Origin of the sequence: Rosistilla carotiformis (assembly GCF_007753095.1) — a bacterium.
Classification (GTDB): domain Bacteria; phylum Planctomycetota; class Planctomycetia; order Pirellulales; family Pirellulaceae; genus Rosistilla; species Rosistilla carotiformis.
In genome coordinates this window covers 3460292-3575634 of the sequence record NZ_CP036348.1, presented here as the reverse complement: position 1 = coordinate 3575634, position 115343 = coordinate 3460292, and the positions used below count along the sequence as shown (strand labels likewise).

The following is a 115343-nucleotide window of genomic DNA, read 5'->3' as shown; positions in this document are numbered from 1 at the left end:
TGCGTCATCGTCGTCGCTGTTCGCAGCGTCGTCATCGGATACCGCATCGCTCGGCTGGCGTGTCTCTTCGGTGGCGGCGATCATCGGATGGATGTTCACTTTGACACCAGCCTGCGGGACGCGGATCCGCCACTGGTTCACCGGTGCTTGCGGGGCGAGGAATTCGACCGAATTACGCCCCGGCGATTTCGTAAACGCTTTGGCGTAGGTAATCTCTGCCGTGACGCGGTCGGCCGATTTCCCCGACTTTTCGATCAGCAGCTTGTAGCCGCCTTCGCTGGGCATGATTCGTGCCGGATCGTCGCCGACTTTCGCCGCTAGGATTGCTGCGTCGCCCAGTCGCAGCGGGATCTCGTGCCAGCCTTTGCCAAGCAGTTCGATCTGCAGCGTCGCCGTCACTCGCACGACATCCTTTTCGACTTCCGCTTCGCTGTTGATCTCACTGATCAACGCGTCGACGGGAGGCTTGGGATCGTCGGGCGGTCGATGTGTTGCCGCGCGGGCCCGCTGCCACAGCGATTGGAATTGCTCATACGGAATAAAGACGCCACGGCCCTCTTTTTCAAAGATCCCGCGGATCTTCGAATACGGAATGTAGATCGTCTGCTCGCGGAGCGGCTTTTCTGCTTCCGAATCGGCGCCGTCACCAACATCCGCCGAATCGTCCGTGTCATCCGATTCGGCAGCTTCCGTTTCGGGTGACGCTTCGTCCTGTTCGGCTTGCGGCTGCGGGGTTTCGCTCGGCTCCTGAGGAGCTGCGACAACGGGAACTAAATCAAGACCGACAAGTGCCACTGAACACAGCAGCAGAAGAAATGGAGCTCGCAACATCGCTGGATCGCCTTGCGCCGAGAAGAGTGTTTTGCCTGAACGTCCCCAAATACAGGGGCAATGCTCGTGCATAGACGCCAAGTTCGTGGCATCAGTTCTCAGAAAATCGAAAAACGATCGTTACGCCCTCGCGGATTCGCTTTTTGGAGCGTTTCGAGGCACCGCGACGGGCACGCTTTCTCTGCCTCCCAACACCAGGAGCATCAAGGCGCGCGACAGCCAACGGGTCAAAGAAGAGGGATTCCAACGGGGAACGGTCATCCTCGCCGCCCTATTGCACCGATTCGCGACTACTCGTTTGGACGTGGACGCAGGGTACCAAATAGAAGTTCGGCCCGGCGAACGGCGACCGGATCGATCTCGCGGCAGGTCGCTAGGGATTGAGCGGCGTCGGGGCGTGGGGAGGTGCGGAAATAGTTGACGATGTGGATCCGAATCGGAGCGGCATCGGGCAACGCATACAGTTCCAACAGTCGCGGGCCGACGGTCCAGTCTTCCATGCGCGCCAGGTCGGGGATCACGTAAGCTGCCAAGCGAACGTTCCGCAGCAAAGGATGCAGCGCCGTGGCGAGTTCCGTTTGGTCAAACCGCTTCGTCTCGACGGCGTGAAAACGGATGGCGTTCAGCGCCATGAAAAGCGTTTGCTCGTCGTCGCTGCTGCTCAATAACTGCTTCACCTGCTCCAAACCCGCAGGCCCCGCCAACGACATGTAGCAGCCCATCGCTGCGTCCCAACCGATCGCGTTGCGGTCGATCGTCTTATCCTTGGTCACCCGTTCGAACAATGCAACATCTTCCGGCTCGCCACACACGCTCAACAGCGTCCACATCAATCGGATGCGATGCGGTGGTGTCGTGTCGTCTTTCAGATAGGACTGCAGGTTATCGAGCACCCACTGACGGTCGAGCCGATCGCCTAGCCCCTGGATGTCGGCGAAAGGAGATCGTGCGAATTCGTTGTACGTGTCGTCGGCGACATGCCGATCTTCGGCGACAAGAAAGGGCAAGAAGTAGCCGAGGCGATCGCTGCCAGCGGCCGGAGCGGTCTGCAGGCCGTTGAGATATTTTACGGAAACGGGAGCCAGCGGCAGCGGAGCCGACCACTGCGGTGCATCGGGGTCGCCAAAAGCAAACAGCAGCACGGGGCCGGTCGGTGGCTCTTCGGGCAGGATGTAGGCATCGACTTGCGAACCGATCCGCCCGTCACCTTTGAGCACTTTGGTGACTCGGAATTTGGCCAACTGCATCCCGACGTCGGATGCCGGCGCGGCCGCGTCGCGATCCCATTGAGCGATCACGCACGCGGCTGATTCACGGATATCGTCCGACAACGTGCTTGCCAAGGCTTCGCAGAACAAACATCCCAGGGCGAGCCGTGGGATGGCGAGCAGAATCAGGCAAGCGAGCAGCGGACGCATGAGCGAAACCCGTTTAGATCGAGGCTTTGATATCGTCGAAGGATCGTGTTTCGTAATCGATCCCGACGTAATCAAGTACTCGACACAGGCCACGCATCGCAACGCCAAAGCCGTCGGGTCCGCTAAATCCACCGAACTGGCCGCCACCCTTGACGTGTGGTTCCAGGTCGCAAACAACGCCCGGAGCACCACGCTTGGCCATCCGCGCTTCGACTTCTGGCATGTAGGCTGCCAGGTCGCGCAGGATCGCTTCGTGGCCACAATCGCCACGGTCGGCGGGAACGAAGTTCTTCAGCGAAGCTTCGTCGACGTGATGGATGCGTCCCGTCGGGCTTGGGTCGTGGTAGTCCTTGATGTGCAACCAGCCCAGGCCTGGCTTCATCGCCAGGTACTGTTCGTAAACTTGGTCGGCCGAAAAACCTTGAGTGCTGATGTTGGCACCGTCGAAAATCGTGACCAACGCCGGATGGTTGACGCCTTCGTGCAGTTGAGCCATCAGTTGACCGGTCTGCCCGATCAGATTCGCTTCGACTTCCAAACCGTAAGTCAGCCCGTAGGAGTCGCAGACTTCCGCGATCTTGCCCAGTTGATCGCAAGCTTGGCTCAGGTGTTCCTCGGGCTTGGTCCCCTTGGGGTGGTAATAGGAGAACCCGCGGATCAGTTTGCAATCGAAAGCGGTTGCGAGTTCGCAGGCGCGGACGACTTCGGTCTTCAAATATTCTTCGAAGGGGACGTAGCGGTTACTGGTTCCGTCGTCGACGTCTTTCAGTTTCACTTTGCCGATCGGCGAACCGAGAGTTGCGACGCGGAGGCCGTAGGCGTCCATCAGTTCGCGGATGGTCTTGATCTCGGGGTCGGTCAATTGCATCGCGTTTTTGATGCCGTCGCCCGCGTCGATGAATCGCAGCGAAAACCATTTCATGCCCAAAGCGGCAAAGGCGGCGAACTGTTGAACGGCGGTCTTGTCGATCGCGGCTTCGTCGGAAAATCCAGAAAGCAGAACGGAAGGAGCAGAGGCAGGCATGACGTGATTACTCAGTTTCAGTTTGAAAAAGGAAAGGTGGGAAGCGGGCGATTTATTCGTCTTCGGAATCAGGATATTCGACCACGATCACGCTGGACAAACCACCGCGTGGCGTCCAACGACTCTCTAAATTCGCCCAACGTGGCTTTACGGCATTCACAAAGTCGTCCATGATCCGATTGGTAATGTGTTCGTAGAAGATACCCTCATTGCGGTATCGTTGCAGATACATCTTCAAGCTTTTCAGTTCGATACACAGTTCGTTGGGAACGTAAGTAAAAACCAACGTGCCGAAATCGGGCTGTCCCGTCTTCGGACAGACCGAAGTAAACTCGGGGCACGTGTGTTCGATCGTGTAGTTTCGACCAGCGTACGGGTTATCAAACGTTTCTAGCAGATCACCGAAATCAGTGGACACTTCGCATTCTCCTGAATTAAACCGGCCATTGTCGCATTCGCTCTCGGAGGCGAAAGGGGGTACGTTGCGCATTGCCGAACTTTATGCCAGTCGACAAGGCGAGGGCCTTCTAACGGGAACATCCAGCGCATTCATCCGAGTCAGCGGTTGTAACCTGCGATGCTGGTTCTGCGACACGCCCCACGCCTCCTGGAATCCCGAAGGAGCTCAGCAATCGATCGATAGCATCGTCGCCGATGTTCTGCGATTGGAGGTCTCCCACGTCGTATTGACCGGCGGCGAACCGATGCTCTTCCCCGAAATCGTTACGCTTTGCCGGGAACTGGCCGACCGCGGACTGCATACGACCATCGAAACCGCCGGCACGATCTACCAAGATACAGCCTGCGACTTGATGTCGATCAGCCCCAAACTGGCGGGCAGCCGCCCCCGCGATGGCAGCCTCAGTGAAAAGTGGCAGCAGCAGCATGATCGTCGCCGCTGGGCGGTCGATGTCGTTCGTCGGTTGATGGTTGAATCGCCCGATTATCAGCTGAAGTTTGTTGTCGACCAGCCGAGCGAGCAGGAAGAGGTCCAACAGATGGTCGATCAATTGCAGCCCGAGGTCGATCCCGCGAAGGTCTGGATCATGCCTCAGTCGCGTTCGACGGCGGAGTTGGACGCGCACGAATCGTGGCTGCGTCCCTGGTGCGACCAGCAAGGGTTTCAGTACTGCGACCGAATGCACCTGCGTTGGTACGGGAACGTCCGAGGGACGTAGGGGATGTGAGCCTTCGGCTCCGACGCAGCACGACTACGCCAGGATCGGCTTGATTACATGCCCGTGGACATCGGTCAATCGGAACCGGCGGCCTTGGTAACGGAACGTTAACCGCTCGTGATCGATCCCCAATTGATGCAGGATCGTCGCTTGCAGATCATGGATATGAACCGGGTTTTCGGTGACGTTATAGGAAAAGTCATCGGTATGACCGTGAGTGATCCCCGGCTTGATTCCGCCACCTGCCATCCAGATCGTGAAGCATCGCGGATGGTGATCGCGGCCAAAGTTTGTCGCTGAGAGCTTGCCTTGGCAATAATTGGTCCGACCAAATTCGCCAGCCCAGACGACGAGCGTATCCTCCAAGAGACCGCACCGCTTGAGGTCCTGGACCAACGCCGCGGCCGGTTGATCAGTTTCGCTACACTGCCGCTTGATCCCGCCGGGCAGACCACCGTGCTGGTCCCAGCCTTGATGGTACAGTTGAATAAAGCGAACGCCACGCTCAGCCAATCGCCGAGCTAACAGGCAATTGGCGGCAAACGTTCCTGGGTTCTTGGCATCGGGGCCGTACGAATCGATCACCTGCTGACTCTCGTCGGCAAAGTTGGTCGCTTCGGGAACGGACGCCTGCATCCGGAAGGCGAGTTCGTGTTGTGCGATCCGCGCTTCGATCGCCGGATCGGAAGTCTCTGCGATTTGCATCTCATGCAGTCCTCGCAACGTATCGAGCATTGCCCGCCGCGACGCCCGATCGACCCCCGCCGGGTTGTTCAAGTACAGCACCGGATCCCCGCCCGATCGAAATTGGACGCCTTGGTGCTGAGCGGGCAGGAAACCGCTGCCCCATAACCGCGCGGCCAGCGGTTGGCCCCCTTTGTCTTTGGTCACCAAGACCACAAACGACGGCAGATTCTCGTTGTCGGTCCCCAAGCCATAGCTGAGCCACGCGCCCATGCTCGGCCGCCCGGGAATCTGTGCCCCCGTCTGGATGAACGTGACTCCCGGCCCATGGTTGATCGCTTCGGTATGGACCGATTTGATGAAGCACAGATCGTCGGCGATCGCCGCGGTATGGGGCAACAGTTCGCTGACCGTGGCGCCCGATTCGCCATACTGCTGAAATTTGAAGGGCGATCCGACCAGCGGCAGCGACGCCTGATTGCCACTCATCCCGGTCAACCGCTGGGTTCCGCGAATCTCGTCCGGCAGTTCGCTGCCATGCCGCGCGTTCAGTTCCGGCTTATGATCGAACATGTCGATCTGAGACGGCCCGCCGGCTTGGAACAGGAAGATCACGCGTTTGGCGCGCGGCGCATGATCGATGCCCGACGGCGTCGCGGCGGCAGAGACGCTTGGATTGACCAAGTCGGCCAAGGCGATCGAGCCTAGCCCCATCCCAAACTGCTGCAACAGCTGGCGTCGTGACGTTCCCAACGGCGATTCAAATCCAGTGCATTTCATCGCTTGTTACCTTCGCATCACGGCGGGATCAAAATTCATCAGTGTCGATACGACAACGGTCAACGCCGCCCATCGCGGACGCGACAGATCGGCCACCTCGCGGCTGCTGCCAACATTTAGAAGTGCTTCGGTTGCCGCGGCGTCTTGTTCGAACTTGTCGGTCTGCTGTTGCAGTAGCGACAGCACCAGTTCGGCTTCCCGCGGCGTCGGCTTGCGCTGCGTCAGTCGCTGAAAAACGGCGTCGATCCGCGCGGCATCGTCGCTCTCCTGCAACGCCACATTCATGGCGAGGAATCGCGCGGCTTCGACAAACTGAGGCCCATTCATCAGCACAAACGACTGCAGCGGCGAACTGGTTCGTTCGCGTCGCAGTTGGCAAACGTCGCGTTTCGAGGCGTCAAAGGTCATCATCGCCGGCGGCGGGCCGGTTCGCTTCCAGTAGGTGTACACGCTGCGTCGATACAGTCCCGATCCCGCATCAATCGGCTTCGGCTTAAACGATTCGGAGACCTCGTAGGGATTAACCGATGGACCGCCAAGCGTTTGGTCCAGCAGACCGCTTGCCTGTAGGAAGCCATCGCGCAACATTTCGGCTGACAGCCGGAAACGAGGTGCCCGGGCCAGCAGCTTGTTTTCTGGATCGATCCGCCGCGTCTGTTCGCTACACTCGGACGACTGCCGATAGGTCGCCGACATCACGATCTGCTTTAACAGCCGCTTCACATCCCATCCGTTTGCGATGAAGTCGCTGGCCAGCCAGTCGAGCAATTCCGGATGCGTCGGACGCGCCCCTTGCGTTCCAAAATCTTCGGGAGTGCGGACAAGGCCTTCCCCAAACAACATCTGCCAATGACGATTGACAGCCACGCGAGCGGTCAGCGGATTGCTTGGATCGGTCACCCATTGAGCGAGCCCCAGTCGATTGCGAGGCCACTGTGGATCGAAGTCCGACAAAGCTTCAGGCGTTGCGGCCGAAACGAGCTCGGCGGGGGCATCGTAAAGACCGCGGGAGAGGAGATGCGTTGGCCGCTGCTGCGGCAGTTCACGCATCACCATGATCTCTTCCGCAGCGTCTTGGATCGCCGCCAGCTTCTCTCTCGCCTGCATCAATCGTCGCCGATGTTCCGCCATCGCCGGATCGACGCTCAAAAGGTAGCGGCTGCGAAGTTGCGAATCGTCGACCTCGAGCGTTTTTTCGCCGGCGTCGACCGTCGCTAATTGGAGTGCTTCGGCGTGCGAGAGTTCGCGGTCGAAGACGCGGAACTCGTCGACAAGCCCTTGCTTAAAACCGCGGTCTCGGAAACGAGCCCCGATGATCACGTTGTCGTTTCCGCCGCCGGTGATCTGCCGCGTCAATTGATCGCGAACGACGGAGGTTGCCATCGGTTTGCCGTCGATGAAAATTTGAATCCCGTCAGCGCGGCTCGAGCCGTCGTACGTGATGCTGACTGCCTGCCATTTATCGATTGCGATCGGTTCGAGAGTCTGGACGCTGATCGCATTTCCGGGCCAGAAATGGATCAACGAGAACTGCAATCGGCCATCGAGAATTAGCAGTTCATAACCGCGACTCGCCGCATCGGTCCAGGCACGCGAGCGATGGAAGACGACCGCCCGCTCGAAGGCTTTAGGACTGTTCATCCACAAGGAGAACGAAAAGGGTTGGAAGCGGCGGAAGTTGCCGACGTCCAGCTTGACTTCGTCGTCCCCCGTCAATTTGACCGCATTCCCAACAACGCCGGGCACGCTTTCATCGGCCTCCTTCTTTTCGAAATCAAGGTGTTTGATCTGGCCGGGAATGTCCGTTGGCGATTGCGTGCCGATCCACTTCCGAAACTGTGGCTCCTGCGTTTTGGACAACTCCGCGGTTTCCGATTCCAGTTCCGCGATCTCTTTGCGCAGCGATTCGATCTGTTGTTTCTGGGCGTCGCTGAACAACGACAGCGTCGGTGTAGGAACTGAAGGCGTGAAAAAGGAATAGAGCCCCGCTTCGTCGATGTTGTCGAAGAACGCACTCAGTTCGTAGTAGTTCCGCTGCGACAGCGGATCATATTTGTGGTCGTGGCAACGAGCGCATTCCATCGTCAAGCCAAGGACCGCCGTGGAAAACGTCTGCGTCCGGTCGGCTACATATTCAATCCGGAACTCTTCGGGAACGCTTCCCCCTTCGACTTTCTGAGGATGCAGTCGGTTAAACGTGGTCGCTAGGATCTGATCGTCGCTGGCGTCGGGCAATAGATCAGCCGCGATCTGTTCGGTCAAGAATTGATCGTAGGGCATGTTTTGGTTGATGGCATCCAACACCCAGTTCCGCCAGGGCCAAACGCGGCGATCGCGATCGACTTGATATCCGTAGGTGTCGGAGTAACGAGCGGCGTCGAGCCATTCGGTCGCCAAGCGTTCGCCGAGATCTGGCGAGGCGAGCAGATGGTCGACAAGTCGTTCGTAGGCGTCGGCTTGTTCTTGCTCGCTCGCGCCCCAGCGATTCAGCCAATGCTCCAGCTGCGCCGCGGTCGGTGGCAGTCCGGTCAGGTCGTAAAACAGCCGCCGAATCAGGCGTTGCGGCGACGCAGCCGCGGTCCGCTGAAGACCTTCGGCTTCCAATCGCCGATCGATGAATCGGTCGATCGGCGATTCGACGGCAGCGGTTTGGTCGGCTAGCGGAGGCGGGATGGTCGGAGATTGGATCGGTTCGAACGACCAGTGCCCTTTCCAAGGAGCGCCTTGTTGGATCCAAGTGCGGATCAGCGCGACCTCTTCGGCGGTCAGGTTCAAGTTGGAATCTGGCGGCGGCATGACGAGGTCTTCGTCATCCGAAGTGATCCGCCCGAACAGTTCGCTCGCCGCCGGATCGCCTGGCGTGATCGTCTGCTCTGCAAACACGCCATCGATCGATGCGAAGAGCCCTTCGCGGGTATCGAGCCGCAGATCGGTCGACCGCTGCGCCGCATCGGGACCATGGCAGACATAACATCGGTCGGACAGCAGCGGCTTGATATCCAAATCGAAATCAACGGCCGGCGCGGGAGCCGTGACAACACTGGTTGCGGAGAGCAGAACCAGCTTAGAGAAGCCGAACATGAGCCTTGAGGGGACGTATTTCATAGCGACTCATTGTAGCGAACCGTTGGGCAGGTCTAAACAGAAAAAGGGAAACGATCTGCCAGCTTCGGAGGCGGGGCCTGCCAGTGAACGCGGTTTTCGGTAAACTGCCGGGATGAATAGACGACAAACCAAAATCTGCAAATATCTGGGCTTCGTATTAAGACATCATCCCGAAGCGATTGGCATTCAACCGGAAGCGTATGGCTGGGTGGAAATCGACGCTTTGGTCGCCAACGCAAACGCGGCGGGAAAGTCGATTACGCGTGAACTGGTGCTTCAGGTGGTGGAATTGGATGAACGCAAGGCGTTCGTGATCAGCGACGATGGTCAGCGGATTCGCGCCGTTGTCGGGAATGCAAATTAGACTGATTTCAGATCGATCCTCTCGCACGGAATGCCTGCCACGTGTTCAGCTTTCAAAACTTTCGGCGTTCGATCCTCCTCACTAGCTTTTCGATGCTCTCGATCGGTATGGTTGCTGTGGCGGAGGAAGCTGTATTCACAGGAAAACCCACATTGCTCCAGGAGCATGGCGCCGGAGAAGGGCCGGTCTGGCATCCTGAATTAGGGCTGCTGACCAGCGGTGAAGGGAACATCAACCGCCGAGATCTCGCGGGAAACATGTCGGTGTACCGAAAAGGTGCGGGGACCAATGGGTTATTGTTCGATCGCCAAGGAGGTTTGGTCGTCTGCGATAACGTCCGGCGACAGATCACACGGATCCTTCCCGATGGCACGGCCAAGGTGTTGACCGATTCCTATGAAGGAAAAAAGTACAACCAGCCGAATGACCTGACGATCGATTCGAAGAACCGAATCTACTTCACCGATCCTCAGTATGGCGATCGCAGCGGCATGGAGATGCGTGACTCCGACGGACGAGCAATTGAAGGCGTTTACCGGATCGATCCCGATGGAAACGTGGCCCGGATTCTCACCCACGAAGTCGATCGCCCCAACGGCTTGATCGTCACTCCCGACGACGAATTTTTGTACGTCGCCGACAACAACAATGCCCTCGGCGGGGCGCGGAAGCTGTGGCGATTTGAGCTGAATGGCGACGGAACTCCGAATCTCCCCAGCCAAACGCTACTGTACGACTGGAAAACCACCCGCGGTCCCGATGGGATGAAATTGGATCAGCGAGGACGGCTGTATGTTGCCGCTGGCTTGAACCAACCGCATCTACCCCAGGAGACCGCCGATCCTCCCACCGCCGGGATTTACGTCTTTTCCACGGCGGGGAAGCTTATCGACTTCGTGGCGATCCCTCGCGATGAAACCACGAACTGTGCCTTTGGCGGCGACGCGGGAAAGACGTTATTCGTAACCGCAGGGGGGAGCCTGTGGAGCATCCCGACCGCCGTCGCGGGATACCAAATCCGTTAGCCGTCGACGAACGGGGGTTTGCGCGGATCGCAGAACGGGCAACACTAGGGAACGGCCTCGCCGCAAGCGGCTGCGCTCACAGCTTGTCGAATCGCTCGCTGGCTTCTCACCCCCTACGTTCCTTCAAGCCTCCGATACGATCATGCCGATTCAGTGGTTCCCAGGGCACATGCACCAAGCTCGGCTTGAGATGCAGGCGATCCTCCCAAAAGTCGATTTGGTGATCGAGGTGCTCGATGCGCGGATCCCTTATTCCAGCGAAAACCCGCTACTGGCGGAGTTGCGGGGGGACAAACCGTGCCTGAAAGTGTTGGCGAAAAGCGATCTCGCCGACGAAGCGATGACCGCGACTTGGCAGACCTATTTCGAGCAGAACATGGGAGTTCGCGCCCACCCGGTCACCAGTGACGATGTCCCTTCGATCCGTAAGTTGAAACAGATCGCAACCCGCATGTTGCCTCATCGCCGCGGCAACAAGATCAACGCGATGATCGTAGGCATTCCCAATGTGGGCAAATCGACAATCATCAACTATCTGGCGGGACGCAAGATTGCCAAAACAGGGAACACACCGGCGGTAACCAAACACCAACAACGGGTGACGATCGGCGATGGCTTTGCCTTGCTGGACACTCCCGGCATGCTGTGGCCGAATGTCCATAACGAGAACAGCGGCTATCGTTTGGCGCTGCTCGGATCGGTCAAAGAGACGGCGATGGATTATGGTGAAGTCGGCTTCTTCGCGGCTGGTTTCATGCGGAAACAGTATCCCGATCGCTTGGCGGCTCGTTACGAAATGGAAACGATACCGGAAACGGCGCTCGAGATCATCGAAGCGATCGGCCGCAAGCGAGGCTGTCTCGGAAAGATGAATCTTGTCGACTTGGACCGCGCGTCGCGCATCCTCGTGACGGAACTGCGTTCCGGCGGGCTGGGGTTACTGACGCTGGAAACCCCCGAGATGATGGAGCAGGAAAAGGCGGCGACGGAAGCGGCGATTGTCGCAAAAGCCGAAGCGACCAAGGCGAAGGATGCCTTACGGAAGAAGCGATTCCGCGACAAACAGCGTGCGCAACGCAAGTCGCGAGAAATGGAATAGCCCCCGCCGCCCCAGTTCACGCGATTGAACGGCGAACGCAAGTCTCCAGACACGCACCGCGGCGCGAACACAACGGGCACTGGATTCCCTAGGTTCGCTTTGGCGATGGCAACGCATTGGTCGCTAAGCGATCAAACGATCTCGACGCGACGACTCAAAATTGACCAACGTCGAGCGAATTCCATCGTTTAGTCCACCCGCCGGGGCACGTTATGCGATTGGTACGGGATGTGCGTTGAAGGGAGGGGAATCGAAATCACCCCCTTCGCAAATGGAGCGCAAGATCATGTCCACACTTACGGCTGCCCCCGCCAAGCGACGTCAAATTTCGAGTCTTGTCGACTCGTGTCGACGTCAGATCGCCGCGAATTGGAATGCCCAGGAACGCGCGAAAAGGAAAGCGGAAGCCGATCGCAAGATTGGTCAACTGTGTGCCCTCCTTCTCACAACTCAAAAGGTGGCTTAGCGCGATGCGAACCGATATTCCAGGGACTTTGGAAGTGCCGATGCGGCGGGATTTGGCCGCGTCCCCAACGATCGACAACGCTTACGCCCTGTTGGCCAGCAGTCCACACTTTCGTTACGGTCACCATGGGCTAACGATCCGCGAAGACGCCGACGGTAGCTTGGAGATCGACGGCCGGGTGATGTCCTATTTCCTCAAACAAGCCGTCCAAGAAGCGATTCGTCCGCTGGGCGTGACGATCGTGAATCGCGTCAACGTCGCGTAGCCCTGAATTCTCGCTAGGTGGCGTCGGCAGTCCATACGTCCATCCCGATTCGCACGGCGTTGCAGCACGCCGCATCGGGAGACGATCCGCCTCGCTTCCGTTGCATTCGCCGCGATCGACGGAACATCCGAGGTTAGCTGCTGCCGACGTTCTCGCATCGGCAGCGTGTCCTCTTCTCTTTAGCAAGTCGCTGCGCGATTAACTCTTCTTCCCGCTGCGGTAACGTTCGATGAGTGCGTTGGTGGAGCTGTCATGCTGCAGCGGTTCCGACCCACTGGGGGCCAATTCAGGAACGATCTTCTTCGCCAAAACTTTGCCCAATTCCACGCCCCACTGGTCGAACGAATTGATATTCCAAATCGCTCCTTGAACAAAGACCTTGTGTTCGTACATCGCGATCAATTGACCAAACGACTCCGAAGTCAAACGTCCCATCAGGATCGTGTTGGTCGGATGGTTGCCCGCGAAGATCCGGTGCGGCACTTGGAATTCGTCGACACCATCGGCACGGACCTCGGCTTCGGTTTTGCCCATCGCCAACGCTTCCGTCTGCGCGAAGAAGTTCGCCATCAGAAGGTCGTGGTGATTGCCCAACGGGTTCAAGGTTTCGCAGAACCCGATGAAGTCGCATGGGATCATCTTGGTCCCTTGATGGATCAACTGGTAGAAAGCGTGCTGGCCGTTGGTCCCCGGAGCACCCCAGATGATCGGACCGGTCTGGTAATCGACGGCGTTGCCTTCCAGATCGACCTGCTTGCCGTTGCTCTCCATGTCCAGCTGCTGCAAATAGGCGGTCAGCTTTCCGAGGTAGTGATCGTAGGGGAGGATCGCGACCGATTGGGCATCGAAGAAGTTGTTGTACCAAATGCCCAGCAGAGCCAGCAGGACAGGCAAGTTCTGATCAAACGGGGCGGTCTGGAAGTGGGTATCCATGGCGTGCATTCCGGCCAACATCTCACGGAATTGCACTGGCCCAATCGACAGCATCAACGACAGCCCAATCGCTGAATCGAACGAGTAACGTCCGCCGACCCAATCCCAGAAACCAAACATGTTGGCGGTATCGATACCAAAGGCGGCAACTTGTTCGGCATTGGTGGAAACGGCGACAAAATGCTTGGCGATCGCCGCTTCATCCCCCAGTCCATCCAAACACCACCGACGCGCTGAGTGCGCATTCGTTAAGGTTTCCTGCGTCGTAAAGGTCTTCGATGCGACGATAAACAGCGTCTCGGCGGGGTCGAGATCCTGGAGTGCTTCGGCCAGGTCCGTGCCGTCGATGTTGGAGACAAAACGGAATTGCAGATCCCGCTGGCTGTAGTGCCGCAACGCTTCATAAGCCATCACGGGGCCGAGATCCGAACCGCCGATCCCGATGTTCACGATCGTGCGGATCGACTTTCCGGTATGGCCTTTCCACTGACCACTACGAACGCGGTCGCAAAACGCCGCCATCTTGTCGAGCACCGCATGCACTTCGGGGACGACATCCTCCCCATCGACAACAATCGATTGATCTTTAGCCGCCCGCAACGCAACATGCAGCACCGCCCGTTCTTCGGTGGCGTTGATCTTGTCGCCACGGAACATCGCGTCGATCCGCGAGCGCAATCCCGACCGTTCCGCGAGCTCCACCAACAGCTTTACCGTCTCGTCGGTGATTCGATTTTTCGAATAGTCCAGATAAATCCCCAACGCTTCAGCAGTCAGACGTTGCCCGCGATCGGGATCCGCAGAGAAGAGTTCCCTCATATGCACATTGCTGATTTGTGCATGATGCGATTGCAGCGTTTGCCATGCCGAGTTGGCGGTCAATGACGATTCAGTTTGAGTCATATTCGGGTTCTTGTCGTTGAAGAGAGTCGTTGGTCAACGCGTCACATGTGGTTTACCGCATGTGATCGCGGCCCCACCAATATAGCGTTGCGGCAGATCGCAGCGTTCACGATCGCCGTGCAACCTCGAGGGTCGCGTGGTGGCGCTGCGCAGTGCCGCAAAGGGCAACAACCACCACCTAAACGCATCGGGGCCTGCATTCTATCGCGCCGATGAGTTCCGCCAAACCGCCCCGGAGAGCCACGAATACCGGCAGATCTTCAACACGAAACGGGCTATCCGGTGGACATCCGTCACCCAAGAAGAGTTATTTGGCCCTTTCTGTCCACCGTTGACGCTTAGTACTAGTGCGAGGCCATGGTTCCGGCAATCGACGCTTCCCAACCGGGCAGTTCGATGGCCGAATCCAAGGCCCGATGTGTGACGACGGGGCAACTATACGACGATCCGTGCTGACTCCCTCGGCTGCGATCCCACCACATTCTCTTTTCTTAAGACCCGTATCGATGATTAAACTTCGCAAATCCGAAGAACGCGGTCACGCCGACTTCGGCAGGCTGAATTCCTACCACACCTTTTCTTTTGCGTCGTACCATGATCAAAATCACATGGGATTTCGCGCGTTGCGTGTGATGAACGAAGATCGTGTCGCCGCCGGACAAGGCTTCGGACACCACAGCCATGCCAACATGGAAATCGTCTCCTACGTGCTCGACGGGACGCTGGAGTTGAAGGACTGGATGGAAACCGGCGAGGTCGTGCAAACGGGCGAACTGCAACGTATCAGCGCCGGGACCGGGATCTCTCACAGCGAGTTCAATCCTTCGGGTCATCAGTCGGCACACTTTTATCAATTCTGGTTGCTACCCAAGCATCGCGATGTTCGCCCCAGTAGCGAACGTCGCCGATTTGCCGACAACGAATTGAAGAATTCGCTGCGGTTGGTCGCCTCGCCGGACGGACGCGACGGGTCGATGTCGATTCAACAGGACGCGATGCTCTATCTTTCGAAGCTCGACCACGGCGCATCGCTCGACTTCGCCATCGCCGATAGCCGGTACGTCTGGCTGCAAGTTTTGCGGGGTGCGGTTTCGCTTAACGCCGCCCAGTTGGAAGCGGGCGCCGGGGCCGCGATTGAGGACGAATCGATGTTGAAAATCAATGCGACCAGCGACGCCGAGATCATGCTGTTTGACCTCGCCTAGGACTTAAGCGTCCTCGCCCGTCGTCACTGGGATCACGAATTACCGCACTGTTCCAGTAGGGCTTCCCAGCGGGCGCGCATAGGATCTTTGGCCGGCAACCATTGAAGGCATTGTTTCAATGCGTGTTCTGCGTCGTCCCGGCGCTCGATTGCTAAAAAGGACTCTCCCATCGCGCCAAATGCAGCGGCATACATCGGATCGATCCGGGTTGCTTTTCGGAACGACTCGATCGCCTGCAAGTGATCGCCTTCAGTGGCGGTCACGCGGCCCAATTGATAGTGTGCAAAAGCGACGTTGGGATCGATCATCAGCGCGTTTCGAAACTGTTCGATCGATTCGCGGGTCTTTCCTTCCGCTGCGAAAATAAGCCCCAGATTGTAGTACGCCAACACAAATTTGGGGTCGATCCGCAGCGCTGCTTTGAAAAACGCAACCGCCTCCGGCTTACGGCCCAGTTTCGCCAAGGCCATCCCCAGGTTATTGTGCGCCAAGGACGCTTGAGGGCGGATCGCCAACGCGGCTTGATAGTATCGGACCGCCTCGGCGGGCTCGCGTTCACGAAGATCATCGGCAAGCGTAAAGTTGGCCAAGAAGTCATCCGCGTGCGCCAGTTGCACTTGTTTGCGAAACGCAATCGTGTCCATTCCCGCATCCCCGATGCGATCTCCAATCGCTCGCAACAACTGAACCGAAAGCTTGGCATCCAACGCGGCTTGGGAGAGTTCTGTCAGCGTCGGAGGATCGAGCCACGTCGATGGATCGCGTATCCGATCGCGGAGTCCGGTGGGGTCTCGATCGGCAAGACAGGCCACGCGCAACAGCCAATCTCGTCGTGTTGGGTCGCTTGCGCATACGGCCCAATCGTCCAATGCCGCAATCAATGAACGCTTGAAATCCGACGTATCGATCCGTGCTGCAACTTCCGAATCCACGTCTCCAGGGCTGCCGATTTTCAGGTCGGAGAACAGGGCCTCATAACGTCCGTCGGCAAAGGTCTGATTGAATTGTTCGTCGTAGCGGCCGTCGATCACTGAAACACGGTGTAACCGCAATGCGTCAAGCGCTTCGACGATATCGAGATTGGCGACCGCGTGATCGATCCGTCGCCGTAAGTCGATGTGGCCACCGTCTCCCAATTTACCCAACAGAGCCCGTGTTTCGGCATAACGTCCCTGCCGCTCCAACTCCAGCCCCGATTCCAACCGCGCCATCAAGCGTGCCTTCTCCGCCCGAGTTCCGGCGACCAACGCCAGTTCTCGCATACCATAGATCGCCAACATTCCACACAATGCAACAGCGGTCACGATCAACGCAGCCGTCGTCGGGCTGCGATGAATCCAACGCCAGATTCGCGTCGTGCGACCGACCGGCCGCGCGGCAATCGGTTCGTAACGAAGGAACCGCTGAAGGTCGTCCGCCAAGGCCGCGGCGGTGGGGTAACGCTGGAGTGGCTCTTTTTCGAGACATTTCAGACAAATCGTTTCGAGGTCGGGAGGCACATTTTGATTGATCCGCGATGGTGGCAACGGCTCCTCGGAAATCAAACGCCGTTCGGTTTCGATAACGTTCTCACCACGAAACGGCGGTCGCCCGGCAAGCATCTCATACAACAACGTTCCCAACGCATAGATGTCGACCGTAGGACCGACTAATCCGCCGGAAACCTGTTCCGGAGCCATATAGCTGGGTGTGCCCATCCGAGCGCCTGTCATCGTCAACCCTGCATCCAAATCGACTCGACGCGCCAATCCAAAGTCGCTGATCTTTAGAATCCCGTCACGTGTCAGCAGGATGTTGGCAGGCTTGAGATCGCGATGCACGATCCCCCCTTCGTGCGCAGCTTGCACCGCAATCGCCAAGGTCGCAAGCGTCTCCGCAGCTTCTCGGACCGACACCGGTTGGTCCGCGAGTTTTTTCGACAGCGTGCCCCCTTCGACCAATTCCATCGTATAGAACGGGCGGCCGAGAACCTCTCCCACATCGTAGATCTGTACGATGTGAGGGTGCCTCAAACCAGCGATCGATTCGGCCTCCCGCTCGAATCGCAACAATTCCATGTTGCTCGCGTACGCTCCGGCCAACAACATCTTGATTGCCACCGGCCGATTCAATTTCAGGTGGCGTGCCTGGTACACCACGCCCATCCCACCGTGTCCAAGAATTGCATGGACCTCATACCCGGGAAGCTCGGGAAGAGTCGTCGGTTGCCCCGCGCTACGGGCGTCGGAGCGTTGGCCGGTACTGTCGGTATCGGGAAATAGATCTCCGATCTGAGCTTCGATGCTGCGAACCTTGAGGTATCTGCGCCGAACCTCATCGATCCATTCGGGCTGCTCTGCGCACACCTCCTCAACAGAACGGTGGGACTCGAGAAGCTCTTCAAGGAGAGCGTCGACTTGCGATTCGTAACTCATGGATCCAGCTTTCGAGCGATCTCTCCGCCGATGCTCTGAATTGTTGTAAACGCTTCGCAGACCTTCTAAACGTCGCGAACCGGCCGAGCATCGGGATTCAAATCATCCAACGTTGCCGCCAACATGATCACCCCACGGTTTAACCGTCGTTGAATCGTTTTCGGAGACACATCCAACAAATCCGCCGCTTCGGTTTGCGTCATCCCTTGGATCCGCACGAGCCCAAACACTTCCCGTTCGTCCTCAGGCAGCCCGTCGATGGCCGACAGCATCCGCATCGCGTTTTGACTCAGTTGCGATCCACTCGGTTCCGGCGAAACAATCCCCGATGCATCCAGTTCACGATCGGCGGGATATTTGTCCAACCGACGCGCCAGATCATTCAACTCCCAACGCATGTGTTGGTTCGCCAAACCAAAAAATTGGCGGACCGTTTTGGGCCGAACTTCACGCATCGCTTTCATCAAGCGATCCACAACCGCGCTGAGCATTTCCTCCGACTGAAGGTTCAACGGTGGTTGCATCAACCGAGGGTAGCTGCGGACCAACAACGTTTCACACAAAAGATGCAACCGACCGACCGACCGGGCAATCAACGCGCGGATGATCGGCTCCGCCGGAGCGTTCCCATCCAGATTCGCCAATTCGCCGAGATACCGTTGAACATCGAGCGTGGTTTCGTCGTTTTCCATCGCGGGTCAAATGGAGCCAGGGATCCGTGGGCGATTGCAATCTGCAAACGGTGCGATACCGATTGCAATCCAAGTCGAACTCGCGCTCATTGTGCCTCATTCCGCCGACATTGAATAGTCATTTGGGGCGATCTCGTCCCCTTTCCCTACCAAGCGTCGCAACGTGCCGCCGCAGGGCTTAGCAAACAACGCCGCGTCGCCAAGCGGCGATTACCAGGAATCGACGATGGCGTAGTGACCGCACCGACAGGATCCATCGCAAACCATCGACCTGTCAATATAGGCAAGCTGCAGATTGCGAGCATACGCAACATCCAGGAACAAACAAAAAACTTTTAGTGTTCAGATGCACCCCGTTCGCAATGTGGATATTTGTGCGGACCGAAACCGTGAACATCACGCTCTCATCGCAAGTATTCCGCGGCTCAACGCCGTTTAATGCCGGTGACCTGCGACTGAATTCATCGCCGACAACCGTGAGATCTGGCTCCACTATGCAATGGTTTTCTGTGCTTCCAAGGCAGCGTGATCGGAACAATTTCTAAAGTTCGTTCCGATGCATTTCGCGTGCTACGGTGGCAGCCAAAGGTTTGTTGTACGGACACCAAAGCGCGCCACTCTTCCTATTCACGCACCTTGTCACGGAGTTCCCGAACTATGTGTTCGTCTAGATCCAATTGGCGGATCGTCACCTACGTCACCCTGCTGTTGTTGCTGTTGCCGAATCTTTCCTTCGCTCAAGAAGCCGTCTCGTATGAGCAATTGCTCAACAAAGTGAAAGCCGGTGTGGACGATGCCACCTTGATTCGGCAGATCGAAGAATCGCCGATCGTGTATGTCGTCGACCTCGCCCAAATCGAAGAGCTTCGTAAAGCGGGCGCCTCCGAAGCGGTGATCGCGGCATTCCAACAGGATCGCGTGCGGTCGAAGGATGTGATCACCGATTTCATCTTGATCTTTGATTGCAGCAACAGCATGAATGAACCGGCCAGGAACGGTCAATCGAAAATGGAGGTTGCCAAAACCACGGTTGCGGAGCTGATCGACATGATCCCAATTGGGATGCCAACGTCTGTGATCGTCTATGGACACAATGTCGAAGAGAAATGCGAAGCGGTCATGATCGGCCGACCGTTGACTCCGCTGGGCGGTGCCGACAAAGCCGAACTGCGGCAGTTCGTGCTGGGACTTCAGCCACGGGGCTGGACCCCGATCGCGAAATCATTGCGTGTCGCTGGCGAAGTGCTCGACAGCAAGATGGATGCGTATACTGGAATCGTGCTGATCAGCGACGGCAAAGAGACTTGCGGTGGCGACCCCGCCGCGGAAGCCAGAAAATTGGCGGCCAAGCACAACATCGAATTCCATGTCGTCGGCTTCGATGTCGATGACGACACCCGCCGTCAGTTGGAGAATATCGCGCGGTTGGGCGGAGGAAAGTACCAAGGTGCAAGTTCTCCAGAGGATCTCAAAGGGGCGTTGAAATCGGTTACCGACCAGATCAACGAAGCTCAACAGCGTCTGAAGGATCTCGCCAAGCAAAAGGAAGCGGAACTGGCGGCGCAGCGAGCGCGAGCGGCCGAGTTGGACAAGCAGCTTGCCGATCGCGAGCGTCAGCGTCAGGAAGCCCAAGCGTTGGCCGATCGGTTGGCAAACGAAAAGGATCTCGCCAGCGAGAAGCTTCAGGATATGGAGCGTTCGCTGGCCGACCGCATGAAGGAAATCGGGGATCTGAACAAGGCAGCGGATGCTGCGGCGGCGGCGCTCGAATCGGCGAAGAAGGCGCACGTAGATCTGCAAGCTGAGCACAAAAACGCCCTTGCCGATGCCGGCCAAAAGCAGGACGCGCTCCGCGAAAAGCTCGACGACCGGATGAAAGAGATCGCTGCGTTGAACCAAGCGGCCGATGCCGCCGCTGCGGCGCTTGATGCCGCCAAGAAGCAACAGCGGGATCTACAAGCCGAACACGCCAAGGCGCTAGCCGAAGCGGAAAAGCAAAAGGATGCGCTTCGAGACAAAGCGGCCGAGACTGCCAAGCAACTGGCGGAGTCGATGAAAAACGCAAAGGATTTGGCGGACCAGAACGCAAGGCTGGCGGACACGCAACGGGCGGCCGAAGCGGATCGCGATCGGATCGCCGCGGCGCTTGATGCCGAACGAAAGAAGGGAGCTGCGCTGGCGGCCGATCTCGCTAAATCGGCGCAGGATCTAGCTGCGTTGCAGCGTGAGGCGGACCGGGCCGCTCGCCAGGCCACCGATCAATTGGCCGCTGCAGAGCGAATGAAAAAGTCGTTGGCAGATCAGTTGGATCGATCCAACGAAAACGCCAAAAACGATGCGAAACGCCTCGCCGCGCTGCGAGATGCGGCAAACGATCGCGCCGATGCACTGGCGGCAGAACTTGCCGAACAGGGACGACGATACGACCGTGAACTGAGCGATGCGGAGGGGCGGATCAATGAATTGGCATCGATGAAGGCAGACGTCGAACGCCAACTGGCCGACCTTTTGGCTCAGCAGGAACATGCGAAGAACCGCCCCTACGACTTGGCCTCGATCGATCGCGGTGGTCGTGTCGTCGATGCACCGAGCCAGTTGGACGATCGACAGCATGGCGTGCAAAATTTGCTTCGAGATGGAGGGATCTACCGAGTTCCAGGACGCAATCCGGTATCGATAGTGCTCGCGTTTTAAAACGATCAGATCGCCGACATCACCCAGCTGAGGATCAATCCCGCGGGCGGTCCCGACTCGAAAAACTGGGTCCGCAACGTTCGGGTGGAATATTCGACGACCTACAGCTTCACCGATTTCCAACCGATGCTGTCGGTTGAACTCGCGCCGCACGATCAGTCGATCGAATTCGATCTGCAGCCTCTGGTCGAAGCTCGCTACCTGCGGATTACGTTGATCGAGAACTATGGCGGCGATGCGATGGAGTGCGGGCGAATCGAGGTGATTGGGAAGATCACTGAAACCGAGCGAGACTATCCGATGGATCTAACCAACTTTGCCAGCTCGCAAAACGGTGGGTCGGTCTCGACGAAACCAAGTGCCTACGATGAATACCACTGGGGCGCGTTGCACTTGATCGATGGCTCGCCGGGACGCAGCTGGTCCAGCCCGATCGGAACGACGACCGAAACCGCGACGATTCGCTTGGCAGCGCCAACGAAGGTCCAGTTCATCACGGTCAATCCCTACTCTCCGAGCGATTCGATCAATTGGGCCACGCGTGCTGCGATCTCCGTCGCCAACAGCGGCGGTTCGTTCTACGACGTCGGAACCATCGACTTGACCGCCGTGGGGCAAGAGCATGTGTTGCGGTTGAACGAAGCGGTCGATGCGTCGTTGGTTCGCGTGGAGTTGACCAGCTCGCAGGACGCCAGCGCCGTCGAGTGTAGCGAGGTGAAGGTCTACGGCCCCACATCGCCGGAAACCGAAGTCCAAATCGATGAAGTGAGTTTGCTTGACGGAAACTGATCCCTGTTTCTTGACCTCGGGTAGCAGGCGTTGTCTGCTGCTCGAGACCTTCCCACTTTGGACACGTTGGTTGCCCGTCGATCGATCGCTCTCCAACTCCTCCGCGTTTTTCGTGCCTATCGTAGATTCCTCCCAGTGACGTTGTAGAATGCGACACTTCCGCAGGCGATTGGATCTACACGAAAATCGCGGGGAGCGTGGAGGCGCTGCGTCGAGCGCTCTCCCCGGGCAACCAGCCTTCGCGCATCAGCATCTAGCGGCGCTGCCCAGTAGCCCTTCTAATGGTCCCGGTTCGTTGCATCGTCGAAGGATGCGACATTCAAAATCGCGGTCGTGAAAGGGAACTCAAATGCCAGGAATATCGTGGCCTCTCGCTCGGTTGGTCACTGTCGGTTGGTTGGGGCTCGTTTGTCTAGCGCCCGCGATGTCCGAAGACCCTTTGATGGCGTGGCGTCCCGTTACGAAGGCGTATGGCGTGGCGGCCGATGGCAAGCCGCTAACATCCGTCCAGTCCCCCGCGTTCCTCGATCCGAGCCCCAATATTTCGCGGGTGCTGGTGATCGCATCTCCCTCGTTGGCCCCTTCCTACGTTGATCAAGCGGATGCCGACGGATTTGCCGCAGGGCTGCGGCATCGCGAACTTGCGATCTGGCTGGTGGCCGCACCCGATGGAATCGCCGATGCGACCGCAGACGCATTGCAACAGCCCATCGATGCCAAGGCTTACGCTGGCAAACGCGTTGCGACACAGTATCTCTGGCGATCGATTGGCTTAGCCGCTCCGGACGTCGTTGTGGTCGTCAAACCCGGATCGGAGAACCGCTTGGTTTTGCAGCCGTCAGCCGGATCGTTCGCCGATGCGTTACGTCGTTCCTCGGTGGCTGGAATCGGTTCGATCGCAGCGGTCGAATTCATCGCGAACCCGAAGATTTCTCTGCTCGATGTGATCGATCAGTTGGGAGATCAAACCATTCCCGCGGTCGAGAAGTCGGCTCAGGTGGAGCTGTTGCATCGACGCGAGCGATCGGCGATCGACGTCGCAACGGTTCTAAGCAAACGCTACGGCAACGCGCTCGATTCGGTGAACTATCAGCAGGCGTTGGCTCTGATCGGTCGCTTGCAGTTGGGCGATCTGACCGGCGAAGCGACGGCGTTGGCAGCCGTCCAGCAGATCGCGGAACCGTATGCTGCTGGCGCCAAATCGGCACTGGGGGACAAACCGAACGGCGGCGTCTTCGCCGGGCACTTGTTGTTCGCCGAACTTGCAAACCGCACGCAAGACCCGCGTTATGTTGCACTGGTTCGCGCGGCGGCCGAGCATGCTTTTACCCCCGACGGGCAGATGCGTGACGCGATGCCAACGCACAGCGAGATGAGCGACGCAGTCTTCATGGGAACGCCGATCCTTGTCGCGGCGGGAAACCTGACGGGCGAGCAACGCTACTTTGATATGGCGATCCGGCATCTGCGGTTCATGCTGGAATTGAATCTCCGCGACGATGGTTTGCATCAACACTCGCCGCTCGATCCCGCGGGGACCGCCTGGGGCCGCGGGAACGGGTTTCCTGCTTTGGGGCTGGCGTTGTCGTTGTCCTGGTTCCCCGAAAATAGTCCCTATCGCGATGAGATGTTGGCGGCCTTTCGTGCGCATTTGGCCGCGATGGAAAAGCATCAAGATACGTCGGGGATGTGGCACCAGGTGGTCGACCGTCCGGAGAGCTATCCCGAATTCACCGTCACCTGCATGACCACGATGGCGATCGCGCGCGGGTTGCGGATGGGCTGGTTGGATCCGGAGATCTACGTTCCCGTTGTGCAGCGGGCTTGGCCGGCGATCCAGTCGCGGATCGGCAGCGACGCCCAATTGATCGACGTCTGCACCGGAACGGGAAAACAGAAAAGCCTCCGCGACTACTTCGACCGGACCGCGATTCGAGGGCACGACACGCGTGGTGGTGCGATGGCAATGCTGGTTGCTACCGAGATCGCCCTGGCACAACGGGACGGGAAATGGAAGCTCGACTGAGCGTCGCGAGCTCGCGATCGCGTCGATGTCGCAGCGAACTAACGAGCGACTCCGCGACGCAGCGTGCGAACTTGATCTTGGATCATGATCGGCAGTTTGGCACCGAGCAGGTTCTTGCCTCGGAACCAAGCTTTCGGTTCGTAGAAGACCATGTGCGCTTCGAAGAACAACACGTCGGGCAACTCCACCAACGGCGTCGCTTTGGTGTAGATCCCCATTCCCAGATAAGGCTGTTTTTCGTCGGGGCTGTCCAGCGGGGCCCAACTGCTTTGATGACGGTTTTCTGGATCGGCAGCGACCACGATCGAACCGGCGTAAACCGAAGCGTCGGACTTTGCGTCGTTGCTGCGTAAAACCATCGACAGGCTGATCCGTTTCAACAAGTCCGGTTCGTGGGCGTAGCTATATTTGTCATCGCCCACCGCCCCAAGATCCTCTCCCTCGCCTTGATCGTTCTTGTTATCCGAGAACAACTTGGTTAGAAGGTTTTCGTCGCTCAACGTTTCCAGCGACGTGTGGACCGTGAAAAAATAGCTGTACGTCCGGAACACGCCCCCGTCGACCGATTTCTTAACAGCACGAGGAATGTCGATCGGCGAATTGATTCCCTCTTTCGTAAAGTCTTCAAAGCGACGCCCTAGGCTGGCGATGACCTTTCGCTGTTGTTCGGCGTCCATGCCGTCTTGCATCACCACTTCGGGCCAGGCTTGGGTTTGCCCGTCGGCATTCGTAATCGGTTCGGCGAGAATCGCCAGCGGTGGTTGCGAGGCGGGGGATTCGGCCAAGACGATCGCTGGGGCGAGCAGCAGGGGAGCTAGGAGCGCGCAAGACGCGGTAGAACGAATCGAGCTGAAGATGTTCATCGTTGGGTCGTACCAGTATCGGAGGCGGCGGCCCGGTCGTAGTTCGGGCGCATCGAGGTCGAGATTTGATTGAACCATCCGTGCAGCGATTGGGCTTCGGCGACCGAGAGTGTGGGCCGCGCAAGGACACGCGTTGCATCGGCGGGAATGTTCATCGTAACCTGCCCCGGTGGGATGTTGGTAGAACAAAACGCCGTGTCCGATGGGATCCCCAAAAAATTGTACTTGCTGTAATCGACGTGCAACTGGGGAGCGAAGACAAGCGATTTGGGGAGCCAGTGGATGCTGCCGACCGCCGTGGTGCTGACGCCTGTCGCGTCGGCATCCATCAGCCAGCAGAAGGTGTCCAGTTGCCCGGTTTGCGGTTGAAGAACCAATGCGTAGCGAAGGGGCAACAATCGGTTTTCGTTATTCCAACGGAAGGCTCCGATCGTGTCGACGACAAAAAAGTGTCGGCTGATTGTTTTGTATTGGACCTGCGTTTGTTTGGCATCGAACTCTTTCAGCACCATCCGCGCGAAAAAGCCGAGGTCGGCCCCCAGTTGCTGCTGCGTATCGGAGCTGACAATCATGTCGCGTCCGCGAACCGAGGTCCCCGCACCGGTAGCAATTTCGGTCAGTTGCCATGTTCCATCGGCCGCCTGTTGCGTCCGCGCCGCCAATGCGGTGAACATGAGGCTGGCCAGTTGCGAGTCCCGTTCGGGAATCTTGTCGACATCGCCACTAGCTACTTTGGGAAAGCTTTTGACAATCAGATGGTTCCAGCCTTCGGGCGGTCCGTCGTCGACGATCGTACCGGGGCGCAGCACCGAGATCGGCCGCGCGGCGACGTCGTACGGTTGAGCCAACGCGAGGGCTGGCAGTAAAGTGAGGGTAAAGCTGAGCCAAGTCAGAAATCGCTTATCCATTTGCTTTTACTCTGATATCCATAAGTAGGGTGAAACCGACAGCTTTTTGCCTGGGTTGCGCCCGTGCACGCCGACTGGAAGGCGGTGCGACGCTGGAATTATAGCCGCCTACCGGTCAAAACGACCACAGCGAATTGAGACCTTCATGACCAACACGTTGGGAAATCTTGAACCCGCGGTCCTTTCGGACATCCGCAGCGCTCCCGGCGACCCGTTGATGCGGATCCGCGGCGCGCGGGTCCACAACCTGAAGAACGTCGATATCGATTTGCGTCGAGACCAGTTGATCGTCCTGACCGGGGTCAGCGGCAGCGGGAAGAGTTCGCTTGCCTTCGACACGATCTATGCCGAGGGGCAGCGTCAGTACATCGAGAGCCTTTCGACCTACGCCCGGCAATTCCTCGACCAATTGCCGCGCCCCGATTGCGACCACATCGACGGCCTGGAACCGACGTTGTGCATCGACCAAAAATCGGGAGCTAGCAATCCTCGCAGTACCGTCGCCACCGTCACCGAGGTCTACGATTACCTGCGTCTATTGATGGCCCGCGTCGGCGCTCCGCACTGCTATCATTGCGGGGCTGCGATTCTGCAGCAGACCAGCGAACAGATCCTCGCTTCGCTGATGAACCTGGCCGAAGAGACGCGTTTGATCGTGTTGGCACCGATGGTTCGCGGACGCAAAGGGGCGCACGAGGATGTGTTTCAGGAGATTCGCAAGGCGGGATTGGTGCGGGCTCGCGTCGACGGCACGATGTACGACATCGAATCGCTCCCCAAACTTTCGCCGCGGAAGAACCATACGATCGAAGCGGTCGTCGATCGGTTGGTCGTTCGCGAAGGAATCGAGTCGCGGTTGGGAGAATCGATCAAAACGGCGCTCAAGTTGAGCGACGGTTTGCTGGTTGCATTTTTCGAACTGCCCGATGCCGACGACTGGGACGAGCGGTTGCTCAGTTCGCGGTACGCCTGTCCGCAGTGCGATATCAGCTATGAGGAACTGGAGCCGCGAACGTTCAGTTTCAACAGTCCCTACGGTGCCTGTCCCGACTGCGATGGCTTGGGGCGTCTTGAGGCGTACGATCCTGACCTGTTGATTCCCGATTGGACGCAGCCTGCCGAAACCGCGGCGATGCTCCCTTGGAAGGGAACTTCGGCGGCGGTTCGCAAGCGGATTCGAGGCACGCTGGAACCGCTGGTCCTCGGCGGTGGAGGCCAATGGGACCAACCGCTCGATCAACTGACCGCCAAGGGGCGGGCGGCATTGACGGCGACGATCGTCGAATTATTGAACGTCGAATGGGAAAAGAAGCTGACCGATGCGCGGCGTGAACAACTGACCAATTGGATCGGGGCGGTCGAGTGTTCGACGTGTGGCGGATCGCGCTTGCGGCGTGAAGCGCTCAGCGTCACTTTGGCCGATCGACATATCGGCCAGATCGTCGCGATGCCCGCGACCGAAGCGACTGTTTTTTTTGCAACCTTGCAGGCCGAATGCGATGCCTCGCTTCGCGACGACTGGGAATACGACAGCGCAGACAAGGAACCTGCCGACGAAAGCGTCGTTCGCGAACGGGCGCCGCGCCGCGTCAAAGCCGGTGGGAAATTGTCTCCTTCGCAGCGCGAGATCGCTCGCCCAATCCTGGTCGAGATCAACAAGCGGCTTCGTTTTTTGGATCAGGTGGGCGTCGGCTATCTCACCTTGGGACGCAGCGCCGATACGCTCAGCGGCGGCGAACTGCAACGCGTTCGTTTGGCGACCAGCATCGGCAGCGGACTTGTCGGCGTCTGTTACATCCTCGACGAACCATCGATCGGACTGCATCAACGCGATAACGATCGCTTGATCGTCGCACTGCGCGACTTGCAGCGGCAAGGGAACACGGTGCTGGTCGTGGAGCACGATGAATCGATGATGCGTGCCGCCGATTGGTTGATCGACATGGGGCCTGGCGCGGGACACCAAGGCGGCGAGATCCTGTTCGCCGGCGAACCTTCATCGATCACGGCGATCGCCGAAGACCAGGCGGAGGCATCGAAGGAGGACAACGATTCGCCCTCGCGCTCGGTCACGGCCGACTATCTGTCTGGGCGGCGCTCGATCCCGGTTCCCGAGTCGCGGCGCAAAGCCGACAAAAATCAGATGCTGACACTGACCGGCGCGAACACTCACAACTTGCAGAACGTGACCGCAAGGTTCCCGCTGGGATGTCTGATCGGAGTGGCAGGAGTTAGCGGCAGCGGGAAGAGTTCGATCGTCAACGATACGCTCTATCCTGCCTTGGCACGCACCCTCGGTCTGCAGTCGGCCAAACCGGGGCCGTTTGAATCGTTGACCGGTGCGGAGGGAATCGACAAATTGATCCGAATCGATCAGGCTCCGATCGGTCGCACGCCGCGCAGCTGTCCGGCGACCTATACCGGGGCGTTGGATCTGATTCGCAAGGTGTTTGCCGAAACCCGCGACGCCAAACAGCGAGGCTTTGCCGCCAACCGATTTAGCTTTAATGCCAAGCCGGGACGCTGCGACCAATGCATGGGGCAGGGGCAGGAAAAGATCGAGATGAACTTTCTGGCCGATCTCTACATTCGATGTTCCGTGTGTGGCGGAAAGCGGTTTAATCGCCAGACGCTGGCGGTGCGGTTCAAAGGGGCTTCGATCGCCGACGTGTTGGAGATGACGATCGACGACGCGGCTGAATTTTTCAAGAACTTCGTCAAGATCGACCGGATTCTCGAGAGCATGCGGAGCGTCGGGTTGGGATATCTGCAGCTGGGCCAACCGTCGACCACGCTCAGCGGCGGCGAGGCCCAGCGGATCAAGTTGGCAACCGAACTTGCGCGGCAGGAAACCGGCAACACGTTGTATCTTTTAGACGAACCGACGACGGGACTCCATTTCGACGACGTCCGTCGCTTGATCGACGTTTTGCAATCGCTGGTCGAAAAGGGGAACACCGTGATCGTGATCGAACACAATCTGGACGTAATCAAGTGTTGCGACTGGATCGTCGAGATGGGCCCCGAGGGGGGCGCGGGCGGCGGCCGTTTGCTGGCCGAAGGGACACCCGAAAAGGTCGTCGCCGGTCCGCCGACGCCAACGAGCCAATACCTGCAGGAACTGCTCGACGCAGCGGTTTCTTGATCGCTCACCTGGCAAGCGGTTACGGCGTGGTGATCACCCCGTTGTGTTCGTCGTAGATCACCACGCCGTCGCAATAGACGGTAAACCGTACGATCTGCAGCAGGTGATTGAACTTCATCTCGATCCGGCCGGGCTTCTCGGTCCCAGCGACTTCCGCAGGCCAGACGAAATCGATGCGGGGATGGATCCTCAGCCAACTGATCCGGTGCCAGACGCAGACCTGGCCGATGTAGAGCCGTTGGCGAAAGTATTTGCCGTCGTAATCGAGTTGAGCCTGAAAGGGCTCGGCAAACGTGATCGTTCGATGCAGCAGACCGCGGGCGACGTGGGCGTGCCGATGCATCCGCTGCCCGGGACTCTCTTCGATCGGCGGCGGTGAAGCGTAGGGATTGAGGTCGTTCATTCGTTTTCCCCAACGCTTCGAGAATAGCGATTCTAAAGTGGCCTAAGCAGGTCGTCTTGTCTTTTTTCGTTTAACCGCGATCCGTTCAACGATGCGTAGTGGACGAGGCTACGAGTCCTTTTACATGCATCAGACCAAATCGCGGGGACTCGTAACCTCGTCCACTACATCCCGCCGCCAATTCTTGCGACGGTCCGAGGCTCCTTCGTTGAACGGTATTGCGTTTAACCGCGAGCCCATCGGGCCGCGCTGCCCTGCAAAACGCGGGGCGATGCCCGCGCGGTTGACCTACAAAACTTGCTGCTTGCTGCTTAGCCTGCGGCAACGGTCGCTTCATCGCGTGCTTTGACTAACAAATCGATCCACGGACCGACGTAGAAGCCGTTGTCGTGGAAGGTTCGTCCGCTGACCAGGTTGCCATCGATCACGCAGGCTTCGTTGACAAACGTGCCACCGCAGACCTCCAGATCGAACTTGCACTTCGGCACCGTTGCCATTTTGCGTCCGCGAACGCAATCGGCGTAAGCGGGGATCTCGACGCCATGGCAAACGCTGGCGATCGGTTTGCCCGCTTCGAAAAAGTGCTTCGTGACGCGGACGAGGTCTTCGTCGTAGCGGATGTATTCGGGAGCCCGACCGCCGGAGAACATGATCCCCGCATATTCTTCCTCTTTGATTTCAGAAAAGGCGACGTCGGCATTGATCGTGTAGCCTTCCCATTCCTTGGTGATCGTCCAGCCCGGCTTCACTTCGTGCATCACCATTTGATAAAGGCGTTTTTCGGGAGCGGCCACCACGGGTTGAAAGCCAGCTTCCTGCAGGCGGTAGAAGGGATACATCGTGTCGAGCGTCTCGGACGCGTCGCCGATGATGATCAGAACTTTGGGTTTATCGGAGGGGGCGTTTGTCATCGGATCTTCCTGAACCTGATGGTTCGGTGCATTGAAACTCGCCAACCGCCGGCGAGGGTAAGTTTCGCGGCATTGTAGCAGACCGAAGGGGACTTCAGGAATTGGTGCCCCATATAGAACCGTCGTCCGGTTCGCTCCATAATCTCAGTCGCGGAACCCGACGCCTCCCTCACCCCTCAAGAATCCCCAAGGAAGAAATTCGACATGGACTACCGTTACGAAGAGATCGCCAAGATGCTGGACCATTCGCTGCTGCAGCCCTTCTTGAAGACCGAAACACTGGAGGCGGGGATCTCGCTGGCGCTGGCGTACGATGTGGCTAGCGTTTGCATCCTGCCGTATTACGTGAAGCGCTGCGCCGACCGGTTGGCTGGCAGCACGGTTCAAACGAGCACAACGATCGGGTTCCCACACGGCGGGCACACGACAGCGATCAAAGCTGCCGAAGCCCAACAAGCGATCGACGATGGATGTCAAGAATTGGACATGGTCGTGAACATCTCGAAGGTTCTCAGCGGCGACTGGGACTACGTCACTCGCGATATCAAGGCCGTCATCGATGTGGCTCACGCAGCCGGGCAGAAGGTGAAGGTGATCTTCGAGAACTGCTACCTCGACGAGGATCAGAAGTCGCGGTTGTGCGCGATCTGCAGCGAACTTGGGGCCGATTGGGTTAAGACCTCCACCGGCTACGGGACCGGCGGGGCGACGTTGGAGGATCTTCAATGGATGCGAGAGAAGTCGGCGCCCCAGGTTCAGGTCAAAGCGGCCGGTGGCGTCCGCGATCTCGATCGTTTGTTGGAGGTCCGCGCGTTGGGAGTCACCCGCGTTGGTGCCAGCGCCACGCAAACGATCCTCGATGAGTGTCGGCGACGATTAAAATTGGAGCCGATCGAATTTGACGAACTGAATAACACGTCGAGTTATTGATTTGGTAACGCAGCGGCGGTTTGGGTATTGCCCCGTGATCGCTTTGACTTGCGGCGTGCGATGCCTAGCGTCGCACCGCCGCCGACCAGCGTCAACAGCATCGAAGTCGGCTCGGGCACACCGGCTGTCGCCTGTAAATCGGCGGTGATCGCCAACTGCACCGCCGAGATATTGAAATCGGTATCAAACGACATATTATTAAGACTAAACGTCAGAGCTGGTTCCCTATCGGTCAGGCCGTCCGCTGGGAGATCAAAGTTTCCCGATACCGGCGCAGCCTCGCTGAACGATACCGTATCGATCCCATTCGTTATGTTGACAATCGTAGTATCTCCAAAGTCATTGAAATCGATCTGCCGAAACGCGAGCGATGTCGCTCCCAGCGTCGGATTCGAAATCATGTTAAACGATCCGTCGATGTAGTTGGTCAGATCGACGCTCAGCCCCGACAAGCCGATCGTCACCAACTCCCCCGATCCGATCACGCTGTTGCTTCCCAAGCCAAGCGCCGAGCCGCCTGTATTTAGGTTCAGCCCCATCGCGGCGTTCCAGGTCATATCGATCGAAAACTCGATCCCCGTCCCCGCGTCGCGGAAGAAATAGGTATCGCTGTAGGTCGGCGACACGTTGTCCGGTATGCCCGTCGGCCCCTGGGCTTGCACCATGTTATTGGCAACGTAGGGCGTCATCGGAGAACTCGTGTTCGCCGTAGAGGTCATGTCGAGCACCGGCGAGAAGGTGATGATGTCCGCGTTGGCCGTAACCATCAAGCCAAGGGAGGCGAGCACTGCCATGGTTCGAATTCGAAAGATCGTCGTCATCTTGGTCCTCTCCTGCCGCGGCCCAACGGAAATCGAATCCGAAATAATCCGATGAACAAATGTACCCGACCCGCAACGCAAAGGCAATCTATGCCAAGTCTCGAATCAGCTTTTCAGATTTCGAGCAAGCTGACGCCATTGTTTTGTGGCGTTTGCGATGATTCGCCTGTCACAAAAGTGGGGACCTATTGAACACCTGCAATCCGCAACTTGGCGACATCAAATCTCCTCGACCGATCGGGAGACTGGTATGGAGTTTGCTCGTACAGGCATTGTTTACAAACCTGGGAGACGAATCCGATGCCAACGAACAAACAATACGTCATCGAGTTTTTTGGTGGCCCCATGGACGGCCACATCGAACCGATCGATGAAGTGCTGAACCCCTTTGTCGTTTTCGCTAGCCGGGCTCCGTCACGCCACGGCGGATTGCTTACGGGGCTACTTCATTTTTGGCGACGAAATCGCCCCCGTCCTAGCATCCTTGCGGTTTACGAATTGCACTGCGACGGAATGCAACAGCGGTACCAGCACGTCCGATCGATCGAAGCCACAGGGATCGATATCGTACCTGTCGGTACGCAGGCGGTGATTTCCGCACCGAAGCCTTCTCCCCTCGGCTCCTCTTCGACGTCGACCAGGTGAACGAAGCGGTTGCCCCTGCCCTCGATAAGTTCTTCGGCACGCTTCCGTGACCTGTCGCCAGGTGCGCTCCCAATAATCACTCCTCCCGCAGCCGATTCTTGTCGATCCCGTCTCCGCGCGCTCGACTAGTTGGTAGTTGCTGACGTCGTCGGCAAAGCTGAGCGCTGAATTGCACGAGGAGGGATGAAATGAAATTTGTCTGTTTGGGATACATTGACGAGGAACAATTTGCCGCCCTCCCCGCACCAGAGGGGCAGCGGATCATGGAATCCTGTTTCGCGTATGACGATGAACTGCGTCGCGGCGGCCATTTTATCGGAGGCGAAGCATTAGATTCAGCAAAGAACGCGGTCATCCTGCGAATCAAAAATGGCAAAGTCGACGTGACCGACGGTCCCTACGCCGAGACCAAGGAGTTTTTGGGCGGAATCTTGCTTCTGGAAGCCAACGACCTCAATCACGCGATCGCGTTGATGTCGCAGCACCCCGGAGTCACCGTGGGGCCGTTTGAAATTCGACCTGCGGACGCTCATGTCAATGCGTTGATCGCCGAACGCGACGCGAAGATCCGAGCTGCGACCGCCCCCGCGGATGCAATCTCACCGACCACGTCGGTCGACGGACAGCCGCCCGTCGTTTCGCGAGCGGAGTGGCAGCAAGCGATGGAGACTCTGCGAGCGAAAGAGAAAAAAGCCACACGTCTTCGCGATGCCTTGGCCGCGGAACGACGCCGCTTACCAATGGTTGCGGTGGAGAAGGACTATCGGTTTGATGGCCCTCACGGAAAAGTTGCGTTGATCGACCTCTTCGAAGGCCGCCGGCAATTGGCGATCTATCACTTTATGTTCGCCGAAGGTGTGGGTGGATGGCCCGATGCAGGATGTCCAGGCTGTTCGCTGTTGGTAGATAACCTGGGGCACCCAGCACATTACAACGCGAGAGACCTCTCACTCGCGTTGGTATCGCGCGGCCCATTGGCGAACTTGCTCACTTACCAAAAGCGGATGGGGTGGAAGCTTCCATGGTACTCGTCCGCGGGAACCACGTTCAACGAAGATTTTGGAGTGTCCACGCCCGATGGAGAAACGCATGGCCTGAGTATCTTCTTACGTGACGACCAAAAAATTTACCAAACGTACTTCACGGGCAAGCGCGGAGCGGAGGTGCTGTTGAGCAACTTCACGCTGCTTGACCTGACGCCATTGGGGCGGCAAGAAATGTGGGAGGACTCCCCGCCTGGCTGGCCACAATCCGAACCGTATCAATGGTGGCGTCGGCACGACGAATATGACACGACGGATTTGGTGGAAATCCAATCATGAGGCGTTGCATCTTCTGCCGGTGCGATGGTGTCGAGAATCTGCGGCCCCACCGCGCAACGCACATGCTCCGCTGGGCTTTGCCAAGCCTCGGATTGTGTATGATTCCCAAATGCCCACTGTGCGTCTCAGCGTACCTTTTCGGTGCGACCGGGATCGCGCTGCCCTTGCCGCTGGCTAGCGGTCTACAAACCGGTGCGATGGCCCTATGCATTGGAACGCTCACCGTGCTGGCGTGCACCGCGATCTGCCGGCGTGCTCAAGTGAATAAAAACGTAAACGACCCTGCTGAAGATAGGATTGCATAATGAAATACATGTTATTGATTTACGGTTCGGAGGAATCGTGGACCGAGGCGGAACGGAAAGCGTGCATGGTGGAATCGATGGGCATTACCGATGAACTGGCCAAATCCGGCAAGTGGATCGCGTCGTCGCCGCTGCACTCCGTGACGACGGCGACCAGTGTCCGTGTCCGCGAGGGGAAGCGACAGGTAACCGACGGGCCTTTTGCCGAGACAACCGAACAATTAGGCGGTTACTACATCATCGATGTGGACGATCTCGACGAAGCGATCGCCATTGCTTCGCGCCTGCCGCCCGCGAAAAAAGGGACCGTCGAGATCCGACCGCTCTTCCCGCTGCCCGACGTTGATCCGCAGTAGAGCGCAGCCGCAAAAGTCGACTCGTCGAGCACCTCGATTTCCGTTCACAAACCTTCGCCAAACGACCCGACAGCGTCTATCCGTCCGCATCCGCACCGCGATCGACCTTGCGGTAAAGGTAGGCGTCGGAGGTGAGTAGCGATGCGAGCAGAGCTTTCATGCTGCCGCCGCTCTCTTGGTAGGCGCGGTGGGCATCTTGCAACACGGGAGCATCGTGGATCGTTTCGTTGCGCCCCATCCAGAAACGGAAGGCGTGGCGGACGAAGACCTGTTGCACGCGTTGGCTGGTCGCCAAACGATTGATCATCTCCAACGCGTTTTCGACGGGGCCGTCCAGCTCGGGATCGCCGCTATCGATGATTGCACCGCTCGTGTCAACAGGCTCCTTCTGCTCTTCGGTCCGATACAGCCCGAGATGGTTGTACATTTCAAACGGCAGCCCCAGCGGGTCCATCTTGCGGTGGCAACGCCAGCATTCATCGGCTCGCGTCACACGCATCCGATGCCGCAACGTCGACTTCGGCTCGACGGGTAGCATCGCATCGACAGTGATCGGAACGTCGGGGACCGCGTCGCCGAGCAGACGCTCGCGAATCCAACGGCCACGCAAGATCGCGTGGTTGTCCATCGCATCGGTATGCGCGACCAACCAACTGGGATGCGTTAGGATCCCTCGCCGCTGATCGGGCGGCAGAGTCGTCAGCGTTCGTGCCGTATTCAGCGGTTTGACGACCTGGGCAACGCGGGCGTGAATCGTTTCCCCTTTGGGCAGCTTAGCATTTTGAATCGTCACCCGCCGCATCTGTCGGGCGGGCTTCTTCCCCTCGACGGCTTTTGGCTTCGGTGGCGGATCGGAGCTGATGAACTGGCCAAAGTAAGGAGCATCCTGCGGTGCGTTGTAGACGACGCGGTCGGTGGTCAGCAGCTCGCCCAAAACGTTTTTGTCTTCCTGCAGAATCAATTCGATCAACCGATCGGTGTTCGCCGTCATCGCAAACATCGCTCGATAGTGCCGCTCTGCGTTCACCTCACCCCCGGCACCAACCAACGCTTTGTTATCCTTGCAGACATGGCCTGCCCGGTCGTAATCGAAGAACTCGCGAAAGAACTGCAACACGCGAGGCTTCCGAATACTGTCGTCGGCCAGGATCCGTTCGATCTCGCGTTTTGCATCCTGCCGTGTCTTTAAACGCCCGTCGGCAACCGCTTGCTGCAGCGCTTCGTCCGGCGGGATGTAGCTGAAAGCCGCATTGATCGCCAACGCCAGTTCTTGGTCCTGCAAAAGGACGCGGCCATATTGGTCGGGCGTCCCGTATTCGGCTAACTCGGGACGAAACAGCGCGTCGCGATCCAAGAAGATCGGCGTCAGACCGAGCAACGCCCCATCCTCTTTCCCGAGGTCGGCGATCGCATCGTTTAATAGTCCCAGATATTCGGCGGTCTCCGCGTCGGTCGGCGGGCGGCAGGTCAGGGCTTCGAACAGATAATTGACAGCCACGATTCGATCCTGCTGCGTATCGTTCTCCTTGGCCATCAGGTCGTGGACGGGAGTGATCGGGCGCTTGGGGGATTTGCCATAAAAGAGACTCTGCGCCAGCCCACGCAAATCGCCATGTTTGTACTTCTTGTCGATTTGGCCAACCTTGTCGGCGAACTGGTACGGTTCGGCATCGGGTCCGTAGGCCATGAACCGCAAAATGTCTTCGGCTGTGTTGGCGATCTGAGTCGCTTCGGATCCGTTCACCGAATAGAGGTTGGCATAGTTTCGCAGGCCATGGTGATTTTCAGTCGTCAGCATCGGCGGGAATCCGGTGATCGCGGCGGCATAAGCGGCCGTGCCTCCAACCCAACCAATCACGCGATCCAGTCCATAATAGACTTTCACTTCGCCATCGAGATTCGGATTGATGTGATCGCCGCGAGTTCGCAACCCGGGGCGTTTGGAATCGAAGTCGGGTTCGCGCGTGATCAGCTCGTTCAATCGCGTGAGATGTTCTTGGGGATGCAGACGCCACAACCGCGCCGGGGTGGAAGTCGGCTCGATCCATCCAGGAATCTCTCCGAACAACAGATCGTGATCCAGATGATTCCCCTTGGTCGGATGCAGGTGCGTTTCGAATCCGCCATGATCTTTCATCGCCCGCTGCAATTCCGCGGTGATCCACGTCGACAGCTTCCAACGCAGGATTGGATCGGGCTGCAATTCGTCCGCCGGCGGCATCTCTTTTAGCGCAACCTGTTCCCAAACCGTCTTCCAAAGCTCGGCGTTGTCGATGGTGGCGTCGGACAGTTCATCCAGAGCGACGCCACCTTCCTGCGTGTTGGCGTCGTGACAATCGATACAGTACTGATGCAGAAACGCTGTCGCCGTCGCCCCCGACATCGGCGGCTGATCGGCCACCGTCCACGATCCAAGCGAAGGGACGATCAGCAAAAACGCAAGCAATGAGGAGAGTCGGAGCATTGGCATCGGTTTCAAAGTCAGTGGCACGCCGCGGATTGCAGATTGAGATCGGATTCGTAGTTCACAGCTGAGGCGAATGTTCAGCCGTCAAGTCGCGTTAGGCCATGATCTCTTCGATCGGGCCGACCTTAGTGTCGTGAACTCCCGCCGTATTCTTGTTCATGTTGAATCGGTCGCGCGTGTCGCCGACCGCATGCAGCAGCGTGGTGTAGAGTGCATTGATCGGACGCTTATCGTTCATCTGAATGAACTGCCCCGTCTTCAGCCGCCCCGCACAATTGCCCAACAGGATGAAGGGCCAGTTGTCGCCGCTTGTGTGCTGCTTGTTCGCGTTGTTGCTGGTGTAGACGATCAACGTGTTGTCCATCATCGTTCCGTCCCCTTCCGGCACCGATTCCAGTTCTTTCATCAATTTGACGAGCATCTGGCAGTTGTACTGGCGGATCTTGATCCAGATCGGATTGTCGGGTTGATCCATGTGGCCAAGGTTGTGACCGGCTTGTGCGATCCCCAGTCCCTTCCACGCGCCGAAGATCTCGCCCCGTCCCGAACCGATCGTCAGGACATTGGTCAGCCCCGCCTTGAGCGTTGCGATGCCGACATCCAACAGCGAATCGTGCCAGTCGGTTTCGAATTCCGGTTTGAGGAACTTGTCGCCATATTCGGGAGCAAACTTTTTCAGATGATCCGAAACGCCAGCCAATCGTTCGCGGAGACCGTTGATTTCGCGGAAACCATCGACGTAGCTGCCGTAGCGCTCGCGATCCCCTTGCGGAAGCGAGCGGCCATGCTGACCGGCCAGTTGCTCGACGCGATTGAAGACGCGCGATCGGGCTTCGAACCGCTGCTTGACATCCCCAGTTGCGATCCCACCAAAGATCATCTGGTACAGATCGTTGGGGTTGGAATGCATGAACAGCGGCTTGCCCGGACCGGCTGCCGAAAGCGTCGCCAAGGTCGGACGCGAGATCATGTTTTCCAACGCATCCATTCCGATGCACAGATGCGGCAGGATCGTCTCAGGCAGCAACTGACTCAGCTCATGATCGATCGTCGCGCCGCTGGGCGGAATCCCGATCCCACCGCGATAGCCACCCAACGCTCCGAAAAACGCGCTGTGTGATGGACTGGTGTGCCGACCATGCAGCCCGTTGATGATCGTCATCTTGTCTTTGTAAGGTTCCAACGCCTGAACCGGTTCGGGCAATGTGATCCCCGAAAGCGATGCATCGTGATCGAGCCCCTGAGGGATACAGGTCGCGGGATCGAAGCCCTGGTTTTGCAAGAAGAAGATCACGCGTCGCGGCGTTCCAGGCCGAGCTGCCGCGGCTTGCACTCGGTTCGGAACCAGCGGTCCACCCAACGCAGCTCCCACTCCGGCGGCAGTCCCCATCAACATCTTGCGGCGATTGATCATCTTCGGAAATCCTTTTGACGGTGGGGATGAGCAGGAAGGTGGTTGGCAGGGGCTGCCGAGACTTTGTTTTGGCTAGCGCAGGGCAAGCCGCATTTTACCGGACGGTCGCGTCAGAAGCTACGATGTTTCAGCCGTCCCGTTTATTGGGATGATTTTGAAAAAAAGCCGAAAAACGCGATCTGCCGGGCGATTGGCGACCGTTTTCTACCGGTCACTCTCCCCAATGCCAGACTCGCACTTCGCCCGGCCGCTCATTAGAATCATACAACTCCCGCCCAATATTCCCTCCACCTTGCCACGAGCCCCCTCGATGAATCTGTTTGCTGGAAGTTTGTTAGTCGCCGCGACTTTGCTGGCCAATGCTGGCGTCAATCAATCCGCGATCGATGAGGTTCGATCGGGCAAGCGGACCGAAGCGCGAGCCTCTTGGTGGGGCTTCGATCCCGAGGACTCCACGGCGGCGTTGCAGAGTGCCATCGATTCGGGTGCCAAGCGAGTGATCGTCGAGGACATGGGCCGGCCCTGGATCGTCACTCCGCTGCAGGCGGCCAGCGACCAGGAACTGATCTTCGAAAAGGGAGCGGTCCTGCAAGCGAAGAAGGGAGAGTTCAAGGGATCGACCGATTCGCTGCTGAATGTGATCAGCAAAAAGAACGTCACGATCCGCGGCGAGGGTGCCACCTTCCGGATGCATCGCGACGATTACGCCAAGCCGCCGTACAAGAAGGCGGAATGGAGGCACACGCTGCAGATCAAGAGCAGCAGCAACGTCCAGGTGCTGGGACTGACGATGTCCGAGAGCGGCGGCGATGGGATCTATCTGGGCGTCGCCACCCGCGGCGTCACCAACAAAAACATCGTGATCCGCGACGTCGTCCTCGACAAACACTACCGCCAGGGAATCAGTGTGATCACGGCCGAAGATCTGTTGATCGAAAACACGATCATGCGCGACACTGGCGGCACGTCGCCGATGGCCGGGATCGATTTTGAACCCAACCATTTCAGCGAGCGATTGGTCAATTGTGTGATGCGGAACTGCATCGCCGAAAACAACCAAGGCGTCGGCTACGCGTTTTACCTTCCCAACCTGACCGCCCAGTCGGCACCGATCTCGATTCGCTTGGAGAACTGCATCGCTCGCGGCAGCAATCGCGCACCGCTCTCTTTCACCAACGGCGAAGGAAAGGGACAGGGGCCGATGACCGGCACGCTCGAATTCGTCGACTGCGATTTCTCCGGCGGCAGCGGTCCCGTCGCGACGATGAACCGCAAACCGGCCGCCGGGGCACGCGTCCGTTTCATCAACTGCCGCCTGGAACCAGGAGCCAGCAAACCGACGACGCCAACGATTTTTTTCGCCTCGCGAGCGGGCAACCAATTGGACGTCGGTGGCGTCGATTTTGAAAGCTGCCGAGTTCACGATCCGCAACAGCGACCGTTGATTGGATTCTACGACGGTGCCAGGGAACTGCATTTGATCGATGTCACTGGCACGTTGAAAACGACATCCGGCGACACCCAACGGACCGTCGAAATCGATCAGAAATATCTCGACGATCTACATCCGGGAAACAAGTTCCAACGGTTCCCCAAATACGAAACCGACGGGACAACTTTCATTCCGTTAAAGCCGTTGAAACCCGACGCGATGCTGCCGCAGCCCAATTTCACGCTTCGCGGCTCGGGAACGTTTGTGCTGTTTGCCGAAAGCGGCACTCCAGTGGAACTGAAGCTGAACCACAGCCACGTCGGTAACTACACCGGGACGCCGGTGGTTGTCGAAGCGATCGCGCCGAGCGGCAAGAAGTTGCCAATCGGTGAGGTTCCGCTCGATACGACCGGCTCGCTTGGTTTTGTCGCTCCAGAATCCGGAATCTACCAAATCCCAATCGATGTCGGCCCGAACAAGTTTTCCTTGGAAGCGACCAATTGCCCGACCGTCATCTCCAGCGAAACGGGGCGCGTGCGGTTGGTTTACTCCGTCGGCAAACTCTACTTCTACGTCCCCCCGGGAACCAAGCAATTTGGCGTCAAAGCCTACGGCGACGGAGGCGAAGTGGTCGCCGTTGCGGTCTCAGACCCGCAAGGGAAGTCCGTTTGGGAAAAGACAAAGATCTCGGCCCCCGAACAATTTGTGGGTGTTCCCGAATCGCAGCAGGGAGAAATCTGGACGCTGCAAATTTCGCGTCCTTCATCGGGACGCATGGAAGATTATTTTGTCGAACTGCAAGGGCTGCCACCGTTCTTCGCAACGCATCGCGATTGCCTGTTGCAGCCCGCACTCTAGCCCATGAAGCGGCAACGGACATTTCTTAAATTACACCTTGTTCCACCCGACTGACGATCGATTTCGCATGAAAAGATTTTGCTGCCTACTCTTGTTGTTGTCTCTAAGTGGCCCCGTTGCCGCGCAGGCGTTTGTTCCCAATCTCGGTCCCGATCTTCCATCGATCACCGTCCGTTGTGGGGAGGTGACGTTGATGTTGCGTCGGCATTCGCAGTGGACTCCCGCCCGGATCGATTTCCGCGGCACGCCGATGACCACCGAAAGGAGCGCGTATGGGACGGTCTTCCGCTATCCGGAAATCGGATTTATCGGAACGGGGCACTTGGAGAACGAACCCGAGGAATTGCAATCGCTAACCTTCTACGTCGACGGGAAAGAAGTCGCCACGCCGACGGCGGAGCTGTCGGGGGAAACGCTCCGATTTGTGAGGGTGTCCAAGATTCGCGGTTTTCGGCTGACCAACGTCTTCGAAATCAAAGAGGATCGATTGTACGAAACCACGACGGTGGCGGCTGATGTCGAGACGCCGCTGGACCTGGTCTACCATTTCATGCACGCCTGGACGCCAACGGTTTCGGTGCTGATGGCGGGGAGCGATGCGAAGCCGGAGGCCGATCTGATTCAGCCGCTGTTGAACGATGACGAGGTCGACCACAAGTTCTACATCAATGCAGCTGTCGATTGGATGTCGGTCTACGAACCGGGCAGCCAACAATTTGCTGTCTCCCGTTTGTTGGAAACGCCCGCGACGGCTGGCAGCACGTCGAAGGTCTGGAACGTCGTCGGAACGTATCGCAAGTATTATCTGACAGCATTTCAGAACCAAACCGTCCCCAAGGGGTTTAAGGGAACCTGGCGGATGGTGACGGGATTTGGCGAGGGGGACCGCGAGCAGTGGCCGGAGGCAGCTCGCAAGCTGGCGAGCGAACTGAGCAAATAACACCACCGAAACCGACTGCCGACGCGTGGCGGCGGATACCTGAAATGGGAAGACCGATGGCGCCTTGATCTCGATCGCATGCGACAAATATGTACTAAAATGAAGCTGCCGAACTTGTCGCTTCGTTTCCATTGGCTCCCTTTTTTATGTCCGACATCACCCAGATCCTGCATCAAATCGACAACGGCGATCTGGCGGCGGCCAACGATTTGCTCCCCTTGGTCTACGCGGAACTGCATCGGCTGGCGAAGCGGAAGATGCAGCATGAGATTGCCGGCCACACGCTGCAGCCGACGGCGCTGGTGCACGAAGCCTACATGCGGTTGGTAGCTAGCAACGTGGGGCAGGAGTGGGATGGACGAGGCCACTTCTTCGCCGCGGCGGCTGAATCGATGCGGCGGATCTTGATCGAGAGCGCTCGGAATCGCAAGAGTCTCAAGCGAGGCGGCGATTGGGCGCGGTGCCAGTTGGCCGAGGAGGACGCGGTAGCCGTCCCCGACAACGCCGAGGAGCTGCTGGACCTCGACGCCGCGCTCACCAAGCTGGGCGAGACCGAACCGGAGATGGCTAAACTGGTCGAGCTACGTTATTTCGCCGGTCTCAGCGTGGAAGAGTCGGCCAAGGCGCTCGGCATCTCGCCGCGAACGGTCAAACGCAACTGGGCCTTTGCCCGAGCCTGGTTGGGACGCGAACTACGAGCCGAAGCGGACAGCTAAAAATTTTGGCCCCCGACGCGTTCAGAATTCGCATTCTTACAGGTCGTAGTTTCGCTCCGAAATCGACCACCGCCCAATGGATTGGCATTTGCGAGGTTGCCCCACCCGATGAGTCCCAAGCACGAAAAGACGATTTTCTTCGAAGCGCTCGAAATCGAATCGCCTCGCGCGCGGGAGGCCTTTGTGCAGGGAAGATGCCAAGGGGATCCCGAGCTGTTGAATGCTGTCTCGCGATTGTTGGCCGAACACGATCGCGCCGACAACCCGATCGACCATCCCGTCGTGGCAAGCTTGCCGACATTCGATGCGGTCACCCAACAGGTGGCTCGGTCGATCGAAGCAAATCACCCACCGGGGACGATGGTTGGTCCGTACAAGTTGATGGAACAGATTGGCGAAGGGGGCTGCGGGTTGGTCTTCGTCGCCGATCAACAGGTTCCGGTCCGTCGCCGCGTGGCGCTGAAGATCATCAAACCGGGGATGGAAACCCGCCAAGTGATCGCCCGCTTCGAAGCCGAACGGCAGGCGTTGGCGATGATGGATCATGAGAACATCGCCCGCGTCTTCGATGCCGGTGTGACGCAGACCGGGCAACCTTACTTTGTGATGGAACTGGTCCGCGGCGTTCCATTGAACGAGTTTTGCGACAACCACCGACTCGACACGCGCCAGCGGTTGGAGCTGTTTCTATCGATCTGCAACGCCGTCCAGCACGCCCATCAAAAGGGAATCATCCACCGCGACCTCAAGCCTTCGAACGTCTTGGTGACGCTGCAAGATGGCCGCCCGATCGCCAAGGTGATCGATTTTGGAATCGTCAAAGCGATCGGACAAAGTCTGACCGACAAAACGATCTACACGCGGCTGGCGTCGATGATCGGCACGCCGGCCTATATGAGTCCTGAACAGGCGGAGATGAGCAACGTCGACGTCGACACGCGCAGCGACATCTATTCGTTGGGGGTCTTGTTGTACGAACTGCTGACCGGATCGACGCCGTTTGTCGTCGGCCGCTTGAACAGCGTCGGGTTCGACGAATTGCGGCGGATCATCCGTGAAGAGGAACCGCCGAGTCCCAGTACGCGGCTGAGCACGTTGGGCAATCAATTGTCGACAACGGTCTCCGCCAATCGCCGGTTGGAACCCGCCAAACTGACCTCCTTGATGCGTGGCGATCTCGACTGGATCGTGATGAAGGCGATCGATAAAGATCGTGCCCGCCGATATCCCAGTGCGATCGCCTTGGCTCAGGATGTCTCTCGATTTTTGGAGGGCCAGCCGGTCGAAGCCCGTCCGCCGTCGACGCTGTATCGTTTTTCCAAATTCGCCCGCCGCAATAAGGTCGCGTTGACGACGGTCTCGCTGGTCGCCGGTGCGTTGGTGCTGGGAACGGTTGTCAGTCTTTGGCAGGCGCGGGTGGCCTACCACGCCATGGAACAGGCTCGCGTGGCGGCGGCAGCAGCCAAAAGCTCCAACGCGGAACTGGAGGGATTTACCGACCGCTTGCGCCGCGCCAACACGTTGATCGCCTCCGGCCGCGCCTATGCCGACGCCGGCGACTGGTCCAACGCCAACGAAGCGTTTACCAACGCGACTCAGACCCAGCCCCGTTATTTCCACGCATGGATGGACCGGGGATCGCTGTACGCGAAAATGGGGCTCTGGGAAATGGCCGCGAGCGATTACCGCAAGGCGCTCGAATTGGGAACTCCCGTCGATGGAGTGCAATTCCTGGGAGTCCCGCAGCTATTCGACTACGTTGGCGATCACGCGATGTATGAACAACTCACCAAGGATCTCGCCCAATCCAGCAGCGGTTCATTGGGGACAATTTTGCGAGGCCAGTTGGTCGACCAGCCGTCGGCTGAGGTCTCGGCCCAGTTGGCGGTTTTGGGTGAGCAATTGTTGGAAGAGCGTCGGTTAAGACCCGACGGCCGGCCGACGCGGACTTCGCGGATTCCCCGGGGCCCCAAGTTGTATGTCGCCGGTTGGGCCCATCTGCGCAATGGAGATATCGATCGGGCGATCGAGCGGTTGGAAGAATCGCTCGACGAATCGGCGATCTGGCCGGCTAGCGGGATCAATTACCCGCTGCTGGCGATCGCTTACACTCAAGCCGGACGCAGCGACGACGCAGCCAAAGCTTGGACTCTCGCAAAGCAATCGCGCGATCAATGGCTCGACCAATCGATCGAAACCCAACAGGGAACGCCTCCGATTCCGTGGTTCGATTGGATCGAGTTTCTGATGAACTATCGAGAGGCTTCGCTGCGGCTGACCGGCGAACTCCCTCCCGACGATCCTCGCTTGGATCAACTTAAGTCGCTGGCACGGGGGGCAATTGCGAACTCGGCTCCAGATCCTCTTCCGAGCCCGTGATGCTAGCCGTCACCAAATACATCACCGGAACAAAGATCAACACGATCAGGGTGCTCAGCCCCAAACCGAATGTCAAACTAGTCGCCATCGGCGAAACAACCTGAGCTTCTTTGGATCGTTCCAACAGGATCGGGAACATTCCAGCGATCGTGGTCAGCGACGTCAGCAGCACCGCGCGGAAACGCCGCCGCCCGCCATCGATGATCGCTTCGTGTAACGGCAGCCCGTCGCGAACGCGGCGGTTGATAAAGTCGACCAAGACGATCGAGTCGTTGACGACGACACCCGACAGCGCGACGATCCCAAAGATACTGAACAGCGTCAGATCGATATCCATCACGATGTGGCCGACGATCGCGCCGATGAATCCAAAGGGAATGATCGACAGGATCAAGATCGCTTGCCAACTGGATCCGAACTGGATTGTTAGCAGCAGAAACATCGCTCCCATGACGACAATAAATCCAACGGTCAGGCTGTCGACCGTTTCAGTCGTTTGCTCCTGTTGCCCGCCCCACATGATTTCAACGCCGGGAAACTCCGCTTCCAGCGTCGGAACAAAATTGGCTCGCAGGTCGGAGACGACGTTAAAGGCATTCCCTTTCGATTCATCGACGTCGGCGACTACGCTGATCGAACGCATCTGATTGATGCGGCGGATCTCGGCATAGCCACGCTGCACGTCGACCTCCGCGATTTGGTTGATTGGACGCTCGACGCCTTCGCCCGTGCGAACTCGGATCCCATTGAAGCTGACAAGCGTGTTGCGGTCCTCGCGAGGATAACGGACCCGAAGCGGAACCTCGTGCCGGCCGCGTTGCAACCGCATCACCTCTTCGCCGTAATAGCTGGCTCGCACCGTTCCGGCGACGTCGGCCAACGAGATCCCCATCGCCTTGGCATCGTCGCGAACTTGCATCCGGTATTCCCATTTACCCTGCCGCGTGTCGGTCGCGATGTCGGAGACGTAAGGATATTCAGCCAGTTTCAATTTAGTACGCTCGATCGCCGCGTCCAATTCATCCAGGTGTTGTGACGAAGCCATCAACCGCACCTCGATCGGCAGCGACGCGGGGCCGCGCGGCGTCGCTCCAAAGGCCAATGATTCGGTTCCTGGCATCCGCCCCGTCTCTTCACGCCACATCCGAACGATCTCGGCGCTGGAAACGGTCCGCTGGCCGATGTCGTTGAGTTGAACGAACAGTCCACCGATATGGCTGGACGACGCTGCGGAGACCTCGTCGCCGGTCGAGCCGACCGCCCGCTGGACCGCTTTGACAAAACCGTCCGGATCGGTCGTCAGCCCCTCGTCGATGCTGCGTTGATTGACTCGCCAAATCGCAGCTTCCATCCGCTGCGTGGCGGCATCCGTTGTCTTGACGGGCGTGCCATCGGGATAGACGACTTGCGCGGTCACAAACCCAAAATCGATCTTCGGCAGCAATAGGAACTGCACCATCCCCGACCGGACGACGCCGATCGACAGCAACAACATCCCGGTAGCGACCGAGATCGTGATCGCCGGGTTTCGCAGCGAGATCTTCAGGAACGGGGTATAGACGCGTTCGATGAACCATTCCAACCAAACGGTCACGATGCCGTTGGCCTTCTTGACCAGCCACGCCAACGGATGCAACGGCAACAGCAACCAGACGACCACGTCCAGAAAGCGGCTGCGGCGATGGGAGAGGTGCGACGGCAGGATCGTTAGACTTTCGAACATCGACAGCAGCAGCATCGCGCCGACGCACAGCGGCAACACGACGGTCATCCGTTGGATGTTCCCTTCCAAATACATGATCGGGCTGAACGCGATGATCGTCGTTAGCACAGCGGTGATCACGCTGGGAGCCACTTCCGTCGCCCCGTCGATCGCCGCGTCACGCCACGATTTGCCCATCTGTTGATGGGCGTAGATGTTTTCGCCGACGACGATCGCATCGTCGACGACGATTCCCAATGCGATCAAAAAGGCGAACATCGACGTCATGTTCAGCGTCATGCCGCCGTAGTACATGTAAATGCAAGCGCCCAACAACGAGACGGGAATCCCAAGCGACACCCACCACGCTAATCGCATCTCTAAAAACAGTGCGAGTACAACAAAGACAAGGACCAGCCCCATCCAGCCGTTTTTGGCTAGCAGGTTCAACCGGTCGCTGACCGTTTTGGAACGGTCGCGCATCGTTATCATCGAATAGCCGGCGGGAAGGTCGTGTTTCGCTCGAGCGGCAAAGTCTCGCACCTCTTGAGCGACGACCAACAGATCGTCGGCGCTGGTCGTTTCGACGGAGATCACCACGGCGGGACGACCGTTGATTTCGTTGACGGCTTCGTCGACGGAGAACTCATCGCGAACGCGGCCCAGATCGCCGACAGTCAGCACGACGCCACCGGCTTGGCTGACCAACGGGATATTGGCGATCTCTTCGCCGACTTCGTGCTTGTCGCTTCCCCGCAGCACGACCTCTTGCGATTGACCTTTTAGCGTACCGCCGGGCAACTCGACGTTGTTGCTACGAACGATCTCCGCGACATCGCGCAACGACAAATTGTATTCGCGGAGCGTCCGTTCGGGGATTTCGATGTCGATCTGATATTTCGGCGCACCGACAAAATCGACGACTGAAACCGAAGGCAACGCAAGCAGGTCGGTCCGCACCGATTCGGCGACGCGGTGCAACGCCAGCGCCGCTTCGACCCGCTTTTCAGCCCGCTCGGCTCGATCGACGCCTCGCGACGTGGAACTGTCGCCATCGGAACTCTCCGCCTCGGCATCACTTTTGGGCCCCATCACCGCCACGCGAATCGCGGTGACAAAATTCGTTCGCAACCGGATATCGGGACGTTCGGCCAGTTCGGGGAAGCTGGGGATTTGATTGATCAGCGTCGTGACTTCCGTCAGCACGCGTTGAGCGTCCATCTGCGTGGCGTCGCTCTCGAGTTCAAACGTCACGCTCCCCAAGCCCTCCGTCGCGGCGGAGGTCATCTCATCGATGCCGTCGACGGTCCGCGTCGCCTCTTCGATCTTCTCCAGAATCCCCTCTTCGATCTCGTCGGGACTGGCTCCCGGATATTCGACCGACACGGTCAGGACATAGAGTTCGAAATCGGGCCAGAATTCGCGTCGCAGATTTGCCAGACTCCAGGCACCTAAAACCAAGGTCCCGAGCATAATGACATTCATTGCCTGCGAGTTTTTGACGGCCCATGCGATGATCGACTTCATCGTGCCACTCCGCTAACCAAGGTCGTTTTGGGGCGATTGCGATCGGTCTGGTTGCCATCGGTCGCGGGGGAATCGACGCCAACAGCGGCCACCGGCGGCCGCTTCGCCTTCGAATCGCGAGCCTTGGCCGTCATCACCGGTAAGCCGTCGCGTGGATCGTTGACCGGGGAGACGATCACCGAAGCAAGCTTTGATACATCGGCGGGCGAAACGCCGTTGTGCTCGCCGTTGCTCGATGCGATTCCAGCCGATTGGCGTTCTGGTAAACGAGCGTCGACGATTACGTCGCCATCGATCTGCCCGACGACTTCGATTTGGACGATCCGCATCTTGCCATCGCGATTGATCCAGATCCGGTCGCCGGGGCGAATCGCCGATTCGGAAACGCGATACAACGGACGCGTCGCGTCGACGTGCAGGTGAACCGAAACGAACATCCCTCGCAACAATTGCCGCGGTCCGTCGACTCCAATCGCGTGGCCGGGCGATTCCAGCGATCGGTCGGCCGTGCTTTCGATGGCGAAAGGAAATGCGTTGGCCCCCACGCGTTCAACCGCTTCGGGGTCATCGACGCGAAACAGACAGGGAAAGGTCCGCGTATCCTGGTCGATCCCAGCGCCATCGATCCGTTTCAGCACGGCCGCCCATTGATAGGTTCGGTTGCCCAAACGGTATTCGATGTTGCAATTGACTTCGGGCAGGTGGTGTGCCGCGGAGGATCCGGCCTCTTCGAGATTGGCAGCGGAGTTGCGTGCGTTCCAAACCCAATACATCTGTTCAACCGTCAGGTTCGACCGAACCTCGACCGCGCTGACATCTTCGATCGTGACAAACGAAGTTCCCGCCGCGACAAACGATTGCTCTTCGACGTTACTCATCACCACGCGGCCGCGGATCGGAGCGCGAACGACGGTACGGTCCAAGTCCAACTGAGCTCGCCGCCGCGCGACCTCGGTCGACGCTTGCCGTTCCACGATCAGCTTCCGTTGCGCTTCGAGTTCGCGGCGTCGGTTTTGCAGTTCGACCACCGCAGCGCTGGCCGAAAGTTCGGCCTCCTCGGCGGCGTCGACCTCGGCGATCGAAGCAGCATTTTGTTGGATCAACGAATGGGCTCGTTTGCTCGCCGCTTCGGTCAATCGAGCGCGGCGTTGGGACAGCGCAACCAATTGATCGGTGTTTTGAATACTGACATCGATCGCTTCCAGCTCAGCCGCTTCCTGATTCTGCTGGGAGACCAATCGCTGCACTTCGAGTTCGTATTCGATCGGATCCAACCGAACCAACACCTCGTCCTTCTCAACCATCCGCCCGGCTCGCATGTTGGGGGACAGTTCAACGACACGTCCGGGAACCTCGGTCGCCAACCGGATCTCGCGGAGCGGAACGACGACGCCGTTAGCGGTCAGCGATACGGGGCCTTCATGAATTCGCAGGGCTTCGGTATCGACGACCGTCGCCGCCGGTTTGGGCGGCTTTGACATCGCCGGACGCTCGCGTTTGCCCAGTTTGGTGTAGGCGATCACGCACATCGTGAGCACGCTGGCGGAGACGGCGAAGTTGATAAACAGATGGACGCGAGAACGCCTGGCCGCAACGTTTGATTCATTCATGCGGTTGTCCCAATCGGAGGGGTGTTTTGCTGGTGGAAGGTCGAGCGCTCTGCCCCGCACTCGGTGAACTCGTCCCCAAGTCATGCGAAAACGCTCGCCGGGCGGGGCCAATTTTTCGCAAGAATCGCGAAAGACAGGGAAATTCGGGCAGATCGACGCATTAAGAAAGCAAATCGCCGGGCCGTTGGCCCTATGGATTTCACTTGGCAATCACGCCACCCAGGCCGTTGGCCTGGGCTTAGCAAATGGCTGGAGCTTCGCTCCGCAAAACGAATGCAAAACGGATGGCGGCCTCGCCTCCGGAGGTGCGCCGCTGCGGGACGGCCTCCGGCTACCATCTTTCATCCCTTCGGGATCTCTCGGGCCGGACACTATCGCCGTAGCATTCCATCGACCGCAACGCGGGCGCACCGGTTTCGGATGCAGGGCTGAAGGCCAGGCGATTTGCATAGCCCAGGCCAACGGCCTGGGACCCCATGACACGCGAAAACCGGAAGGGCCAACGGCCCGGCAATTTGTTAGCAAATCGATCCGCCCCTCGCAAATAGCCGGGCCGTTGGCCCTATGGATTTCACTTGGCAATCACGCCAACCAGGCCGTTGGCCTGGGCTAAGCAAATGGCTGGAGCTTCGCTCCGCAAAACGAATGCAAAACGGGCGGGGGACTCGGCTTGACCGGGGGACGCTCCGGTTAGGAATTGCTTTCGTCGCTCAGTATCGCTTGCATCGTCGCGGTGACGTCGGGGTTGCTGTAGATGCGATCGATCAGGTCGGCGTAGGTCTTTGTGAATCGCTGGTTCTCGGCGAGGTCCCCGAAGACCGATTGGACTTTCAAAAACGCTAACGGGTCATCGCCGGTTTTCCTTGCCGCGGCGTGGAGTTCCGTTTTTAGACCGTCGGTGATTTCCAACGCCTTGCCGTGTCGATCGACTTGTTTGTCGCTGTAATAACACCAGGCGGCGAGGACTAGCGTGGCGTAGCGGATGCTGCCGCCGCTGGCCAAGTTCTCCCGGATCGTTGGGATCAGAAAGACCGGCAGTTTGCTGGAACTCTCCAGGCGGATCCGCGAAAGACTGTCCCGGATTTTGGGATTGCCGAACCGCTCGATCAAGGTCTGTTTGTATTCGTCTAAGTCGATGCCAGCGACGGCATCCAACACCGGCGTCGCTTCGCGGTCGAAGAATTGGCGAAGGTACTGGGCGAACAGATCGTCATCGATCGCTTGGTCGATCGTCTCGTGCCCGAAGACCGATCCAAGAATCCCCAACACCGAATGCCCGGCGTTCAACAGCCGCAGCTTCATCTTCTCGTAGGGCGTCACATCGGGAACAAACTGCACGCCAACATCCTGCCAGTCGGGTCGTCCGGCGGAGAAGTCGTCTTCGACAACCCATTGGCAAAACGGTTCACAGGCGACGGGCCACTTGTCGTCCAGGCCGAACTCGGTGCGCAGGAAATCGATGTCGGCGTCGCTGGTCACGGGGGTGATCCGGTCGACCATCGCGTTGGGGAAGCTGACTTCTTGCTCGATCCAGTCGGCCAGCTGCGGATCTTGCAGCCGCGCAAATCCGATCAGCATCTTCCGCGTCAGATCACCGTTGTGCTGGATGTTGTCGCACGATTGGACAGTAAACGCGGGCAGCCCCTGTTGGCGACGCTTCGCCATTGCCGCGGTCATAAATCCGAAGACCAACCGTGGTTGCAACGGGTGATCGATGTCGTGCTGCGCATCGGGATTCGACGCGTTGAATTCACCCGTCGCCGGATCGACGTTGTAGCCCCCTTCGGTGATCGTCAGCGAAACGATCTTCGTCGCGGGATCAGCCATCCGGTCGATGACGGCTGCCGGGTCGTCGCATCCCATCAGAAAATCGACGATCGATCCGATGACTCGCGTTTCGATCCCACCGTCGGGACGCTTGACGATCAGCGTATACAAGTAGTCTTGGTCTCGCAGAATCGTCGCCATCTTGCGGTCCGGTTCTCGCAGACCGACGCCGCAGATTCCCCACTGCGGATCGCCGCCGGCCTCGAGCAATTGGTCGGTGTAAAACGCTTCGTGAGCGCGATGGAATCCGCCCACCCCGACGTGAACGATCCCCGTCGTCAGGCGACTGCGGTCGTAAGTCGGCCGGGCGATTTGGCTGGGAAGTTGATCGAGGTTCTGTTGCGTCAGGGGAAGCTGTCGGTTCATGTTCGAGCTTGTTGGAGTGATTTCGTGTGTTTCAATGCCCAATAGGCGGAGACGAAATAGACGATCGTGAAGATAAATCCCCACGTGTAAAAAATGGCGACGTTGCTTTCGTAAGCAGCCATGTCGGAGCTGCCAAACATCACCACCAATCCGAGGGTCAGCGTGAGCCCCAGCGACAGCCAAGCGACGCCACGCAGGATCTTGTGCAACGTGGAGGTATCGTGTCCGGGCGTCCCTTCGGCGAGAGCTTGTTGCGTCTGGAACTCTTTAATCGCTTCGTTTCTGTCGCGTTCGGCCGCTTCTTCGGCAGGATAGCTGTCGCGGGCTCCGTAGAGACTCGCCAAGATCGTATAGAGCACGATCGTGACCGCCCAAGTCGGCAGGAACAGATAGAAGAAGGAGATGACTTGCAAGTAGTTCAGTCCAAAACCAAACACCAGCCCGGCAGCCCAAGCGGCGACGGCGGGAGTGCTGTGCGTTAGCCCGCGATATTTCGCCCAGTATCGGGTCAGGCCGAGACGCGGGAAGAGGACGTGTTCGGCGAAGACGATTCCGCCGACCGGAACGACGATCAATCCGGCGTAGGTCAGCAGCGGCAGGATCTGTTTGTAGACAAACGGGAAGCAGGCGATCACGACGGTGACGACGCCGACGGTGAAGGTGACTTGCATCCGCGAGTGCTTGTGAAAAATCGCTTGAGCCGCCAGGCCGGCGCGGTACAGGTTCGCGTTGGCTGTCGTCCAACCGGCGATGATCACGATCACGTATCCCGAAAGCCCCAACGCTTGGTAAGCCACGTCGCCGGGATCGAGTTCGACAATCGTGCGCTGCAGCAGCACTGCGGTTCCGGCTCCCATGATGCCCGAAGCGATCCAGGCGATGTAGTGACCAAACAACATTCCGGCACTGGTGCACAGTCCATAGATCGATCGTTTTGCGTAACGCAGCAGCGCCATGTCGATCAGGCCGAAGTGGGTGATCGTGTTGGCAGCCCATGCGAAACCGATCACCTCCCACAAACCGATCCCCGGCTTCCCCTCGCTGTTCAGTCCCGTCCAAATCGATTGATCGCCGATCGTGATGAAGTCGGCGAAACTTGTCAGTTGCGTGCGGCCGAGCACCGAATCGGCAAGGGCTGGGAACAACGCAAACGCGCCGCAGACAAACATCACGACCAACCATGGACCGCAGATCCCCGAGAACTCGGCGACGGCGTTGAACCCGTACATCGCCACCAGGACAACGATCATCCCAACGCCGACGACGACCAACACAAAAAGACTGTTCGTCGGATACCACTGCAATTGCGCGGGGATGCCAAACAACAACCGCACCGCCGTGCTGGAGACCGTGATCATCGCGGCGGAGATCACCGTGAAGATCAGGACGTTGGCCCAGTTGTAAAGATCGCTCATCGAATCGCCGGCGATCTTGTGCAGGTACGTGTACAGACTCAGCCGCGTTTGAACCGCGATTGGCGTCGTGATCAGAGTCCAGCTGAGGATCGCCAGCACGTTGCCGATCAACAGACCGATCAAGATGTCCATCGTCGTCGCACCGAGGGCGACGAAGGTCGCGCCGATCACAAACTCGGTCGCCGCGACGTGTTCGCCGGCGTAGAGTCCCGCGAAATGGGTCCAACCGTGCAACTTGTGCTTTGGAACCGGCAGTTGTTCCGGATTGATCTCAGCGATCGCGGCCGAGGCGGCTTCGTTTGTCATGCGATTTCGAAATAGGTGGATCGCGTGCGCTGAGGTCGATGGCAATCGACAGCTTGCAGCGGTTGAGATCGAGTGGTGGAATCAGAGATGAGTCATCGCGCTAAGAGCGATGGCGAAACGACGGCGTCGATGCGGAAAACACCGACGCGACGAAACGCTTCATTATCCTACCAGATCCCGCCCCGCGGTCCACTCGCCACCGTCCAAGGTTGGTGAGATCCCCGTTAGCTGGCTGCCTACTTTGCCGGTTTTGCATCCTCGTGAGGATGGGGGTGATGGTGTTTTTCGTAGTGTTGTCGCAGAAGATCCTTGCCGTAGTCGTTGCCGTTAGGCGTTCGGACGACGGTATGGATATGTTCTCGCACAGGAATTCGCCCACGTTGCGGAGCGATCCGGCGTTGGTGATCGAATTCGATAAGGATCACCGGGCTGTGGACACGGTAATAGAAAACGCCTTCGGGATCGGTTTCTCCGATCCAAGCGAAACAGGTCCGATCGAGGTGCTTTTCGACTTCGGACATCTTCACCTTGGCGTGACCATCGGCCATGTTGCCGACGTATTCCGCGATAAGTTCCAGCAACAGTTGCCGTTGTTTTTCGTCCAACTTCTTCCCTGGGATGCCCGCGTAATCGAGATCGATGTTGTCGTGGAACGCTTCGGCGAGATTGTTAGTTCCTCCTTTTTGACTCGACAGCACCGCTTCGGTTCGCTGCTGCGGATCCAACGATTGCATGAACGTATAGCCCTTATCCTGTTCGTCCTGCATGACAACCGTTCCCTTGAACTTACCCGAATCGGCACGGATCGGTTCGCTGCCCATGAAGACCGGCGACATCACAACCTGATCTCCCAACACAAAATAGTTGATCACCAAGTGATGGCCATCCAGCTGCCAGCCCCAAGGCTCGGTCTGCGACGGTTCGCCCATGATCGTGATGTAGTACAACCATTGCCCGTATTCGTCGAACTTGCCCGAGAGCTCGGCGAGCGTCTCGTTCAACTTCATGATGTCCTGAGTCTTCTTCAGTCCCTTGGCACTCAAGCCGGCTTGCAGCATGTCGAAGGCGGCTGTGCGCTGCGTTTCGTTCATCTCTTCAAAGCTGACGCCTTGCCGCTTGTACGAATGTTGGTTCGCCCATTTCCGCCACTCGATATCATCGACCGGGAACGTCGTCCGCGCGCGTTGCGGTTCGCTCAACGTCCCCAGAAACGCATCGGCAGCTTCCATCACCGGCCGCGTCGAAACGCCTGTCGATTCGATCGGGAACAGTCCCGGTTCCGGCTTCGCCCCCGGAAAGATCCCACGAAACGCTTGAGAGATCTCGCGGTCGAATCCTGGCGGTTGGGCGATGGCGGCAAGAATCACCAAGCCCAAGAGACCGACGGGGAGAACAAAACGAGTGATCGTTCGATGCATTTTGATTTCCATGGTTGGCAAGTTCGGGGGAGTCGCTACGCACGAGCGTATAGAGCTCATCATAACGCTCCGCACGGGGAACCGGAAATGCCTTGTCAGAGACCATCGATCCGGCGTAGAGAACGGCTCCGTCCTTGGGATATTGGGACTGAACGCATATTGGCTCTAGCGTTTCACGGATCCCATCGGAATTGGTCTCCACTGCTTGCTCCTTCGCAGCGCCTTGATCGGACAGCGACAGCTGACACTCTATCAGCGGTCGCTGTTGGCAGTATCGATTCGGCTTGCCCTACTTGCTGGTAACCTCGAAGTCGATGGTATTGGCGCCCAGGGCAATCGCACGTTCAAGCCCTGTTGAAACCGGCATAAATGGCATCAAGAACGGTTTCGTCCCAGCCCGCACGGAGTCGTTTGCCGCGAATCGAGTCTTTCACGGTTGTGTCCTGCTGCAAAATATTCAACGCCATTCGGCGAAATGCAGCGGAGATTTCTGGTGAACTGCCCGCGCGAATTCGACTGGCGTCTTCGGAAAAAGTTACATCCAAAATGTAGTGTTCGCTGTTCTCAATCTTCCAGTGATCGCGAATCCGCCGGCTCAGCTTTTTCACCTTGGGCGGCAGGCTGCTAATGAAGTACGTCGCCTCGGAATGCCTCACATTGCCATCGTCACGGACGCGGAAGATCATTCCAATCGATTTGATACCGGCCCAGTCAGCAAAGAGCGGTTCGCCTGGAACGGCGATTGTGTAGTACTCACGGCGCTCGTCGCGACCACGCGATGTTTCCACCGTTACATGCTTGCGTAATCCTTCGACACGGTATCGCTGTTCACCATACTCAAGGAACAGTTCTGACAATCGATTCGCAAGATTCCCTTGGTTACCTTTGACCGTCAGAATGTAATCTGCCTCTGCGGCGACAATCCGTTTGGCGGTCTCTTTCTGGCAATGCATCGCGTCGAGCGTGACCACGGATCCAGCAAGGTCAAGCAGTTCGAGCAACTGGGGAACGGCAGGAATTTCGTTGCTTTTATCGTCGACAGGCATTTGTCGGAGCACCAGCTTTGTCTCGGTGGCAAAGGCGGTAATGGTATGTAGTGGGCTCTTGCCCGCAGCGTGATCAAATGAGCCACGCAAGACCTTCCCGTCGATGGCAACACCTTTGTCTCGCAGCGAACTGGCAAAATGATCGACCCATTGATGCATCGCTGTGAGAAACTCTCCGGTGTCGAGGTTCGAGAAGACGCGGCCAAGGGTGTCGTGACTAGGGATTCCATTGTCGAGTTTGACATAACGTCGAAACCAATCGATTTTTGCCTTGGCGAAGCGCTCCACATCAACCCAGCCGTTCGCACCGCAGACCGCAGCGGTCAGCGTGATGAAGATCATTTCCACGAGATCATAGTTGTGGCCACGATCAACGCGCGGATCGGTAATGTTTTCAAAACATTTTGAAACAATTGCAGCTGGCCCAGTCATCGATAAACACCTCCGTGCAGGAACAACAAAGCTTCTCGTCGAAGCAACTTGACTCAGCCAACCTCCACGCAATACTTAGACCAAAAACAAAATCGACGTACGATTGCCCTGTATTGGCGCCTCGTTCTACAGTGGCTGTCAATTCAGACTTGGTGTTATAGTTGTCGACGACTTTCAACATCGGAGCATCATCGCGTTCTGCACCGCGAATCCGAACAACGTAGTCGCCCGGAGGTGCGCCGGCATTGTCGTCCCCGGGGTAGTGAAGTGAATACGAACCATCGGCTTGAGTGAAACCGAGGCCGACTGAGGTAACGCCAGGATTTGTTGGGGCGAACTCAATTTCCAACCCTTCCGCAGGTTGGCCGTCTAGCATGACGGTTCCTGTGACCGTGGCGAGTTCAACACCTGAGTTACAGCCTGCAATGAGAGCGCATGCCAGCAAAAACGTCAGCGGAAGAACAGTTGATTTTATCATTTGTATATCAATAGGGAAGGGGAATGATGAATAAGAAAACGACGCCTCGGAAGATTGTGTTTTCCGAGGCGTCGCGAGAGTGTAGCAGTCGGCGGGGCGCAAACTAGAATGGCGATTTGAAGGGCTGCCCGTCGTCTCGCCAGAGCATTGCGTTCAAAACACCGATTTGTCCAGCGATTGACGACTCACGCTCGACCGTTTCCGATAGAAAGTGGGTCGAAGCATCGACCATCAACACTTGTAGGCCGCCGGGATGAAGGCTCCCCCAGCCCTTGCCCGTGTTGCCGCTATTCAAGGTCGCGTAATCGTAATTGATGTTGAAGTAGCCGCGAAACAATGCCTTCAATGTAGCGTGGTTCGACGCGCCCAAGTTATTGTTCCCAATCCCCAGCCAGGATGCCGCGTGGGTCCTTCTGTAGTCACGTTCCGAAACAAAGATCGTGTTCGAACTGCCATCCAGTACATGCGCGAACTTGAGAAAACTGTTTCCAAAAAACATACCTCGGACCTTATCCGCCCGGGCAGGCTGATCTTGCCAACCGGCATTTCCTACATAATTAGAAAGCGCCACACGCGGGTTGGTAAAAGTGCCAAAATTCGGCATTTCGCTATCTGCAATATCCGGACCGGTGTCGGACGGGCAGCGGTAGAAGTCCAACGTCGTCTGCACAAGCGTCCGTTCAGGACTTGGATCGGTGGACGCTGCGTTGAGAACTTGATTTAGTGTGCGTGTTGTGGACTGCAATGCATCATACAACGGTTGCTGTTCAACAAACGGTAAGATCGCCACGCCCCAGCCCCATTCTGGCTGATTGTTGAAGGCGGTACCCCGATATATGTAACCTGCTGGAAAGCATCGATAGGTATCGTGGTAATTGTGCAGCGCAAGCCCCATTTGCTTGAGGTTGTTGCTGCACTGCATCCGTCGCGCCGCCTCGCGAGCCGCTTGAACCGCCGGAAGCAACAAACCGACCAGAATTCCGATAATCGCGATCACAACTAACAGTTCCACTAAGGTGAAACCGCGTACAAGCGTTCGACGCTTGCCGGAAACGTTTACAAAATTCATTCTACTGCGCCTGGTTTGGTGAGAATTAAGCCGGTAGGAATCGATTCAAGTCAGCGGGAATCGATTCAAGTCAGCGGGAATCGATTCAAGTCAGCGGGAATCGATTCAAGTCAGCGGGAATCGATTCAAGTCAGCGGGAATCGACCTAAATCGCTGAGAATCAATTCAATTTGGTGGGAATCACTTTGGTGAAACATGCACGACCAAAGCAACTGGGATGGCATTCAACTGGCTACTCTACACCTAGTCGGTTTAAAGTCAACCAGGTGGGGTGTTTTTGGGGCAGGCATAGCTTCTGCATGCGCAGGAGATCTAAGTCCGGATTTTGTGTTGGGCACGCAGGTGATTTGCAAGAAAGCCGCATTGGCAAAAATTCTGACCACCACTGGCTCGTCGAAAAGTTGATGCTTGTCTCATTAGTTCTCTTTCAAGTCCGATGGGATCGATTCAGGTCAAGTAGAGGCCGTAGAACGTTCGCCGTTGGCTAAGTTTGCTGTTGACTTACTGTTGGACCGCCCCATCGGTACTGCCGCTCTCAGCCCTATCAGGCTGTCTTGATTCTCTGCCGTAAAGCAGTTTCTGTTTTCTCGGTAGCGTTTTTCGCCATCGCGCTCGGTTGGGGCAAGTTGCAAGGGTTGACTCCGTTAGCAACGCAACGGAGTGCGTCGTGAACTTCATGGGGGCTCGTTGAGTGGGAGCCATCTTTCCAAGCGAACGACGACGCGACATCGCCTTGTTTATGGCTGTCCGCCATGCCCATCCAACACATGATGGTGGCGGCATAGTTCAGTGTTGGGGGGGGGATGTTGCGGAAATACAACAAAGAAATTCTCGGCTTCGTTTCGCTGCGTGGCATAGAGTTGCTATGTGTACCCGTGTTGCGAGGCCCCATAGCGATGCGCCGGTTTCGCGAACTATCGATTCCGTAACAAAATTCCACAGCCTTTCCGATGCACAACAAAACAGGTAACCCGACTTGCCGCCGAAACCCAGTGCACGCGAGGACGCTTCGTTCCCGCGGCTCAAAGCGTTTGGGGGCGGCCGTTGCCGAACTCGCATTCTGTTTGCCGGTGTTTACTGTCGTAACTTTCGGATTTATCGACGTCACCAACTACATCTACTTCAAGCAAACGCTGAAGGTCGCCGCGTATGAGGGCATCCGCGCTGCTGCGGACGTGGGAGCCGTCAGTGCGGACGTCACAGGCGCCGTCGATCGAATGTTGACAGCTCGTGAGATCGAAGGTTGGACGCTAACGCCCCCCGCCAATCTAACGACGGCGAGGCGAGGCGATCTGTTGCAGCTCGAACTGAAGGTCCCGATCTCCGAACTCGCGCATTTCTCGTCATTTAACCTGCTTGCGGATCGGAATGTCACCGTGTCGGTGGTCGCTGTCAAAGAATAGTCGCCCCTTAATCTCAACTCGATTTGGAACCTACGAATGCCCCTACAACGCTTTCCTGACCGAACACGAACCGGTGCGATTCTAGTCATGTTTTTGTTTATGCTGGCCGCTCTGATCGCATTGGGGGCGATGGCGCTTGATCTGTCGTTGGTCGAAGCCGCTCGAACCGACATGCGAATCGTGTCGGATCTTTCGTCGAAAGCCGCTTCGGTGGAATACACGCAGACCGGATCGATTTCCCTAGCGAAGTCGCGCGCGAAGAACCTCGCGATCCAAAACACCGTCATCGGCGCAAAAGACTTTCGCTTGGACGACGCAGATATTGCCGCGGGGAATTCGCAACGGCAAACCAACAACAAATTTCAGTTCAGCGAAGATGCGACGCCGATCAATTCGTTCCGCGTGGTCGCTCGTCTGGGAGGTGGTTCGGTGAATCCGGGATTGCAATCGCTGTTCCCAGGAGTTCGCAACGGGGAAGCGACCGATCTGTCGCAGATGGCGACCGCCACGGAGATCAATCTTGACATCGTGCTAGTGCTCGATCGATCCGCATCGATGGCATTTGACCTGTCAGGAGTGGATTGGGTTTATCCGAATCGCCAAAGTTTTGACTACGCGTATTTTCAAGCTCCGCAACCGAGAAGTCGTTGGGACAGTCTCGAAAACGCGATCGATGTCTTCTTCGACGAGATGGGGCAAAAGGAAAAAAAGGAACACATCGCGTTGGTTTCGTATTCGGCTCCCGAGTCGCAATACAGTGCCGTCTACCGAAGAACGTTCACGGCGACTGAGGTGACAACGAACGCCAACTTCACCAACGACTATGCGGTGGTTCAAAACGCGGTGCGGGCGATTGGCAACCGCGAGATCATCGGGGGGACGGCGATCAGCAGCGGGATCGACCGCGCCCGCACCTTAATCCGAAACTCACCCAACGCCAGCTTTTCCGAAAAGGTGATCATCCTGATGACCGACGGGCAATGGAACACCGGCTACAACCCGGTCCAGGCGGCGGTGTATGCGAAGCATGAAAGGATCACCATTCACACAGTCAGCTTCGGTGCAGGGGCCAGTTTCTCGGTCATGCAAGATGTGGCTAATACAACCGGTGGAATAGCTTTCCAAGCGGCTAGCGATCAAGAACTGCAGGCGGCGTTCCGAGAAATCGCCCGTTCCATCGGACTGTCGTTAACGGAGTAATATGCCATGAAGATTCACACCCATCGACGCCTTCGATTCGACCGACGCTGCCGCACCGGAGCGGTCACCGTGGAAATGGCGTTCTGCATTCCGATCCTGTTGTTTTTATTTGTGGCCAGCGCCGATGTAATTCGCTACAACCTGCTACGGAACGTCGTTGCCCAAGCAGCCTACGAAGGCGCACGAACCGCATTGGTGCAAGGAGCGACGGTTGCCGAAGTTCAGACGGCCGTCGATGATACGATCACCGCATTCAATCCAAAATTGAACTACGAGGTGACGGTTAACCCTGGGACGTTACCCACCCTTGCCGCGACGATTCGGGTGACCGTCGATTGCGACCTCAGCAGCGACGGCTGGATCGTGATGGGAAAATTCCTCGATTCGGACGTATCGCATTCGATCGAGATACGGAATGAGTAGCACGATTCACAACGGCACGCTTGCTGACACTCGCCGGCGTTACTCGCGACGACGCTTTGATTCACGACGATCCACTGCGTCGTTTCGTTTCTCATGAGCGTCAGTGCTGCCCCGCAGATGGCGCCGCCAACTGTGTTTGACATCCGCACGGGTGATTCGAGTCCCCGGTAAATGTTGCTGCGACGTATTCTCGCGACGTTCCATCGCGACTCTTTCCCGGAGGCGATCGCTGGCCGATCGCGCTGGAACGCGGTCGCTCAAGCAACGCGAAAAATGGGACCGTGTCGCCTGTTTTTCCCGCTTCCAGTTTGTTGGGCACAAAACGTGCAAAGGAGGATCTGTTTCCGTTCCACAACACAATTTGGAGAAGACTTATGAACGCGCGTACGATCACAGCCCTGACCACGACCTCGATGCTGCTTTGCCTCGCCTCCCTTGCTGCCGCTGGCGAACGCGCCCCCGGTCCGACGCCTCACGACACGTCCACCGAAAAATTTCAAGGTCGATGGAAAGTTGTCGCCGGAGTCAATCAAGGACGCGAATTGAGCGAAGCCGAAATCCAAGGAACCACCGTCACGGTGGCGACCAACACCATCGTTACCTATGATCGCGACGAACACCAACGATTTCGGGCGGTCTTCACAATCGATGCCGCCGAAAAGCCGATGCATATCGATATGACATCGATCCCGGAGCAAGCGCCCCTTTCAAAAGAAAAGGTCGATCGTCCTAAGCAGGATGTGATTGCAGCGGGAATTCTTAAGTTCGATGGAGACGATCGCTGCGTGCTTTGCTATGCGTTACCTGGTGCCGATCGGCCTACGAAATTTGCATCGCCGGAGGGGAGTAAGTTGATGCTGTTTAAAATGGAGCGTATGCAAGGAGATCCCGTTCCCGATCATCGTTCAAAAGATGCGTCGCGATAGAATGAATGCCGTTGGTGGGTGGTGAGCATTCCAGTAACGCAACACGCGACCAAACAGTAGGCCTTGCCAGGACACGCGATGGGATGGAGACACATGTTCGAAGCGCATGACATTGAAAACCTGCAAACCATCGCGATTGCGGCCGCATGCGGCGCAGTGCTTGGTATCGAACGCGAAATCGCCGGGAAACCGGCGGGCATCCGCACGCACATTTTCGTCTGCGCCGGTTCGGCGCTGATGATGATCTTGGGTCACGAGGTCGTCAATCAGTTTCAGCGTGAAGAACCGAATTCGCTATTGAACTCCGACCCGATCCGGATCCTGCAAGCGATTGTCGTCGGCATCAGCTTTCTCGGCGCAGGTACGATCGTGCACCAGAAACAAGAAGGTGTCGAGGGGCTGACGACGGCAGCGACAATCTATTTGACTGCCGGAATCGGTGTGGCGGCGGCGGTGAATCGAGTGCCGCTCGCCCTGACGATCACATTTTTCGCAGTGCTCGTCCTTGTCGTGCTTGGCATCGTCGAAGATAAGATCGGAAAGATCGTCTACCGGCGGGGCAAGGCGAAAGAAGCACGTCGGGAAAGCGATACCGAGTGAGTGGCGGGTCGGAAGGATTACATTGCGTCGCCATCGAGATTGTGTGGCGATCGAGCGTAAGTCAGTATCCGTTCGCAAGGAGGCTGATCGCTTCGCGATCGCAAGAAAGGATCGGGGCTGCGGCGACGCATCGCAACCACCACTCCGTGCAACCAAAATATGCTGGAGCCGAATCTTGTTCTGACTAGGCCCCAGCCCTCCATGGCTCTACTCGTTATGTGCCGAATACTGGTCAGCCACGCCCAGATGGGTGACTCAACAAGCTCCATTTACAGAGGGACGAAGGCGTTGGTTGCGTCACTTGTCGACGGACGTTCGCCTTGAAGATACGCCTTCCCTGCTTTAATCAGATACGAGATGCCTTGCAGCCCAGAGTTGTCCCAGTACTGCCCATGGATTGGTTCAATGCGCAGCAACACGATCGCTTCGCTGGCCTTCCCCTCCGGGAACCAAACTTTCCAGGCTTCGTTCCAAAGCTCGTTCAGTTTGGCCCGGTCGTCGACCGCCTGAGCGGTACCGGATATCGAGACAAACTTGCCTTTGCCTTGCATCGTCACGGCGACTTCCACATCCAACATCAAGTCGGCCACCTTCCCCGAATTCCGGTCGGTGACAAACCACATTTCCCCGCCCTCTTCTACCTCGGCGATCGCCATCGGGCGAGCGTCGAGGGTGCGGTCGTTGCTGCGAGTCACCAGCATGGCGTTGTCGAAGTCTTTGATCAGATCAATCAGTTTTTGATGCGTATCCATGGAATTTCTTTCCTTTACAGGGGCAAAAGTGAGTGGGACGCGAGTGCCGCGACGAACCAACGCCGCTGCAATCGCCACTCGAAACGGGACCGTACGATGTGGCTGGCGTCGAGCGTCTGCCACGGAATTGCCTAGCGAGGCGACGGAGCTAGACGGTTTGCGCCGCGTGCTTGCCTTCGGCGAACTCTTCGATTGCCTTTGCACAGAATGCTGGCAAGTCGTCGGGGTTTCGGCTTGTTACCAAGCCTTCGTCACAGACGCACTCCTCGTCTACCCAGTTCGCACCCGCGTTAACCAGATCGGTCTTCAAGCTTGGCCATGAGGTGACGGTACGTCCACGGACGACGTCAGCTTCGATTAGGGTCCATGGGCCGTGGCAGATCGCAGCAACGGGTTTATGTTGCGCGAAAAAGTCGCGGACAAAGCTGACACTGGCGGTACAGACTCGCAAAGCATCGGGGTTGGCGACACCACCTGGCAGCACCAAGCCGTCGAATTCCGCGGCGGAACTCGATTGGACCATCTGGTCCACCGAAAACGTCTCCCCTTTTTCGTCGTGGTTCATCCCTTGCACCTGCTTCTCTTTTGGCGAGACCAACACGACTTCTGCGCCGGCCGCCTGAATCGCTTCCCACGGCTGGGTGAGTTCGACTTGTTCAAAGCCGTCGGTTACCAAAAACGCAATGCGTTTGCCTTTCAATTCTTGCTGACTCATTCTTGTCTCCTTAGTGATCGTGGTATCAAACATCGAAGGAGCAATTGCAGATGTCGTGCCAAGTCAGTAATCGCCGAGAAACCTCAACGCATCCGACGGAGTGTGGTTGCTAACAAAGCAACTTGGCTTGGGAACCACCATACGTTGGCAGAGGCGGCGGAACGGTTGCTAGATGGGGACGACGACCCAACCGCAATCGACGACTCGAAAGTCGCTCCGTAACCCCGATCGTTCGAAACCGCAGCGTGCCTCCGCCGTGATTTTCGGAAGGTCTGCCTCGAGATTCCGCGGAGCACGCCCCGTACGCGTGGAGGGCAGAAGCGATGAGAAGGCACATCTCTCGTGCCGGGCGCCCAGGTTGGCCGTTCGCGGCGAGCGAGCTGTCACTTTGCAGCGTCACCACGATGAAAAACTATCGACGGCATGGCGTTTGCGTATCTCCAGGGACCGCTCGGTTGAACGTGCCAATTGGGCGTGCCGACGCACACCGACTCACTCGTTACCTATATGGAAACCACAACATGTTTTCGATCATTGGTTGGATCTTTTTTGGCTTATTGACCGGCTTGATTGCCCGTGCGCTTGTCCCCGGCGATCATTCGATGGGGTGCATGCGAACCGTCATGCTTGGCGTCGCCGGATCGTTTGTTGGTGGCGCGATCGGATATCTGTTGCAAGGTGGGTCGGTGGTTCAGTCGAGCGGATGGATCGGATCGATCCTTGGCGCGATCATTCTGCTGGCGATTTCGATGCGTCGAAGCAACGCCGTCGACTGATGCCGTACTGCGGCGGTAGACTTTGCTCTGTGGATCGAATCGCAGGGATGAACTGAAGCAAGGATTCAACAATCGATGAATACAGAACTGATCGACGACGCATTGCCCGAGGAAGTGTTGGTGCAGTTGCGGGAAGCGAAAACCATCCTCGAACATCACGGGATTGCCGACCGCCTGACCGAACTGATCGGCAAGCCGATCACCGCATCTCTAAAGCTATTGCCCGATGTGGCGGAAAACGCAGTTTATGCCGCGATCGACAAATCGATGCGTGTCGCATTGGACGTCGCGTTGCGGACGCTGGGAGATGATCCATTGAAATCGGGAAAGCCACGATTGCTTACGCATAAATTGATGGCCGGTGTTGTGGGTGCGGCCGGCGGCGCGATGGGCGGCGCGACGATCGCGGCGGAACTGCCGGTGTCGACCGTATTGATCTTGCGTAGCGTCGCCGACATCGCACGCAGTGAAGGTGAAGATCTTACAAGCGTTGAGTCACAACTTGCCTGTCTTCAAGTCTTCGCCCTGGATCCGGGCAACTCTGAATCCGTCGATGACGATACCGAAATCGGGTACTTCGCCGTTCGGGCGGCAATGGCGCAACAAATCCGCGACGCTTCCCAGTTCGTCTTAAAAAACGGCGTGGCCGACACCGCCGCTCCCCCGTTAGTCAAGCTTGTCACGATGATCGGCAAACGGTTCGGAACCGTCGTCAGCGAAAAGATCGCGGCGCAAGCGATCCCAGTGATCGGAGCACTCGGCGGCGCGTTGATCAATAGCTATTTTATCGACCACTACCAAGACATCGCCCGCGCCCACTTTAGCATCCGGCGGCTGGAGCGGAGGTACGGCGTCGCCCGCGTCCGCCAAGTTTACGGTGGTTTGCGGTGATCCCCGAATATCCCGACAAGACGAATGTCTTGGTGATTTCGTATTTGACGATTCGACGTGCGATTGGTGTCACCGGATTGCTGTTGCCGCTGGTCCTGGGCCCCGGAGGTTGGATTGTTGGAATTCCCTTGCAACCAAACCTCAGCAGCTACTATCACACCGGCATGCGGGACGTCTTCGTGGGGACGCTATCAGCAATTGGGATCTTCTTATATTGTTATCGCAGCTACGACCGGGTCGAAAACTGGACAGCCAACCTCGGCTGCGTCTCCGCCCTCGGCATCGCTTTTTTTCCGCTCGATTTCAAAAGTGACCCGTTGCTGCAAAAATCGTTGACCGGATACCTCCATTCGTTCTGTGGCGGCGTTTTTTTCCTGACGCTCGCCTTTTATTCGCTGTATCACTTTCCACGCGACGCACAGCGTGAAGACGAACCGCATCTGCGGGAACGTCGGCTGATTTATCGGACCAGCGGAATTGTGATCCTGGTCAGTCTCGTCGCGATGGGAGCCTACCTGTTTGTCATTCGCGGAGCCACGAAACAATGGCTCAATGAATACCACTTCCTATTCTGGATGGAATGGATCGCAGTTTGGGCCTTTGCCGCCGCTTGGCTCGCTAAGGGACGAACGATCATCGCCGATGTCGCTGTCGACGCGATGGCATATGCCAACGAATTGTTGCTAAAACGCGTACGGGATCCGCAGCAGCGCTGAGCTCGCGTTTCGCTGGCTCAATTTCGCCGACCGATAAAAAACGACGGCCACCGCGTATTCTGGTGAACGCGTCGGTAAGTCGCACTGCTACTTGGGCATCCAATCCGTTGCAGGGATCACCCCGTCGTTACTATGTGACCGCAATGGGGTACACCGACGGAACGAGCCATTCTTTGTGAACGCAATCGACAGCCAAGGTCGATGCGTGACGTCGCAAGTTTGTGACATGCCGACAGATGACTCAATGGAAACGCGGAAACGCCAGCAATTGAGATCGATGCCGCACGAGGATTGCGTTATACTCCGCGAGTTGTTTATTGCCCTGTCACCAACTTCGAGGATGTTATGAAGCTTAGCGATTTTTACAACGAAGTCAGCACGCGCGTCGACACCGACAAAACGGCGATCAACGCCGCTGTCACCAAACGTGTCCTCAGCGAAGCATTTTTGGTTCTGGCCGCCATGGATGCGGCGGAACTTTCCGACACCATCTCCAAGGGCTTGGCGACTGCCAAAAAGAAGATGGGCTAGCCGCGAGGCTCCGTCGCCGACAGGAACATCCCACGGCTGCTTGAACAGGAAATCGATCGTCGCCACGGTCTTCACGCGTGCAACGTTCTCTTCCAATCGGGTGGCCGGTCGCGGTTGCGCGAACACACCTCGGGATAGAGATTTCGACACCCTCACGGTGCACCATTCGCAACGCCTGGGTTCCGAACTAACCGTTCAGCAGGACGACTTTTCCGCGATCGACACCATCCTCCACACGGCGATGGGCTGCGCCAAGTTCGGTGAACGGGAACCGACTGTCGATCGTGATCTTCAACTTTCCGCGTTCGTACAAGTCGATTAGCGTCCGCAAATCGTCGGCGTTCGGTTTCGCCAACATCACTTTACCACGCTTTGAAAGCGGCCAAGTGAGCACCGACATCATCATTCCCTGGACGTCGGGTTCGGTCGAAACAAATCGCCCGGAATCGCTAAGCACCCTTCGCGATTCGAGGTACCCCGACTTGCCTGCGGCGTCAAAAATCAGATCCCACCGGGCACCGGTTTCCGTGAAAGAGACTTCACCGTAATCGATAAATTCATCGGCCCCCAGCTGCCTGCAAAACGCTTCGTTGGGGGCGCTGGCGACGGCGGTCACGAAACAATTGAACGACTTGGCGATCTGCACGGCAAACATCCCCACTCCGCCACTGGCGCCATTGATCAGCACGCGTTGCCCCGCTTGGATTTTTCCGTGATCACGCAATGACTGCAGCGCCGTGGTGCCCGCCAATGGTATCGCAGCCGCCTCTTCATCGGGAAGCGAATCGGGAAGCTTGGCGGTCACATCGATCGAACAGACCGCGTAGTCGGCGCACGCGCCGCCACGGATATGATCCAAATACGCGATCACCCGATCGCCGGGCTGGAAGGCGGAATCGTCCGCACATTCTGCCACCGTCCCGGCGATGTCATACCCCGGAACGCGGGGAAAGCCAAAGGGGAGCAATCCCTTCAATTCGCCGCGGCGCAACCGATAATCGATCGGATTGACGCTGGAAGCCTGCACCGCGAGCAATAACTGGCCGGGTAAACGCCTCGGAATTGGCAGTTCGGTTCGATGCAAAACGTCGGCGTTGCCATATCCGTCGTAAACCATCGCATGCATGGTTTGAGCGATCGGGTGTCGACGCGCGGTTGCGTCGGCTTCGTGAATTTGAGTAGACATAGCGAGTTCCTTGTGGCATGGAGACCGCGTCGCGGCTAGGAAAAAGCAGCTTTCGGTTCAGGCAGTTCCGCCGTCAGCCGCTAGCGCTAACCGTTCCTTAGCGCACCGGACGCGATCGCGTTCGGGTTGTTGCATCCAACCGTTGCGGCAGATTTCCCCTCGCACCGGGATGGGGACAAATTGCCGTGACAGACGCAAGTTGCTAACGTAGAACAGTGGGCAAAACACGTGCCGAAATTCCGCAACCAAGGATTTTCCGCCCGCCTCGTCTGCAGCATCCGATCGATCTCCCCCTGGAAAGCCGGGAGATTTCTCATCCCTTTCATCCCCCAATCCAGCATGGGTTGTCCGACCGCCGGCGACATTGTCGTCTCGTCGTTGTCCCTCGCACCTTAGAAGAGTCGCTATGTTTTCAGAGACCGCAGGCAGCCGAAAAACAATCGGCGATGTAGACGTTTTATTCCACGACGGTTTATATCACTTGTTCCATTTGGTTTTACCCAACCACGACTTTATTGCCCACGCCGTCAGCACCGATGCGATCAATTGGCGGCGAGTCAACAACGCCCTGTTTATTGGCGATCCCGGCAGCTGGGACGATTTGATGTTGTGGACGATGCACATCTCGCCGGACCCTCACCAACCGGGCGCCTGGCGGATGTTCTATACCGGGTTGTCGCGACGCGATCAAGGAAAATACCAACGCCTCGGAATGGCGATCAGCGACGACCTGTACCAGTGGCGCAAAACCCCCGTCCACTGGGAAGATCATCGCGGTCCAAGAGATCCCGAACGGGTGAAACAAGCGGTCCGGCAGAGTCGTTCCCAGGTGGCCGATGCGCGGCACGCGCTGTTCGATCCCGAGAGCTGTTTTCCGTTGGAACCCGATCCCCAATACTACGAGGCTTCGTTGGACGAAGGACGGCATTGGATCAGTTTTCGCGATCCGTTTTATTACCACGATGGAAACGATGGATGGTTGTTAGCTGCGGGCCGCGTCAATTCGGGGCCGATTGTTCGTCGCGGTTGCGTGGCATTGATGAAAGAGATGGAACCGAATCGGTTTGTCGCCCAACCTCCACTGCATCACCCACGTCTGTACGACGATATCGAAGTTCCGAACGCCATCCATATCGGCGAAGACCACTACCTGATCGGCAGCATCCGCGAGGATGCCAAAATACGCTATTGGCATACCAAGCAAATCGGCGATTGTTGGCAGAGCTATCACGACAACGTTCTGTTGGCTCAAGGCAATTATGCAGGACGCGTCTGTCGCGACGACCAAGGCTGGTTGTTGTGGAATTTCTATTCCATGAACCTGGCCGACCGGACGGCGGAGAATCTCATGCCACCTCCCAAACGTTTGGTCAAAAATGGTGAAGGGATGCTGCGCGCGGTGACCTTTGAAGGGATCGAAGCTTACGTTCGCGATGCGATCGACACCCGATGCATCCACAGTTTGATCGACGATGCGGGCCCGAGGTTACAATTCTGCCGTGTCGATGACGGGGATCTGAACCTTGCCTGCGACAGTGGTTTCCAAGCGTTTGTGTTCGATGAATCGTTGGAGCATTTCCGCTTCCAAGCCACGCTTCAGATGCAAGGAATGGGCAAATGCGGATTGGTTTTCCGAATCGATCCCGAATCCCGCGACGGTTACTACCTCTCGTTGGACATGCTCAAAGGCGTTGCACAGCTGCGAGCCTGGGGGACTGGCGAAGACGGTAGCGGAGAACACATGATGCAGTTCCAAGCGCTGCAGTCGGGCTTCTGGTTTTCGGAGACTCGATCGGAAGCTCAGGTGCAATTGATCGTCTTCGGCAGCTACATCGAACTGTCGGTTAACCGACGCGTTGTCCTATCGCTGGCCGACCAGAGTTTCGAAACCGGCCAACTGGGCGTCTATTTGGAAACTGCCGAATTATGCGTATCGAACATCCAACTCGATCGGCTCGCCTCACCACGGCAAACCGATGACCATCTAGCCAGCGGTTGAGAGCCCCTTCATCCGCCGCCCGTTATGCATCGGACGTCGTAGTGATCGATTCGAAATCCGATTCTTGAAAGTCGACGACTTCGTTGAGCCAACGTTGCTGCACGAAGTCGACGTGTGCTGGATGATCGCAGTAGGCGGCGAAGTGATCGGCGTTCTCGAACCACATCGAGATCCCAAACCGATGCGAATTCTTGGGACTGGTTTGCCGTCGAATTTGAAACTTGTGGACGTTGGGGATCGCTGCCAATTCGGATGCGGCCGCCAGGAACGCCCCCTCTTCGGGCGATCCGGCGGGATGCTTCAATTGGAAAGTGACGGTGTGTTCGATGGCGAATTCTGACATTTTTATTGGGCAACCTGATGGAGCAGTTGTAAAAGTGTTTTGCGAATTTTGGGTTCAGCATCCACCGCAAGATAACTCGACTTGGCGCGCCACGTTTCGTAACCGCCGAGTGCATGTTGATCGGGCGTCGGCAAATATCCGTTGTACCCGTTGGCCAATTCGATCGTAAACGTCGGCTTCAACGGACTTTGCTTTTTGATCGCCAGTCCGGTTTCCACAAACGTCTCGCAGGGACTACTGACGATGCCCAGTCCTCCGATCCGAATCGCCTGCAACTTTACTTTGACCGTGGCGGGGTATTGGGCCAAGTCACGCGTTTCGTTGGCATAGATCAGGCGGCGATCCTTCCATGGCCCAGGACCGGCTTCGTCCAACAATTTGTTGGCATCGGCGAGTTCGTCCGCATCGGGACGACGCACGCCCAATTCGATTTCGGTCTCCTGCATCTTCAGCGGAATCCAATCCTGGAATTCAATTCGCTGGTACGCAACGTGCGCCGAACCGGCGACGTCGGCAGCGACCAAACGGATCTGTTCGAATGGCTGCTGGACGGCTCGCCCTTCAAAAAAGTTGATATTGTTGATGTCGCCGCTGGTCCCGTTGGTCATCGCTGCAACAAACGCGGGTTGGGCCTGAGGATCGGCTACCAATCCCGAAAACTGTCGGGCGAATTCACCGAAATAATCGGCCGACAGCGAGTTCCTTGGAGGGCCACCGACGTAGTGCAACGAGTAATTCGCCCACACCGCCAATGGGCGTCCATCGATCGCTTGGACCGCGAGCACGGGAACTTCTGGATCGGTTGGGCCCACAGGTTGCAGCAACGACTTACTGTTCGCCGCCGGGTTCATCTTAACCCGATCGGTGCCCCGATCAAAAGGATCGCTCAACGCGCTTCCTGGACGCAGGTACCACCGCCGGTTGAACACTTGCCGTGGGTTGCTGCCAACGGCCCATCCGATGCGTGCCGGTTCCAATTGTTTGTTCGCTTGAACGACCCCCGCGGCAATCCGTTCGGCCAAGAAATCGATGTAATCCTCTTGCACTAAACTTTGAAACGTTGGCGTCGCAGTGACCGCGGTATGGGTGTGCGTCGCGGAACAAAGAATGTTGGTCGTTGGAATTCCCGTTGCTTGGGATGCCTGCTGTTTGGCAGCGTCATAGATTTCGCGCGGGATCATACAGCTGTCGCACGTCACCAACGCGATCTTCGTTTCGCCGTTGTCGATCACCAAGCAGCGGGCATGCAGCGGATCGTGCGCCGCATCGGCCATCCGGTGCGTCATGCTGCCTGCGGAACTGACAGGAAAGTTCGGCGGCGTGATGTCGATGGCAACGGCGCCACCACGCAGCACTTTCGCGCCAGCTTCGTCGGCCGCGTTCAATTGGCTGCAGAGCCCAAAACTGACGAGCAATAAAGCGATCGTGCGCGATGACCAAAGCATGGTGGAATTCCGATTGGAAGGAGAGGGGGTAGGATCGATCGCGAAGTCCCATCCAGAAAACGCACCGTGCGTGCAGGAATGACTTCACCAGGATCGACGATCCACAAAACGGCGAGATGCAATGCAGGTCCGGGTTTGCGTCTGACACGCGTCCAACGTCCCCATCCGACGGTGTCGAACGAAAGATGAAGCCTGCGGTGGGTGAGATCCAGAATACTGGGTCGACGATCCATTGACAACTAACCGGCATCGCACCGCAGAGGGGCGCCGTCGCTTTTCCATTTGGAGTGTCTCCCCCCGGCGCGTCCGATCGGCATTCGTGTTGCATGTCCGATTTATCCGAACCGAAAAACGGATTCGCCTTGGAATCTCGCGGTCTTCGGCTGACCCAACGCGAGCGGCGCTGTTAAGGTGGATCGACGGGGTCCGAACCGCAACCCGAGTCGCCGCGCCGACCGCCCCTAATGATTTCATCGACGTCACGTCCCCCAAGAACTTCCCCATGCATCTTCCGATCGACGACCGTTTCATTCACGCATTGCCCGCCGATCCCGATCGTTCCAACCTCCGTCGGCAAATTCGCAACGCAGCCTTCTCGTACGTGACGCCGCGCGTGCCGTCGCAGCCCCGGTTGTTGCACGCCGCCCCGGACGTCGCCGCGTTGATCGGGTTGCAACCCGATGACGACCAGTCGGACAGTTTTAAGAACATCTTCAGTGGAGCCGTCGTTCCCGACGAGGCAGATCCGTACGCGATGTGCTACGGCGGCCATCAGTTTGGTTCGTGGGCGGGGCAACTGGGAGACGGCCGGGCGATCAATCTGGCAGAAGTCAAGCATGCCGGCCAACACTGGACACTGCAATTAAAAGGGGCGGGCGAAACGCCTTACTCGCGAACCGCGGATGGTTTGGCGGTTTTGCGATCGTCGCTGCGCGAGCATCTGTGCAGCGAAGCGATGTTCCATTTGGGAGTGCCGACCACGCGTTCGCTGTCGCTGATCGCAACCGGCGATGCGGTGCTGCGCGATGTGATGTACGACGGGCATCCCGAATACGAACCAGGAGCCGTCGTCTGCCGCGTTGCGCCAAGCTTCGTCCGTTTCGGCAGTTTTGAAATCCTGGCCTCTCGAGGCGAACACGGTCTGCTGCGTCAATTGGCCGACTATACGATCGAGCACTACTTTGCCGGGATCGCGGCGGGGAAAGAAGGCTACGTTGAATTCTTCCGCCAGGTCACCCAACGCACGCTGGCCATGATCATCGATTGGCAACGTGTCGGTTTCGTTCATGGAGTAATGAATACCGATAACATGTCGATCCATGGCCTCACGATCGATTATGGACCCTATGGTTGGCTGGAGGGCTACGACCACGCTTGGACTCCCAACACAACCGATCGCCAACACCGCCGATATCGCTACGGTAACCAACCGCAGATCGCTCTTTGGAACCTCGCCCAATTGGCTAGCGCGATCGTACCGTTGGTCGGCGATGCCGAACCGCTGCGGGAGGTTTTGGCGGAATTCCAAACGGAATTTTCGGCCCAATACGCCATGATGATGGCCGCGAAGTTGGGACTGGATGAACCACGTGCTGGCGATGAAACGCTGTTCGAAGACCTGGAACAGCTGTTACATGCAACGGAAACCGATATGACGATCTTCTTCCGCCGACTCGCTGCGGTCGGACAAGCGCATACGATCGACGACGGGATCGATTTCCTGAAACCGATCGCCGACGCGTTTTACGTTCCCGCCGAACTGACGGGAGAAGTGTTGGATCAGTGGCGCAGCTGGTTCACCACGTATGTGCTGCGTTTACAAGCAAACACGTCGAACGATGCCGAGCGCGCCCGTCGCATGAACGCCGTCAATCCGAAGTATGTGTTACGAAACTACATGGCGCAACTGGCAATCGATAAAGCAACGGTTGGAGACGTCTCGCTGATCCACGAACTTTACGATCTATTGCGGACGCCCTACGCGGAGCAACCCGAACGGGAAGCGTGGTTCGCCAAGCGTCCCGACTGGGCCCGTGATAAGGTTGGCTGCTCGATGCTCTCCTGCAGTTCGTAACGTCACCGTCGATTACGAGGACGCATCGGTACGCGGCGGAAGCACCCAATCGGGCCGCGGGAAGTGACATGTGTATCCGGTCGGATTCCGCAGCAGATAATCCTGGTGTTCGGGTTCGGCTTCCCAAAAATCGCTGACCGGTTCGACTTCGGTGACAACTTTGCCGGGCCAGATTCCCGATGCGTTCACATCAGCGATCGTCTTTTCGGCGACGTCCTTCTGATCGTCGTTGGTGTAATAGATCGCTGACCGGTAGGACGTTCCGCGGTCGTTCCCTTGCCGATTGACGGTCGTCGGATCGTGGATCTTGAAGAAGAATTCAAGCAGTTCGCGAAAGTTGGTTTCTTCGGGGTCGAACAGGACTTCAATCGCTTCGGCATGGGTGCCATGATTTCGATAGGTTGCCTGCGGAACATCGCCACCGGTGTAGCCGACGCGCGTCGCGACAACGCCAGGCTGCCGGCGAAACAGATCCTCCATGCCCCAGAAGCATCCACCTGCTAATACCGCGCGTTCGTTCATCGTTAAGATCCTAAATAGATAGAAGGGGTTCGTGCAGCGGCCAAATCGACGTTGCCGATTGACGATCCGATGTGGGTTGCTGCACGTCCGTCGGAATGGGGCGTCAAACGAGTGGAATCAATATTTTCCATTCGTACCAAACATCTCTTGTTTCGATGGACGCGGCCGCACGCGGACCCGATGGTCCGGCTCGCCGCTGTCCCGATCAAATTCGTCGGGTGTCCGCCGGCTGGGAATGTAATCACCTGACTCGGCCGTCCATCGTTCTAGCGCCCGCTGCATCGATTGACGAACCGTTGTGTAGGCGGGGTCGTCGAAGCGATTGACCGATTCGGCGGGATCACGTTGCAAATCATACAGCTCCCATTCCGAACGAGGCGTGAGGAAACAGATTTGTTGCTGCGGCGTTAACTTTCCCTGCGAATGAAGCTTCAACATCGCTTGCCATGTTAACCCACGACCGGCGTCTGCCGAAGGTGTCGCCGGCAAGTCGGGGTAATCGTTCCGAATCAATTTGTACCGCGCATCGACAACGCAACGGGCGTGGTCTTCGTAGTCGTGCCAATGATCCTCGGCAAAAGCGAATGTGCGATGTGGTTTGCGAGAATCCAACAGCGTTGGGACAAAGGTTTTCCCCTCCGTTGTCCAGGACGGACCGGCGGTCGATGCACTATCAGCACCCAGCGCGGCTCCTGCCGATGACAACGCGGTGGGGTCTGCGGTACGTTCAGCCAAATCAAGAAAGGTGGCCGCGATATCGACCGCGCTGACCAACGCATCGGTCGTCTCGCCAGCTGCAACCACTGCCGGCCAACGCACGATCCAGGGCGTCCGGATGCCACCGTCGTACAACGTCGTTTTGTCGCGAGGGAACGGCCGGCCGTTGTCACTGATGAATAAGATCAGCGTGTTGTCATCAACCGCCTGTTGCTTCAGCTTGGCCATCACCTTGCCAACGTACTGATCCAAGCGACCGATTTCGTCGTAATAAAGCCGCAGATCTTCGCGAACCTCCGGAGTGTCGGGCAGATGGGGCGGGACGATCACATCTTCGCTGCGGTGCGGCGGATCGAGGGCTCCGTCGGTGTATTCGCGGTGCGGATCGAGTGCGGCCAGCCATAGAAAAAAGGGCTGGTCGCGCGGCCGTTCGTCGAGCGCGCGTTCCCAATCTTCGCACCCGCTCGGCTGCGATGCGATCATTTTAGCGGGCTCCCCATTTTTCCCCGCGGGCAAAACGAAACCGGCGGTCGACGCTTCGTAGCGTTTGTCGAAGTCGTCCCGTACCGCATCGCCTAGGTGCCACTTTCCGGCCGCCGCGGTGTAATACCCTAGCCGACGAAGCGCCGCCGAAAACGTGGGGCTTCCCGCTGGGAGGGGCCAGTGCAATTGTTCGGCTCCCGTATTGTGCGGATACTTGCCCGTTAAGATGCTCGCACGCGAAGGACTGCACGAATTGGTGGTCAGGTAGGCGTGTTGGAACAATAGCCCTTCGGTCGCCAGCGTGTCGATGTGAGGCGTTCGAATCGCCGGGTGCCCATAGGCGCCACAATCGTCCCAGTTCATGTCGTCGGCGATGATCAGCACAAGATTGGGACGTGTGATCGTTGACGGGGAAGGTTGCCGATCGTGCGACTGCGACCAAGCCGGCGGGAGCGTTGCCAACCACACCGAAAAAGCGGCCCAGACCACGACGCCCAGCGATTTGTGATGCCTTCGATGGATGGGGCCGTCAACACTGGCAGAAGCGAATAGCGGATGTTTCATGGCGTACCGAAGGGACTGCGTTGAGTGGCGCGTGAGGAGTCGGACGGTCGAAGCAACCAACGTTTTGGAAGGTTTACCCGTTTCAAAATGCCTTCGAACGGATGCCCATCGGAACCCGCGGTAGCAGACGATTCAACAAGCGGCCCCAATGTGGCCAATGGCTTTGCCGCCGGCAACGATTCTGCGTCAGGTCGCTTGCCGAAACAAGTACGCTTCGCCGAATCCGATCGCGATCGGTTGGACACTCTTATTCAGCAGACGGAGTTCCAGCACCGCCGCGGGAACCGCTAAGCCAACACCATCGCATGCAGGCAGAACGATCCAAACAAAGAGATGACAAGCGAGACGATCAAATAGGCGATCGTCCGCTTGGGGCCAAGTCGGATGATCCAGGTACCGATCACCAGCTGCCCGGCGGTCATTAGAATCGCTAGCCAAGCGACGTCGTTAACATTGTGCCCCAGCCAACCAGCAATGAACCCCGCGGGCAACAACATCGGCATGCCTGCGGCGACCCACAACAGGATCCATCCGACGTGAATCCCATTGGTTCCACTGGGGTCGGCGATCCAGGCGTACGGTAACGTCATGCATCCGACCAACGCCGCCGCCCCCCAGCGATGCTGCGGCTGCCGTGCGAAGAACCAAATAAAGTGAAGGTAGGCAGCTCCGCAGACAGCCCCACTGACGGCCATCGGAAATCGCATCAGGCCGGCCAATCCAATCGCCAACGCGGTTGTCCACAGGAACAGGCTGCGTAGCTGGAATCGGACGGGGCCTCGGCCCTGCACCGACGTGTCCGATTGAATCGTCACCAACGGCAAACAGCTACAAATTGCAACGGCTACGATTGTCAGCCCCACGGCAAACTGCCCGACGAGTGGCGACATCCGACTCTGATCCGATTCGGTCCACTGATAAAACCTCGGTATTCCCCAGCCCGCAAGACCGCTCACCCCGATCAACAGCAGATAGATCCGATCGCGCGAAAAGCATTTAAAATTTTCCATAGGCATTTCAGAGCCCGGCGCCACCGCTGCGAAGCGCTATTCATTTCCACAAGAATGGGGGAGCCTGCTATGCTCACGTCGCCCCCCTAACTATGATACTGCGGGAACTCACACGCCCGTATCTGAAAATCCCGCCAGTTTGCCCGCAGCGGTGACTTCACCCTAAGTCGCCCCAAGGCACCTCCGCAGCTGGTTCCCCACCACCCACGAGCCGCACGCCTGATGTTATCGATGCACCGCCACTGGTTATTTACCCTGCTTCTGTTCGGCCTATCGCAGGTCGGTACTGCAAACGAACCTCTATTTCAGAAGGGGGATCATGTTGTCTACATCGGCAACACGCTCGCCGACCGAATGCAACACGACGCCTGGTTGGAAACCTACCTGCAGGCGGTGTTGCCCGAACACGAGTTGACGTTCCGCAACCTTGGGTTCTCCGGCGACGAAGTCAAACTGCGGCAGCGCGCCGACAACTTTGGCGACGCCGACATGTGGCTGTCAAAATGCGCCGCCGACGTCGTGTTCTGCTTTTTCGGATACAACGAAGCGCTCAAGGGGGAAGCGGGACTAAAAGGGTTTGAATCCGATCTGGCAGCGATGATCGACCAGATGCGGTCGCAAAAATACAACGGCAAAACGGCTCCCAAACTGATCGTATTCTCGCCTTTGGCGCACGAAGACCTGCACAGCCCGCATCTTCCCGATGGCAGCGAGAACAATAAAAACTTGGCGATCTACACTGCGGCGATGCGGGAGATTTGCAGCGCCAAACAGGTCCCGTTTGTCGATCTGTTCGCGCTTTCGCAGAAGCGGTATCGCGACGCCGAGAAACCGCTGACGATGAACGGGATCCATTTGTTGGATCATGGCAACCGGGAACTCGCCCGCGGCTTGTTGACCGATGCCGGTTCGCCTTTCTCGAGCCTTGCCAACGGTTCGTTGCCAGCCGATGCCGACGTGGCCGAACTGCGCGAAGCGGTGTTGGACAAAAACTACCATTGGTTCAGCCGTTATCGTGTCGTCGACGAATACAACGTCTTCGGCGGGCGATCGAAACTCGCCTGGTTCGGACAATCGAACGCCGATGTGATGATGCGCGAGATGGAGATTTTTGACGTTAAAACGGCCAATCGCGATCGCCATATCTGGTCGCTCGCCCAGGGGAACGAAACGGAATTGCAAGACGACAACCTGCCGGCCGAATTGGTAGTTCGCCCCAACAAGCAGGGCCCGTTGGAAAACGGAGCGTTCCCGTATCTCGGGGGCGAAGAAGCGATTTCGCAGATGACGGTCCAAGACGGTTTGGAAGTGAATCTGTTTGCATCCGAAGCGGAATTCCCGCGGCTGATCAATCCGGTGCAGATGGCGGTCGATCCCGATGGACGCTTGTGGGCTTCGGTCTGGCCGTCGTATCCCCACTGGAATCCGATGGAACCTCGCAAGGACGCGATCGTGATCCTGCCCGACGAAAACCAAGACGGACGCGCCGATGAATTGATCGTCTTTGCCGACGAATTGAATAGCGTCACCGGGTTCGAATTTTGGGGCGGAGGTGTGGTCGTCGCCGCGTTGCCAGAGTTGTGGTTCCTGAAAGATACCGACGGCGACAACCGTGCCGATGTCAAAATCCGCTTGCTGCAAGGTTTGTCCAGCGCCGACACGCACCATAGTGCCAACGCGATGCTGTTGGGCCCCGATGGCTGGATCTATTGGTCGCGAGGGATCTTCAATGTGGCCGCCTTTGAAACTCCAACACGGACGTTCCGTTCGGGTGCCAGCGGTGTCCATCGCTTCAATCCAAGAACCTACGAATTTGAATTCCATTATCCGATCGGCCCGAATCCGCACGGCGACGTGTTCGATCGCTGGGGATATCAATTCGCCAACGATGGGACCACTGGAACCGGTGGTTATGTCAGCATTGGCAAGGGAGAGCGTCCTGGGGGACGGCAATGGTTCAAAAAAGAGTGGCGTCCCGTCGCGGCAACGGGTTTGTTGTCCAGCAGCCATTTCCCCGACGCCAGCCAAAACAATTTCTTGATCTGCAACACGATCGGATTCCTGGGCGTCCTGCAATACGAAGTCGATTACAACGGCGCGGAGATCACGGCCAATCGCACTGCGGACCTGCTGCAATCCAGCGACCCCAATTTCCGTCCTTCGGATATCGAGGTTGGTGGCGACGGGGCCGTCTACATCGCCGATTGGCAAAACACGTTGATCGGTCACATGCAACACAACATGCGCGACCCCAATCGCGATCATCAGCACGGTCGAATCTATCGCGTCGCCGCGAAAGACGCCAAACCGTTACCCGTGGTGAAGATGCAAGGCAAACCGATCGACGTCGTCTTGCAAAATTTCTTCAGCAAAGAAAACGGGACACGGTACCGCGCGCGGATCGAATTAAGCGGCCGAGATTCGAAACAGGTGATCGAGCGAACGCAAGCGTTTGCAGCCAGCTTGACCCCCAAGCACGCCGACATCGATCGCGACGAAGCCCAAGCATTGTTGGAATGTCTGTGGGTTCATGAGGAACACCGCGTTCCCAACATTGGCTTGGTTGAAAAAACGTTCCAGGCATCCGAACCGCGTGTTCGCGCCGCGGCGATTCGCACGCTAGGCCACTGGGCTCAACACAGACACGCGGGACAGATAATGCACGATCATCTTCCCGGTTGGGACGCGTTGTTGTCGGCAGCAGCCAAAGACGATTCGGCACTGGTCCGGGCAGAGGCAGCCAAAGCCGCCGTTGATTTTGAAGGACTGGCAGCCGCCGAAGCGATCTTCGAAGTCGCCACGCGACCGACCGATCCCGAACTGCAATCGGTACTGGATTACGCGCGGAAACAAATCCATGTCGACACAATGATTGCCGACGCAATCCGGTCGAAAACGCCATTGTCAACCGCCGCTGAGGCGTACGCGTTGGCAAACGCTTCGCCACAATTGATGTTGGAAATGGAGCGATCCAACACCGTTTATCAAGCGTTGCTGTCGCGAGAAAAGATCCCCGCGGCGCTTCGCCGCGAAGCGATCGATGCGGTCGCCAAAGCGAACGATCGATCGCCGCTTGAACAAATCGTTGTGACGATCCGAAATGCCGAACAGGAACAACGGGCCAGTCTGAACGACCTTGCGAACCTGTTGCCGTTGATCGCTGGAAAAGAAACTGGCAGTGCGGGAGTGCTGCGTCCACTGGCCGATCAAACGCAAGCTTCCGAGGTTCGTATCGCTGCCTATACCGCGTGGTTGAATTCGGGAGCTGCCGATTCGGTTTGGCAACATGCACTCGGATCGCGCGATCGGATGCGAGATTTGTTGGTAAGTACTGGCAGGGTTGATGACGAAAAGGTCCGGGAGGCCTTGTTCCCACGCGTCCGCGAACTGATGTTCGAGATTCCCGAAGGGCTGCGCAGCGAAGCCGACAAGGCAACCGCTTCGGTCGGCCCAGCCGTTGCATTTGAATACTACCAACCCAATCCCAAGAACGTCCAACTGGAAACGCTCGATCGACTGAAGCCTCAACTGAAGGGCCGGATCGACCAGTTCGAGACGTTTGTCCCCGGCGGGGCTAAAGACGCCTTCGCCACCCGGCAAACCGCATCCATCGTGGTACCGGCGAGCGGCGAATATACCTTTTCGATCCGTTCGGACGATGGTTCGCGATTGTACATCGATGGGACGGAAGTCATCGATAACGATGGGCTTCACGGGTTTTCGGAAAAGAGTGGTAAGCTGGCGTTGGATGCGGGACTGCATACGATCGTTGTCACCTATTTCGACAACGGTGGCGGCGACGGATTGGAAGTCGCTTGGCTGGGACCTGGTTTCAACAAGCAGAAGATTGACGCCGGCGTGTTGCGATCGGCCAACAGCGGAAATTTGCGGCTGCAAGCGTTGCATGGGATCGCTGCGTGGCCTGGACATCTACCAGCGAAGATCGAAGACTTTTCCAAGTTGGTGACCAGCGACACGATGTCTGGACCGGCGCTCGAGGCGTTGGCGGCGCTCCCCAGCCGCACCGTCGCCGACACCTTGTCCGTCAACGACGCGACCACGATTCTAAAAACGTTGCTGACGCGTGCCGAAAGTGCCACGCCCGTCGAGCGTCAAAGCGGTGCGTTTGGCAACCTGTTGCAATTGGGATCCAGTCTGGCAAGCGTGAGCGGGGCGGCGATGGCCGACGCGGGCAAACAACTGAAAGCCCTGCGGGCGAGCATCCCGGTAACGGCTGACCCGAAGCATATGCAGTTGGGGGCCGAGGTCTATGCGCGGGAGAGCCATTGTGCGACCTGCCATCAGCCCAGCGGACAAGGTCTGCCAAACCTGTATCCGCCGATCGATGGGAGCCTGTGGACGACGGGCAATTCCGATCGTTTAATCCGATTGGTGCTCGACGGGATGCATGGCACGATCGAAGTCAAAGGAAAGCGGTACAGTTCGCCACCGTTGCCGCCGATGACCGGTTTCCGGCATCTGTTGAATGACGAAGAGATCGCCGCCGTGTTGACGTATGTTCGCAATTCATGGTCCAACCGAGCCAATCCCATCGATGCAAAGCACGTCGCTTCCATGCGGGCAATCGACCGTGGAGAAGACGCCACGTTCTGGAGTGCCGTCGATTTGATGGCGGAATATCCCCTGGAAGACGGTAGCGTCGCGGTGGCTCAAGCGTCGACCGACGGTTGGATTCCCAAGTTGGTCCAAGAATGGAAACGCAGCGATTTCAGCGACGCGGAACTCGCTGCCGAGGGACGTTCCTTCGACTCAGGAGCCTTGGCATTCCAACGAATCGGATGCAACCAATGCCATAAGATCGGTGACCAGGGAGGTCAGTTTGGCCCGAACCTTTTGCAACTGGATGCGAAAAAGCGAACTGCTGCCTATCTGTTGGAATCGATGCTCGATCCGTCCAAAGACATCGATGAGAAATACGCGATGCGAACCTACCTTTTAGATACCGGCGACGTTGTCTCCGGCTTTGTTGTTGCCGAAACGGCGACGGAGGTTCACATCAAAGCGGATCCATTGAACCAGGACAAACCGACCGTCGTGATTAAAGACGAAATCGAGCACGAGAACAAAAATGAAAAGTCGGCAATGCCCAACGGACTGCTGAACTATTTCACCAAAGAACAGGTGCTCGACCTGGTTGCCTACGTTTTGTCGGGGGCGGATAAATCGAGCCCGTTGTTCCAGAAGTAGCGAAGCGCAATTTGTGCAGGTTTCCGAGGCTTCGGACTCGGAAACCTGCGAAGGTCACGTCCGTGGGACGTTCCCGTTTGCTGGCAACCATCCCAACCGGGAGTCGTTCGATACCAGCCCATCGCCCTCGAAACCCTCACTATGCTGTCCAACTTTCGCCATTGGTGTCACAGAAGGGCTTGCGAAGGGACGCGGCGGCGATTCTACTGTTGCAATTGAGTCTCAGTTGCAGCTACCAAGCAAGCCCGGGACCGGTCAACGATTTTGACCGGTACTCCCACCGCCAGCCAGGAACGCGTCAACGCTTTATCGCTGACCCACCTACTGACAGGGATATCCCAATGCGCTCACGGTCTATCCGTCCCGCCTTCACGTTAGTTGAATTGCTTGTTGTCATCGCCATCATTGGCATCTTGGTTGGACTGCTTTTGCCAGCGGTTCAAGCGGCACGCGAAGCCGCCCGTCGGATGCAATGCACCAACAATGTTCGTCAAATCGGCCTGGCATGCCACAATTACCATTCGACGCTCCGCCGGATGCCCCCCGGGCGCTTGGTTTACGATGGCACGAACTCAGCCGGGGCTCCCACCAAGGTCGTGACGGGATTCTTGGCAATGCTGTTGCCCTACATGGAAGGAGCGAACCTGCACGACATCTATGACCAAACCTATGGCTTTGACGATGTGGCCAACCAAACCGCGGTCAACATGGAAGTGGCAGCCTTCACATGTCCGTCGCCCCCTGGCGACCGGACGATGCCAATTTATTCGGGCTGGAACATGGGCTGGACGACCGATCCGGCGGCATTGGATCCGACCTTGACCGGATTTGAAACGTCGTACCAAGGCGTCCGCGGCCTGCACCATCTGTCGGGCGATCCATCGACCGGCCAGACACACGTCTGGGACGAAAAGTGCGGCATCCTTAACGAAACGGGCAGCCGATTCGCGGATATCACCGATGGCACCAACAACACCCTGCTGTTGTTCGAAATGACGGGCAAACCAACCCATTGGTTGTTCGGCAAAGTGCAGCCCACGGCCACCAATGCTCAGTTTTACAGTTATGGTCCGTGGGCCGGAAATAACGGTGTCGGAATCTACAATTGGTCCAACGATGGGCTCACCAAAGGCTGCGACACATGCAACCGATTCATCAACGTCGATAACGAAGCGTCACCCTACGGATTCCATCCCGGCGTCGTTGTCATCGTGCTGGCCGACGGTTCGACACGTACGCTCGCGGAAACGGTCGATGCCCAGGTCTTTGTCGACTTATGTCGTAAGCAGGACGGAAATGTGCTCGGCGACTACTAGTCCCAACCGCTCACTTTAAAAAACCCAGTCCGTTGAACAATAGTTGTCTTGACAACTGTTGTTCTGTGGCACATGATGCCACGATGGCATCTCCTGCAAAATCTTTCAACGCGCAACACGCCCGCTTCGATTCTCCCGAGCAGGAGGTCTTCCTGCATCTTTGGCGGACCTACGACTGCCTGAAAGCGGTTGAAGAACAGTTGTTTTCGCAACACGATCTCTCGCCCCAGCAGTACAACGCGCTTCGCTTGCTGCAACAGGTCGCTCCCGATGGGATGCAGACGATGGAACTGGGACGTCGGTTGATCTCTCGCGCTCCCGATACAACACGGATGTTGGATCGGTTGGAAAAACGTGGCCTGATCCAACGGACACGGCGGGCCGAAAACCGTCGCGTGGTGGAGATCGGCTTGACCGATCACGGACATGCGTTGCTGACGCAACTGGCCGAAGCGGTCTTGGCGATGCACCAACAGCAGCTGGGCCACCTCGATACAAACCAGAGACACCAATTGATTGAATTGCTGAAAGTGGCTCGACGTCCGCACGAGGATGCGAGCTGCGATTGGTTGGATGATGGGACTTAAGCGGCGTGCTGACCGTCGTGTCCAATTCACACTGAAAAACCATAGAGTCTATCGATGCAATCGCTGAAAAAGATGTGGCCTTTCGGACTGTGGTTGGTCGCGTTTTATTGTGTCTGGTTGGGTCTTGTTACCTGGGGAAATGAGTGGTCGTCGCTACGATCCCATTGGCCGATTGCCATGGCGATGGCATTGGGTTCGTATGTTGCGGGATCGACACCGATGGGTGGCGGAACGGTTGGTTTCCCCGTGTTGGTGCTGTGGTTCGACATGCCGGGTTCGCTTGGCCGGAACTTTGGGCTGGCGGTCCAATCGATCGGCATGGTTTCGGCCAGCGTCTATATTCTGTCAGCCCGCCGACCGATCGACTGTGGACTATTGCGGCCGGCAATATTGGGAGCGTTGATCGGTACGCCGTTGGGCGCCGCGCTGATCGCTCCCTACGTTCCCGACCTTTGGATCAAGTTGACCTTTGCCGTGATCTGGTGCAGCTTTGGGATCTTGCACCTGATTAAGCTGCGTGAATTGGTTCAGACCGAAGGGGTCAGCGACCTCTGGCGCGGCTGGGATCGTTGGATTGGATTGACGCTGGGAGTCACCGGTGGAATCATCGCGTCGCTGACAGGCGTCGGGATCGACATGCTAATTTATGCGACGTTAGTATTGCTGTACCGTGCCGATTTGAAGATCGCGATCCCAACATCGGTTGTGATCATGGCAGTGACCTCGGTGATCGGAATCACCTCCAACGCGATCCTCGCGCGGATCAATCCAAGCCTCTACTTCATGGATCCCGAAGTTTACGCCAATTGGCTCGCCGCCGCCCCGATCGTTGCCCTTGGCGCCCCGTTTGGCGCTTTGATCGTTAACCTGATCTCACGGACTCCCACGCTCCTGGCGGTTTCCACGCTGTGCATCCTGCAATTTGTCTGGACAATCATCCAAGAAGGGGTCACGGGGCTGGCATTGGCTGGAGCCGTCGGAGCTGTACTAGCGGTCAACGGACTGTTCCATCTGTTGTACCAGTGTGGCAACGACCGCCCGATTCTCGAAGACTTGCCCTTTGAATTGCCAAACGGGGCAAGTTCGATTGAACTGGCTGACATCGAAGACTGATGCAGCGGCAATTCGCTGCCGCGCGGGCGTCGGGCGTCGCCCAACGCAAACCAGAGGCTGGAAGCGTTCAACGTCGATCCATCGGGCCGAGACGCGTCGCAATCGGACGCATTCGTTTGGCCTTGGCCATCCGAGGCAGCGCCACAAATCTCCCCATTCGATTCGTATCAACGAATTACGAATGCCGCCGATAGGACTCGGCCCAGCGCGACAGAAGAATGCCGCGTGTTAGGACTGAACTTCGGAATCGGCAGCGTCGTTTGGGCTGGCCGCAGGTTCGGAACGATCGGCACTTTGCGGCAACACCTTCACAACCGGGCGTCGCTTGCGGCGAGTCCGTTCGGGGATCATGCTGCGCATGTGGTCCAGTTTCCCAAAACACAACAAACGGTCCCCCGGTTCCAACGATCGCTTCAGACGTGGATTGGGGATCACGGTCGTGCCGCGATACAACGTGAGCACATTGATGTCCATCTCGGGCAAGCCCGATTCATCGATCGTCTTGCCAACGTATTCGGAACCCTCGGGAATATAGATTTCGGTGACGCCGTACCCGCGACTGACCGTCAAGCGTTGACGGAGATCGATTTCGGGGAAGTCGACTTGAGCGGCCATGTAGTCGATGATCGCTCCGGCGACATCCAATTGCGTGCAGGATTCGATCCCTTCCAGACCGGGGGACGAATTGACTTCCATCACTTGCGGGCCGTCGTTGCCTTCGAGCATATCGACCCCCGCGACGCGGAGCCCCATGATTTGGGCGGCGCGAATCGCGACCTGGCAATACGTTTCGTCCAATTCCACCGGTTCGGTGCGTCCCCCGCGATGCACATTGCTACGGAACTCGCTCCCTTGGGCGACCCGTCGCATCGCCGCGACGACTTGGTCGCCAACGACGAACGCGCGGATATCGCGTCCTTTGCTTTCGGAAACAAACTTCTGAACTAAGACGTTTTGCCGCGTGCTGTGCAGCGTTTCGATGATCGCTTCGGCAACCTTGACGTTGTCGGCCAGGATCACGCCAACGCCCTGCGTTCCTTCGAGCAGTTTGATGATGACCGGCGCCCCACCGATCCTGTCGATCGCGGGCAAGACATCTTTTCGATCGCGGACAAAGGTCGTTTGCGGGATGCCAATCTGGTGTCGGCTGAGGATTTGCAGGCTGCGCAGTTTGTCGCGAGAGTTCGAGATCCCGTTCGACGAATTCGCGCAGAACACGTCCATCTGCTCGAATTGGCGAACGACGGCCGTACCAAAATAAGTGATCGACGATCCGATCCGAGGCAACACCGCGTCGTAGTGGCTCAGACGTTTGCTGCGGAAATACAGCTCGGGGACGCCTTGCTCCACGTCGATCGCAAATTTCAGCGTGTTGAGCACCTTAACCGAATGGCCGCGGGCGATCGCCGACTCCCGCAGACGTCGAGTACTGTAACAGTTGAGACTGCAGGAAAGGATGGCGAGTTTCATGGGTAACCTAAGGCGTTTGGGACGTCGGATCGGATGTTATGTTCAAATCGTCAGGCGAATGTGTTTATTAACTGGACGAAGGTCGTCGCTTGGGCTTGCCACCATAATAGGACTTCCCAGCGTCGACCAGCATCCGTCCACGGAACGCTTCGCGCCCCAACAGCATGCGGAAGCCCATGGAAGTGCGGTTGGCTAGGGTCAATTCGATCGGCCAGCTTTGGCCCAAGATTTGGACTTTGGTTAAGATCACCGGACGCGAAGAGGCTTTCCCGCTGCTGCTGCGGACGTGTCGATATTCCAGCAACTCGGCAGCCACATGCACAAACCGCTCTTTGCGTTGGGCCGGCAGCACTTTGAAATGCAAATAGGTCACGCCGTCGCGAACTTGTTCCTCGATGTCGATCGCGTGCAAACTGCTCGACCGTGCCCCCGTATCGACTTTGGCTTTGATTCGTCCGATCCCAAGATCGGGCAACGCAACCCATTCTCGCCATCCGATCACGGGCTGGTCGGGGGTTTTCTCGGTCATCATGCATCCTGCCTTCTTTGATCAATCGATGGTTTCACACAGTCTATCGGTTCGGTTGGCGACAGATCAGGTGCCAACCCACAAATCAGAAACCGCATCTGGTCAAAACGCAACCGTCAAGGTACGGTAAGCCGAGCAAATTCAATACATTTTTTGTTCTCCTTAACCCAGCGTAGTTCGCATGCGAGTGTTATCTGGAATCCAACCAACGGGCCGCTTCCATTGGGGTAATTTTTTTGGAGCGATTCGACAATACATCGATCTGCAACACGCCAACGAAGGTTACTACTTCATCGCCGACCTGCACGCGCTGACCACCGTTCGCGATCCGCAAATATTGCGTCAGAACGTTCGTGATGCGGCCCTGGATCTGTTGGCGTTGGGGCTCGATCCGGCCAAAGCGACGCTGTTTGTCCAGTCGCATGTGCCCGAGGTTTCGGAGCTCTCTTGGTTGCTGATGACCGGAACGCCGATGGGCCTGTTGGAACGATGCCACGCCTACAAAGAAAAGAAGGAACGGGGCATCAAAGCCGATGCCGGGCTATTCACCTATCCCGTCCTGATGGCCGCCGATATCTTGGCCTACGACTCCGACATGGTCCCCGTTGGCGCCGACCAGATCCAACACATCGAGGTCTGTCGCGATCTGGCGGGCAGCTTTAACCATGCCTACGGAGAGACGTTTGTCCTCCCCAAAGCGAAGGTTCTGGAAGAGTCGGCCAAGGTCCCCGGTACCGATGGCCAGAAGATGAGCAAAAGCTACGACAACACGTTGCCGTTATTCGGAGACACCAAGGCGATTCGCAAACAGATCATGCGGATCACCACCGACAGCCGGCCGATGGAAGATCCCAAAGATCCCGAGGGGGACCATCTGTTTGATCTCTTGCGTTTGGTCGGCAGCCAGGCGGATATCGATGCGATGGCCGAAACCTATCGCCGCGGCGGATTTGGGTATGGCGAGGTGAAGAAGGCGGTTGCCGCTGCCAGCGAGGAATACTTCGCCGCCGCGCGACAGCGTCGCGCAGAATTGGAACAAGATGTCGACTACGTCGATCAAGTGCTCCGCCAAGGCGCCGAAAAGGCACGCGGCAAAGCTGCGGATGTGTTGGCTCGGGCGCAACGCGCCTGCGGCTTGCGTTAATCTTCACCGTCTACCTCAACGCGCCAGAGCACCGCAAATGAATATCATCGGCATCGGTACCGATATCGTCGAATGCTTGCGTATCGAAAAGATGATCGAGAAGCATGGCGATCTGTTTTTGACGCGAGTTTACACGCCCGGCGAAATCGAATACTGCAGCGTCCGTAAGGCGGCGACGGAACATTACGCAGGTCGCTGGGCGGCGAAAGAAGCGGTCCTGAAGGCGCTCGGCAGCGGATGGTCTCGCGGCATCCACTGGACCGATATCGAGGTCCGCAATGAAACCGGCGGCAAGCCACGAATTGCGTTGGCGGGAGAAGCACGCAACCTGTGCGAGGAGCTTCGACTGCACGAGATCCAAATCTCCATCTCCCATTGCCGCTCCCACGCCACAGCGTTTGCGATCGCTGTCAGCGTCTAAACACTCTGCTTCGCTAAAGCTTGCCCAATGGCGTCTGCCGCCGATTCTTGAGACGCCGCGCGCTTGCCTCTCAACGTCTAATGGACGCCTGAAAGCGTCGAAGCTGCGCCGCCGTTTAGGTGCGATCACGGCCCCACGTCGACAGGAAAACCCTCCACTTGGGTAGAAAAACTCGGTGTATTGCGCCGCTTAATCGGTAAAGTTTACCGAAAACGTCGCTTAGACCCCGATCGAAAATCGCAATTCCTCTGGCGGACCTGATTGGTTGGATTATGCCGGTCGATACAGATTTACAACAAAGCAGCTGCCGATCGAAACAATCGGCCGCAGCCTAAACAAAGCAATGAACCGGTTTTGGGTGGCGGTCCAAGGCTGATCCGGCCAAAGTCTACTGGAGACGAATCAATGTTACGAATTATTGTTCCCCTGGCGTTGGCATCCTTATTGCCAAACGCAATCCTTCACGCTCAAACCCCGTTCCAATCGATTGCGCAAGTCGGCTACGCGGCCCAGTGTGATTGTGGCGAAGCGGTTTGCGGATGCGAAGGTTCTTGCAGCGAACCGACGTGCGGAATATCCGAACCGGCGGCCGATTGTGATTCAATCTGCGACAGCGGATGTGACAGCATGGGTGGCGGCCTCGGCTGCTTCGACTCGAGCAAAACCGGCTGCGGTTTGTTCTCCAACTGTGGCGGCGATCCCTTGTCGTTGTTCGGTTGCAGCCCATGCGGTCTGACCGTCTCGGGATGGACACAAATCGGTTACCACAGCAAAGGTAGCGACTTCCGTTTCAACAGCGATCCCAACAACGTGCAATTGCAACAGGCCTGGCTCTCGATCGACAAAGCGATCGACACGTCCGAAGGCTTCGATATCGGTGGACACATCGACTACATCTACGGTACCGACGGTCCCGACACACAAGCGTTTGGAACCGACAACGGGCACTGGGACCAATCGTTTGACAACGGTGGCAACTACGGATCGGCAATTCCGCAAGCTTATGTTGAAATGGGCTATGGAGACCTGTCGGTCAAGGTCGGACACTTCTACACGATCATCGGTTGGGAAGTCGTTACCGCGCCTGACAACTTCTTCTACAGTCACGCTTACACGATGTACAACAGCGAACCGTTTACTCACACCGGTGCGTTGGCAACCTTGGCCGTTGGTGACAACGCGTCGGTATTCGGCGGCTACACCCTCGGTTGGGACAGCGGATACGAAGACAACGGCGACAACTTCATCGGCGGTATCAGTTCGGCATTGTGCGACAATATCACCGCCACTTACGCCACCGTCTTTGGTCGTTTCGTAGAAAGAACACAGGAACGCGGTTACATGCACAGCCTTGTCTTCGACGTCACGATGACCGAAAACTTCCAGTACATTCTTCAATCGGACTTGTTGGCTACCGAGAACGCCAGCGGCGCTGCCGAACGTGAATCGATCGGGATCAACCAATACTGGATCTATTCGATCAACGACTGCTTGTCGGCAGGAGCTCGCTTCGAATGGTGGAACAACCTGGACAGCGCAACCGGCAACCGTGCTGATGTTTATGACCTGACCTTGGGTTGCAATGTCACTCCCCATTCGAACGTGATCATTCGTCCTGAAGTCCGTTGGGACTGGGATCCCGATCAATTGGGCGTCAACCAAGACGGTGGCAAGAACCAAACCACCTTCGGCATCGATACGATCGTCTTGTTCTAAGACGATCGCCTGCGACAAAGCCTAATCGGTTGAACACGGAACCCAGAGTGCGGACCTCGCACTTTGGGTTCTTGTCGTTTCGGACCCCGCCGCCCTGCAGGGTCCGCAGGCATCGCTCATCAACGACTTACTCTGCCGCGAACAGAACTTCGACCCCCGCGTTCTCAAACGCTTCCAATGCTTCCGCCGTATCGGGATGACGATTGGTCACGATCACATCGATCTCATTCAAACCAGCAATGTGACACATCGAATGCTTGCCGATCTTGGTGTGATCGGCCAACACGATCACACGGTCCGCGTGGGCGATCATCAACCGCTCGCTTTCAACGACATGTTCGTTGTCGTTGTACAAGCCGGAAAGGTTGATCCCGCTGACCGAGAGAAGCGTCCATTGGGCGTGGTATTGCGCGATCGACGCCTGCGCACTTGGACCGACCAATAGTCCGGTACCTGGAAACAGAAACCCGCCTGTCAAGAACAGCTCGTGCATCGCGCGGCTGGACGAATGCGATTCGATCGCCGCCGCCAAACGCAGTGAATTGGTAATCAACCGCAACGGGATCGCGGGCAGACAATTGCCCATTTGCAACGTCGTTGTGCCGCCATCGACGAACACGACGTTGCCCGGGGCCAGCATCGTGACCGCTTCGCGGGCGATTGCCAGTTTTGCGTTGCGCTGCCGTACCTCACGAATCGCGATCGGCATCGTCTGGTCATTATGCAACACCTGAACCCCGCCCCGGACGCGGCGAACCAGATTGGCGTCGGCCATCTCGCCAAAATCGCGTCGCACCGTCGCCACACTGGCACCGAAGCGCGCGACCGCCTCTTCGACCGACAACGTTCCGGTTTCGGCCAGAACTTTCATGATCTCTTCGTGACGATGGACCTTCATCGCGGATCCCTCAAATTGCACAAATGACGCATTACGCTCAAGCACCCTGCTCCTAACTGCGCGTTTTGATCGCAAAACGCGATTGTTCCATGATTGGTACTGCGCGTTGATTGCTCCCTTTTGATCCATTCGATACGCTTTGTCAAGCGTTGATCCGCGTGCCCAAGGGATTCACATCATCGATGTTGCTCGCAGTGGCAAAGGGATCTCGCGTTGAATCGAACAAAGATGTTCGCTGAAAAGACTCGCTTGCCTGGAGAGACACCGCTGATGGCCGTTGAATTGCGTTTGGGCGTGAAGTCCGACATGATCGAATACCGTTACTCGCACCAATGGTTGTTCCGGCTGTTGGCCGAAGAGGGTGTCGGATATGTCCAATTGGGTTCACAGTTGGAGACCTACCACCTGCCCGACCGTTACTTCCACGACCTCCGCAAGCAAGCCGATGACGCTGGGGTTGTGATTGACAGCACCTTCACGACCCACCGTGAACTGGGGGGATTCTTTCGCAGTGAACCTGGATTCGAACAGGTCGCGCGCAAGAACTATGAACGCTACATCGAAGTCGGAGGACTTCTGGGCGCAACCAGCGTCGGCAGCAACCCCGGTGCGGTGCTGCGAGACCAAATGGGAACCAAGGCGGCGGGGCTGAAATGTTACATCAAGCACATGAAGGAATTGATGCACTACGCGAACGAGCACGGCCTCAAATGGTTGACGATCGAACCGATGAGCTGCCTGGCCGAACCGCCGACGTTGCCGGAAGAGATCGCGGCGCTCGGACAAGAATTGACCGAATACCACAACGCCCATCCCGACACCACGGTGCAAGTTGGCTACTGCACCGACATCGCGCACGGCTACGCCGACCGCGATGGCAAGATCCTCTTCGATCAATACGATCTGTTTGAAGCCTGCGTCCCCTGGATGTACGAAGTGCATCTCAAGAACACCGACAGCATCTACAACTCAACGTTCGGATTCACCCAGGCCGAACGTGCCAAGGGAATCATCGACGTTCCGCAGTTCCGTCAATTGTTGATCGAAGCCTCCGATCGTCTACCGGTCACCAAGTTGGCGGGCTATCTTGAGATTGGTGGCCCCAAGTTAGGACGGGACTACAGCGACCATTTGCTGGAGGCTTCGTTGCGTGAATCGCTCCAATACCTGCAAACGGCTTTCATGGAGGCGTCAACGCCGGAACCGCTGCCCCCGCGGACGATACGTTCTGAAAAACCGCAGGTGCTGATTTCCCCTTCGATGATGTGCGTCGATCCCTTGAATTTTGAATCGGCGTTGCGACGCGTCGAGGCGTTGGGCGTCGACATGCTGCACATCGACATCATGGACGGACACTTTGTCCCCAACGCGCCGATGGGCCTCGGGATTGTGGAAGCCTTGCGGCCCAAGACCGATCTGCCGATCGATGTCCATCTGATGGTGGAGGACAACGATTTCTTTGTCGAGCTGTTAGCACCGATGCGAGTCGATCAAATCTCTGTCCATGTCGAATCATGCATTCACCTGGATCGCACACTAGCACGGATCCGCGAAATCGGAGCACAAGCTGGTGTGGCGATCAATCCGGCAACGCCATTATCGGCGATCCAGTACGTCCTCGAGCGGATCGACTACGTCTTGGTGATGACCGTCAATCCTGGCTATGCGGGACAGAAGATGACCCCTGCTTCGATCCGCAAGATCGCCGATTGCCGCAAGCTGTTGGACGATCAGGGCTATTCCCAAATCCCAATCCAGGTCGATGGCAACGTTAGTTTTGAGAACATCCCAGCGATGGTCCGCGCCGGTGGCGTCAACTTGGTCGCGGGAACCAGTAGCATCTTCCATCGGGATGCTTCGTGGAGCGAGAACGTGATCACGATGAAGCACGCCATCGCCGCTGGTCTGAACACAAACTGCCCATAGCCCCGCCCCATCCATTGGAGACCGTTCAAATGACAAAAGCACTCATGGACGCCATTGTGCTGCATGGCGTTTCGGACTTACGTTTCGAACAAGTTCCCGTGCCCCAGGTGCCCGAAGGCAAGCTGCGTGTTCGGATCGGATTCTGTGGTGTTTGCGGCAGCGACATTCCGCGTTGCTTCACCAAAGGGACCTATAGTTTCCCCACGATCTGCGGGCACGAATTTGCCGGGACCGTGGAAGCCCTTGGTGCCGGAGTGACCGATTTCGCCGTGGGCGATCGCGTGGCGGTCTTTCCGTTGATTTGGAACGACAACCATCCAGCCTGCGAAGTGGGTAAGTACGCGCAAAGCGATGGCTATGATTATTTGGGCAGCCGAAGCGACGGCGCGTTCAGCGAATTTGTAATCGCGCCACAACGGAATCTGATCAAGGTTCCCGACAACGTTTCTTTAGAAGAAGCCGCGATGACCGAACCAGCCGCCGTCGCGTTGCATGCGGTGCGTCGCGCTCAATTGCGATTGGGCGATACCGTGGGAATCTTCGGATTGGGGCCGATCGGATTGATGGTCGCCCAATGGGCCCGCGCGATGGGGGCATCACAGATCGCCCTGTTCGACATCCTGCCCGAAAAATTGCAGCTCGCCCGCGAACTTGGCTTCGAGCACGTCTTCGACAGCCGTGACGAAGCTCCTGCATCGGTCGCCGAACGGTTGACCGGAGGCCGCGGCGTGCATGTGGCGATCGAAAGCGCGGGCGTCCCGCCGACGATGACCGCCGCTTTGCAAGCGACGCGTCGCTCGGGGCGTTGCGTGTTGTTGGGCAATCCGGCGACCGACGTGACGCTGCCAGCCGCCTTGATTTCACAGTGCATGCGTCGCGAGATCGACATCCTGGGAACTTGGAACAGCGACTTCAGCGTCTTCGGCGACGACGATGATTGGCGAACCGTGCTCGATGCGATGCGCAGTGGCGTCTTGAATCTCAAACCGCTGATCACCCATAACGTTCCGTTATCCGAAGGGATCGCCGCACTGGAAATGATCCGCGACCAGAGTGCGTTTTACGCCAAGGTGTTGCTGCATCCGTAGCGTCAAATTGTCGCGAACAGACACCCCCTCCCCATACTTTAAATGCGAACTCACGATGCAAAACTCGATCTATTATCTCGACAAACCCGGCGGCAACTTCACGCATGCTCAGGAAACGATCGGCGAACCTGGACCAGGCGAAATTCGCTTGCGAACCAATAAGACATCGGTCTGCCAATCGGATGTGGTGATCTACAAAGTCGGTCTGCCGCGGATTCTATCGTGGCCCGCGATTCTGTTGCACGAGGTTGCTTGCGTCGTCGACGCCGTCGGTGCGGGGGTGGATAAGTTTGCCGTTGGGGATCTCGTCGGCCTCGGATGCGACATCCCCTGCGGTGATACCGATTGTATCTACTGTGGTGCCGAAGGGACCGGCGACTGGACCAGTTGCCCCAACACGCAGGCCACCGGACACGAATTTCCCGGCTTCGCCCGGTCGCATGCAATTCTGCCGAAATGGTTCGTTGACGACGGCCCGATCGTTAAATTTCCGGCCGGCTTCAATCCCAATCACGCCTGCCAACTGGAACCGCTGGCCTGCTGCCTCGAAGGCATGACGCGCGTCAACAACTGCATCGAGAATCGGATTGTCGTTTTGATCGGCGCCGGCTCGCAAAGCACCTACGCGCTGCAGTGCGCCAAAGCGATGAACGCCAAGAAAATCATTCTGATCAATCGCGGCAAAGAGCGACTAGAACGCGTGCTCGCGGATTTCGGCGACGATCGCGTTGTTGGCGTCCGGTGGGATGAAAACGTCGTCGCCAATACGTTGGCGCATTGCAAGCCATACAACGAACCCCACTTTGTGATGGTCAACGCACCGGTTCGCGAAGCGTATGATCTGGCGCCGCAGTTGATGGGCTACGGAACGGTCCTCGACGGACACGCGGGGGTCAAGGGGGCCGATGGGAAGCCGCGGATTGCCCATGAGATCGATCTCAACAACGACATTCATTATCGGCTGCAGTGCTACCAAGCGACTCACGGAAGCAGCATGCACGGAATTCGCTTGGCTCACAAGTTTCTTTCCGAGGGGTTACTACCCAAGATTGACCGCATGACCAACGAGACCGAAGTCTTTGGACAAGATCAAATCCACGCCGCGATCAGCCGAGCCGCGGACAAAGATAGCTTGAAGGTGATCATCGACTGGGATCGTTGATCGCACCGGTTCGTCGCGGTCGTGGAGACACTGACCGCGACGCCCTCGCCCATTTGAAATTGGCGAGGCACCTGTGTTCCACGATGCGTGTGGAGCGATCGAACGGTTAGTATTCGCCGATCGTTTCGCCATTGTCGCGAGATCCCAGGGCTTGCCAGGTGGCCAGTTCAACGGTCTCGGAAACGAACCGAGTCGAACCATCGGCCAACGCGATTTGAGCGCCCCCTGGATGGTAGCTGGAATACGACAGCTCGCGTTCTTGATTGTTGACCGCGTCGCTATTGATTTTGAAGAACGTCGACCCCAAAGACTCGGAGAAATCGCTTCCCGAATCGCTATCGTAGTTCATGTGATAGAACAAGAAGCGATCGCATATATTGCAGCCCTTGTCGCCATCGAGCATGTATTGCGATTCTCCGATCATCACCGTATTGGACAATCCATCGGTCGCGTCACGGAATTTTCGCGGCGGCAACGGTCGCGAACTCGTGAACAAACTGGCCATGAACAACCCGTTGGAGCTGTCCATTCCCCCGGTACCATTGTTGTCGGTTTGGGCGTTCCCACCCGCGCAGGCGAGGTAGTTGTTGATTGCGCGGTTGGCCAACCCGTTGATGGTGTCCGGCTCGTTAGTCGGGCCAATTTGCGAGGGACAACGGAACGCGGGAACGGGAGTTTGAGCCAGGGCGATCAACGCCAGGCTGCGAGCATCGGTTCCGGTCCAGGCGCCAGAATCGTTAAACGGTGTGGGGACCGTGTCATACAGAGGCGTTTGTTCAATCTGGGGCAAAATAAATGTCGTCCAATCGTGCCCCCATCCGGCGTTAGCACCATACGGCAAGCTGTTGTAGGTATCGTGGTAGTTGTGCATCGCCAACCCCAGTTGTTTCAGATTGTTGCCACACTGCATCCGCCGGGCCGCTTCGCGTGCCGACTGCACAGCGGGAAGCAAAAGTCCAACTAAGATTCCAATAATCGCGATCACGACCAACAATTCCACCAGCGTAAAGCCCGCCCGACGACCGTTTCGGTTAATCATCCTGTTATCCATCTATTGTATGAAGACCATTTATCGAAAACCGCAACCAGCGCGGTTGCAGGAAGACATTGCATATTCGAAAGTACCGAACTATGGCCCTTCGTCGGCCAATACAGGTTCAGGGCCGCGCGGCGGGGCGTCGCTGGTAGCCGTTGGCGTAGGAAGAGGGGTGACTGGGGCGTTGCTGGGCCCGCCGCAACCGACGGCGGCACCGACATGCGCGATGCTTGCAAGAAGCAGTAATCGAGAAGAAATGGACATAACGGACCAACTCCACAGGAATAATATCGAAGACAAACGAATGACGTCACGAACTGAAGAGTCCGTCGCCCAAAGGTTGTCGCAGTTTATGAATTCGTAAATGAAGCCAAGGCGCAGGAATGATGAAGAACGCGCGAAGCTTGTCTCATAGGCTCCCCGCCAACGAGCGAGTGAATTTCGCCAACAGCGACTGTCGCGGCGCACACCGCCACTTCATCCAACCGTACCGCCATAACACTGGCCGCCGGATTCCCCTTATGCGCAACGATCGAAGTCCCGTGAAACCGATCGGAGCGACATTGCTCCTCACTCAAACAACGTGATTTTTAATCAAACCTTCATTTGGGCTGGCGGTTGACGGCCCCCCGCTCCGCGACGTTGTACCGGCATCGCCCGCAGTGCAATCTCACAGCACCGCTACTGTCGCCAGCCACGCGAACTTCGCCGCACCTCCGACGTGGTGGGTGGATCTTCGATGATCGTCGGCGGAAGATTTCCGAGGCGTTTTGACGGCGAGGAGGAACATTCTTCTGACCGCTGGGCAACGCTTCGTTTCTTTAGGAGGATTGTTGCGTCGAGGTCGTAATACTTCCGACGTGAAAACACTCCCGGATTGGCTTTTTGCGTCACTGGGAGCTAAAATCCTCAGATACTGAATTCAGCCCCACCGATTCGACGGAGTCTAAAAAAATGCGACGCTTAGCTTTCTTTGGAATATTGACCCTCAGCCAGTTTTTGATCTGTTCCAGCAGTTTCGCTGAGAAGGTGGAAGCTTTAGGGGGCGCGGTCACGCTGGAAACGCCCGAGGGTTGGAAAGCCGTCCCGCCGCGATCGCGGATCGTCGAGAAGGAATACGCGATCAGCAAGGAAGGAGTCGAACAGGCGGCACGAGTGACGATGATGCCCGCCGGGGGCGACATCACCGCCAATATCGATCGCTGGATCGCCCAGTTCACAGCTCCCGATGGCGGATCGGCGAAAGCGACAGCCAAACAAGAAAAGCTGGATGTGGCCGGAAACGAAGTTCACTTGATCGAATTGCAGGGAACCTTCAAGGAATCGATGGGCGGTGGCCCATTTGCTCCTGGCAAAACCGTCAAGCGTGAAGACTACGAGATGCTGGGTGCGATCATTGTCAACGATGGACGCAAATACTTCATCAAGGTGACTGGCCCCGCCGAAATCGTTGGTGAAAACAAGGAAGCCTTTAAAAGCATGCTCAAGAGCATCAAATAGCACTCCCCCCAAAGGCGAAACCGCGAGAAACCTGCCCCCGTTTGAGGTCGCTCTGCGGCGAACATCGCTGTGGCAGCCTGCGGCTATGAAAAACGTATCGCTCGGCGGGGCATTCCGTCGGGCGATTTTCGTAGGTACGCTGGAGCCGAGCTTAGCGATTATGCCGATTCGGCGATTCTCGCTGCTTTGAAACCCACCGATCCGCTGCTGCTTGGTTCGGCGAACCGGTGTAGACCAAAGTAGGCTTCACCAACGTCAATTATCACCGCGAACCGCGTTTCACGTCCGCTTTCGGCGACTCCATGAATATCCACACCTTCCTTGAGCATCACGGTATCAGCCGCAATCCCTTCGCCGAAGAGGATGCGCAAACCGATCCCGTGTTCAAAGAATTTTGTATCTCCAGCGCCTTCCATCCGGTCTGGGACAAGGTCTACGGCGATCCGTCGGAACCGAGCACTGCGATCGTGTTTGGTGCGAAGGGGGCTGGAAAAACGGCGATTGGTTTACAGATCGATCGCCATTTGGATCGCTACAACCGCCAACATCTCAACAACCGCACATTTGTCATTCGGTACGACGACTTCAATCCGTTCCTGGATCATTTCCAAGAACGGCTGCCGAATCGAATTGCCAAAAAACCCGAACGCACACTCGACGCTTGGCGTTTGTGGGATCATATCGATTCGATCCTGTGCATCGGCGTCACACGGCTCGTCGATCGCGTCCTGGATCAAAATAACGCGAACGATTCGGTAGCGACCGAGGTTCGCGACGAAGACCTGCGAAAACTGGAACGTCATCAAGCACGCGACCTGCTGCTGCTGTCGCTCGCCTACGATCAATCGACCGGCGAATCATTCTCCGACCGTTGGAATGGGCTGCGACGAAAATTGGGCTACCGCAACTGGTCGGTCGGCTGGGACTTTGGGTTGGCGATCGCTTCGGTGATCATCGCGTTGGGCCTTTCGAGCTGGTTAGCTTATTCCGACCGGCTCAGTCCGATGTGGGCCGGTGCGTTGTTCCTGCTGGTCAGCTTCGTCGGGGCGGCGCACTACAAGTGGCGTTGGTTGCGATGTTGGTGGATGGCACGCGGAATCCGCAAGCACATGCGCGTTGGCAAACGGGACACCCGTGCACTGCACAAGACCCTGCTTTCGATCCCGTTCAGCGAACTGGCCAGTCAGCCGTTGCCGCGATTCGACCGCACCGACGACCGCTATGAGATGCTCAGCAAGTTTCAACTTTTGCTGGCGCGTCTCGGTTTCTCGGGCGTGATCGTACTGATCGACCGAGTCGATGAACCCCATCTCTTGGGCGGCAAGCCAGAGCTGATGCGTCGCTTCGTTTGGCCGCTGTTGGACAACAAGCTGTTGAAACATTCGGGCGTCGGCATCAAACTGCTGTTGCCGCAAGAGCTGCATCGAGACGTCGAGCGCGAGTCGCGAGAGTTCCACGAACGGGCGCGACTGGATAAGCAGAACCTGGTTCCCAGTTTCCACTGGACAGGCGAAGCGTTATACGACTTGGCTCAATCCCGCATGATGGCGTGTGCGGCAGAAGGTCAGTCTCCCGAGCCGCGGAAGCTGTTCGATGAGAATATTTCTTACGAACGTTTACTCGCCGCAATGCAGTCGTTGCGAGTTCCTCGGCATCTGTTCCGATTCCTGTACCGCGTGTTGGTCGAACATTGCAACAAGTACACCGATTCGGATCCGCACTACAAAATCGATGCCTCAACCTTTGAGACCTCACTGGCGGTCTACATGAGAGAACTCGAAACCACAGGCGGTTGATCGCCGCGGTCTTTTCGGAAGCCAAGGTACCGGAACGGGTCGCGCGTTTCGGCCCGGTGCTCCTTTCCGAAGATCGATAGTCTTGACGACTTCCGCTTCGCCGGGGAATCGCCCCGCGGTGACGCACTTCGAAGCGGAACGGGTCGCGCGTTTCGAGCCCGTGCTGCTTTCCAGAAATCGAAAGTCTTGACGACTTCCGATACGTTGGACCCTAAACGTGCGCCGTTGGGCCCCAGGAACCCCCGCGGGGATCCCTGGGTCGGCATTCTCAGTAGATCGACGTTAGCGTCCGTAGATTACGCCTTGGAACAGATGGAAAGTCCCCTTGCCATCGAGGCCGATGCGAACGTATTTCGCTCGGGTGCCGGCGGGCAGATCGATCTTGTAATCCGCTTGCGGTTTGTCCGCCGACCAGACTTTCTGGAAGTCTTTGCCGTCGATCGATGTCCAAACCGTCAAGCCTTCAGCCCGATCATGGAACTTACTCTCCAAGCGGTTCTTCAGTTCGATGTGCCCAACTTCGGACTCCTTCGCCAACCGAATCGTCAGCGCGGGATTGGCCGAGTCGTGATGTGAATGGAACGTAAAGTCCCACTTCGACGGCTTCAACGGGTTCAGAAACAAATGCGCATTGCTGTTCCAATCACGATTGTCAAAGGCGTCGCCCAATTGAAGTTCCGCATCGCGGGAGATCTCTTGAAACTCACCATGCGTTCGCATTGGTGGCGGGTTCTTGTCGGTGCTGCGAATCCAACCATCGTCACTCTTGGAATACGCGATGGCTTGTTGATTCTTCAAGAACGCAATTAGATCCAGGAATTCCACCGGAGCGATCGTTTTAACGAGCCCCTCGGGCATCGAACTGGCTTTCATCGGCTTGCGGATTTCGATGTCATCCTTCAGCACGTCGATCTGTTTTCCGTTGGCAACGCCCAACGACAACGTCTCATCATCTTCCTTCAGGATGAAACCGTTGTGAGTCGCACCGTCGAACGTCAGCACCATCACCGTCTCATAGCCCTTGGAGATCTCCTCGTTGGGCATGATGACCGAAGCAATGATCTGTTCCACGCTAAATCGACGACCAATATCGCTCAGATCGGGACCAAATTTTTTGCCGACATCGCCGACCATGTGACACGCCGAACAGACGCGTTTAAACACTTCGAGACCACGACCGGCGTTGCCGCCGCTGAGTTTCGACAGCTTCGCAATCGCATCTTTGCGTGCCTTGAGCGACGCATCGACATCATCGGCAACTTCCAACGGCAGCACCGCGGCGCCACCGGGACCGTTCAGATTGCGGAAGCGCGTGAAGTGCTTTGTGGCGGCTTCGGAGCTGTTCGCCAAAAAGCCTTCGTTCCCTTCACCCGACTTCCACGCTGGCTCCAACGCGTGCAGCGTGTGCTCCAACGTGTAGTCGATCCAATAGTCCATCGGTTGGTCGACAACCTTCAACGCCAGTTCGGTCGCTTCCACAGTCCCCAGGAAGCTCAAGCCACGCACGGCTTCCAAGCGAACGCGAGGATTTGAGTCGACAACTCCCTTGGCCAGATAGTCTTTCGCATTCGGAATCCGCTCCATTTCGTTGGTGATCGTATGGATCGCCGCAGCCCGGGCACGGTATTCATCGGTGGCCAAAATCCGGTCCAGCAAGCTCGGATCGACATCGCGGAAACTCTCTTGAATCCACATCGCTTCGCACAATTGCATCGGATCTTCGACGCCATCGATCCATTGGCTGATCGCTGCGTAAACGTCTTCCTTGTTGCGGTCGCGGATTTCACGACGCACGCGATAGCGAGTGCGCAGTTCGTAAGTCTTCAATTGATCCAAAAGTTCGGGAATCGACTTATCGGCCTGCGTGATCGGTTCCAACAACGGTTTGGGTTCATACACCAAACGGAAGATGCGGCCGTGTTGATGGTCGCGATTCGGATCGCGCTGCGAATATTGCATGTGGCCAATCAACGCGTTGCACCAATCGCCAAACCAAAGCGCACCGTCGGGACCAATTTTGGGATCGACAGGGCGGAAGACCATGTCGGTCGAAGAGAGCAGATCGTCGACCCGTTCCCCTTCAAACCCCGCACCGTCGGCCTGATCACGAACGTTAAATCGAGGCATGCCGTGCATGTTGATCACACAGGCATAAATGAATTGTCCTTGGACATCGTCCGGAAATTGACGCGACCACAAGAATTCATTCCCGACCGCAGGACGCATCCCTTGGTTATCGAAGACCGGATCCATCGTCCGACGCGTGTTGACTTCCAGGCCCGAGAGTGGACTGACCCAGTGTTGCTTCGCGTTGGTCCCGTCCCCCACGATCCCGTTCCCCCACTTATCGAACACCAAACACCACGGATTGCCGTAGCCCGGCGTGCGGTAGTGGCTGAACTTCAATGAGTGCAGGTCGAAGATATACCCACCGCTGGTTCCCTTGTTGCGGAACGGGCCCCAAGGCGTTTCCAACGTGGTCGAAAGCGAGACGCCTTCAAGCATGTGCAGCAAGCCGCCGTGCGAGAACTCCCACGCACCCACGGTGTGGTGGGTGTCGTCGGTCGCAATGCCATCGATGATCGGCGTGACTTCGTCCGCGCGGTCATCACCATCGGTATCTTTCAGGAACAGAATCCGCGGTTCGTCGACGACCAAGACGCCACCGTTCCAGAATTCAAAACCGGTGGGACAGATCAGTTTGTCGTAGAACGGAATGCACTTGTCAGCTTTGCCATCGCCATCGGTATCTTCAAAAATCAACAACCGATCGCTCGGCTTGGCCGACCCGGGTTGCCACTGAGGATAGTTGGCCATACACGAAACCCACAACCGACCTCGACTGTCGAAGGCGATCTGATTCGGGTTGGCAAGTTCGGGGAACTCCCGTTCCGAAGCAAACAACTCCACCTTGAAGCCCTCGGGAACCGTCATCATCTCGATCGATTCTTCGGGCGACGGGTATTTGATCTCTTCGGGTTCACGCATTTTGCGGAAGTTTTCGTCCCGCGTGCCAAACATTGTTTCAGGCTTATAGACCTCGCCTGTGTTCGAATCATCGGGCTGATCGGCAACCGGGCGTCCAGCGGCCAAGTCCCAGATGTATTGATCACGGACACCGACAATGTTTCGAATCTTGCGATATTCGGTGGGGAACGTTTCGGTGTCCCATGTGCGGCGACCACCATAAACGTACCAACCGTTGAGCATTCGGTAGTCTTGCAAGTGGTACCAAGATTTATCGTTCACCCATTGGCGAATCTCTTGGAATTTGCTGGCGTCGGCCCCCAAGGGATGCTCCCCATCGAACAGGCTCTCGTCCAGCAATTCCCCCATCAAACGATCGCCCTGTTCATTCAGGTGAACGCCGTTGATCGTGAATTGGTTGCCGGCGGTCTCAGCAAAGGCTTCTGAGGTTCGAGAGTGCAGGTCGACAAAGCGATGCCCGTCAGACGCTGCCATCTTCGCAATTGCGGCGGTGTAAGCCGCCAGATTCTTGTTCTCTTCGACGCCATCGGGTTGCAGCGGGTTACCGGTCGATTCGAAGCCTACCGGGCTGACCAATACGAACGTGGGCTGCTTACCATCTTTGGCAAACTTCGCTTTCATCGTTTCGATATATTTGCGGTAATCGGCAATGAAACGTTCGATCGCTGCCGGATCGCGGCCTTCAAACGACTCGTTAAAGCCAAAGAAGCACAGGAACATGTCGGGGCCAAAGACAACCAACGGATCGTCGATCGTGGTGTAGCTGCCCGGACGTTGCTGATTGGCGACCTCATCGGCAGGCCAACCAAAGTTACGGAAGACAAGCTTCTTTTCCGGAAACCGCGTTTGCAGTAGGGTCTCAAAATGGCCGAACTGGTTCATCCCTTCGGCCAGCGCGCTGCCGACAACAGCGATACGTTGGCTCTCTTTCAACGGCAGTGGCCCTGCATTGTCCGCTGCGGCCGCGACGGGCTTGGTGGGACGAAAATCCCACGCCGGACTCCCCGCGGGATCGGGCAACGCAGGGGATTTGCCGAGTCCAAAATCGCTTGGCTTGAGATTCGCGTTCTTCCAGTAATCCTTCTGGCGAATGAATCCGTAGAAGCTGGGATAAAAAGGATCGACATAGGCGACGTCGGCTTGCTCGGGAACTTCGTGGCCGGTCAAGTAATAGGCAGCGTTGACAAGCATTCGCCGCAGGTCTTCGTTGACCAGATCGACAGCCGCTCCGGCGGTGGTGCAAAACGATTTGCCTTCGGTACCGTTGGGACCTTCGTAGGTGTGCAGCCAAGCAAACGGTTGCATCGGGTCGTTTTTCTCTCCCTCGACGTTCGGCGATTCCGGATCCAACGACTCGGTCACCGCGCCCCGCATCAGAATTTGATCGGCATCGGTCAGATGAATGACGCCGTAGACATCGCTGGGAGCGAACACGTTTTCAACCGAATTCAGGATCGGGTGATCGGCAAACGCTTTTTCGATAACGCCACGTGCGCCTTGCGATTTGTGCTTGCCATGGTGACTTACCCATTGTTCGCCCAGAACCTTGCGCCCCCATTCACCGAAGCTGATCTTGTCGCCAAAGCTCCCTTTCCCGTTAAACGCATGCGTTGCCGTCCGGATGCCAATCACAGGCTTTCCAGCGTTCATGAACGCAGTCAGATGTGCCGCTTCGTCCGGACGCGGTGCTCGGAAACGGGTGCCGATGATCATCAAGTCGGCATTTTCCAACGCCGCCAGGCCGGTCAGACCCGCCGAATAGTTGGGGTCGATGTAGCTGCCATCTTCCGACAGTGAAAAGACCACGGTGCACTTGAAACCATGTTTTTGGCTCAAAATCTTGCCGAGCATCGGCATCGATTCTTCGCTGCGATATTCTTCGTCTCCGGCGACCAGCACGATCTCGCCACGCTGAGTGCCAACGGCATCAAAAACCAAAGTGGGTGTATCGGCGGAGACCCGCGTCAGGCTACCGCAAAGTAGCAAGACGGGGACGAGGAACGCAGTAAAACGCGTGCTCCACGCTGGGTTTATCTTCATGTGGGTTGCCTATGGAACGTTGGGGATTGCGGCGTGATCGGTGCCAACCGCGGTAAGTTGTGGGGGCTTGAACGCCAAACGCAGGACGTGGGCGATCGATTTAGCAGGTGCATCTGCACCGGATGTTTTGAGTTTTGATTATACATGGGCCTTAGAACGTTTGAAGCGAGGGAGTACGAAACCTGCACAAACGCCTGCCAAATTTGACGGTTGCAGGAATCCGGAGCACGTCGGGGGGGAAGAATTTTCTGCCGCAAAGGTCAATCCTCCGCGGGATACGATATACTGGGGCCTCGGTCTGTAGATAATGGATTCGCAAACCACAGCGATCGTTTGCAGCGATCGCCACGCCTCTGACGACTAATGGTGTCTTTCGTATGAATCGTATGCTCCGCGAGTTATCGTTCACGGCTCTTTTCATTTCAGCTTTCCTCGCCGGCACGATTTCGCAGGCCGAAGCGCAAACGGCCAAACAACGGGCCAAAGCGATCGCGGCGGCGAGAAATAAAGCGGCCGCAGAAAAGGCCAAACCGCCGAAGATCGTGTTGCCGATCGATAAAGCACCAAGAACCGAGATCACCGTCGCGCCGGTCGATCCCTCGCGGAAGACGCGGATGAAATCGGTCGCCATGCAGATCGACCATATTGTCGTCGATCACCTGCGTTCCAAAGGGGCACGCGCCAACCCACCGATCTCCGACGAAGTCTTTCTGCGTCGCATCTATCTGGATATCACCGGCACGATCCCAACGTTGGAACAGGCGCGATCCTTTTTGGAATCGACAGCCCCCGACAAGCGATCGGAATTGATCGACGAACTGCTGAACGCGCCGGGCTACGCAAGTCATCACTACAACTACTGGGCCGACGTTTTGCGAATCGTCGATCAGCCCGACGGCAACAACTACCTGCGTCCTTATGGCGATTGGATCAAACAGTCGTTCCGCGACAACACGCACTGGAACGTGATGGTCCGGCAAATGTTGACGGCCGAGGGGAAGGTCTGGGAAAATCCCCCCGCCGGTTACAAGTTGCGAGACGACGGCATGCCGTTGGACAATTTGAACAACACCGTCCGCATCTTTTTGGGCACGCGGATAGGATGCGCCCAATGTCACGACCATCCGTTCGACCGTTGGACACAGCGGGAGTTCTATGAATTGGCCGCGTTTGAAGGGGGCGTTCGCACTCGCAATTACGATCGCGAATTAACGATGGCCCAAAGGGAAGCGGTTCAAAGTTCGGATCGCCGCCTGATCGGACAGGTCAATCGTCTTGTGAATTACAATCGCAAGGAAGTCATTGAAACGAACAACAAGCTGCGTTTCCCGCACGACTATGCCTACGACGACGCGAAACCGAAAGCGTTGGTCGAACCAAACGTGATCTTCGGTTCGATGCCACGCATGGATGGCAACACCCCGCGACGTGAAGCCTTCGCAGCGTGGCTCACATCAAACGACAATCCCCGCTTTGCGCTGACAATTGCCAATCGAATGTGGCAGCGTGTGATTGGCGTCGGGCTGATCGATCCTGTCGACGACATCACGGAAGACACGTCGCCATCGATTCCCGCATTGATGGATCTGTTGGTCTCAGAAATGAAACGTGTGGACTACGATCTCAAAGAATTCCTGCGAATTCTGTACAACACCCACATCTATCAACGTCAAGCGACCGTCATCGACCCTGCTGATCCGACTGCCGAATATTTGGTGACCGGTCCTATCATGCGACGGATGTCGGCCGAACAGGTTTGGGATTCGATGTTGACACTAACGTTGGAGGATCCCGATTCGTTGATCCGCCACACCGATGCCGAATTTTGCGACGCGCTGGCGCTCAGCCCCGGCATCACCGCCGCTCAATTGATCTCCACCTATCCACGTTTGCAAGAATCGGCAAAGGAACAACGCGCAACCGATCGCACGATGGAGTACAAAAAAATCGTGCTGCGACGGGCTTCCGAACTGCCGCAGCCCGTCCCCGCAGACCATTTCCTGCGTCAATTTGGACAGTCCGATCGAACGATCATCTCCAACAATTCCACCGAGGGAACCGTCCCTCAATTGTTGACGATGTTTAATGGTCCGGTAACGCACATGATGCTGGAACCTGGGTCGCTGTTGGTGAACAAAGTCACCAGCAATGCGTCGTTGAACGATCGGGTCGACACGATTTTCCTGAGCATCCTGAGCCGGTATCCGACCGAGGATCAGAAGCTGTTGGCGAAGAAGATCGTCGCCGAATACAAGATCCCCGGTTACGGCGATATCATTTGGTCGCTGCTGAATACGCGTGAATTCGTCTTTATTCAGTAGAGGCTTTTGATTCGCGCGCCCCGACGATCGTCGCCGTTCTACGGGCGACGGCGCGAGCGACAGTGAAGCTGACCCGTTCGATCGCGGACGTTCATTCCACCGAACGACTACCTCCGTCTGACTTTTCTTCAAATCACGGATCTTCCATGACATTGCGTCCACTTTTCAGCGGCCTGTTTCTACTCGCGACGATTTCAAACGGTTCCGTCCTTGGCGAGGACTCCGGAACGTTGATCTTCCAGGATGATTTCCAACGCAACGAATCGCAGGAGCTGAGAGACGAGGTTGGCAATGGTTGGAACACCAACAGCAAATCGCGTGCAGGAGGCAATAAGCAGGTCGATCTCCGTGACGGCGCGATGTACATCTACATTCACGCGGCGGCCGATCACGCCGTCTCGGTCACCCAGCCCGCGGAGTTTCGCGACGGACGGGTCGAAGTGAAATTCATGCTTGAAAATGAGCAGGATTCGCTGGGACTGAATTTCGCTGATTTGAAGTTCAAGGAGGTATGGGCGGGGCATTTGTGCAAGGTCGTGATTGGGACCAAGCACGTCGAAATTGCCGACCTGAAAACGGGGGTGATGGACCTGAAAATCCGCGACCAACGCAAAGCAGGAACGCTCCCCGCCGAACTGAAGAAGATGCTCAAGTCGAAAGCCAAGCGGGTTGCAAATCGGCTGGAAACGGGAAAGTGGTACGATGCCGTCGCAACGATCTCTGGCGACACGTTAACGGTGCAAATCGATGGCAAAGAAGTGGCAACATTCTCGTCACCCGGTATTGCGCATCCGACCAAACGTATGCTGCGGTTGTCCGTGCCACGCAACGTCGTGATCGATGACCTGAAGATCTATCGAACCGGTGGCGTGATCGAGTCACGAGTCCAATGACAACAGAGCCTTGCTCCGGTGGCTCCGCTCCATGCGGTATCGTTGCTCCCTTTTCTTAAGCGTCCAAGATCGTCGCTTCGCTTGGCTTAGCCACGCATGGCAAACACTCGTCGTCGGCGATAGGGCCGAACGAAGGCGCTTGGTCGTATTGGACCTTCCCTTGGATCAATTTCTTCAGGCAGGTGCCGCATGCACCAGCCCGACAATCGGCGTCCATTTGCACTCCCGCTTTTTCCGCGGCATCCAATAGATTGCCATCTGCGGGAGAGAACGCCGCCTTTTTGCCACTGCGTCGGAACTCGACAGGAATCGGCGCGCTCGCCTCCCCTTCGATCACCGCAGTGTGCGGCTTGGGACCGCCGAACGATTCAAAGCTGACCGAATCCTTGGGGACACCCCACTGAATTAGCGCATCGCTTAACGACGTCATGAACTCGGGCGGGCCACATAAATAGTAGCTACCGATCGGTTCTCCCACGACGCGAGAAATGATGTCGATACTCAAACGTCCCTTCAGATCGAAATGATCCCCCGGTTCGGGACGACTTTGCAGAACGACCAACGTGAAGAAGGGACAGCTGCGTTCCAACGCGCGAAGCTCATCCACCATCGGGCAATGCGCCGCGTCGCGAGCCGAAAGGAACACGATCACCGATCGTCCAGGCTGCATCTTCGTGACATATTTCGCCATGCTTGTCATCGGCGTGATCCCCACGCCCGCCGCGATTCCGACGACAAGGTCGGTCCGTTCGATATCCAGCACGAACCGGCCACCCGGCGCGCGAACTTGAACACTGTCGCCAGCGGAAATGGTGTCGTGTAACCAAGCACTCACTTGGCCCCCTTCGATCCGTTTGACCGTAATCTGTAAATGCGTGGGTGACGGCGCATCGGACAACGAATAGCAGCGGGCGGCGACGGGGGCTGTCCCCGGTTCGTCGACACGACCCACCATCAAAAACTGTCCCGGCACAAACGATGGCATCGGCGTGCCATCGGGGTCGGCGAAGACGAAGGTTTTGCAATCGGCGGAAACCATGTGCGTATCGATAACGCGTAAGCTGCGCCATCCGGACCAGGCGGGAGAAAAGGGTCGCGAGCGGTCCGCGGCGACCACTTGGCTGGCCAATTGGGAATCTGACCGCGAACACCATTCGCGCCATTGGGCGCGCAAGCGTTGACTTGCCGTAGCCGTTCCGGTTGCCAAACCGATTATCTGAGCAATAACCGCCAGGATCGTAATGATCCCAATAATCATCAGCGTGCTTTCCATAGAACCTTCACCGCCGCACTTATTGAGTTGAGCGTTTGATTGTTGTCGTTCTGTTGCCTATTTTCATAGGTCGCGGCATCGCCCATGATCGCGTTTGACCGGTTCACTTGCCAGGAAATGGTGCCGCGCATGGGTGGGATGCTGAGAGTCTCGCCCACCCCGTTTGGGTCTATGAGAAAATCTAGGTTACGTGAGGCACATGGGGCGGGAATTATTCACTCCCCGAGACGATACGCCACGCACCACGATCGGCCCGATAAGGGATGCTTGTCTCCCTCCAGCCCACGCATTGGGGTGGTTTGATATACTAGTGAGCCACGGCTTTCGTCCTTCCATTCCAAAAAACTTGGGCACTTCAGGCTGAAACTCACCATGCGTCGAAATCCTCTTTTGCTTCCCCTGCTGATTTTCTTGACGTCCGTTCCGTGCATCGCCCAGGAGAACGAAAAACGTCCCAACATCTTGTTCCTGTTTTCGGACGACCAGTCCTTTGAAACGGTGGGGGCGTTGGGGAACGACCAGATTCAAACGCCCTCGTTGGACCAATTGGCGGCGCGCGGGACCACGTTTACGCACTGCTTCAACATGGGTTCATGGAGCGGTGCGGTGTGCGTGGCCAGTCGTACGATGCTCAACAGCGGACGTTATGTGTGGAGTGCCAACGCGATCTATGACAAGAGCGAACAGGAACGGCGGGCGGGCCGTTGGTGGAGTGAACATCTTAAATCTGCCGGGTACAAGACCTACATGACAGGCAAGTGGCACTGTCGCGCCGACGCCCACCAAGCCTTCGACGACGCGCGGCACGTCCGCGGCGGGATGCCAACACAAACTCCCGCCGGTTACGGTCGGCCGCTTGCCGACGGCAGCGATGCCTGGTCGCCATCGGATCCGAAATTTGGCGGTTTCTGGGAAGGGGGCAAACACTGGAGCGAAGTGGTTGGCGACGATGCGATCGATTTCATCGACGATGCCGCAGGGAAATCGCAACCCTTCTTTATGTATGTCGCCTTCAACGCGCCCCACGATCCGCGACAAAGCCCCCAAGAATATGTCGATCGTTATCCCGCCGACCAGATCATGATTCCCAAGAACTTTCTGCCACTGTATCCCTACAAAGACGAAATCGGAGCTGGCCCTTCACTGCGTGACGAAGCGTTGGGAATTTTCCCCCGAACGGAGCACTGCGTTCAGGTTCATCGCCAGGAATACTATTCGATCATCACGCACATGGACGCGCAGATCGGGCGGATTCTTGAGCACCTCAAGGCGGCGGGGATCGACGACAACACCTGGATTTTCTTTACGGCCGATCATGGACTGGCGTGTGGTCATCACGGACTGATGGGCAAACAGAATATGTACGATCACAGCGTGCGGGTCCCCTTTACGGTCGTGGCGCCGGGTGTCGAAGCGGGACGCCGCATCTCGGCCCCCATCTACCTGCAAGACGTGATGCCAACGACACTTCAGTTGGCAGGGGTTCCGAAGCCCGAACACGTCGATTTTCAAAGCGTCCTGCCTTTGCTTGCCGGCCAGGGCAAACCGCGTCAAGCGATCTATGGCGCCTACCTGGGACTGCAGCGAAGTCTGCGGACCGAACGCTATAAACTGATCCTCTATCCGAAAGCGAAAGTCGCTCGACTGTACGATCTGCAACAAGACCCCGACGAAATCCATGATCTCGCAGCGCAACCAAGCGCGCGGCCGATCATGCGTCGGCTATTCGCGGAATTCCAACGACAGCAAGCCGAGTTGGGGGATTCGCTGGATCTCAGCGAGACCTTTGCGAACCTGAAGTAGCCGCGGGCCCCGGTTCGGGCGGATCGACCCGACAAGGCTGCGGATCGCAGCGAGCGTGCCGATTGGTCAACATGGGCAGCGGTGAGGGGACGGACAGGTTGGTCACGCCATTGGTCGCGTGGAAATCCGATTCACGCGGCCTCCCACCAGCCCCCTGTGGCCTTATGAACCGCTTGGCTTATACTGCCGGATCGTTTTTGAATCCCATTCTTGAGACTTTACCTTGGCGAACCTCCGACCTGGAGTTTGTCGGTCGAGTCGGGCGACGCAAGCGGCGATCGGTTCGCGGCGATGCGATTGCCAAGACAGTGAGCCAGTCGATATGAGCACTCCCGCAAGCGATGTTATCTCGGACAGTTCGGCGCTGATGGACGAACGGGTCCTGGTCCTCGACTTTGGATCGCAATACGCACAATTGATCGCCCGTCGCGTCCGCGAACAAAACGTCTACTGCCAGATCGTTCGCCACGACATCACTGCCGAACGGATCGCCGAATACGCCCCGCGGGGAATCATCTTGTCCGGCGGGCCGTCGAGTGTTTATGAAGACGGTGCCCCACGCTGCGATCAAAAATTGTTTGAACTGGGCATTCCCGTACTGGGGATTTGCTACGGAATGCAACTGGCCTGCGACGCCTTGGGCGGGAGCGTTCAGCACACGCCTAGTCGCGAATACGGCCGGGCACATTGCGAAGTCACCGATGCTTCGGACCTGTTCGATAGCCTGCCCACGAACATGCAAGTCTGGATGAGCCACGGCGACCAGGTCTCGTCGGTTGGAGAGATGTTCCATCCGTTGGCGCGCACCGAAACCTGTCCGTTTGCCGCCGTCAAACACGCCACGTTGCCAGTCTATGGCCTGCAGTTCCACCCCGAGGTGACGCACACTCCCGAAGGGAAACAGTTGTTGCGCAACTTTGTGCTTCGCGTTTGCGGTTGCACGGGGAAATGGCAACTGAGCGACTTTGCAGAGGAAACGATCGGTCAGATCCGTGAAATTGTCGGCGATCGTCGCGTGATCTGCGGTCTTTCCGGTGGCGTCGATTCGTCCGTCGTTGCGGCGCTGCTTTACAAGGCGATTGGACCTCAATTGGCCTGCATTTTGGTCGACAATGGACTGTTGCGAAAAGCAGAACAGGCAGACGTTGTCAAAGCGTTCACCGAACACTTTAAAGCCGACTTGCATGTCGTCGACGCGGGCCCCCAATTCATGCAGGCGTTGGAAGGTATCAGCGAACCGCAAGAGAAACGCCGCCGCATCGGTCACCAATTCATCGAGGCCTTTAAATCCGAAGCGACGAAGATCGAATCCGCCCACTTCCTGGCGCAAGGCACGCTGTATCCCGATGTGATCGAAAGTGGCGCCGCTCAGGATGGCCCCGCGGCGACAATTAAATTGCATCACAACGTGGGCGGTCTGCCGGAGGAATTGGGCTTCGAATTGATCGAACCTCTTCGCGATCTGTTCAAAGACGAAGTCCGCCGTTTGGGCTTGGAGCTTGGTTTGCCCGAAGACTTGGTTTGGCGACACCCCTTCCCCGGCCCCGGTTTGGCCGTTCGTTGCTTGGGCGAAATCACCGAAGAAAAATTGTCGGTGCTTCGCGAGGCGGATGCGATTGTTGTCGAAGAGGTCAAGGCGGCAGGCCTGTATCGGCAGACCAGTCAAACGTTTGCCGTACTATTGCCCGTGCAAAGCGTAGGCGTGATGGGAGACGCACGAACCTATGATAATTGCGTCGCCGTGCGTTCGGTCGATACCGACGACTTCATGACGGCCGATTGGTCGCGTTTGCCTTACGACCTGCTGGCAAAAATTAGCACGCGAATCATCAACGAAGTCAAAGGGGTCAACCGTGTTTGCTACGACATCAGCAGCAAACCCCCAGCAACGATCGAGTGGGAGTAGAGAACGTGCGTATCATCATCGAGAACGACCCCGCCGCGGCTGCAAAACGTTGCGCGACTTTAATCGCCGACCAGATCCAAAAGAAGCCCGATTCGGTTTTGGGCTTGGCGACCGGTGGCACTCCCGTCGCCTGTTACCAAGTGTTGATCGAAATGTATCGGCAAAACTTGGTTAGCTTTGCGGCCTGCAAATCGTTCAATTTGGACGAATATGTTGGCCTGGCGGGCGATCATCCGCAGAGCTACCGGCACTTCATGCAGACCCAGCTGTTCGATCATATTGACATCGATCGCGATGCCACCCATGTCCCCAATGGTTTGGCAAAAGACTACGAAGCGTATTGCGAAGTCTACGAGCAACAGATCGCCGACGCGGGCGGAATCGACCTGCAGTTGTTGGGAATCGGGACCGATGGACACATCGCGTTCAATGAACCCGGATCATCGTTGGGCAGCCGAACCCGTTTGAAGACCTTGATGCCTGAAACGGTCCAGGACAACGCGCGGTTCTTTGATTCGATCGATGAAGTGCCGCGATTGGCAGTGACGATGGGGGTCGGAACCATTCTGGAATCCCGACAATGTCTGTTGATGGCGACCGGGGCGCACAAGGCCGATGCGATTGCTGGTGCGATTGAAGGTCCGCTGACTTGTCAAAACACCGCCTCGGCGCTGCAGCTGCATCGCGACGCGGTCTTCGTGCTCGACGAAGCGGCGGCGCAAGGGCTGACCCGGCAAGCGTATTACCGCAGCAGCGAAGAGATGCATCGGAAAGTACTCGCCCAGGGGCTTTGAGCTCACCGCCCCCCTTGCGCAGTCCAGGAACGATCGGCCATGACGCCGCTGGCACTACGGACGTTTGCCGCAGCCACTTCGGCTGACCATTGAACCATCCACCGAATAAAGAATCTCATGCGTAAGATCGGCGAATTCACGAACCCTGAACAAGCTTCCCAATTCTGCGATTACCTGTTGACGATCAGCATTTCGGCGACGGCCGAAGAATCCAATACGGATCCGGTGGCATGGGCGGTTTGGATTCACGATGAGGATCGTTTGAACGTAGCCCGGGCCGAATTGGACGCGTTTCGTCAGCAACCGGGCGACGCAAAATACCGTGTTTACAAACAAGCCGATGAGATTCGCAAGCAGCAGGAAGCGAAGAACAAGGACCGCCTGAAGCAACAACGCAAAGTCGGCGGTGCCGCGTGGGCCGGTTCGGGCAATTTCGTGACGCAAAAGCCACGATTGACAATCGCGTTGGTGGTCACCTGTGTCGTGTTGTTTTTCCTCACCGATCCGGGCAGTCGAGGCGTTCGCGATGACGCTGGAGCCCAGTTGTTTCAAGAATTGCGTTTTGTCGGAGTGCAAGACTACGTCGAATCCGAAGGCGACCCGCTGGCTTCGATTAAGAAGGGGCAGATATGGCGTGTCTTCACGCCGAACCTTCTGCATGGCAGCATGATGCATTTGGGTTTTAATATGATGGCGTTGTTCTTTCTGGGAGGCGCGATCGAACGCTTGCAAAGCCCGATGGCTTTGGCCGTCTTGGTTCTCTTAACAGGAATCACGGCGATTGTCGTGCAATCGATCTTCCCCGCCAGTTTAGGCGGATCGCCGAACGTGATTGGGATCTCCGGGGCGGTTTACGGGCTGTTTGGATATTTGTGGATTCGGCCGATTTTGCAGCCTAGTTTTCCGAACCTGATCCCTCCATCCACCGTCATGCTGATGCTGGTGTTTATGTTCATGTTTATTCTCTTGCCCCAAGGATCGATGGGAGGCCAATCCATCGCAAATGTCGCTCACGTCGCGGGGCTGCTGATGGGGATTGGGTGCGCCGCCGTGGCTTCTCGAATGCCTACATGAATATCTGGAATCGGCCGGCGGGCATCGCCGAAGTGTTGCGTGTTGCCCTGCCGTTGATGATCAGCACGGGCTGTCTCACGCTGACGCTGTTCTCCGATCGAACCATGTTATTGTGGTACGGCCAACCCGAAATGGCCGCGTCGATGGCTGGCGGCAATT

Annotated in this window: 86 protein-coding genes (2 of these 86 running past the window's edge); 48 read left to right on the top strand and 38 right to left on the bottom strand. The window is 57.3% G+C overall.

Features of this window, described 5'->3' with window-relative positions:
* From Poly24_RS12960 to queF, 4 genes are all read right to left on the bottom strand, one after another.
* Nucleotides 1-831 carry the 5' end (the start) of an AdipoR/hemolysin III family protein gene (locus Poly24_RS12960; RefSeq protein ID WP_145095725.1) on the bottom strand. Its footprint begins 2808 nt before the window's first position, so 831 of the gene's 3639 nt are visible here — the first part of the coding sequence; the start codon lies at nt 829-831; its stop codon lies off the left edge, out of view.
* Between the two features lie 290 nt (nt 832-1121).
* Nucleotides 1122-2249 carry a hypothetical protein gene (locus tag Poly24_RS12955; RefSeq protein ID WP_145095722.1) on the bottom strand — a complete coding sequence of 376 codons (1128 nt, stop codon included), beginning with the start codon at nt 2247-2249 and terminating at the stop codon, nt 1122-1124.
* A 13-nt stretch (nt 2250-2262) separates the two neighbouring features.
* A complete protein-coding gene (locus Poly24_RS12950; RefSeq protein ID WP_145095719.1) occupies nt 2263-3273 on the bottom strand; it encodes a sugar phosphate isomerase/epimerase family protein in 1011 nt (336 codons plus the stop codon).
* 52 nt (nt 3274-3325) lie between these two features.
* A complete protein-coding gene (queF, locus tag Poly24_RS12945; protein ID WP_231746136.1) occupies nt 3326-3691 on the bottom strand; it encodes a preQ(1) synthase in 366 nt (121 codons plus the stop codon).
* 64 nt (nt 3692-3755) lie between these two features.
* On the opposite strand from queF, the gene Poly24_RS12940 reads away from it, so the two are divergent.
* Nucleotides 3756-4451, top strand: coding sequence for a 7-carboxy-7-deazaguanine synthase QueE (locus Poly24_RS12940; protein WP_145095713.1), 696 nt, complete (start codon nt 3756-3758; stop codon nt 4449-4451).
* Nucleotides 4452-4484: 33 nt separating this feature from the next.
* Here the strand turns inward: Poly24_RS12940 and Poly24_RS12935 are convergent, their stop codons facing one another.
* Nucleotides 4485-5915: a DUF1501 domain-containing protein gene (locus tag Poly24_RS12935; protein WP_145095710.1), complete on the bottom strand. Its 1431-nt coding sequence runs from the start codon at nt 5913-5915 to the stop codon at nt 4485-4487.
* Nucleotides 5916-5921: 6 nt separating this feature from the next.
* Entirely contained in the window at nt 5922-9020 is a 3099-nt protein-coding gene (locus Poly24_RS12930) for a DUF1553 domain-containing protein (RefSeq protein WP_145095706.1), read from the bottom strand.
* A gap of 112 nt (nt 9021-9132) precedes the next feature.
* Between Poly24_RS12930 and Poly24_RS12925 the strand changes: the two genes are divergently transcribed.
* The 4 genes from Poly24_RS12925 to Poly24_RS12910 all read left to right on the top strand — a co-directional run bounded on the left by Poly24_RS12925 (nt 9133) and on the right by Poly24_RS12910 (nt 12239).
* Nucleotides 9133-9384 (top strand): RNA 2'-phosphotransferase, encoded by a 252-nt coding sequence (locus Poly24_RS12925; RefSeq protein WP_145095703.1) that lies wholly within the window; start codon nt 9133-9135, stop codon nt 9382-9384.
* Between the two features lie 152 nt (nt 9385-9536).
* Nucleotides 9537-10409: an SMP-30/gluconolactonase/LRE family protein gene (locus Poly24_RS12920; RefSeq protein ID WP_315852239.1), complete on the top strand. Its 873-nt coding sequence runs from the start codon at nt 9537-9539 to the stop codon at nt 10407-10409.
* A gap of 142 nt (nt 10410-10551) precedes the next feature.
* Nucleotides 10552-11508: a ribosome biogenesis GTPase YlqF gene (gene ylqF / locus Poly24_RS12915; RefSeq protein ID WP_145095698.1), complete on the top strand. Its 957-nt coding sequence runs from the start codon at nt 10552-10554 to the stop codon at nt 11506-11508.
* A gap of 470 nt (nt 11509-11978) precedes the next feature.
* The gene (locus tag Poly24_RS12910) at nt 11979-12239 is read left to right on the top strand and encodes a hypothetical protein (RefSeq protein ID WP_145095695.1); all 261 of its coding nucleotides are present in this window, start codon (nt 11979-11981) and stop codon (nt 12237-12239) included.
* Between the two features lie 198 nt (nt 12240-12437).
* Here Poly24_RS12910 and pgi read toward each other — a convergent pair whose 3' ends face one another.
* Nucleotides 12438-14075: a glucose-6-phosphate isomerase gene (gene pgi, locus Poly24_RS12905; RefSeq protein WP_145095692.1), complete on the bottom strand. Its 1638-nt coding sequence runs from the start codon at nt 14073-14075 to the stop codon at nt 12438-12440.
* A 506-nt stretch (nt 14076-14581) separates the two neighbouring features.
* Between pgi and Poly24_RS12900 the strand changes: the two genes are divergently transcribed.
* Nucleotides 14582-15280, top strand: a complete 699-nt coding sequence (locus Poly24_RS12900) for a pirin family protein (protein WP_145095689.1) — start codon at nt 14582-14584, stop codon at nt 15278-15280.
* A 32-nt stretch (nt 15281-15312) separates the two neighbouring features.
* Here the strand turns inward: Poly24_RS12900 and Poly24_RS12895 are convergent, their stop codons facing one another.
* The gene (locus Poly24_RS12895) at nt 15313-17694 is read right to left on the bottom strand and encodes a protein kinase domain-containing protein (RefSeq protein WP_145095686.1); all 2382 of its coding nucleotides are present in this window, start codon (nt 17692-17694) and stop codon (nt 15313-15315) included.
* 65 nt (nt 17695-17759) lie between these two features.
* Nucleotides 17760-18386: a sigma-70 family RNA polymerase sigma factor gene (locus Poly24_RS12890; protein WP_145095683.1), complete on the bottom strand. Its 627-nt coding sequence runs from the start codon at nt 18384-18386 to the stop codon at nt 17760-17762.
* A gap of 657 nt (nt 18387-19043) precedes the next feature.
* On the opposite strand from Poly24_RS12890, the gene Poly24_RS12885 reads away from it, so the two are divergent.
* The 3 genes from Poly24_RS12885 to Poly24_RS12875 all read left to right on the top strand — a co-directional run bounded on the left by Poly24_RS12885 (nt 19044) and on the right by Poly24_RS12875 (nt 23895).
* Nucleotides 19044-21080 carry a VWA domain-containing protein gene (locus Poly24_RS12885; RefSeq protein ID WP_145095680.1) on the top strand — a complete coding sequence of 679 codons (2037 nt, stop codon included), beginning with the start codon at nt 19044-19046 and terminating at the stop codon, nt 21078-21080.
* Between the two features lie 84 nt (nt 21081-21164).
* Complete coding sequence (locus Poly24_RS12880; RefSeq protein ID WP_145095677.1) at nt 21165-21869, top strand: discoidin domain-containing protein; 705 nt, start codon at nt 21165-21167, stop codon at nt 21867-21869.
* A 424-nt stretch (nt 21870-22293) separates the two neighbouring features.
* On the top strand, nt 22294-23895 hold the full coding sequence (locus Poly24_RS12875) for a glycoside hydrolase family 88 protein (protein WP_197452541.1): 1602 nt from the start codon (nt 22294-22296) through the stop codon (nt 23893-23895).
* A gap of 38 nt (nt 23896-23933) precedes the next feature.
* Here the strand turns inward: Poly24_RS12875 and Poly24_RS12870 are convergent, their stop codons facing one another.
* Together Poly24_RS12870 and Poly24_RS12865 are read right to left on the bottom strand one after the other, a co-directional pair.
* Entirely contained in the window at nt 23934-24758 is an 825-nt protein-coding gene (locus tag Poly24_RS12870; protein ID WP_145095671.1) for a hypothetical protein, read from the bottom strand.
* Entirely contained in the window at nt 24755-25666 is a 912-nt protein-coding gene (locus tag Poly24_RS12865; protein WP_145095668.1) for a hypothetical protein, read from the bottom strand. The genes Poly24_RS12870 and Poly24_RS12865 overlap by 4 nt, the downstream gene beginning before the upstream one ends.
* Nucleotides 25667-25811: 145 nt before the next feature.
* Here Poly24_RS12865 and uvrA point away from each other — a divergent pair, with 145 nt between their 5' ends.
* Entirely contained in the window at nt 25812-28811 is a 3000-nt protein-coding gene (gene uvrA, locus Poly24_RS12860) for an excinuclease ABC subunit UvrA (RefSeq protein WP_197452540.1), read from the top strand.
* Between the two features lie 19 nt (nt 28812-28830).
* Here uvrA and Poly24_RS12855 read toward each other — a convergent pair whose 3' ends face one another.
* A complete protein-coding gene (locus Poly24_RS12855) occupies nt 28831-29214 on the bottom strand; it encodes a hypothetical protein (protein ID WP_145095665.1) in 384 nt (127 codons plus the stop codon).
* A gap of 311 nt (nt 29215-29525) precedes the next feature.
* Nucleotides 29526-30125, bottom strand: coding sequence for a DJ-1/PfpI family protein (locus Poly24_RS12850; RefSeq protein WP_145095662.1), 600 nt, complete (start codon nt 30123-30125; stop codon nt 29526-29528).
* 204 nt (nt 30126-30329) lie between these two features.
* Here Poly24_RS12850 and deoC point away from each other — a divergent pair, with 204 nt between their 5' ends.
* The gene (gene deoC / locus Poly24_RS12845) at nt 30330-31055 is read left to right on the top strand and encodes a deoxyribose-phosphate aldolase (RefSeq protein WP_145095659.1); all 726 of its coding nucleotides are present in this window, start codon (nt 30330-30332) and stop codon (nt 31053-31055) included.
* Here deoC and Poly24_RS12840 read toward each other — a convergent pair.
* Entirely contained in the window at nt 31049-31876 is an 828-nt protein-coding gene (locus tag Poly24_RS12840) for a PEP-CTERM sorting domain-containing protein (RefSeq protein ID WP_145095656.1), read from the bottom strand. The two genes, deoC and Poly24_RS12840, sit on opposite strands and share 7 nt — an antisense overlap.
* 300 nt (nt 31877-32176) lie before the next feature.
* Here Poly24_RS12840 and Poly24_RS12835 point away from each other — a divergent pair, with 300 nt between their 5' ends.
* From Poly24_RS12835 to Poly24_RS12825, 3 genes are all read left to right on the top strand, one after another.
* On the top strand, nt 32177-32521 hold the full coding sequence (locus Poly24_RS12835) for a hypothetical protein (RefSeq protein WP_145095653.1): 345 nt from the start codon (nt 32177-32179) through the stop codon (nt 32519-32521).
* Nucleotides 32522-32709: 188 nt separating this feature from the next.
* Nucleotides 32710-33843 (top strand): DUF899 family protein, encoded by a 1134-nt coding sequence (locus tag Poly24_RS12830; protein WP_145095650.1) that lies wholly within the window; start codon nt 32710-32712, stop codon nt 33841-33843.
* Nucleotides 33844-34147: 304 nt separating this feature from the next.
* Nucleotides 34148-34504, top strand: coding sequence for a YciI family protein (locus Poly24_RS12825; RefSeq protein WP_145095647.1), 357 nt, complete (start codon nt 34148-34150; stop codon nt 34502-34504).
* 76 nt (nt 34505-34580) lie between these two features.
* On the opposite strand, the gene Poly24_RS12820 is transcribed toward Poly24_RS12825, so the two are convergent.
* Nucleotides 34581-36968, bottom strand: a complete 2388-nt coding sequence (locus Poly24_RS12820) for a DUF1588 domain-containing protein (protein WP_145102870.1) — start codon at nt 36966-36968, stop codon at nt 34581-34583.
* A gap of 97 nt (nt 36969-37065) precedes the next feature.
* A complete protein-coding gene (locus Poly24_RS12815; protein ID WP_145095644.1) occupies nt 37066-38385 on the bottom strand; it encodes a DUF1552 domain-containing protein in 1320 nt (439 codons plus the stop codon).
* 310 nt (nt 38386-38695) lie between these two features.
* On the opposite strand from Poly24_RS12815, the gene Poly24_RS12810 reads away from it, so the two are divergent.
* The 4 genes from Poly24_RS12810 (at nt 38696) to Poly24_RS12795 (ending at nt 44710) form a co-directional block, all read left to right on the top strand.
* Entirely contained in the window at nt 38696-40675 is a 1980-nt protein-coding gene (locus tag Poly24_RS12810; protein WP_197452539.1) for a right-handed parallel beta-helix repeat-containing protein, read from the top strand.
* A gap of 67 nt (nt 40676-40742) precedes the next feature.
* Nucleotides 40743-41615 carry a hypothetical protein gene (locus Poly24_RS12805; protein WP_145095638.1) on the top strand — a complete coding sequence of 291 codons (873 nt, stop codon included), beginning with the start codon at nt 40743-40745 and terminating at the stop codon, nt 41613-41615.
* Nucleotides 41616-41761: 146 nt separating this feature from the next.
* Nucleotides 41762-42331, top strand: a complete 570-nt coding sequence (locus Poly24_RS12800) for an ECF-type sigma factor (RefSeq protein WP_145095635.1) — start codon at nt 41762-41764, stop codon at nt 42329-42331.
* Nucleotides 42332-42439: 108 nt separating this feature from the next.
* Entirely contained in the window at nt 42440-44710 is a 2271-nt protein-coding gene (locus Poly24_RS12795; protein WP_145095631.1) for a serine/threonine-protein kinase, read from the top strand.
* Here Poly24_RS12795 and Poly24_RS12790 read toward each other — a convergent pair.
* The 8 genes from Poly24_RS12790 to Poly24_RS12755 all read right to left on the bottom strand — a co-directional run bounded on the left by Poly24_RS12790 (nt 44649) and on the right by Poly24_RS12755 (nt 57906).
* Nucleotides 44649-47939, bottom strand: a complete 3291-nt coding sequence (locus tag Poly24_RS12790; protein ID WP_145095628.1) for an efflux RND transporter permease subunit — start codon at nt 47937-47939, stop codon at nt 44649-44651. The genes Poly24_RS12795 and Poly24_RS12790 overlap by 62 nt on opposite strands.
* A complete protein-coding gene (locus Poly24_RS12785; RefSeq protein ID WP_197452538.1) occupies nt 47936-49549 on the bottom strand; it encodes an efflux RND transporter periplasmic adaptor subunit in 1614 nt (537 codons plus the stop codon). Before Poly24_RS12785 ends, Poly24_RS12790 begins: the two co-directional genes overlap by 4 nt.
* Nucleotides 49550-50239: 690 nt before the next feature.
* Nucleotides 50240-51742 (bottom strand): mannitol dehydrogenase family protein, encoded by a 1503-nt coding sequence (locus tag Poly24_RS12780; RefSeq protein WP_145095621.1) that lies wholly within the window; start codon nt 51740-51742, stop codon nt 50240-50242.
* Nucleotides 51739-53463, bottom strand: coding sequence for a purine-cytosine permease family protein (locus tag Poly24_RS12775; protein WP_145095618.1), 1725 nt, complete (start codon nt 53461-53463; stop codon nt 51739-51741). The genes Poly24_RS12780 and Poly24_RS12775 overlap by 4 nt, the downstream gene beginning before the upstream one ends.
* 236 nt (nt 53464-53699) lie before the next feature.
* Nucleotides 53700-54881 (bottom strand): DUF3500 domain-containing protein, encoded by a 1182-nt coding sequence (locus Poly24_RS12770; protein ID WP_145095615.1) that lies wholly within the window; start codon nt 54879-54881, stop codon nt 53700-53702.
* Nucleotides 54882-55225: 344 nt separating this feature from the next.
* The gene (locus tag Poly24_RS12765) at nt 55226-56431 is read right to left on the bottom strand and encodes an ISAs1 family transposase (protein ID WP_145090093.1); all 1206 of its coding nucleotides are present in this window, start codon (nt 56429-56431) and stop codon (nt 55226-55228) included.
* Nucleotides 56322-56837, bottom strand: a complete 516-nt coding sequence (locus tag Poly24_RS12760; RefSeq protein WP_145095612.1) for a carboxypeptidase-like regulatory domain-containing protein — start codon at nt 56835-56837, stop codon at nt 56322-56324. Before Poly24_RS12760 ends, Poly24_RS12765 begins: the two co-directional genes overlap by 110 nt.
* 103 nt (nt 56838-56940) lie before the next feature.
* Nucleotides 56941-57906: a DUF1559 family PulG-like putative transporter gene (locus Poly24_RS12755; protein ID WP_145102868.1), complete on the bottom strand. Its 966-nt coding sequence runs from the start codon at nt 57904-57906 to the stop codon at nt 56941-56943.
* A 950-nt stretch (nt 57907-58856) separates the two neighbouring features.
* On the opposite strand from Poly24_RS12755, the gene Poly24_RS12750 reads away from it, so the two are divergent.
* The 5 genes from Poly24_RS12750 (at nt 58857) to Poly24_RS12730 (ending at nt 62458) form a co-directional block, all read left to right on the top strand.
* Nucleotides 58857-59309 carry a TadE/TadG family type IV pilus assembly protein gene (locus tag Poly24_RS12750; protein WP_145095609.1) on the top strand — a complete coding sequence of 151 codons (453 nt, stop codon included), beginning with the start codon at nt 58857-58859 and terminating at the stop codon, nt 59307-59309.
* An 87-nt stretch (nt 59310-59396) separates the two neighbouring features.
* Complete coding sequence (locus Poly24_RS12745; protein ID WP_197452536.1) at nt 59397-60509, top strand: vWA domain-containing protein; 1113 nt, start codon at nt 59397-59399, stop codon at nt 60507-60509.
* 6 nt (nt 60510-60515) lie between these two features.
* Nucleotides 60516-60932: a TadE/TadG family type IV pilus assembly protein gene (locus tag Poly24_RS12740; RefSeq protein WP_145095602.1), complete on the top strand. Its 417-nt coding sequence runs from the start codon at nt 60516-60518 to the stop codon at nt 60930-60932.
* Nucleotides 60933-61306: 374 nt separating this feature from the next.
* A complete protein-coding gene (locus Poly24_RS12735) occupies nt 61307-61858 on the top strand; it encodes a TIGR03067 domain-containing protein (protein WP_145095598.1) in 552 nt (183 codons plus the stop codon).
* 93 nt (nt 61859-61951) lie between these two features.
* A complete protein-coding gene (locus tag Poly24_RS12730; RefSeq protein ID WP_145095595.1) occupies nt 61952-62458 on the top strand; it encodes an MgtC/SapB family protein in 507 nt (168 codons plus the stop codon).
* Nucleotides 62459-62727: 269 nt separating this feature from the next.
* Here the strand turns inward: Poly24_RS12730 and Poly24_RS12725 are convergent, their stop codons facing one another.
* Both Poly24_RS12725 and Poly24_RS12720 read right to left on the bottom strand, forming a co-directional pair.
* On the bottom strand, nt 62728-63210 hold the full coding sequence (locus Poly24_RS12725) for a pyridoxamine 5'-phosphate oxidase family protein (RefSeq protein WP_145095592.1): 483 nt from the start codon (nt 63208-63210) through the stop codon (nt 62728-62730).
* A gap of 148 nt (nt 63211-63358) precedes the next feature.
* Entirely contained in the window at nt 63359-63925 is a 567-nt protein-coding gene (locus tag Poly24_RS12720) for a type 1 glutamine amidotransferase domain-containing protein (protein WP_145095589.1), read from the bottom strand.
* Nucleotides 63926-64446: 521 nt separating this feature from the next.
* Between Poly24_RS12720 and Poly24_RS12715 the strand changes: the two genes are divergently transcribed.
* The 4 genes from Poly24_RS12715 to Poly24_RS12700 all read left to right on the top strand — a co-directional run bounded on the left by Poly24_RS12715 (nt 64447) and on the right by Poly24_RS12700 (nt 66839).
* Entirely contained in the window at nt 64447-64701 is a 255-nt protein-coding gene (locus Poly24_RS12715) for a GlsB/YeaQ/YmgE family stress response membrane protein (protein ID WP_145095586.1), read from the top strand.
* A 75-nt stretch (nt 64702-64776) separates the two neighbouring features.
* Nucleotides 64777-65592, top strand: coding sequence for an EcsC family protein (locus Poly24_RS12710; RefSeq protein ID WP_145095583.1), 816 nt, complete (start codon nt 64777-64779; stop codon nt 65590-65592).
* Nucleotides 65589-66308 carry a hypothetical protein gene (locus Poly24_RS12705; protein WP_145095580.1) on the top strand — a complete coding sequence of 240 codons (720 nt, stop codon included), beginning with the start codon at nt 65589-65591 and terminating at the stop codon, nt 66306-66308. The genes Poly24_RS12710 and Poly24_RS12705 overlap by 4 nt, the downstream gene beginning before the upstream one ends.
* A gap of 345 nt (nt 66309-66653) precedes the next feature.
* Nucleotides 66654-66839, top strand: coding sequence for a hypothetical protein (locus Poly24_RS12700; RefSeq protein ID WP_145095576.1), 186 nt, complete (start codon nt 66654-66656; stop codon nt 66837-66839).
* A gap of 187 nt (nt 66840-67026) precedes the next feature.
* On the opposite strand, the gene Poly24_RS12695 is transcribed toward Poly24_RS12700, so the two are convergent.
* The gene (locus Poly24_RS12695) at nt 67027-68025 is read right to left on the bottom strand and encodes an NAD(P)-dependent alcohol dehydrogenase (protein ID WP_231753606.1); all 999 of its coding nucleotides are present in this window, start codon (nt 68023-68025) and stop codon (nt 67027-67029) included.
* Nucleotides 68026-68431: 406 nt separating this feature from the next.
* On the opposite strand from Poly24_RS12695, the gene Poly24_RS12690 reads away from it, so the two are divergent.
* Nucleotides 68432-70024 carry a glycoside hydrolase family protein gene (locus tag Poly24_RS12690; RefSeq protein ID WP_145095573.1) on the top strand — a complete coding sequence of 531 codons (1593 nt, stop codon included), beginning with the start codon at nt 68432-68434 and terminating at the stop codon, nt 70022-70024.
* 22 nt (nt 70025-70046) lie between these two features.
* On the opposite strand, the gene Poly24_RS12685 is transcribed toward Poly24_RS12690, so the two are convergent.
* Both Poly24_RS12685 and Poly24_RS12680 read right to left on the bottom strand, forming a co-directional pair.
* The gene (locus Poly24_RS12685) at nt 70047-70367 is read right to left on the bottom strand and encodes a Dabb family protein (RefSeq protein WP_145095570.1); all 321 of its coding nucleotides are present in this window, start codon (nt 70365-70367) and stop codon (nt 70047-70049) included.
* Nucleotides 70368-70369: 2 nt separating this feature from the next.
* Nucleotides 70370-71812 carry a hypothetical protein gene (locus Poly24_RS12680; RefSeq protein WP_145095566.1) on the bottom strand — a complete coding sequence of 481 codons (1443 nt, stop codon included), beginning with the start codon at nt 71810-71812 and terminating at the stop codon, nt 70370-70372.
* Between the two features lie 502 nt (nt 71813-72314).
* Between Poly24_RS12680 and Poly24_RS12675 the strand changes: the two genes are divergently transcribed.
* Nucleotides 72315-73886, top strand: a complete 1572-nt coding sequence (locus Poly24_RS12675; protein WP_145095563.1) for a protein adenylyltransferase SelO — start codon at nt 72315-72317, stop codon at nt 73884-73886.
* A 12-nt stretch (nt 73887-73898) separates the two neighbouring features.
* Here the strand turns inward: Poly24_RS12675 and msrA are convergent, their stop codons facing one another.
* The 3 genes from msrA to Poly24_RS12660 all read right to left on the bottom strand — a co-directional run bounded on the left by msrA (nt 73899) and on the right by Poly24_RS12660 (nt 77182).
* The gene (gene msrA / locus Poly24_RS12670) at nt 73899-74408 is read right to left on the bottom strand and encodes a peptide-methionine (S)-S-oxide reductase MsrA (protein WP_145095560.1); all 510 of its coding nucleotides are present in this window, start codon (nt 74406-74408) and stop codon (nt 73899-73901) included.
* 117 nt (nt 74409-74525) lie between these two features.
* Nucleotides 74526-75971, bottom strand: a complete 1446-nt coding sequence (locus tag Poly24_RS12665; RefSeq protein ID WP_231753638.1) for a sulfatase family protein — start codon at nt 75969-75971, stop codon at nt 74526-74528.
* A gap of 488 nt (nt 75972-76459) precedes the next feature.
* On the bottom strand, nt 76460-77182 hold the full coding sequence (locus tag Poly24_RS12660; RefSeq protein WP_145095554.1) for a hypothetical protein: 723 nt from the start codon (nt 77180-77182) through the stop codon (nt 76460-76462).
* A gap of 222 nt (nt 77183-77404) precedes the next feature.
* Between Poly24_RS12660 and Poly24_RS12655 the strand changes: the two genes are divergently transcribed.
* From Poly24_RS12655 to Poly24_RS12640, 4 genes are all read left to right on the top strand, one after another.
* Nucleotides 77405-82390 (top strand): DUF7133 domain-containing protein, encoded by a 4986-nt coding sequence (locus Poly24_RS12655; RefSeq protein WP_145095549.1) that lies wholly within the window; start codon nt 77405-77407, stop codon nt 82388-82390.
* Nucleotides 82391-82731: 341 nt separating this feature from the next.
* Nucleotides 82732-83706, top strand: coding sequence for a DUF1559 domain-containing protein (locus Poly24_RS12650; protein WP_145095546.1), 975 nt, complete (start codon nt 82732-82734; stop codon nt 83704-83706).
* Nucleotides 83707-83789: 83 nt separating this feature from the next.
* Nucleotides 83790-84293 (top strand): MarR family winged helix-turn-helix transcriptional regulator, encoded by a 504-nt coding sequence (locus tag Poly24_RS12645; protein ID WP_145095528.1) that lies wholly within the window; start codon nt 83790-83792, stop codon nt 84291-84293.
* 54 nt (nt 84294-84347) lie between these two features.
* Nucleotides 84348-85406: a sulfite exporter TauE/SafE family protein gene (locus Poly24_RS12640; RefSeq protein ID WP_145095525.1), complete on the top strand. Its 1059-nt coding sequence runs from the start codon at nt 84348-84350 to the stop codon at nt 85404-85406.
* Between the two features lie 228 nt (nt 85407-85634).
* On the opposite strand, the gene Poly24_RS12635 is transcribed toward Poly24_RS12640, so the two are convergent.
* Nucleotides 85635-86876 (bottom strand): RimK family alpha-L-glutamate ligase, encoded by a 1242-nt coding sequence (locus Poly24_RS12635; RefSeq protein ID WP_145095522.1) that lies wholly within the window; start codon nt 86874-86876, stop codon nt 85635-85637.
* Nucleotides 86877-86943: 67 nt separating this feature from the next.
* Complete coding sequence (locus tag Poly24_RS12630; RefSeq protein WP_145095519.1) at nt 86944-87408, bottom strand: ATP-dependent zinc protease family protein; 465 nt, start codon at nt 87406-87408, stop codon at nt 86944-86946.
* A gap of 178 nt (nt 87409-87586) precedes the next feature.
* On the opposite strand from Poly24_RS12630, the gene trpS reads away from it, so the two are divergent.
* The 3 genes from trpS (at nt 87587) to Poly24_RS12615 (ending at nt 90686) form a co-directional block, all read left to right on the top strand.
* Nucleotides 87587-88549 carry a tryptophan--tRNA ligase gene (trpS, locus tag Poly24_RS12625; RefSeq protein WP_145095516.1) on the top strand — a complete coding sequence of 321 codons (963 nt, stop codon included), beginning with the start codon at nt 87587-87589 and terminating at the stop codon, nt 88547-88549.
* 37 nt (nt 88550-88586) lie between these two features.
* Entirely contained in the window at nt 88587-88970 is a 384-nt protein-coding gene (acpS, locus tag Poly24_RS12620) for a holo-ACP synthase (protein WP_145095513.1), read from the top strand.
* A gap of 405 nt (nt 88971-89375) precedes the next feature.
* Nucleotides 89376-90686, top strand: coding sequence for a porin (locus tag Poly24_RS12615; RefSeq protein WP_145095510.1), 1311 nt, complete (start codon nt 89376-89378; stop codon nt 90684-90686).
* A gap of 127 nt (nt 90687-90813) precedes the next feature.
* Here the strand turns inward: Poly24_RS12615 and Poly24_RS12610 are convergent, their stop codons facing one another.
* The gene (locus Poly24_RS12610; RefSeq protein WP_197452535.1) at nt 90814-91584 is read right to left on the bottom strand and encodes a DeoR/GlpR family DNA-binding transcription regulator; all 771 of its coding nucleotides are present in this window, start codon (nt 91582-91584) and stop codon (nt 90814-90816) included.
* 213 nt (nt 91585-91797) lie between these two features.
* Here Poly24_RS12610 and rpe point away from each other — a divergent pair, with 213 nt between their 5' ends.
* Genes rpe through Poly24_RS12590 form a run of 3 tightly spaced genes read left to right on the top strand, consistent with a single transcriptional unit; the run spans nt 91798 to nt 95760 of the window.
* The gene (rpe, locus tag Poly24_RS27050) at nt 91798-93510 is read left to right on the top strand and encodes a ribulose-phosphate 3-epimerase (protein ID WP_197452534.1); all 1713 of its coding nucleotides are present in this window, start codon (nt 91798-91800) and stop codon (nt 93508-93510) included.
* A gap of 29 nt (nt 93511-93539) precedes the next feature.
* On the top strand, nt 93540-94598 hold the full coding sequence (locus Poly24_RS12595; RefSeq protein WP_145095503.1) for a galactitol-1-phosphate 5-dehydrogenase: 1059 nt from the start codon (nt 93540-93542) through the stop codon (nt 94596-94598).
* 55 nt (nt 94599-94653) lie between these two features.
* Nucleotides 94654-95760, top strand: coding sequence for an alcohol dehydrogenase catalytic domain-containing protein (locus Poly24_RS12590; RefSeq protein WP_145095500.1), 1107 nt, complete (start codon nt 94654-94656; stop codon nt 95758-95760).
* Nucleotides 95761-95866: 106 nt separating this feature from the next.
* Here the strand turns inward: Poly24_RS12590 and Poly24_RS12585 are convergent, their stop codons facing one another.
* Nucleotides 95867-96799, bottom strand: coding sequence for a DUF1559 domain-containing protein (locus Poly24_RS12585; protein ID WP_197452533.1), 933 nt, complete (start codon nt 96797-96799; stop codon nt 95867-95869).
* Between the two features lie 951 nt (nt 96800-97750).
* Here Poly24_RS12585 and Poly24_RS12580 point away from each other — a divergent pair.
* Nucleotides 97751-98296, top strand: coding sequence for a hypothetical protein (locus Poly24_RS12580; RefSeq protein ID WP_145095497.1), 546 nt, complete (start codon nt 97751-97753; stop codon nt 98294-98296).
* Between the two features lie 302 nt (nt 98297-98598).
* A complete protein-coding gene (locus Poly24_RS12575) occupies nt 98599-100092 on the top strand; it encodes a hypothetical protein (protein WP_145095495.1) in 1494 nt (497 codons plus the stop codon).
* A 282-nt stretch (nt 100093-100374) separates the two neighbouring features.
* Here Poly24_RS12575 and Poly24_RS12570 read toward each other — a convergent pair whose 3' ends face one another.
* Nucleotides 100375-105120 (bottom strand): PVC-type heme-binding CxxCH protein, encoded by a 4746-nt coding sequence (locus tag Poly24_RS12570; protein ID WP_145095492.1) that lies wholly within the window; start codon nt 105118-105120, stop codon nt 100375-100377.
* A gap of 377 nt (nt 105121-105497) precedes the next feature.
* Between Poly24_RS12570 and Poly24_RS12565 the strand changes: the two genes are divergently transcribed.
* Nucleotides 105498-107441 (top strand): DUF1549 and DUF1553 domain-containing protein, encoded by a 1944-nt coding sequence (locus Poly24_RS12565; RefSeq protein ID WP_145095490.1) that lies wholly within the window; start codon nt 105498-105500, stop codon nt 107439-107441.
* Nucleotides 107442-107587: 146 nt separating this feature from the next.
* Nucleotides 107588-108334 (top strand): LamG domain-containing protein, encoded by a 747-nt coding sequence (locus tag Poly24_RS12560; protein ID WP_231753605.1) that lies wholly within the window; start codon nt 107588-107590, stop codon nt 108332-108334.
* 55 nt (nt 108335-108389) lie between these two features.
* Here the strand turns inward: Poly24_RS12560 and Poly24_RS12555 are convergent, their stop codons facing one another.
* On the bottom strand, nt 108390-109592 hold the full coding sequence (locus tag Poly24_RS12555; RefSeq protein ID WP_197452532.1) for a 2Fe-2S iron-sulfur cluster-binding protein: 1203 nt from the start codon (nt 109590-109592) through the stop codon (nt 108390-108392).
* A gap of 387 nt (nt 109593-109979) precedes the next feature.
* Here Poly24_RS12555 and Poly24_RS12550 point away from each other — a divergent pair, with 387 nt between their 5' ends.
* From Poly24_RS12550 to Poly24_RS12530, 5 genes are all read left to right on the top strand, one after another.
* Nucleotides 109980-111410, top strand: coding sequence for a sulfatase-like hydrolase/transferase (locus Poly24_RS12550; protein ID WP_145095482.1), 1431 nt, complete (start codon nt 109980-109982; stop codon nt 111408-111410).
* Between the two features lie 322 nt (nt 111411-111732).
* Entirely contained in the window at nt 111733-113316 is a 1584-nt protein-coding gene (gene guaA / locus Poly24_RS12545; protein WP_145095479.1) for a glutamine-hydrolyzing GMP synthase, read from the top strand.
* 5 nt (nt 113317-113321) lie between these two features.
* On the top strand, nt 113322-114110 hold the full coding sequence (nagB, locus tag Poly24_RS12540; protein WP_145095476.1) for a glucosamine-6-phosphate deaminase: 789 nt from the start codon (nt 113322-113324) through the stop codon (nt 114108-114110).
* A gap of 117 nt (nt 114111-114227) precedes the next feature.
* Complete coding sequence (locus Poly24_RS12535) at nt 114228-115184, top strand: rhomboid family intramembrane serine protease (protein ID WP_145095473.1); 957 nt, start codon at nt 114228-114230, stop codon at nt 115182-115184.
* Nucleotides 115181-115343: the beginning of an MATE family efflux transporter gene (locus tag Poly24_RS12530; RefSeq protein ID WP_145095470.1), read on the top strand. It continues 1229 nt past the right edge of the window; the window shows 163 of its 1392 coding nt (coding positions 1-163); it begins with the start codon at nt 115181-115183; its stop codon lies beyond the right edge, outside the window. The genes Poly24_RS12535 and Poly24_RS12530 overlap by 4 nt, the downstream gene beginning before the upstream one ends.

What these genes read in the sequence shown, in the direction of transcription:
- Poly24_RS12955 (WP_145095722.1), bottom strand. Translation starts at nt 2,249, where the DNA reads ATGCGTCCGCTGCTCGCTTGCCTGATTCTGCTCGCCATCCCACGGCTC.
- Poly24_RS12950 (WP_145095719.1), bottom strand. Translation starts at nt 3,273, where the DNA reads ATGCCTGCCTCTGCTCCTTCCGTTCTGCTTTCTGGATTTTCCGACGAA.
- Poly24_RS12935 (WP_145095710.1), bottom strand. Translation starts at nt 5,915, where the DNA reads ATGAAATGCACTGGATTTGAATCGCCGTTGGGAACGTCACGACGCCAG.
- Poly24_RS12930 (WP_145095706.1), bottom strand. Translation starts at nt 9,020, where the DNA reads ATGAAATACGTCCCCTCAAGGCTCATGTTCGGCTTCTCTAAGCTGGTT.
- Poly24_RS12925 (WP_145095703.1), top strand. Translation starts at nt 9,133, where the DNA reads ATGAATAGACGACAAACCAAAATCTGCAAATATCTGGGCTTCGTATTA.
- ylqF (WP_145095698.1), top strand. Translation starts at nt 10,552, where the DNA reads ATGCCGATTCAGTGGTTCCCAGGGCACATGCACCAAGCTCGGCTTGAG.
- Poly24_RS12910 (WP_145095695.1), top strand. Translation starts at nt 11,979, where the DNA reads ATGCGAACCGATATTCCAGGGACTTTGGAAGTGCCGATGCGGCGGGAT.
- pgi (WP_145095692.1), bottom strand. Translation starts at nt 14,075, where the DNA reads ATGACTCAAACTGAATCGTCATTGACCGCCAACTCGGCATGGCAAACG.
- Poly24_RS12900 (WP_145095689.1), top strand. Translation starts at nt 14,582, where the DNA reads ATGATTAAACTTCGCAAATCCGAAGAACGCGGTCACGCCGACTTCGGC.
- Poly24_RS12895 (WP_145095686.1), bottom strand. Translation starts at nt 17,694, where the DNA reads ATGAGTTACGAATCGCAAGTCGACGCTCTCCTTGAAGAGCTTCTCGAG.
- Poly24_RS12890 (WP_145095683.1), bottom strand. Translation starts at nt 18,386, where the DNA reads ATGGAAAACGACGAAACCACGCTCGATGTTCAACGGTATCTCGGCGAA.
- Poly24_RS12885 (WP_145095680.1), top strand. Translation starts at nt 19,044, where the DNA reads ATGTGTTCGTCTAGATCCAATTGGCGGATCGTCACCTACGTCACCCTG.
- Poly24_RS12875 (WP_197452541.1), top strand. Translation starts at nt 22,294, where the DNA reads ATGTCCGAAGACCCTTTGATGGCGTGGCGTCCCGTTACGAAGGCGTAT.
- Poly24_RS12870 (WP_145095671.1), bottom strand. Translation starts at nt 24,758, where the DNA reads ATGAACATCTTCAGCTCGATTCGTTCTACCGCGTCTTGCGCGCTCCTA.
- Poly24_RS12865 (WP_145095668.1), bottom strand. Translation starts at nt 25,666, where the DNA reads ATGGATAAGCGATTTCTGACTTGGCTCAGCTTTACCCTCACTTTACTG.
- uvrA (WP_197452540.1), top strand. Translation starts at nt 25,812, where the DNA reads ATGACCAACACGTTGGGAAATCTTGAACCCGCGGTCCTTTCGGACATC.
- Poly24_RS12855 (WP_145095665.1), bottom strand. Translation starts at nt 29,214, where the DNA reads ATGAACGACCTCAATCCCTACGCTTCACCGCCGCCGATCGAAGAGAGT.
- Poly24_RS12850 (WP_145095662.1), bottom strand. Translation starts at nt 30,125, where the DNA reads ATGACAAACGCCCCCTCCGATAAACCCAAAGTTCTGATCATCATCGGC.
- deoC (WP_145095659.1), top strand. Translation starts at nt 30,330, where the DNA reads ATGGACTACCGTTACGAAGAGATCGCCAAGATGCTGGACCATTCGCTG.
- Poly24_RS12840 (WP_145095656.1), bottom strand. Translation starts at nt 31,876, where the DNA reads ATGACGACGATCTTTCGAATTCGAACCATGGCAGTGCTCGCCTCCCTT.
- Poly24_RS12835 (WP_145095653.1), top strand. Translation starts at nt 32,177, where the DNA reads ATGCCAACGAACAAACAATACGTCATCGAGTTTTTTGGTGGCCCCATG.
- Poly24_RS12830 (WP_145095650.1), top strand. Translation starts at nt 32,710, where the DNA reads ATGAAATTTGTCTGTTTGGGATACATTGACGAGGAACAATTTGCCGCC.
- Poly24_RS12825 (WP_145095647.1), top strand. Translation starts at nt 34,148, where the DNA reads ATGAAATACATGTTATTGATTTACGGTTCGGAGGAATCGTGGACCGAG.
- Poly24_RS12820 (WP_145102870.1), bottom strand. Translation starts at nt 36,968, where the DNA reads ATGCTCCGACTCTCCTCATTGCTTGCGTTTTTGCTGATCGTCCCTTCG.
- Poly24_RS12815 (WP_145095644.1), bottom strand. Translation starts at nt 38,385, where the DNA reads ATGATCAATCGCCGCAAGATGTTGATGGGGACTGCCGCCGGAGTGGGA.
- Poly24_RS12810 (WP_197452539.1), top strand. Translation starts at nt 38,696, where the DNA reads ATGAATCTGTTTGCTGGAAGTTTGTTAGTCGCCGCGACTTTGCTGGCC.
- Poly24_RS12805 (WP_145095638.1), top strand. Translation starts at nt 40,743, where the DNA reads ATGAAAAGATTTTGCTGCCTACTCTTGTTGTTGTCTCTAAGTGGCCCC.
- Poly24_RS12800 (WP_145095635.1), top strand. Translation starts at nt 41,762, where the DNA reads ATGTCCGACATCACCCAGATCCTGCATCAAATCGACAACGGCGATCTG.
- Poly24_RS12795 (WP_145095631.1), top strand. Translation starts at nt 42,440, where the DNA reads ATGAGTCCCAAGCACGAAAAGACGATTTTCTTCGAAGCGCTCGAAATC.
- Poly24_RS12790 (WP_145095628.1), bottom strand. Translation starts at nt 47,939, where the DNA reads ATGAAGTCGATCATCGCATGGGCCGTCAAAAACTCGCAGGCAATGAAT.
- Poly24_RS12785 (WP_197452538.1), bottom strand. Translation starts at nt 49,549, where the DNA reads ATGAATGAATCAAACGTTGCGGCCAGGCGTTCTCGCGTCCATCTGTTT.
- Poly24_RS12780 (WP_145095621.1), bottom strand. Translation starts at nt 51,742, where the DNA reads ATGAACCGACAGCTTCCCCTGACGCAACAGAACCTCGATCAACTTCCC.
- Poly24_RS12775 (WP_145095618.1), bottom strand. Translation starts at nt 53,463, where the DNA reads ATGACAAACGAAGCCGCCTCGGCCGCGATCGCTGAGATCAATCCGGAA.
- Poly24_RS12770 (WP_145095615.1), bottom strand. Translation starts at nt 54,881, where the DNA reads ATGCATCGAACGATCACTCGTTTTGTTCTCCCCGTCGGTCTCTTGGGC.
- Poly24_RS12760 (WP_145095612.1), bottom strand. Translation starts at nt 56,837, where the DNA reads ATGATAAAATCAACTGTTCTTCCGCTGACGTTTTTGCTGGCATGCGCT.
- Poly24_RS12755 (WP_145102868.1), bottom strand. Translation starts at nt 57,906, where the DNA reads ATGAATTTTGTAAACGTTTCCGGCAAGCGTCGAACGCTTGTACGCGGT.
- Poly24_RS12750 (WP_145095609.1), top strand. Translation starts at nt 58,857, where the DNA reads ATGCACAACAAAACAGGTAACCCGACTTGCCGCCGAAACCCAGTGCAC.
- Poly24_RS12745 (WP_197452536.1), top strand. Translation starts at nt 59,397, where the DNA reads ATGTTTTTGTTTATGCTGGCCGCTCTGATCGCATTGGGGGCGATGGCG.
- Poly24_RS12740 (WP_145095602.1), top strand. Translation starts at nt 60,516, where the DNA reads ATGAAGATTCACACCCATCGACGCCTTCGATTCGACCGACGCTGCCGC.
- Poly24_RS12735 (WP_145095598.1), top strand. Translation starts at nt 61,307, where the DNA reads ATGAACGCGCGTACGATCACAGCCCTGACCACGACCTCGATGCTGCTT.
- Poly24_RS12730 (WP_145095595.1), top strand. Translation starts at nt 61,952, where the DNA reads ATGTTCGAAGCGCATGACATTGAAAACCTGCAAACCATCGCGATTGCG.
- Poly24_RS12725 (WP_145095592.1), bottom strand. Translation starts at nt 63,210, where the DNA reads ATGGATACGCATCAAAAACTGATTGATCTGATCAAAGACTTCGACAAC.
- Poly24_RS12720 (WP_145095589.1), bottom strand. Translation starts at nt 63,925, where the DNA reads ATGAGTCAGCAAGAATTGAAAGGCAAACGCATTGCGTTTTTGGTAACC.
- Poly24_RS12715 (WP_145095586.1), top strand. Translation starts at nt 64,447, where the DNA reads ATGTTTTCGATCATTGGTTGGATCTTTTTTGGCTTATTGACCGGCTTG.
- Poly24_RS12710 (WP_145095583.1), top strand. Translation starts at nt 64,777, where the DNA reads ATGAATACAGAACTGATCGACGACGCATTGCCCGAGGAAGTGTTGGTG.
- Poly24_RS12700 (WP_145095576.1), top strand. Translation starts at nt 66,654, where the DNA reads ATGAAGCTTAGCGATTTTTACAACGAAGTCAGCACGCGCGTCGACACC.
- Poly24_RS12695 (WP_231753606.1), bottom strand. Translation starts at nt 68,025, where the DNA reads ATGTCTACTCAAATTCACGAAGCCGACGCAACCGCGCGTCGACACCCG.
- Poly24_RS12690 (WP_145095573.1), top strand. Translation starts at nt 68,432, where the DNA reads ATGTTTTCAGAGACCGCAGGCAGCCGAAAAACAATCGGCGATGTAGAC.
- Poly24_RS12685 (WP_145095570.1), bottom strand. Translation starts at nt 70,367, where the DNA reads ATGTCAGAATTCGCCATCGAACACACCGTCACTTTCCAATTGAAGCAT.
- Poly24_RS12680 (WP_145095566.1), bottom strand. Translation starts at nt 71,812, where the DNA reads ATGCTTTGGTCATCGCGCACGATCGCTTTATTGCTCGTCAGTTTTGGG.
- Poly24_RS12675 (WP_145095563.1), top strand. Translation starts at nt 72,315, where the DNA reads ATGCATCTTCCGATCGACGACCGTTTCATTCACGCATTGCCCGCCGAT.
- msrA (WP_145095560.1), bottom strand. Translation starts at nt 74,408, where the DNA reads ATGAACGAACGCGCGGTATTAGCAGGTGGATGCTTCTGGGGCATGGAG.
- Poly24_RS12665 (WP_231753638.1), bottom strand. Translation starts at nt 75,971, where the DNA reads ATGAACTGGGACGATTGTGGCGCCTATGGGCACCCGGCGATTCGAACG.
- Poly24_RS12660 (WP_145095554.1), bottom strand. Translation starts at nt 77,182, where the DNA reads ATGGAAAATTTTAAATGCTTTTCGCGCGATCGGATCTATCTGCTGTTG.
- Poly24_RS12655 (WP_145095549.1), top strand. Translation starts at nt 77,405, where the DNA reads ATGTTATCGATGCACCGCCACTGGTTATTTACCCTGCTTCTGTTCGGC.
- Poly24_RS12650 (WP_145095546.1), top strand. Translation starts at nt 82,732, where the DNA reads ATGCGCTCACGGTCTATCCGTCCCGCCTTCACGTTAGTTGAATTGCTT.
- Poly24_RS12645 (WP_145095528.1), top strand. Translation starts at nt 83,790, where the DNA reads ATGGCATCTCCTGCAAAATCTTTCAACGCGCAACACGCCCGCTTCGAT.
- Poly24_RS12640 (WP_145095525.1), top strand. Translation starts at nt 84,348, where the DNA reads ATGCAATCGCTGAAAAAGATGTGGCCTTTCGGACTGTGGTTGGTCGCG.
- Poly24_RS12635 (WP_145095522.1), bottom strand. Translation starts at nt 86,876, where the DNA reads ATGAAACTCGCCATCCTTTCCTGCAGTCTCAACTGTTACAGTACTCGA.
- Poly24_RS12630 (WP_145095519.1), bottom strand. Translation starts at nt 87,408, where the DNA reads ATGATGACCGAGAAAACCCCCGACCAGCCCGTGATCGGATGGCGAGAA.
- trpS (WP_145095516.1), top strand. Translation starts at nt 87,587, where the DNA reads ATGCGAGTGTTATCTGGAATCCAACCAACGGGCCGCTTCCATTGGGGT.
- acpS (WP_145095513.1), top strand. Translation starts at nt 88,587, where the DNA reads ATGAATATCATCGGCATCGGTACCGATATCGTCGAATGCTTGCGTATC.
- Poly24_RS12615 (WP_145095510.1), top strand. Translation starts at nt 89,376, where the DNA reads ATGTTACGAATTATTGTTCCCCTGGCGTTGGCATCCTTATTGCCAAAC.
- Poly24_RS12610 (WP_197452535.1), bottom strand. Translation starts at nt 91,584, where the DNA reads ATGAAGGTCCATCGTCACGAAGAGATCATGAAAGTTCTGGCCGAAACC.
- Poly24_RS12595 (WP_145095503.1), top strand. Translation starts at nt 93,540, where the DNA reads ATGACAAAAGCACTCATGGACGCCATTGTGCTGCATGGCGTTTCGGAC.
- Poly24_RS12590 (WP_145095500.1), top strand. Translation starts at nt 94,654, where the DNA reads ATGCAAAACTCGATCTATTATCTCGACAAACCCGGCGGCAACTTCACG.
- Poly24_RS12585 (WP_197452533.1), bottom strand. Translation starts at nt 96,799, where the DNA reads ATGATTAACCGAAACGGTCGTCGGGCGGGCTTTACGCTGGTGGAATTG.
- Poly24_RS12580 (WP_145095497.1), top strand. Translation starts at nt 97,751, where the DNA reads ATGCGACGCTTAGCTTTCTTTGGAATATTGACCCTCAGCCAGTTTTTG.
- Poly24_RS12575 (WP_145095495.1), top strand. Translation starts at nt 98,599, where the DNA reads ATGAATATCCACACCTTCCTTGAGCATCACGGTATCAGCCGCAATCCC.
- Poly24_RS12570 (WP_145095492.1), bottom strand. Translation starts at nt 105,120, where the DNA reads ATGAAGATAAACCCAGCGTGGAGCACGCGTTTTACTGCGTTCCTCGTC.
- Poly24_RS12565 (WP_145095490.1), top strand. Translation starts at nt 105,498, where the DNA reads ATGAATCGTATGCTCCGCGAGTTATCGTTCACGGCTCTTTTCATTTCA.
- Poly24_RS12560 (WP_231753605.1), top strand. Translation starts at nt 107,588, where the DNA reads ATGACATTGCGTCCACTTTTCAGCGGCCTGTTTCTACTCGCGACGATT.
- Poly24_RS12555 (WP_197452532.1), bottom strand. Translation starts at nt 109,592, where the DNA reads ATGATTATTGGGATCATTACGATCCTGGCGGTTATTGCTCAGATAATC.
- Poly24_RS12550 (WP_145095482.1), top strand. Translation starts at nt 109,980, where the DNA reads ATGCGTCGAAATCCTCTTTTGCTTCCCCTGCTGATTTTCTTGACGTCC.
- guaA (WP_145095479.1), top strand. Translation starts at nt 111,733, where the DNA reads ATGAGCACTCCCGCAAGCGATGTTATCTCGGACAGTTCGGCGCTGATG.
- Poly24_RS12535 (WP_145095473.1), top strand. Translation starts at nt 114,228, where the DNA reads ATGCGTAAGATCGGCGAATTCACGAACCCTGAACAAGCTTCCCAATTC.